Annotated in this window: 105 protein-coding genes, 2 tRNA genes and 1 riboswitch (2 of these 108 cut by a window edge); of the genes, 47 read left to right on the top strand and 60 right to left on the bottom strand. The window is 71.3% G+C overall.

Annotation, left to right across the window (positions count from 1 at the left end; genetic code table 11):
* The 4 genes from DEJ31_RS06875 to DEJ31_RS06860 form a co-directional block, all read right to left on the bottom strand.
* Window positions 1-404, bottom strand: partial view of a LytR C-terminal domain-containing protein gene (locus DEJ31_RS06875; protein ID WP_110903410.1) — the 5' portion only. Its footprint begins 196 nt before the window's first position; 404 of the gene's 600 nt are visible here — the first part of the coding sequence; it begins with the start codon at window positions 402-404; its stop codon lies beyond the left edge, outside the window.
* Window positions 401-700 carry a DUF3263 domain-containing protein gene (locus tag DEJ31_RS06870; protein WP_258366198.1) on the bottom strand — a complete coding sequence of 100 codons (300 nt, stop codon included), beginning with the start codon at window positions 698-700 and terminating at the stop codon, window positions 401-403. Before DEJ31_RS06870 ends, DEJ31_RS06875 begins: the two co-directional genes overlap by 4 nt.
* Before the next feature lie 96 nt (window positions 701-796).
* Window positions 797-1852: a DUF2332 family protein gene (locus DEJ31_RS06865; protein WP_111121501.1), complete on the bottom strand. Its 1056-nt coding sequence runs from the start codon at window positions 1850-1852 to the stop codon at window positions 797-799.
* Window positions 1852-2328: a GNAT family N-acetyltransferase gene (locus DEJ31_RS06860; protein ID WP_220034848.1), complete on the bottom strand. Its 477-nt coding sequence runs from the start codon at window positions 2326-2328 to the stop codon at window positions 1852-1854. Before DEJ31_RS06860 ends, DEJ31_RS06865 begins: the two co-directional genes overlap by 1 nt.
* A gap of 73 nt (window positions 2329-2401) precedes the next feature.
* Between DEJ31_RS06860 and msrB the strand changes: the two genes are divergently transcribed.
* Complete coding sequence (gene msrB / locus DEJ31_RS06855) at window positions 2402-2803, top strand: peptide-methionine (R)-S-oxide reductase MsrB (protein ID WP_110903414.1); 402 nt, start codon at window positions 2402-2404, stop codon at window positions 2801-2803.
* Between the two features lie 73 nt (window positions 2804-2876).
* A tRNA-Thr gene (locus DEJ31_RS06850) sits at window positions 2877-2949 on the top strand.
* 33 nt (window positions 2950-2982) lie between these two features.
* Here DEJ31_RS06850 and DEJ31_RS06845 read toward each other — a convergent pair.
* The 4 genes from DEJ31_RS06845 to DEJ31_RS06830 form a co-directional block, all read right to left on the bottom strand.
* Window positions 2983-4362 (bottom strand): hypothetical protein, encoded by a 1380-nt coding sequence (locus DEJ31_RS06845; protein ID WP_111121499.1) that lies wholly within the window; start codon window positions 4360-4362, stop codon window positions 2983-2985.
* The gene (locus tag DEJ31_RS06840) at window positions 4343-5677 is read right to left on the bottom strand and encodes a hypothetical protein (RefSeq protein ID WP_146243109.1); all 1335 of its coding nucleotides are present in this window, start codon (window positions 5675-5677) and stop codon (window positions 4343-4345) included. The genes DEJ31_RS06845 and DEJ31_RS06840 overlap by 20 nt, the downstream gene beginning before the upstream one ends.
* A 274-nt stretch (window positions 5678-5951) precedes the next feature.
* Window positions 5952-6983, bottom strand: a complete 1032-nt coding sequence (locus DEJ31_RS06835; protein ID WP_111121497.1) for an aldo/keto reductase — start codon at window positions 6981-6983, stop codon at window positions 5952-5954.
* A 101-nt stretch (window positions 6984-7084) separates the two neighbouring features.
* Window positions 7085-7870, bottom strand: a complete 786-nt coding sequence (locus DEJ31_RS06830; protein ID WP_111121496.1) for an alpha/beta fold hydrolase — start codon at window positions 7868-7870, stop codon at window positions 7085-7087.
* A 35-nt stretch (window positions 7871-7905) separates the two neighbouring features.
* Here DEJ31_RS06830 and DEJ31_RS06825 point away from each other — a divergent pair, with 35 nt between their 5' ends.
* Window positions 7906-8670 (top strand): NAD(P)H-hydrate epimerase, encoded by a 765-nt coding sequence (locus tag DEJ31_RS06825; protein ID WP_111043692.1) that lies wholly within the window; start codon window positions 7906-7908, stop codon window positions 8668-8670.
* 11 nt (window positions 8671-8681) lie between these two features.
* Here the strand turns inward: DEJ31_RS06825 and DEJ31_RS06820 are convergent, their stop codons facing one another.
* Complete coding sequence (locus tag DEJ31_RS06820) at window positions 8682-9623, bottom strand: 2-deoxy-5-keto-D-gluconate 6-phosphate aldolase domain-containing protein (protein ID WP_110903421.1); 942 nt, start codon at window positions 9621-9623, stop codon at window positions 8682-8684.
* Between the two features lie 125 nt (window positions 9624-9748).
* On the opposite strand from DEJ31_RS06820, the gene DEJ31_RS06815 reads away from it, so the two are divergent.
* Window positions 9749-10642: a neutral zinc metallopeptidase gene (locus DEJ31_RS06815; protein ID WP_111043394.1), complete on the top strand. Its 894-nt coding sequence runs from the start codon at window positions 9749-9751 to the stop codon at window positions 10640-10642.
* Window positions 10643-10664: 22 nt separating this feature from the next.
* On the opposite strand, the gene DEJ31_RS06810 is transcribed toward DEJ31_RS06815, so the two are convergent.
* Entirely contained in the window at window positions 10665-11690 is a 1026-nt protein-coding gene (locus DEJ31_RS06810) for a thioredoxin domain-containing protein (RefSeq protein ID WP_110903423.1), read from the bottom strand.
* Between the two features lie 263 nt (window positions 11691-11953).
* Between DEJ31_RS06810 and DEJ31_RS06805 the strand changes: the two genes are divergently transcribed.
* Together DEJ31_RS06805 and DEJ31_RS06800 are read left to right on the top strand one after the other, a co-directional pair.
* Window positions 11954-13054, top strand: a complete 1101-nt coding sequence (locus DEJ31_RS06805; protein ID WP_110903424.1) for an ABC transporter ATP-binding protein — start codon at window positions 11954-11956, stop codon at window positions 13052-13054.
* Window positions 13055-13198: 144 nt separating this feature from the next.
* Window positions 13199-14485: a DUF4032 domain-containing protein gene (locus tag DEJ31_RS06800; RefSeq protein ID WP_110903425.1), complete on the top strand. Its 1287-nt coding sequence runs from the start codon at window positions 13199-13201 to the stop codon at window positions 14483-14485.
* Between the two features lie 314 nt (window positions 14486-14799).
* Here the strand turns inward: DEJ31_RS06800 and rlmB are convergent, their stop codons facing one another.
* The 4 genes from rlmB to DEJ31_RS06780 all read right to left on the bottom strand — a co-directional run bounded on the left by rlmB (window position 14800) and on the right by DEJ31_RS06780 (window position 19107).
* Window positions 14800-15819 carry a 23S rRNA (guanosine(2251)-2'-O)-methyltransferase RlmB gene (gene rlmB / locus DEJ31_RS06795; RefSeq protein ID WP_110903426.1) on the bottom strand — a complete coding sequence of 340 codons (1020 nt, stop codon included), beginning with the start codon at window positions 15817-15819 and terminating at the stop codon, window positions 14800-14802.
* A 28-nt stretch (window positions 15820-15847) separates the two neighbouring features.
* Complete coding sequence (gene cysS, locus DEJ31_RS06790; RefSeq protein ID WP_111121495.1) at window positions 15848-17257, bottom strand: cysteine--tRNA ligase; 1410 nt, start codon at window positions 17255-17257, stop codon at window positions 15848-15850.
* A 73-nt stretch (window positions 17258-17330) separates the two neighbouring features.
* On the bottom strand, window positions 17331-18566 hold the full coding sequence (gene ispF, locus DEJ31_RS06785) for a 2-C-methyl-D-erythritol 2,4-cyclodiphosphate synthase (RefSeq protein WP_258366213.1): 1236 nt from the start codon (window positions 18564-18566) through the stop codon (window positions 17331-17333).
* A gap of 58 nt (window positions 18567-18624) precedes the next feature.
* Window positions 18625-19107 (bottom strand): CarD family transcriptional regulator, encoded by a 483-nt coding sequence (locus DEJ31_RS06780; RefSeq protein WP_017888066.1) that lies wholly within the window; start codon window positions 19105-19107, stop codon window positions 18625-18627.
* Window positions 19108-19294: 187 nt separating this feature from the next.
* Between DEJ31_RS06780 and DEJ31_RS06775 the strand changes: the two genes are divergently transcribed.
* Window positions 19295-19882 carry a hypothetical protein gene (locus DEJ31_RS06775; RefSeq protein ID WP_146236707.1) on the top strand — a complete coding sequence of 196 codons (588 nt, stop codon included), beginning with the start codon at window positions 19295-19297 and terminating at the stop codon, window positions 19880-19882.
* Window positions 19883-19994: 112 nt separating this feature from the next.
* On the opposite strand, the gene DEJ31_RS06770 is transcribed toward DEJ31_RS06775, so the two are convergent.
* Window positions 19995-20675, bottom strand: coding sequence for a response regulator transcription factor (locus DEJ31_RS06770; protein ID WP_110903429.1), 681 nt, complete (start codon window positions 20673-20675; stop codon window positions 19995-19997).
* Window positions 20672-21838 (bottom strand): cell wall metabolism sensor histidine kinase WalK, encoded by a 1167-nt coding sequence (locus DEJ31_RS06765; protein ID WP_111121494.1) that lies wholly within the window; start codon window positions 21836-21838, stop codon window positions 20672-20674. Before DEJ31_RS06765 ends, DEJ31_RS06770 begins: the two co-directional genes overlap by 4 nt.
* Before the next feature lie 146 nt (window positions 21839-21984).
* Between DEJ31_RS06765 and phoU the strand changes: the two genes are divergently transcribed.
* Both phoU and DEJ31_RS06755 read left to right on the top strand, forming a co-directional pair.
* Window positions 21985-22656 (top strand): phosphate signaling complex protein PhoU, encoded by a 672-nt coding sequence (phoU, locus tag DEJ31_RS06760; RefSeq protein ID WP_110903431.1) that lies wholly within the window; start codon window positions 21985-21987, stop codon window positions 22654-22656.
* A 120-nt stretch (window positions 22657-22776) separates the two neighbouring features.
* A complete protein-coding gene (locus DEJ31_RS06755) occupies window positions 22777-23319 on the top strand; it encodes an AAA family ATPase (RefSeq protein WP_110903432.1) in 543 nt (180 codons plus the stop codon).
* 57 nt (window positions 23320-23376) lie between these two features.
* Here DEJ31_RS06755 and DEJ31_RS06750 read toward each other — a convergent pair whose 3' ends face one another.
* Window positions 23377-24123, bottom strand: a complete 747-nt coding sequence (locus DEJ31_RS06750; RefSeq protein WP_110903433.1) for a phosphoglyceromutase — start codon at window positions 24121-24123, stop codon at window positions 23377-23379.
* 44 nt (window positions 24124-24167) lie between these two features.
* Here DEJ31_RS06750 and DEJ31_RS06745 point away from each other — a divergent pair, with 44 nt between their 5' ends.
* Entirely contained in the window at window positions 24168-24956 is a 789-nt protein-coding gene (locus DEJ31_RS06745) for a class I SAM-dependent methyltransferase (RefSeq protein WP_111121493.1), read from the top strand.
* 169 nt (window positions 24957-25125) lie between these two features.
* Here DEJ31_RS06745 and DEJ31_RS06740 read toward each other — a convergent pair whose 3' ends face one another.
* The 3 genes from DEJ31_RS06740 to DEJ31_RS06730 form a co-directional block, all read right to left on the bottom strand.
* On the bottom strand, window positions 25126-26202 hold the full coding sequence (locus DEJ31_RS06740; RefSeq protein WP_111121492.1) for a folate-binding protein YgfZ: 1077 nt from the start codon (window positions 26200-26202) through the stop codon (window positions 25126-25128).
* Window positions 26202-26804, bottom strand: coding sequence for an FABP family protein (locus DEJ31_RS06735; protein WP_110903436.1), 603 nt, complete (start codon window positions 26802-26804; stop codon window positions 26202-26204). The genes DEJ31_RS06740 and DEJ31_RS06735 overlap by 1 nt, the downstream gene beginning before the upstream one ends.
* Before the next feature lie 153 nt (window positions 26805-26957).
* Window positions 26958-27263 (bottom strand): hypothetical protein, encoded by a 306-nt coding sequence (locus tag DEJ31_RS06730; RefSeq protein ID WP_110903437.1) that lies wholly within the window; start codon window positions 27261-27263, stop codon window positions 26958-26960.
* Window positions 27264-27361: 98 nt separating this feature from the next.
* On the opposite strand from DEJ31_RS06730, the gene DEJ31_RS17555 reads away from it, so the two are divergent.
* Genes DEJ31_RS17555 through DEJ31_RS06715 form a run of 3 tightly spaced genes read left to right on the top strand, consistent with a single transcriptional unit; the run spans window position 27362 to window position 31069 of the window.
* Window positions 27362-28042 carry a response regulator transcription factor gene (locus tag DEJ31_RS17555; RefSeq protein ID WP_110903438.1) on the top strand — a complete coding sequence of 227 codons (681 nt, stop codon included), beginning with the start codon at window positions 27362-27364 and terminating at the stop codon, window positions 28040-28042.
* Window positions 28042-28863: a mycothiol synthase gene (gene mshD / locus DEJ31_RS17550; RefSeq protein ID WP_111121491.1), complete on the top strand. Its 822-nt coding sequence runs from the start codon at window positions 28042-28044 to the stop codon at window positions 28861-28863. Before DEJ31_RS17555 ends, mshD begins: the two co-directional genes overlap by 1 nt.
* A 46-nt stretch (window positions 28864-28909) precedes the next feature.
* Window positions 28910-31069, top strand: coding sequence for a serine/threonine-protein kinase (locus DEJ31_RS06715; protein ID WP_111121490.1), 2160 nt, complete (start codon window positions 28910-28912; stop codon window positions 31067-31069).
* Between the two features lie 187 nt (window positions 31070-31256).
* Here the strand turns inward: DEJ31_RS06715 and DEJ31_RS06710 are convergent, their stop codons facing one another.
* From DEJ31_RS06710 to DEJ31_RS06680, 7 genes are all read right to left on the bottom strand, one after another.
* Window positions 31257-35516: an FtsK/SpoIIIE domain-containing protein gene (locus DEJ31_RS06710; protein WP_111121489.1), complete on the bottom strand. Its 4260-nt coding sequence runs from the start codon at window positions 35514-35516 to the stop codon at window positions 31257-31259.
* Between the two features lie 69 nt (window positions 35517-35585).
* Window positions 35586-36947, bottom strand: coding sequence for an ABC transporter substrate-binding protein (locus DEJ31_RS06705; RefSeq protein ID WP_111121488.1), 1362 nt, complete (start codon window positions 36945-36947; stop codon window positions 35586-35588).
* Complete coding sequence (locus DEJ31_RS06700; RefSeq protein ID WP_146243108.1) at window positions 36944-39619, bottom strand: hypothetical protein; 2676 nt, start codon at window positions 39617-39619, stop codon at window positions 36944-36946. The genes DEJ31_RS06705 and DEJ31_RS06700 overlap by 4 nt, the downstream gene beginning before the upstream one ends.
* A 304-nt stretch (window positions 39620-39923) precedes the next feature.
* Window positions 39924-40154, bottom strand: coding sequence for a hypothetical protein (locus DEJ31_RS06695; RefSeq protein ID WP_111078139.1), 231 nt, complete (start codon window positions 40152-40154; stop codon window positions 39924-39926).
* A 149-nt stretch (window positions 40155-40303) separates the two neighbouring features.
* The gene (locus DEJ31_RS16855) at window positions 40304-40741 is read right to left on the bottom strand and encodes a hypothetical protein (protein WP_146243107.1); all 438 of its coding nucleotides are present in this window, start codon (window positions 40739-40741) and stop codon (window positions 40304-40306) included.
* A gap of 590 nt (window positions 40742-41331) precedes the next feature.
* Window positions 41332-41721: a hypothetical protein gene (locus DEJ31_RS06685; RefSeq protein WP_111121485.1), complete on the bottom strand. Its 390-nt coding sequence runs from the start codon at window positions 41719-41721 to the stop codon at window positions 41332-41334.
* 87 nt (window positions 41722-41808) lie between these two features.
* Window positions 41809-47163, bottom strand: coding sequence for a DUF6531 domain-containing protein (locus DEJ31_RS06680; protein WP_111121484.1), 5355 nt, complete (start codon window positions 47161-47163; stop codon window positions 41809-41811).
* Window positions 47164-47391: 228 nt separating this feature from the next.
* Here DEJ31_RS06680 and DEJ31_RS06675 point away from each other — a divergent pair, with 228 nt between their 5' ends.
* The 6 genes from DEJ31_RS06675 to pstB all read left to right on the top strand — a co-directional run bounded on the left by DEJ31_RS06675 (window position 47392) and on the right by pstB (window position 55015).
* Entirely contained in the window at window positions 47392-49557 is a 2166-nt protein-coding gene (locus DEJ31_RS06675) for an RNA degradosome polyphosphate kinase (RefSeq protein WP_111121483.1), read from the top strand.
* Window positions 49554-50501, top strand: coding sequence for an NUDIX domain-containing protein (locus DEJ31_RS06670; RefSeq protein ID WP_111078149.1), 948 nt, complete (start codon window positions 49554-49556; stop codon window positions 50499-50501). Before DEJ31_RS06675 ends, DEJ31_RS06670 begins: the two co-directional genes overlap by 4 nt.
* A 287-nt stretch (window positions 50502-50788) precedes the next feature.
* On the top strand, window positions 50789-51907 hold the full coding sequence (locus tag DEJ31_RS06660) for a phosphate ABC transporter substrate-binding protein PstS (RefSeq protein ID WP_110903451.1): 1119 nt from the start codon (window positions 50789-50791) through the stop codon (window positions 51905-51907).
* Between the two features lie 174 nt (window positions 51908-52081).
* Window positions 52082-53032 carry a phosphate ABC transporter permease subunit PstC gene (gene pstC / locus DEJ31_RS06655; RefSeq protein WP_110903452.1) on the top strand — a complete coding sequence of 317 codons (951 nt, stop codon included), beginning with the start codon at window positions 52082-52084 and terminating at the stop codon, window positions 53030-53032.
* An 18-nt stretch (window positions 53033-53050) separates the two neighbouring features.
* A complete protein-coding gene (gene pstA / locus DEJ31_RS06650) occupies window positions 53051-54136 on the top strand; it encodes a phosphate ABC transporter permease PstA (RefSeq protein WP_111043414.1) in 1086 nt (361 codons plus the stop codon).
* 99 nt (window positions 54137-54235) lie between these two features.
* The gene (gene pstB, locus DEJ31_RS06645; protein ID WP_110903454.1) at window positions 54236-55015 is read left to right on the top strand and encodes a phosphate ABC transporter ATP-binding protein PstB; all 780 of its coding nucleotides are present in this window, start codon (window positions 54236-54238) and stop codon (window positions 55013-55015) included.
* A gap of 306 nt (window positions 55016-55321) precedes the next feature.
* Here pstB and DEJ31_RS06640 read toward each other — a convergent pair whose 3' ends face one another.
* The 3 genes from DEJ31_RS06640 to DEJ31_RS06630 form a co-directional block, all read right to left on the bottom strand.
* The gene (locus DEJ31_RS06640; protein WP_111043415.1) at window positions 55322-56194 is read right to left on the bottom strand and encodes an anti-sigma factor domain-containing protein; all 873 of its coding nucleotides are present in this window, start codon (window positions 56192-56194) and stop codon (window positions 55322-55324) included.
* Window positions 56191-56790, bottom strand: coding sequence for an ECF RNA polymerase sigma factor SigK (gene sigK / locus DEJ31_RS06635; RefSeq protein ID WP_111121481.1), 600 nt, complete (start codon window positions 56788-56790; stop codon window positions 56191-56193). Before sigK ends, DEJ31_RS06640 begins: the two co-directional genes overlap by 4 nt.
* Window positions 56791-57481: 691 nt before the next feature.
* Complete coding sequence (locus DEJ31_RS06630) at window positions 57482-58111, bottom strand: DNA-directed RNA polymerase subunit beta (RefSeq protein WP_110903456.1); 630 nt, start codon at window positions 58109-58111, stop codon at window positions 57482-57484.
* A 43-nt stretch (window positions 58112-58154) separates the two neighbouring features.
* Here DEJ31_RS06630 and DEJ31_RS06625 point away from each other — a divergent pair.
* The 3 genes from DEJ31_RS06625 (at window position 58155) to DEJ31_RS06615 (ending at window position 59456) form a co-directional block, all read left to right on the top strand.
* A tRNA-Lys gene (locus tag DEJ31_RS06625) sits at window positions 58155-58227 on the top strand.
* A gap of 107 nt (window positions 58228-58334) precedes the next feature.
* Complete coding sequence (locus tag DEJ31_RS06620) at window positions 58335-58973, top strand: TetR/AcrR family transcriptional regulator (protein WP_110903457.1); 639 nt, start codon at window positions 58335-58337, stop codon at window positions 58971-58973.
* Between the two features lie 162 nt (window positions 58974-59135).
* Window positions 59136-59456: a hypothetical protein gene (locus DEJ31_RS06615; RefSeq protein ID WP_110903458.1), complete on the top strand. Its 321-nt coding sequence runs from the start codon at window positions 59136-59138 to the stop codon at window positions 59454-59456.
* A 39-nt stretch (window positions 59457-59495) separates the two neighbouring features.
* Here DEJ31_RS06615 and DEJ31_RS06610 read toward each other — a convergent pair whose 3' ends face one another.
* Both DEJ31_RS06610 and DEJ31_RS06605 read right to left on the bottom strand, forming a co-directional pair.
* Window positions 59496-60431 (bottom strand): aldose 1-epimerase family protein, encoded by a 936-nt coding sequence (locus tag DEJ31_RS06610; protein ID WP_111121480.1) that lies wholly within the window; start codon window positions 60429-60431, stop codon window positions 59496-59498.
* Window positions 60428-61273 carry a DeoR/GlpR family DNA-binding transcription regulator gene (locus DEJ31_RS06605; protein WP_111121479.1) on the bottom strand — a complete coding sequence of 282 codons (846 nt, stop codon included), beginning with the start codon at window positions 61271-61273 and terminating at the stop codon, window positions 60428-60430. The genes DEJ31_RS06610 and DEJ31_RS06605 overlap by 4 nt, the downstream gene beginning before the upstream one ends.
* A gap of 63 nt (window positions 61274-61336) precedes the next feature.
* Here DEJ31_RS06605 and galT point away from each other — a divergent pair, with 63 nt between their 5' ends.
* Window positions 61337-62434, top strand: coding sequence for a galactose-1-phosphate uridylyltransferase (gene galT, locus DEJ31_RS06600; RefSeq protein ID WP_111121478.1), 1098 nt, complete (start codon window positions 61337-61339; stop codon window positions 62432-62434).
* Window positions 62431-63573, top strand: a complete 1143-nt coding sequence (gene galK / locus DEJ31_RS06595; protein WP_111121477.1) for a galactokinase — start codon at window positions 62431-62433, stop codon at window positions 63571-63573. Before galT ends, galK begins: the two co-directional genes overlap by 4 nt.
* 157 nt (window positions 63574-63730) lie before the next feature.
* On the opposite strand, the gene DEJ31_RS06590 is transcribed toward galK, so the two are convergent.
* Both DEJ31_RS06590 and glyA read right to left on the bottom strand, forming a co-directional pair.
* Entirely contained in the window at window positions 63731-64642 is a 912-nt protein-coding gene (locus tag DEJ31_RS06590) for a bifunctional methylenetetrahydrofolate dehydrogenase/methenyltetrahydrofolate cyclohydrolase (protein ID WP_111121539.1), read from the bottom strand.
* A gap of 17 nt (window positions 64643-64659) precedes the next feature.
* Window positions 64660-65949 carry a serine hydroxymethyltransferase gene (glyA, locus tag DEJ31_RS06585; RefSeq protein ID WP_375537613.1) on the bottom strand — a complete coding sequence of 430 codons (1290 nt, stop codon included), beginning with the start codon at window positions 65947-65949 and terminating at the stop codon, window positions 64660-64662.
* Between the two features lie 69 nt (window positions 65950-66018).
* Window positions 66019-66104, bottom strand: a riboswitch (ZMP/ZTP riboswitch).
* A gap of 38 nt (window positions 66105-66142) precedes the next feature.
* On the opposite strand from glyA, the gene clpS reads away from it, so the two are divergent.
* The 5 genes from clpS to nagA all read left to right on the top strand — a co-directional run bounded on the left by clpS (window position 66143) and on the right by nagA (window position 69488).
* Window positions 66143-66430 carry an ATP-dependent Clp protease adapter ClpS gene (clpS, locus tag DEJ31_RS06580; RefSeq protein ID WP_110903463.1) on the top strand — a complete coding sequence of 96 codons (288 nt, stop codon included), beginning with the start codon at window positions 66143-66145 and terminating at the stop codon, window positions 66428-66430.
* Window positions 66427-66903: a DUF2017 family protein gene (locus tag DEJ31_RS06575; protein ID WP_110903464.1), complete on the top strand. Its 477-nt coding sequence runs from the start codon at window positions 66427-66429 to the stop codon at window positions 66901-66903. Before clpS ends, DEJ31_RS06575 begins: the two co-directional genes overlap by 4 nt.
* 151 nt (window positions 66904-67054) lie before the next feature.
* Window positions 67055-67924, top strand: a complete 870-nt coding sequence (gene purU, locus DEJ31_RS06570) for a formyltetrahydrofolate deformylase (RefSeq protein WP_111043423.1) — start codon at window positions 67055-67057, stop codon at window positions 67922-67924.
* Between the two features lie 8 nt (window positions 67925-67932).
* Complete coding sequence (locus DEJ31_RS06565) at window positions 67933-68340, top strand: YrdB family protein (RefSeq protein ID WP_111121476.1); 408 nt, start codon at window positions 67933-67935, stop codon at window positions 68338-68340.
* Window positions 68337-69488, top strand: a complete 1152-nt coding sequence (nagA, locus tag DEJ31_RS06560) for an N-acetylglucosamine-6-phosphate deacetylase (protein WP_258366197.1) — start codon at window positions 68337-68339, stop codon at window positions 69486-69488. The genes DEJ31_RS06565 and nagA overlap by 4 nt, the downstream gene beginning before the upstream one ends.
* A gap of 16 nt (window positions 69489-69504) precedes the next feature.
* Here nagA and DEJ31_RS06555 read toward each other — a convergent pair whose 3' ends face one another.
* Window positions 69505-70002, bottom strand: a complete 498-nt coding sequence (locus DEJ31_RS06555; RefSeq protein ID WP_111121475.1) for a MarR family winged helix-turn-helix transcriptional regulator — start codon at window positions 70000-70002, stop codon at window positions 69505-69507.
* Window positions 70003-70089: 87 nt separating this feature from the next.
* On the opposite strand from DEJ31_RS06555, the gene DEJ31_RS06550 reads away from it, so the two are divergent.
* Window positions 70090-71145 (top strand): LLM class flavin-dependent oxidoreductase, encoded by a 1056-nt coding sequence (locus DEJ31_RS06550; protein WP_111121474.1) that lies wholly within the window; start codon window positions 70090-70092, stop codon window positions 71143-71145.
* A gap of 28 nt (window positions 71146-71173) precedes the next feature.
* Here the strand turns inward: DEJ31_RS06550 and DEJ31_RS06545 are convergent, their stop codons facing one another.
* Window positions 71174-71656 carry a MarR family winged helix-turn-helix transcriptional regulator gene (locus DEJ31_RS06545; protein ID WP_111043427.1) on the bottom strand — a complete coding sequence of 161 codons (483 nt, stop codon included), beginning with the start codon at window positions 71654-71656 and terminating at the stop codon, window positions 71174-71176.
* A gap of 70 nt (window positions 71657-71726) precedes the next feature.
* On the opposite strand from DEJ31_RS06545, the gene DEJ31_RS06540 reads away from it, so the two are divergent.
* On the top strand, window positions 71727-72614 hold the full coding sequence (locus tag DEJ31_RS06540) for an NmrA/HSCARG family protein (protein WP_111121473.1): 888 nt from the start codon (window positions 71727-71729) through the stop codon (window positions 72612-72614).
* A 27-nt stretch (window positions 72615-72641) separates the two neighbouring features.
* Window positions 72642-73415 (top strand): zinc-binding dehydrogenase, encoded by a 774-nt coding sequence (locus tag DEJ31_RS06535; protein WP_375537616.1) that lies wholly within the window; start codon window positions 72642-72644, stop codon window positions 73413-73415.
* Between the two features lie 72 nt (window positions 73416-73487).
* On the opposite strand, the gene DEJ31_RS06530 is transcribed toward DEJ31_RS06535, so the two are convergent.
* Together DEJ31_RS06530 and DEJ31_RS06525 are read right to left on the bottom strand one after the other, a co-directional pair.
* Window positions 73488-73718: a hypothetical protein gene (locus DEJ31_RS06530; RefSeq protein ID WP_111121471.1), complete on the bottom strand. Its 231-nt coding sequence runs from the start codon at window positions 73716-73718 to the stop codon at window positions 73488-73490.
* A gap of 55 nt (window positions 73719-73773) precedes the next feature.
* The gene (locus DEJ31_RS06525; protein ID WP_258366196.1) at window positions 73774-76239 is read right to left on the bottom strand and encodes a GH92 family glycosyl hydrolase; all 2466 of its coding nucleotides are present in this window, start codon (window positions 76237-76239) and stop codon (window positions 73774-73776) included.
* A gap of 143 nt (window positions 76240-76382) precedes the next feature.
* Here DEJ31_RS06525 and DEJ31_RS17760 point away from each other — a divergent pair, with 143 nt between their 5' ends.
* Together DEJ31_RS17760 and DEJ31_RS06520 are read left to right on the top strand one after the other, a co-directional pair.
* Complete coding sequence (locus tag DEJ31_RS17760; RefSeq protein WP_375334529.1) at window positions 76383-76634, top strand: hypothetical protein; 252 nt, start codon at window positions 76383-76385, stop codon at window positions 76632-76634.
* A complete protein-coding gene (locus DEJ31_RS06520; protein ID WP_309147274.1) occupies window positions 76631-77809 on the top strand; it encodes an aminotransferase class I/II-fold pyridoxal phosphate-dependent enzyme in 1179 nt (392 codons plus the stop codon). Before DEJ31_RS17760 ends, DEJ31_RS06520 begins: the two co-directional genes overlap by 4 nt.
* Window positions 77810-77891: 82 nt before the next feature.
* Here DEJ31_RS06520 and nagB read toward each other — a convergent pair whose 3' ends face one another.
* A complete protein-coding gene (gene nagB, locus DEJ31_RS06515) occupies window positions 77892-78677 on the bottom strand; it encodes a glucosamine-6-phosphate deaminase (RefSeq protein WP_111043433.1) in 786 nt (261 codons plus the stop codon).
* A gap of 74 nt (window positions 78678-78751) precedes the next feature.
* Between nagB and DEJ31_RS06510 the strand changes: the two genes are divergently transcribed.
* Window positions 78752-79231, top strand: a complete 480-nt coding sequence (locus DEJ31_RS06510) for an NUDIX domain-containing protein (protein ID WP_111078184.1) — start codon at window positions 78752-78754, stop codon at window positions 79229-79231.
* 41 nt (window positions 79232-79272) lie between these two features.
* Here the strand turns inward: DEJ31_RS06510 and DEJ31_RS06505 are convergent, their stop codons facing one another.
* The 4 genes from DEJ31_RS06505 to DEJ31_RS06490 form a co-directional block, all read right to left on the bottom strand.
* Window positions 79273-80343 carry an ABC transporter ATP-binding protein gene (locus DEJ31_RS06505; protein ID WP_111121468.1) on the bottom strand — a complete coding sequence of 357 codons (1071 nt, stop codon included), beginning with the start codon at window positions 80341-80343 and terminating at the stop codon, window positions 79273-79275.
* Window positions 80340-81119 (bottom strand): ABC transporter permease, encoded by a 780-nt coding sequence (locus tag DEJ31_RS06500; RefSeq protein WP_258366195.1) that lies wholly within the window; start codon window positions 81117-81119, stop codon window positions 80340-80342. The genes DEJ31_RS06505 and DEJ31_RS06500 overlap by 4 nt, the downstream gene beginning before the upstream one ends.
* A 101-nt stretch (window positions 81120-81220) precedes the next feature.
* On the bottom strand, window positions 81221-82261 hold the full coding sequence (locus DEJ31_RS06495) for an ABC transporter permease subunit (protein ID WP_258366194.1): 1041 nt from the start codon (window positions 82259-82261) through the stop codon (window positions 81221-81223).
* A gap of 5 nt (window positions 82262-82266) precedes the next feature.
* Window positions 82267-83409 (bottom strand): ABC transporter substrate-binding protein, encoded by a 1143-nt coding sequence (locus tag DEJ31_RS06490; RefSeq protein WP_111121466.1) that lies wholly within the window; start codon window positions 83407-83409, stop codon window positions 82267-82269.
* 188 nt (window positions 83410-83597) lie between these two features.
* On the opposite strand from DEJ31_RS06490, the gene DEJ31_RS06485 reads away from it, so the two are divergent.
* Both DEJ31_RS06485 and DEJ31_RS06480 read left to right on the top strand, forming a co-directional pair.
* The gene (locus DEJ31_RS06485) at window positions 83598-84035 is read left to right on the top strand and encodes a YdeI/OmpD-associated family protein (protein WP_111121465.1); all 438 of its coding nucleotides are present in this window, start codon (window positions 83598-83600) and stop codon (window positions 84033-84035) included.
* Between the two features lie 26 nt (window positions 84036-84061).
* Entirely contained in the window at window positions 84062-84916 is an 855-nt protein-coding gene (locus tag DEJ31_RS06480; RefSeq protein ID WP_146240592.1) for a hypothetical protein, read from the top strand.
* Window positions 84917-85079: 163 nt separating this feature from the next.
* On the opposite strand, the gene DEJ31_RS06475 is transcribed toward DEJ31_RS06480, so the two are convergent.
* The 8 genes from DEJ31_RS06475 to DEJ31_RS06440 form a co-directional block, all read right to left on the bottom strand.
* Window positions 85080-85943, bottom strand: coding sequence for an NAD(P)H-hydrate dehydratase (locus DEJ31_RS06475; RefSeq protein ID WP_110903482.1), 864 nt, complete (start codon window positions 85941-85943; stop codon window positions 85080-85082).
* Window positions 85936-86682, bottom strand: coding sequence for a histidine phosphatase family protein (locus tag DEJ31_RS06470; protein ID WP_110903483.1), 747 nt, complete (start codon window positions 86680-86682; stop codon window positions 85936-85938). Before DEJ31_RS06470 ends, DEJ31_RS06475 begins: the two co-directional genes overlap by 8 nt.
* Before the next feature lie 144 nt (window positions 86683-86826).
* A complete protein-coding gene (locus DEJ31_RS06465) occupies window positions 86827-88143 on the bottom strand; it encodes an ice-binding family protein (protein WP_111121464.1) in 1317 nt (438 codons plus the stop codon).
* A gap of 286 nt (window positions 88144-88429) precedes the next feature.
* The gene (locus tag DEJ31_RS06460; RefSeq protein ID WP_111121463.1) at window positions 88430-91483 is read right to left on the bottom strand and encodes a glycoside hydrolase family 38 C-terminal domain-containing protein; all 3054 of its coding nucleotides are present in this window, start codon (window positions 91481-91483) and stop codon (window positions 88430-88432) included.
* 33 nt (window positions 91484-91516) lie between these two features.
* A complete protein-coding gene (locus tag DEJ31_RS06455) occupies window positions 91517-92347 on the bottom strand; it encodes a carbohydrate ABC transporter permease (protein ID WP_181427332.1) in 831 nt (276 codons plus the stop codon).
* A 68-nt stretch (window positions 92348-92415) separates the two neighbouring features.
* The gene (locus tag DEJ31_RS06450) at window positions 92416-93366 is read right to left on the bottom strand and encodes a carbohydrate ABC transporter permease (protein WP_110903486.1); all 951 of its coding nucleotides are present in this window, start codon (window positions 93364-93366) and stop codon (window positions 92416-92418) included.
* A 116-nt stretch (window positions 93367-93482) separates the two neighbouring features.
* Window positions 93483-94841 (bottom strand): extracellular solute-binding protein, encoded by a 1359-nt coding sequence (locus DEJ31_RS06445; RefSeq protein WP_110903487.1) that lies wholly within the window; start codon window positions 94839-94841, stop codon window positions 93483-93485.
* 181 nt (window positions 94842-95022) lie between these two features.
* On the bottom strand, window positions 95023-96309 hold the full coding sequence (locus DEJ31_RS06440; RefSeq protein WP_110903488.1) for an ROK family transcriptional regulator: 1287 nt from the start codon (window positions 96307-96309) through the stop codon (window positions 95023-95025).
* Window positions 96310-96415: 106 nt separating this feature from the next.
* On the opposite strand from DEJ31_RS06440, the gene DEJ31_RS06435 reads away from it, so the two are divergent.
* A complete protein-coding gene (locus DEJ31_RS06435; protein WP_110903587.1) occupies window positions 96416-96868 on the top strand; it encodes a GNAT family N-acetyltransferase in 453 nt (150 codons plus the stop codon).
* On the top strand, window positions 96868-97347 hold the full coding sequence (locus DEJ31_RS06430; protein ID WP_111121462.1) for an MGMT family protein: 480 nt from the start codon (window positions 96868-96870) through the stop codon (window positions 97345-97347). The genes DEJ31_RS06435 and DEJ31_RS06430 overlap by 1 nt, the downstream gene beginning before the upstream one ends.
* Here DEJ31_RS06430 and DEJ31_RS06425 read toward each other — a convergent pair.
* The 6 genes from DEJ31_RS06425 to purN all read right to left on the bottom strand — a co-directional run bounded on the left by DEJ31_RS06425 (window position 97344) and on the right by purN (window position 104373).
* Window positions 97344-97799 (bottom strand): DUF805 domain-containing protein, encoded by a 456-nt coding sequence (locus DEJ31_RS06425; RefSeq protein ID WP_110903490.1) that lies wholly within the window; start codon window positions 97797-97799, stop codon window positions 97344-97346. The two genes, DEJ31_RS06430 and DEJ31_RS06425, sit on opposite strands and share 4 nt — an antisense overlap.
* Before the next feature lie 118 nt (window positions 97800-97917).
* Window positions 97918-99726 carry an ABC transporter ATP-binding protein gene (locus DEJ31_RS06420; protein ID WP_110903588.1) on the bottom strand — a complete coding sequence of 603 codons (1809 nt, stop codon included), beginning with the start codon at window positions 99724-99726 and terminating at the stop codon, window positions 97918-97920.
* A gap of 125 nt (window positions 99727-99851) precedes the next feature.
* Window positions 99852-101678 (bottom strand): ABC transporter ATP-binding protein, encoded by a 1827-nt coding sequence (locus tag DEJ31_RS06415; protein ID WP_111043446.1) that lies wholly within the window; start codon window positions 101676-101678, stop codon window positions 99852-99854.
* A gap of 198 nt (window positions 101679-101876) precedes the next feature.
* Window positions 101877-102044, bottom strand: coding sequence for a hypothetical protein (locus tag DEJ31_RS17155; protein WP_181421552.1), 168 nt, complete (start codon window positions 102042-102044; stop codon window positions 101877-101879).
* Between the two features lie 98 nt (window positions 102045-102142).
* Complete coding sequence (gene purH / locus DEJ31_RS06410; RefSeq protein ID WP_110903492.1) at window positions 102143-103783, bottom strand: bifunctional phosphoribosylaminoimidazolecarboxamide formyltransferase/IMP cyclohydrolase; 1641 nt, start codon at window positions 103781-103783, stop codon at window positions 102143-102145.
* A complete protein-coding gene (gene purN / locus DEJ31_RS06405) occupies window positions 103780-104373 on the bottom strand; it encodes a phosphoribosylglycinamide formyltransferase (protein WP_110903493.1) in 594 nt (197 codons plus the stop codon). Before purN ends, purH begins: the two co-directional genes overlap by 4 nt.
* Before the next feature lie 161 nt (window positions 104374-104534).
* Between purN and DEJ31_RS06400 the strand changes: the two genes are divergently transcribed.
* Window positions 104535-105077 (top strand): hypothetical protein, encoded by a 543-nt coding sequence (locus DEJ31_RS06400; protein ID WP_111121461.1) that lies wholly within the window; start codon window positions 104535-104537, stop codon window positions 105075-105077.
* 15 nt (window positions 105078-105092) lie between these two features.
* Here the strand turns inward: DEJ31_RS06400 and DEJ31_RS06395 are convergent, their stop codons facing one another.
* From DEJ31_RS06395 to sucC, 3 genes are all read right to left on the bottom strand, one after another.
* Entirely contained in the window at window positions 105093-107081 is a 1989-nt protein-coding gene (locus DEJ31_RS06395) for a DUF6350 family protein (RefSeq protein ID WP_111121460.1), read from the bottom strand.
* 151 nt (window positions 107082-107232) lie between these two features.
* The gene (gene sucD, locus DEJ31_RS06390; RefSeq protein ID WP_111121459.1) at window positions 107233-108120 is read right to left on the bottom strand and encodes a succinate--CoA ligase subunit alpha; all 888 of its coding nucleotides are present in this window, start codon (window positions 108118-108120) and stop codon (window positions 107233-107235) included.
* Between the two features lie 11 nt (window positions 108121-108131).
* Window positions 108132-109301, bottom strand: coding sequence for an ADP-forming succinate--CoA ligase subunit beta (gene sucC, locus DEJ31_RS06385; protein ID WP_111078721.1), 1170 nt, complete (start codon window positions 109299-109301; stop codon window positions 108132-108134).
* A 231-nt stretch (window positions 109302-109532) separates the two neighbouring features.
* On the opposite strand from sucC, the gene DEJ31_RS06380 reads away from it, so the two are divergent.
* The 7 genes from DEJ31_RS06380 to DEJ31_RS06355 form a co-directional block, all read left to right on the top strand.
* Window positions 109533-111164, top strand: a complete 1632-nt coding sequence (locus DEJ31_RS06380) for a RecQ family ATP-dependent DNA helicase (RefSeq protein ID WP_111121458.1) — start codon at window positions 109533-109535, stop codon at window positions 111162-111164.
* A gap of 353 nt (window positions 111165-111517) precedes the next feature.
* Complete coding sequence (locus DEJ31_RS16850; RefSeq protein WP_111195472.1) at window positions 111518-111823, top strand: hypothetical protein; 306 nt, start codon at window positions 111518-111520, stop codon at window positions 111821-111823.
* Between the two features lie 37 nt (window positions 111824-111860).
* Window positions 111861-112697: an oxygenase MpaB family protein gene (locus DEJ31_RS06375; RefSeq protein ID WP_181421554.1), complete on the top strand. Its 837-nt coding sequence runs from the start codon at window positions 111861-111863 to the stop codon at window positions 112695-112697.
* Window positions 112698-112722: 25 nt separating this feature from the next.
* A complete protein-coding gene (locus tag DEJ31_RS06370; protein ID WP_375537612.1) occupies window positions 112723-113376 on the top strand; it encodes a hypothetical protein in 654 nt (217 codons plus the stop codon).
* Window positions 113373-114065, top strand: a complete 693-nt coding sequence (locus tag DEJ31_RS06365) for an NUDIX hydrolase (protein WP_146243105.1) — start codon at window positions 113373-113375, stop codon at window positions 114063-114065. The genes DEJ31_RS06370 and DEJ31_RS06365 overlap by 4 nt, the downstream gene beginning before the upstream one ends.
* 18 nt (window positions 114066-114083) lie before the next feature.
* Window positions 114084-114719 (top strand): pyridoxal 5'-phosphate synthase, encoded by a 636-nt coding sequence (locus tag DEJ31_RS06360; protein ID WP_111121455.1) that lies wholly within the window; start codon window positions 114084-114086, stop codon window positions 114717-114719.
* A 55-nt stretch (window positions 114720-114774) separates the two neighbouring features.
* Window positions 114775-114886, top strand: partial view of a GNAT family N-acetyltransferase gene (locus tag DEJ31_RS06355; protein WP_111121454.1) — the 5' end (the start) only. 392 nt of this gene lie beyond the right edge of the window; only the first 112 of its 504 coding nucleotides appear in the window; its start codon is at window positions 114775-114777; its stop codon lies off the right edge, out of view.

Raw genomic sequence — 114886 nt, 5'->3', positions numbered from 1 at the left:
GCGCCGGTGAGCTTCGTGGAGGCGTTCGCGGCGAGGCCCGTGGTCGAGGTCCCGTTCAGCACCACGAGGGTCGTCGCGCCCTGGTCCGAGGGGGACGCAGCGGCAGCCGGCGCGGAGCTGGACGCCTCGCCCGACGGCTCCGGACTGGCCGACGCACCGCCGGTCGGGGTCGAGGACGCCGACGACGACGGGGCCGCCGTCGCTCCGCCACTGCCCTCGGTGAACTGGAAACTGCCGTTGGCGAGTGCGAGCACGAGCACACCGACGCCCACGAGGACACCTGTCGCGAGGGCCGCCCACGCGAACACGATCCATCCACCACCCCGACGGGCAGCACCGCGGTGCGCCCCGACCCGGGGGCCGTCGGTGACGTCGTCGAACCGGTCTCGCGGGAATCTCGTCATCGTTCCTCTTCACGTCCTTCGTGGTCGGCCGGGGGCGCGACGAAGCTGCGGGCAGCGCGGGCACTCGTCCGGGCCCGGCGGAGACGCTGCAGCCGGGTGACCAGCTGCGGGTCGTACGCCAGGGCAGCCGGAGAGTCGATCACCCGGTTCAACACCTGGTAGTACCGCGTCGGCGACATGTCGAACTCGACGCGGATCTCCGCTTCCTTCGTCCGGTCGTGCCGTGCCCGCTCGTGCTCGAACGCGAGCACGTGCTTGGCGAGCTCGGTGAGCTCGTCGGTGGGGAGGGCGGTCACTGTGGTTCCGATCGCGGACGGGTTGCAGGTCTCGCACATCGTAGGGGCGCTCGGCAGGTCGACCCTGGCACGGCGCTGGACTGTCGCGGAACCCGCTCAGCGGAGCGTGCGGCCGAACCACCGGACCCGGGTCCCGAAGGCGTCCGACACGGCGAGCGCCCGGCCGTCGAGGGACAGCGTCGCGAACGCGTCCGGGTCCGCGGGGTCCACGTCCTCCGGCAGCGTCGCGGCGACCCCGGCGAGGATGCCGGTCCGCTCCAGCGCCACCCACCGCACGTCGCGTTCACGGAGCCGGTCGACCAGGCGCTGCCGTCCGGCGCCGGGCACGTAGACGAGCGTCCCCGTCGTGAGGACGACCGGTTCGCAGTCGTCCGGCAGCGCATCGAGCGCCCGGTCCAGGTCCTCCGGCACCCTGCCACGGATCCGGACGGGAGGCTCGACCACCGTCGCCCGCAATGCCTCCGCCATCAGGGCGGTCCGGTCCGTCGCCTCGGGCGGGACGGCCTCGACGAGTCGCTCGAGCGCTCCCGGTGCCGTCGGGTCGATCGGGTTCGGGTCGAGGGCGATGCGCGCACCGATCCGGATCGACGTCGCGGCGGGGTCCGGCGGCGTCCCGGTGACGTCCGCGACGAGGTGCACCGCCGGCCCGGGCACGGCGGTGTGCATCCGGAGGAGCGGGTCCCGCGCCCCGCTACGGACGTCGCGCCCCGTCGCGAGGGGGCGCGACGTGTGCAGCGGGGCGCGTTGCCGGTGGTCGAGCGTCACCCGGTCCGGGATCGAGCAGAGCCCCGCGGCCGCACCGACGTCGACCAGCCCGAGCGGCCGGTCGGACGCCGCGGCGAGCGCCGCGAGCACCGGGACGACGGGGGCGAGCCGGCGCGGGTCGTTGGCCTGCACGGTGGCGGTGGTGAGGGCCGCGACCAGGGCGGGGCGGGCCTCCCGGCCGAGTGCGCGGAGCGATCCGGCGTCCATCGGGTCGGCGCCGAGCCGTCGTGCGACCGCGAACAGCAGTTCCGGCTGACGCTGGGTCGCGGGGACCTCGTCCAGCAGCGCGACGAGGTCGTCGTCCAGGGAGTCGGCCCAGCCGGCGTAGGCGGGCGAGACGGACGCGATCCGGTCCGCGTAGGTGCGGTAGCGCCCCCGGGTGTCCATCAGGACGCCGGGCGGTACATGCCGACGTGGGTGATGCCGGCCTCGTCGTAGGGGACGCCGAAGCGGACGAAGCCGTGGCGTTCGTAGAGCGCGGCGACGTACTGCTGGGCGTGCAGGACGAACGCCTCGTGCCCGTGTTCGGCGAGCACGGCGGCGACCAGCCGGCCGGCGACGCCCTGGCCGCGGTGGTCCGGGTGGGTGGCGACCCGGCCGATCACCCGGGTCGGGGCATCGGTGCCGTCGGGGTGCGGCTCGTCCCCTGCCGGGCGGACCAGGCGGAGGTAGCCGGTGGCCGGCGCGTCCGGGGTGCCGGACCACCAGTGCTCGGTGTCGGGCTCGCGGTCGCGGCCGTCGAAGTCCTCGGCGGTGACCCGTTGTTCGAGGGCGAACACCCGGTTCCGCAGCCGCACGATGTCGTACAGTTCGTCGGTCGTCAGGTGTTCCCAGCGAGCGTGGTGGACGGAATGACCGGACATCCCCCGGAGTTTACTGATCTGACGCACGATGACCGGTGGACACGAGTCCCGGTCGGAACCAGGAGGTACGCACATGGCATACAACGTCGACAAGTCCGACGCCCAGTGGCGCGAGGAGCTCTCGCCGGACCAGTACGCCGTGCTCCGCCAGGCCGGGACGGAGCGCCCGTGGACGGGTGAGCTCCTCGACGAGGAGCGTGCCGGGGTCTACACGTGTGCGGCGTGTGGCGCGGAACTGTTCAAGAGCGGCACGAAGTTCGACTCCGGCTGCGGCTGGCCCTCGTTCTACGAGTCGGTCGACCCGGCAGCGGTGCAGCTCATCGAGGACAAGTCCCTCGGTATGGCGCGCACCGAGGTCCGCTGCGCGAACTGCGGCGGGCACCTCGGCCACGTGTTCCCGGACGGCTTCGGGACCCCTACGGGCGACCGTTACTGCATGAACTCGATCTCGCTCAACTTCTCGGCGGAGGAGTAGCGAACAGGCGACGGCGCCCGGGCTGCGGCTCGGGCGCCGTCGTCGTGTCCTGCCCGGTACGATGGGCGGGTCAGCCGGCATGGCGCAATTGGTAGCGCACCGTACTTGTAATACGGGGGTTGCGGGTTCAAGTCCCGCTGCCGGCCCTCAGGTCCACGCGCGCAGTCCCCGTCCGACGGTCACCGACGCTGCAGGTACCCGCACGTCAGCGTGACGGTCCACGGCGATCGGTCCGGCGACTGTCGGAGCAGTGCGGTCCCCCGTCCGTCGGCGCCGCGGCTCGCACACGTGGCGCGCGCGGCGGGCACCTGCGACGTGATCGTCGGGCCGTCGGACCGGGTGGCGTGGCCGGTGTCGTGGACGTTGACCACGAGCGGGACCGCGACCGCCAGGGCGACCACGACGGCCGCGCCGCGACGGATCCATGCCCGGCGCTGGCCCCGATCCGGGACACGAGCACGGGCCGGGCACCACAGCGCGTCGGCGGTGACCACCAGTGCGAGCAGCAGGAACCCGGAGCTCACCGTCGCGTAGCGGATCGTGCCGAAGTGAGCGACGTGGTCCGCCACACCCTCGGTGAACGCGAACCCGCCGGCCGGGGTGACCAGGAGCGCGGCCGACCAGAGCGCCGCCGCCCCGAGGACCGTCGCGGGGACGAGCCACCGGTGCACCACACCACCGCAGACGATGCCCGCCGCGGCCACCGCGACGCAGACGACGGTGAGCACGACGATCGGGGTCATCCCCGAGGCGCTGATCAGGCCGCCCACCGACCCGAGCCGGGTGGTCCACACCGTGGTCAGCGGGACGGTGACGAAGCCGACGACGACGTCCGCGAGCGTCACGGGCATCGCCGACCCGTAGCTGATCGACGGGCGGGGGTACTGCACCGCCGTGACGACCTGCGCGGCGCCGGCCAGGAGGAACGCGGCGGCGACCGGCCACTTCTCGCGTCGGCGGATCCCGGCCAGGAGCAGCGGGGCGAAGAGCAGCGCCTGCGTCTCGCTGAGCACGACGACGGCGACCAGGACGGCGGTCGCGGCCGACGTCCACCAGGACCGCGGCACGACCAGGAGGACGACGGGGACCAGGAGCAGCAGGAACGAGTGCAGGTTGTTCATCGTCCCGAGCGCCTCACGTGGAGCGGTCGGGATCAGCGGGGGCACGGCCGCGAGCAGGAACGGTGCCACCGGGCTCCGCAGCATCGTGCGCCCGTACAGGTACAGCAGCGCGCTCACGGCACCGACCACCGCACACGAGAGCAGCGTGACCGTCTGGGCGAGGTGCTCCGGGCGGGCGATCGTGCTGCTGACCGCGGCGACGAGGCGCGGGACGACCTGCAGGTAGCCGCCGAACGGCCGGAAGAGGGTGGCGCCGAACCCGTCGACCATGTCCGCGGAGACGAAGTCCCGGCCGTCCTCTGCCCACAGCGTCGCCCGTTGCACCGGGTCCAGGCGGAACCAGGCGGTGGCCGTCGCGAGCACCAGCACGACCAGTGCGACGACCGCGGCCCGGATCGGGCGGCCGGCTGGGGACGGGCTAGTGCTCGAGCCGAGCACAGGGCACCTCTGCCGTCCACAGGCGCGGACGCGGCGACGCTTCGATGCGCACCGTCCCGTCCGGGTCGGCTGAGCAGACGGCCGCGCCCTGTCGCTGCACCTGGGTGGACCAGACCGGTCCGTCAGCCCGTCGGGTCTCGGCGTGGACGTTGAGGACGCCCGCGGCGACGACGCTCGCGACGAGGACCCAGCCGAGCACCGGCAGCACCACACGGCCGCGGCCGATGCAGACGTCCGCGGCGACGACGACCGCGGCCAGCAGGAACATCGACGCCGCGGCGGCGTACCGGTAGGGGCCGAACCGCTGGAACGAGGCCTCGTTCCACTCCGCGAACATGCTCGGGACGGCGTTCACCCGCAGGGCAGCGACCCAGAGCACGGCGGGCGCGGCGCCGAGCGCGACGATCATCCACCGGCTCGCTCCTCCTCGTCGCACCAGTCCGAGGACGAGCACCGCCAGCACCACGACCGCCGGCACGACGACGACCCACCACCCGAGGTGCACGATCGTGACGCCGACCTCCCGCACGTCCCCGTTCCACGAGCCGGCGACGGGTTGCGCGAGGAATCCCGCGGCGATGTCGAGCGGGCTCGCGTCGCTCGGGGTCCGCGGACGCGGTGCCTGGAGGGTCGTGGCGGCCTGCGCGGCGAGCCCCAGGAACGCGGCGGCCAGGACCGGGACACCCCGGCGGCTCCGGAACCCGAACAGGAAGAGCGGCACGAAGAGGGCCGCCTGTATCTCGGTCAGGGTGATGGCGAGCGCGGCGACGGCCATGCTCGCGCTGCTCCACCAGGACCGCGGCCGGAACGCGAAGACCCAGGGCGCCAGGAAGAGCAGGTACCAGTGCAAGTTCGCGGTGTTGCCGGCGATCTCGACGACACCCATCGGCGCGATCGCGGGCACGACCGCCAGGAGCGCCCGGAGCGGTGCCGACCGGACGACGTCCCGCGCCAGGACGAACACGGTCGCGCTGACGATGCCGATCACGCAGCAGGACAGGGCCGTGACGACCATCGCGTAGTCCTCGATCGGCCAGAGCGCGACGGCCGCGTCCACCACGATCCGCGGGACCAGGTGCAGGTAGCCGCTGTACGGGTGGAGCAGCGACGGCACGGCACCGAGCTCCAGCCGCTCGTTGAGGAAGACGCCGGAGTCCTCGGCCCAGGCGATCCCCCGGGTCGGCCAGCCGAGCCGGTGCCACATCCACAGGCTCGAGGCGACAGCGAGCACGGCTGCGACGACCCACGTCAGGATCGGGTGCGTCAGGGCGCGCCGACGACGGACGTCGACCGGGACGGGGGTCGTTTCGAGCACCACAGGACGCTAGCAGCCGCCCGGCCGCGAGGAGCGCCCGTGCATGAGCAGCACCCTGGCATGAGCAGAGCCCCGAGCGACCAGGTCGCTCGGGGCTCCGGCGCGGGTGGAACACGGATCAGGGGCGTTCCCGGCGCTCGGCGCGGTAACCAGCCGGCCGTGCGTCGATCCTGACATCCGCAGGACCACCGGGTCCACGCCGCCGGACGACATCAGCGGTTTCCCGCATCATCCGGCGGGCAGCACCGCGGATCCGCCCTGCCCGGGCGCCTGTTCAGCGGCCGCCGCTGATCTTCCGCTCGCGCTGCGCGACGCCGGCCGTGCCGTACGGGTAGTCGTCCACCCGGGGTGCGCTGGCGTCGGTGAGGGCCCGGAGCTCGGCGTCCTCGAGCACCAGGTCCGCTGCACCGAGGTTGTCCTGCAACTGCTCGACCGTCCGGGCACCGAGGATGACGCTGGTCACGGCCGGGCGGGCGAGCAGCCAGGCGAGGGACACCTGGGATCGGGAGGCACCGTGCGCCTCGGCGACGCTGGACACCACGTCGAGCACCTGCCAGGTGCGCTCGTCGGCGTTGCGGGCCTCCCACGCCTCCATGCCGCGCTTCGGGTCCTCGCCCAGACGCGTCGAGCCGGTCGGGGCCTCGTCACGCTGGTACTTGCCGGACAGCCAGCCACCGGCGAGCGGCGACCACGGCAGCAGGCCGATGCCGGCGTCGAGGCAGGCGGGCACGACCTCGTGCTCGATGTCGCGGACGAGCAGGTTGTACTGCGGCTGCAGGGTGACGGGGGGTGCCCAGCCGTGCGCCTTCGCCTCGTAGACGGCCTTCGTGACCTGGTAGCCGAGGTAGTTCGAGAACCCGTAGGACCCGATCTTGCCGGCCGAGACGGCGTCGTCGAGGAAGCGCAGGGTCTCCTCGATCGGGGTCAGGGCGTCCCACGCGTGCATCTGGTAGAGGTCGATGTGGTCGACGCCGAGCCGCTCCAACGAGGCGTCGAGCGCGACGCGCAGGTGTCGGCGCGACAGGCCGAGGTCGTTCGGACCGTCGCCCTGCGGGAAGCGGCCCTTGGTGGCGAGGACGACCTGCTGCGCCTCGGTGGGGTGTGCCTGGAGCCAGCGGCCGATGATGCGCTCGGACTCGTTGCCCGAGTACACGTCCGCGGTGTCGATGAAGGTGCCGCCGCCGGCCACGAAGGCGTCGATGATGGCGTGGGAGGTGGGTTCGTCGGCTTCGCTGCCGAACGTCATGGTGCCGAGGGTCAGCGATGACACCACTGTCCCGCTGTTGCCGAGGAGTCTGTGTTCCATGCGGCGGACGCTACGCCGCGCGGCCTCCGCAGCGGGAGGGCCCACGAGTACCCGTCAGCTGCCGCCGGACAGGCCGTCGCCCAGGAACGCGATCGCCGGCGTCAGTCCTGTTCCCCCAGGAACGCGATCGCCGCCTCCCGGAAGTGCCGCGACGTCGGGGCGTTGAAGTGGTTCCGCCCCGGGATCTCGAAGAAGGTCGCGTGCGGCGCCGTCTCGGCGAGCCGCAGCGCACTGTCCTTGATGCCGTCCGCGCTGCCCGCGGCGAGCAGCAGCGGCTGTGTCGGCGCGTTCTCGGGCGTCGGCTCGATGCTGTCCCGCATCCCCTCGACCATCGCGACGAGCGCGCGGAGGTCGTTGCCCTCGATGCCGGCCGCCATGGTCAGGTACCCGTCGGTGACGCGGTCCGCCACCGGTGTGCCGTCGGTGATGAACGCCCGGGCCTGGTCGACGCGCACGCTCCGCATGGGGTCGGCGTCGGGGATCCCGCCGAGCACGGCGCGCGAGATCCGGTCGCTCATCCGTCCGGCGGTGTGCCAGCCGACGCGGGCGCCGAGCGAGTACCCGAGGAACGCGACGTCGTCGAGCAGGTACGTGTCGATGACGGCGGAGACGTCGTCGACCAGCAGGTCCATCGAGTAGCTGTGCGGCTCGTGTGGCTTCCCGCTGGCGCCGTGGCCGCGCTGGTCGAACGCGATCACCCGGCGTCCGGCGCGGACCAGGTCGCGGGTCCATCCGGAGGCGTGCCAGTTCAGCAGCGCTCCGGAGGCGAATCCGTGCACGGCGACGACCGCTGGCGCGTCCGGGTCACCGAAGTCGTAGGTGGCGAGCGGCAGGCCGTCCGGGGACATGACCACCCGGGGGCGGGGCGCTTCGGGGACGAGTGACATGGCCTGCCCAGGGTACCGGGGGCACAGTGGCTGGCATGGACGGCTACGGCGGCGATCAGATCCGTGCGGCGGAACGACCGCACCTGGAGGCGGGCGAGCCCCTCATGCAGCGGGCCGCGGACGGGTTGGCGACGATCGTCGGCGATCTGCTCGACGACCCGGCGGTGCGTCCGGGTGACGGTCCGGGATCGGTGCTGGTCCTCGCCGGCAGCGGTGACAACGGCGGGGACGCCCTGTTCGCAGGTGCGCGCCTGGCGACGGCCGGGAGGCGCGTCACGGTCCTGCGCGTCGGCTCACGCGTCCACGAGGCGGGCCTGGCAGCGGCCCGCGAGGCCGGGGCGCACCTCCTGGAGGACCCGGTCGCGGACGGGGCGTCCGGTTCCGCAGCGGGTGCTGCGGACATCCTGCACGCGGCGATGACCCCGGTCGGTGAGCGGCTGGCGCAGATCGCCCGCGAGGCCGCGCTGGAGGCGGACCTGGTCCTCGACGGCGTCCTGGGCATCGGCGGCGGCGGACCCCTGCGGTCGCCGGCGCGTGAGGTCGTGGCGGGCCTCCGCGAGTTGGCGCGGGAACAGCGGGCGCCGTTCGTGGTGGCGGTGGACGTGCCGAGTGGGATCGACGTGGACACCGGCGGCATCGCGGACGACCACGTGCTGCACGCGGACGTCACCGTCACGTTCGGCGGGGTGAAGGCCGGGCTGCTCCGGGGCCCAGCGGCGACGCTCGCCGGACGGATCGAACTCGTCGATGTCGGGATCGGTGCGGACCTGGCGGCGGTGGAGCCGCTGATCCGCACCTGACCTGTCCCGCGTCAGACCGCGCCGGCGTCGACCCCGTGCTCGACGTCGCCACGGGCCTCCAGCCAGGTGTCGACGAAGTGCCGGTAGTTGGCTGCGATGAGCTGCTCGGCCGCCTCGGTGTCCAGGTGCTCGCGGACCACGTCCTCGAGCGGCTCCTCCCAGTTGCTCCGGCCGATCGCGAACCCGACGAAGCCGTCCACCGGTGCAGCGGTGCGCAACCACGCGTCGAGCTGCTCCTGCGGGGCGTCCCGGCCGAGGACGATGCACTGCACGCTGTCGCGGCCACCGCGGCGGGCGGTCGCGACGACGCGTTCGGCGTCCTCTCGACGGTCCAGGCCCTCGAGCTTCCAGACGTCCGCCTCGACCCCGTGGTCCTGCAGGAACTCGAGCACCTGGACGACGAGGTCCGGGCGGAGGTCACGGTCGTAGTCGTCGACCGATGCCGTCTGCTCGTCGGTGCCCGGCACGAGGAGCTCCACGAGGAACGGGCGACCGGCGTCGTGCAGGGTGGCCGCGACGTCGGCGAGCGCGCGCGCCTGCTGCTCACGGGAGTCGGCGTCGAACGCGGGGTTGTCCCGGACCAGCACCTTCACCCAGTCCGGGTCGAAGGCGTCGACGTGCGCGACCCAGTCGTCGCCGTACTCGAGTTCGAACCACTCGCGGCCGGATCGTTCGATCGGCATGGCGAGCTGCAGCCCGGCTTCCTTGACCAGTCGGGCGACGTCGGCGCCGTACAGCTCATCGACCAGCACGCCGGTGCGCTCCCGGGAGGCTCCTGCGGCGAGGGCGGTGAGGACCCCGCGGTAGACGAGCTGCTTGCCGGCGCGGACCCGTTCGGCCTCGGCCTCGTCCGCGGGCTCACCCGAGTCCTCGTCGTACGTGTGCTTGAGGAGCGAGGACCGCTGGTCCATCGCGAGGAGGAACAGGGGGTGGGTCTCGTCGAGGATCGGCATGTGCCCCGGTCTACTCCGTCGGCGCTCCCCCTCGGTTCGGGTCGGAGTGGTTCCGGGCGGCGTCGTGGTTCCGGGCGGCGTCGTATTTCCGGGCGGCGTCGGCCGATCGTCCGTACGTTCGGAGCATGACGTTCAACGACGACACCCGGCTGCAGGGCGGCAAGGTCAAGCGCCGCGGGCGCAACACGGCCATCGGCGGCGGCGCGGCCGGAGTCACCGCGATCGTGGTGTTCCTCATCGCGCAGTTCACCGGCGTCGACATCGGCGGGTTGGTCGGCGGCGGGAGCGGTCTCACCCCGATCCAACAGGGCGGCGTCGAGGCCACACCGATCACCGAGTGCCAGACCGGCCGCGACGCCAACGCTGACGTCGAGTGCCGGATGGAGGGCGCCGCCGAGTCGCTCGATGCCTACTGGAGCTCCGAGTCGCAACAGCTCGGGACGTCGTACTCGACACCCGACTTCTTCCTGTTCGACGGGTCGACCGACACCGGGTGCGGCACCGCGTCGGCGGCGACCGGGCCCTTCTACTGCCCGCCGGACCGGGCGATCTTCCTGGACACCGCGTTCTACGACGACCTGAAGTCGACCTACGGGTCCTCGGGCGGTCCGCTCGCACAGATGTACGTCGTCGCGCACGAGTGGGGCCACCACGTGCAGCAGCTCCAGGGCACCTTCGCCGACACCGACCGGAGCGGCACCGGCGCCTCGTCCGGCAGCGTCCGAGTCGAGCTGCAGGCGGACTGCTACGCCGGGGCGTGGGTCGGGGACGCGGCGACCACGAAGGCGGCCGACGGTTCGACGTTCTTCGAGCCGGTGACCCGCGCCCAGATCGCCGACGCCCTGTCCGCCGCCAGCGCCGTGGGTGACGACAGCATCCAGGAGAAGGCGACCGGACAGGTCGACCCCGACTCGTTCACGCACGGGTCCAGCGCGCAGCGGCAGCGGTGGTTCGAGCGCGGCTACGAGCGCGGGGCGACGAGCTGCGACACCCTGAGCGTCGCCGGCTCGTCGCTCTAGGTCGGGCGGCCGGCCGGGCCGGTCAGTCCGAGGTGGCGGAGGCGGACGGGGTCTCCGACGACGAGCTGCTCGGCGTCGGGGTCGGGGTGGACTCGGTGCTGCCGGCGGCCCCGACCACGAACGTGCGGAACTCGTCGTTCGTCGACGCGGTCGTGTACTGGTACTGCTGACCGTTGACGAGCACCAGCGGGGTCCCCGGGAAGGTCGTCAGATCGGAGCCGGGGATGTCCCCACCGGTCACCGCGGTGGTGCGCTCGTCGACCCACTTGCCGTAGCGCTGGTCGTCGATGCAGGACTCGATCGTGGAGCCGTGCCGGACACCCGGGACGCTCGTGATCACCGAGGCGAGCTGCTCGTCCGTCAGGCCCGGCGTGCCCTCTTCCGGCTGCTTCGCGAACAGGGCCTTGTTCACGGCGAAGAACGAGTCAGGCGACTCCTGCGCCACGCAGGCCGCCGCGTTCGCCGCACGGAGCGAGTACTTCGTGCCCTGCGAACGGTTCGACAGGATCGCGACGGGGTGGATGTCGATCGTCGCGGCCCCCGAGTCGACCAGGCCCTCGATGTACTCGCTGTTCGTCGACTCGAACGCGCCGCAGATCGGGCAGAGGTAGTCGACGTACAGGGTGATCCGCACCGGGTCCGCCGAGGCGGTCTCCCCCGCGGACGGCCCGCTCGACGCGGCGCCCGGGTCGACGGCCTTCAGACCGGTGCTGATGGTGATGCCACCGTCGGCCATCGTGTCCGGGCCGGGGCCGGCGGGACGCGAGGAGTTCACGAGGACGAGCGTCACGATGGTGGCGGCGGCGACGAGCACCACGCCGAGTCCGATCTGCAGCCCCAGTCGGGCACCACGCTGGCGACGCTTCTGCTGGGCTCGGGTGCGCTGGGCTCGCTCGCGGGCAGCGGCACGACGAGCGTTCCGTTCGGCACGAGCGGCACCGGCGCGGTCCTCGCGAGGGCGGTCGTCGCGAGCACGCTCGTCGCGAGCACGGTCATCGCGAGCATCGTCGTCGCGAGCGCGGTCGTCACCTTCAGGGCGGTTGGTCATCGGGCGGCTGTCCTCCTGGTCGGTGTCCGCTCGGCCTCCCCCCGGTCGGCGGACGGACCCGCCGATTGTAGTGGCGGCCGATGGGAACCAGCCAACCAGCAGGGAATGCCCGGGGTACCGGCAGCTGCGCACTGGCGCCGGTCCGAGAACTCGTGTTGTATGAGCAGCGATGGTCGACGGCGACCATCCGCCGGCCCTCGCGGGTCGTCGCTTCACTACGGATCGTCCGGCACGTACCTGCCGGTGGAGAGGACCGAACGCTCATGGCGTCCGTCACCTATGACAAGGCAACCCGTCTGTACCCCGGAGGCAACCGCCCCGCGGTGGACTCCCTCGACCTGGACGTCGCCGACGGCGAGTTCCTCGTCCTCGTCGGCCCCTCGGGCTGTGGCAAGTCCACGTCCCTGCGCATGCTCGCCGGCCTCGAAGAGGTCAACTCCGGCGCCATCCGCATCGGCGACCGCGACGTCACCGACGTCCCGCCGAAGGACCGCGACATCGCGATGGTGTTCCAGAACTACGCGCTGTACCCGCACATGACCGTCGCCGAGAACATGGGCTTCGCGCTCAAGATCGCCGGCGTCGGCAAGGAAGAGCGCGCGACCCGCGTGCAGGAGGCAGCCAAGCTGCTGGACCTCGAGCAGTACCTCGGCCGCAAGCCGAAGGCGCTCTCCGGTGGTCAGCGTCAGCGCGTCGCGATGGGCCGCGCGATCGTCCGTCAGCCGCAGGTGTTCCTCATGGACGAGCCGCTGTCGAACCTCGACGCCAAGCTCCGCGTCCAGACCCGCACGCAGATCGCGTCGCTGCAGCGTCGCCTCGGCGTCACCACGGTCTACGTCACGCACGACCAGACCGAGGCGCTGACCATGGGTGACCGCATCGCGGTGCTCAAGGACGGCATCCTGCAGCAGGTCGGCACGCCGCGCGACCTCTACGAGAAGCCGAACAACGTGTTCGTCGCCGGCTTCATCGGCTCGCCGGCCATGAACCTGCTGCCGGCCTCCGTGGTCGAGGGCGGCATCACCTTCGGGTCGCTCAACCACCCGATCGACCGCGACACCCTCTCGAACGCCCGCTCGGGTTCGGTGACGGTGGGCGTCCGCCCCGAGGACATCATCGTGTCCCAGTCCGGTGAGGGCCTGCCCGTCACGGTCGACGTCGTCGAAGAGCTCGGCGCCGACGGCTACCTCTACGGCCACGCTGACGTGAACGGCACGCGCACCGACATCGTCACGCGCGTCGACGGTCGCAACCACCCCTCGATCGGTGACACGATCGTCGTGAGCCCGAAGCAGGGTCACGTGCACGTGTTCGACGCCGAGTCGGGCGAGCGCCTCGACGACAAGGCCGTCATCAGCGCCTGATCCGCACCACCGGGAGCCCGCCAGCCGCCGCACCAGGCGGGTGGCGGGCTCCCGCCGTTCCCCCTGTGGGACGGGAGGCGCGGTGCGGGCCCGCGCCGCGCCTCCCGTCCTGCAGACCCACCGCCGAGCACCTGAGGACCCGTCGTGCCCGACTCCATGACCATCACCGCCGCCACCGTCGACCCCGGCCTGCTCGACCTGCCGTGGGACCTGCCCCTCGAGGCCTGGCCGGACGAGACGATCGTCGCGCTGCCGAAGGGCATCTCGCGGCACCTGGTGCGGTTCGTGCACCTCAGCGGCTACGTCGTCGCGGTCAAGGAGACCAGCGCCGAACTCGCGCGCTCCGAGTACGACATGCTCCGCACCCTGCAGCGCATGGACGTCCCGTGCGTCGACCCGGTCGCGGTCATCACGAACCGCGTCGGCCGCGAGGGCGAGGAACTCCAGCCCGTCCTCGTCACCCGGCACCTGCGTTTCTCGCTCCCCTACCGCGCCCTGTACTCGCAGACGTTGCGGCCCGACACCGCCACGCGGCTCGTCGACGCGCTCGCGCTCCTGCTCGTCCGCCTGCACGTCATCGGCTTCTACTGGGGTGACGTCTCGCTGTCGAACACGCTGTTCCGGCGGGACGCCGGCTCGTTCGCGGCCTACCTGGTCGACGCCGAGACCGGCAAGCTCTACCCGGGCGGCCTGTCGAACGGGCAGCGTGAGAACGACCTCGAGGTCGCCCGCGTCAACATCGCCGGGGAGCTGCTGGACCTCGAGGCCGGCGGACGGCTCGACGAGAACGCCGATCCGGTCGACGTGTCGAACCGGATCGTGGCCCAGTACCGCACCCTCTGGACCGAGCTCACCGGCCCGGAGCAGTTCGACGCCGGCGAGCGCTGGCGGATCAACGACCGGGTCGAGCGCTTGAACGCGCTCGGCTTCGACATCGAGGAGTTGTCGATCCGCACGGCCGAGGCCGGCGCCCAGGTCCGCATCCAGCCGAAGGTCGTCGACGCCGGCCACCACCAGCGCCGACTGCTGCGCCTGACCGGGCTCGACGCCGAGGAGAACCAGGCCCGACGACTGCTCAACGACCTGGACGCCTACCGTGCCCGCAACGGCCGCGAGGAACTCGACGAGGAGATGGTCGCGCACGAGTGGGTCTCGCGCGTGTTCGAGCCCGTCGTCCGTGCGATCCCCCGGGACCTGCGTGGGCGACTCGAACCGGCCGAGGTGTTCCACGAGCTGCTCGAGCACCGGTGGTTCATGTCCCAGCAGGAGGAGCGTTCGGTCTCCCTGCCCGAGGCCACCACCGCGTACATCAACGACGTGCTGCGGCACCGCCGCGACGAGCGCACGCTCATCAACCCGCCGACGTCGTCGATCGCGCTGCCCCTGGACGACGACGAGGACGACGTCGACGACTGGCGCGCGTCGGTCTGACCCGCGGTCGCACGACGTGCCGCCGGTGCAGCGCCGAGGTCGCAGAACGTGCCGCCTGCCGACCGGAGAGACGACAGAACGTGCGACGTCGGCACGCGGCCGTCCCGGGCGAGCCCGAGGTCGCGAGACATGGCGAGCGCTCGCTGCCGAGGTCGCAGAACCTGCCGCCTCCCGGCCCGCCGGGCGGCAGGACGTGCGACTTCGGCGACGGGTTCGCGGGCGACGGGCGGGAGGGCAGACGGGCAGACGGACGGGAGGCCCGGTGCCGGTCTCGTGGACCGGCACCGGGCCTCCCGGGTGTCGTCTGGTGCGCGCTACGCGGAGCGACGGCGCCGCGCGACCTCCCACAGGGTGACGCTCGCGGCGATGCCGGCGTTGAGCGACTCCGTCGCGCTGGAGATCGGGATCGACACGATCGCATCGCACGTCTCGGTGACCAGGCGGGACAGGCCCTTGCCCTCGGAACCGACGACGATGACGATCGGCCGGTCGGCGAGCTCGAGGGCGTCGAGCTCGACGTCGCCGTCCCCGTCGAGTCCGAGCACGAACAGGCCCATCGACTTCAGCGACTTGAGCGTCTGCGTCAGGTTCGGGGCCATCGCGACGGGTGTGCGTGCAGCGGCACCGGCGGAGGTCTTCCACGCCGACGCGGTCACACCGACCGAGCGACGCTGCGGCACGATGACACCGTGCCCGCCGAACGCCGCCGTGGAGCGGATGATCGCTCCGAGGTTGCGCGGGTCGGTGATGCCGTCGAGGGCCACGAGGAGCGGCACCTGGTCGCGGGAGAACGCCCGCTCGACCAGGTCCTCGGACACGGCGTACTCGTACGCCGGCACCTTGAGCGCGACGCCCTGGTGCACGCTGTCGTGCCCGGTGATGCGGTCGAGCTCCGGGCGCATGATCTCCATGATCGGCACACCGCGGTGGTTGGCGAGCGTCAGGATCTCCTTGACGCGGTCGTCGACCTCGATGCGGGCCGCGACGTAGAGCGTCGTCGAGGGCGTCTTCGTACGGAGCGCCTCGAGCACCGAGTTGCGTCCGGTCACGAGCTCGCTGTCGTCGGTCTTCCGCGCGGGCGGACGACCGCCGGTGCGGGTCTGCGGTGCCGAGGCACTGCTGCCGCCGCGACGCGTGCGGGCCGCTTCGAAGCGCTCCTTCGCGGCCTTGCGCTTGCCGGCCGGGTGGTAGGGGCGGTCCTCGGCCTTGGGGGTCGGCTTGCGACCCTCGAGCGCCTGGGCGCCCTGTCCGCCGGAGCCGACCTGCTTGTTGCCCTTGCGGCCGGCACGGACAGCGCCCGGACGACCCTTCTTGCTCCCCGAGACGTTCTTCATGCAGTTCTCCTGTTCGGCACTGCCGTGTTCAGGCGATGCTCCAGCGTGTTCCGGACGGTGTGTCCTCGATCGTGATGCCCGCGCCTGCGAGATCGTCCCGGACGCGGTCGGCCGTGGCGAAGTCCCGTGCGGCCCTGGCGTCGGCGCGCTCCTGTACGAGGCGTTCGACGAGGGCGGCGAGCGGTGCTGCGGAGGTGTCGTGCCCACCACCCGACCAGTGCGGTGCACGCGGGTCGATGCCGAGCACCTCGACCATCGCAGCCACCTGATGGTACGCGACCCCGAGCGCTTCCGCATCGTCCGCGTCGAGTACGGCGTTGCCGGACCGGACGGTCTCGTGCAGCACTGCCAGCGCCTGGGGCACCGCGAGGTCGTCGTCCATGGCGTCGGCGAACCCCTGCGGAACGGCCGGAGCGTCGCTCAGCCGGACCCCTTCGAGGCGCGTGGCGGCCCGTGACAGGAAGCCGTCGATGCGGTCGAGTGCGGCTTCGGCCTCGGCCAGGGACCCGTCGTGGTGGTCGATCGTCGAGCGGTAGTGCGCGGCACCGAGGAAGTAGCGGACGACGACCGGACGTGCGGACTCGAGGAAGTCGGCGGCGAAGATCGAGTTGCCGAGCGACTTCGACATCTTCTGCCCACCGACGGACACGAGTCCGTTGTGCAACCAGTACGACGCGAAGGCGTCCCCGGCAGCGGTCGACTGCGCCAGTTCGTTCTCGTGGTGCGGGAAGCGGAGATCGAGGCCACCGCCGTGGATGTCGAACGCGGGCCCGAGGTAGCGCCGGGACATCGCGGAGCACTCGATGTGCCACCCGGGACGACCCGCACCCCACGGGGAGTCCCAGCTCGCGGTCGAGGGCTCCCCCGCCTTGCTGCCCTTCCAGAGTGCGAAGTCCCGGGCATCACGCTTGCCACGGGGATCGGCATCGGTGGCGTCGACCATGTCGTCACGTCGCTGTCGGGTGAGCGCGCCGTACTCCGGCCAGCTCGCGGTGTCGAAGTACACGTCACCACTGCCGTCGGCGGCCGGGTACGCGTGCCCGCGCTCGATGAGCCGCGTGATGATGTCCTGCATCTGCGGGATGCTCGCGGTCGCACGGGGCTCGTACGTCGGCGGCAGGATGCCGAGTGCCGTGTACGCGGCGGTGAACTCGAGTTCGACGCGGTACGCCCGCGCCCACCAGGGTTCGTCGGTGCCCGCGGCCAGGTCGAGGACCTTGTCGTCGATGTCCGTGACGTTCCGCACCAGGGTCACGCGGTACCCGCGGTGGCTCAGCCAGCGACGCCAGATGTCGTAGACCAGCGCGGACCGGAGGTGCCCGATGTGCGGCGACGACTGCACCGTCGGGCCGCAGACGTAGATGCTGACCTGTCCGTCGACCAGGGGCACGAGGTCGACGACGTCGGCGGCGCGGGAGTCGTACAGGCGAACGGTCACGCGACAAGCCTAGAGGGCCACACCCGCGGTGACACGGGGCCACCCGGAGCCTGTGGAGAACGAGGCGACGGTCTCAGGGCGCGGGCGCGGATCGTACGACGGCCGTCGCGATCGCGGTCAGCCCCTCACCCCGCCCGGTGAAGCCGAGGCCGTCGGTCGTCGTCCCGGACACCGCCACGGGAGCGCCGACCGCGGCGGCCAGGGCGTCCTGCATCTCGTCACGACGGGCACCGATACGCGGGCGGTTGCCGATCACCTGGACGGTGACGCGGACGGGCTCGAGTCCGGCGCCCTGCAGGAGTGCGACGGCACCGCGCACGAAGACGTCCCCGGCGGCGCCGGCGAAGACCGGGTCGGCGGTGCCGAACCGGCTCCCGATGTCCCCGAGGCCACCGGCCGACAGCAGGGCGTCGCACACCGCATGGGCGACGGCGTCCCCGTCGCTGTGCCCGGAGAGGCCGGGCTCGCCGGGGAAGTCGAGCATTCCCACACGGCACGGCACGGCGGGGTCGAAGGCGTGCACGTCGACACCCAACCCGACACGCACGTCGGACCCGACCGGGACGGCCGACCCCGCCCACCCGTCGAGCGTGCGGGCGGCCGCTCGTTCGGCGACGACGGCCTCGGCCCGACCGAGGTCCCACCGCGTGGTGATCTTGAACGCGTCCGGGTCGCCCGGCACGGTGCGGACGACACCGCCGGCCGCCTGGAACACCCCGGCGTCGTCGGTCTCGGCCCGCTCCGCGACGGCGTACGCCCGACGGAGTGCGGCGAGCGGGAAGCCCTGCGGCGTCTGCACCCCGACCAGTGCCGAACGGTCGACGGTCTCGACGACGACGTCCCCGGCGATGCGCTTCACGGTGTCGGTGACCGGCAGCGCCGGCACCACGCCGGCACCACCCTGCGCCAGCCCGTCCGCCGAGTCGCCGGCGACCGCGGCGAAGACCCGCTCGAACTGCGACGTCGGCGTGAGGCACCGCGCTGCGTCGTGCACGAGCACGGTCTCGACGGAGTCCGGCAGCACGGCCAGCCCGGCCTGGACCGACGCGTGGCGATCCGCGCCTCCCGGCACGACCGACGTGAACGCCGCAGCCGCACCGGCCACGTCGGCGACGAGGGCACGGCACTCGTCCATCCGGTCGGACGGCGCGACGACGACCACGAGGGTCGGCTCTCGGAGGGTCAGGACGGTCCGCAACGCGCGGACCAGCATGCGCTCCCCGGCGACGGGGACGAACGCCTTCGCGGTGCCGATGCCGAGACGGGTGCCGGACCCTGCCGCAACGACGACGACCGCACGGGCTGCCAGAGCTGGGCTCTGCGCCGGTGCGGTCGTCGTGTCGTTCGTGGTGGTGCGCAAGCGGGCGTCAGGACGCGAGGACCTCGTCGAGAACGGTCGATGCCTTGTCCTCGTCGGTCTTCTCGGCCAGGGCCAGCTCAGAGATGAGGATCTGGCGCGCCTTGGCCAGCATCCGCTTCTCGCCCGCGGAGAGGCCGCGGTCCTGATCGCGGCGCCACAGGTCGCGGACGACCTCGGACACCTTGATGACGTCACCCGAAGCGAGCTTCTCGAGGTTCGCCTTGTAGCGGCGCGACCAGTTGGTGGGCTCTTCCGTGAACGGTGCCCGGAGGACCTCGAACACCTTGTCGAGCCCTTCCTTGCCGATCACGTCGCGGACGCCGACCAGGTCGACGTTGTCCGCCGGGACCTCGATCGTCAGGTCGCCCTGCGTCACCCGAAGCTTCAGGTAGACCTTTTCCTCGCCCTTGATGACGCGAGTCTTGACTTCAGAGATGGTTGCCGCCCCGTGATGGGGGTAGACGACGGTCTCGCCGACCTCGAATTGCATGTATCAGGCTCCGTTCCCAGACATCCAGTTTACCACAGGGGACGTTCGGGTAAGGGAAGCCTGACCCCCGGGCCCGCGCGGGACCCGCCCGGGCGCTGCCCACCCTGACCTCCGGCCCCACCGGGGCCTGGGTAGGATGATCGCCAGGACCGCTCGGTCCGCCATCGTGAACTTCCGGAGGAACCTCTTGCGAGCTCGGGTACTCGTGTCCGTCGCCGTCGCTGCGACCATCGCGTTCGGTGCGACCGGCTGCGAATTCTTGTCGCCGTCCCGCACCCAGGAGATCCGTCAGATCACCGACGGTGTCGATGTGTCCACCGGCACGATCGACGTGCGGAACGCCCTGCTCATCTCCGACAGCGGGAAGGACGCCCGGTTCGTCGGGACGCTGGTCAACACCGGCAACGGCGACCGCACCGTCACGCTCGAGGTGGACGGCGACGACCAGACCGTCGAGGTCGCCGGCAACTCGACGACCGTCCTCGCGGACGACGGCGAGCACGACACGGTCGACTTCGACGACGTCAGCGTGAAGCCCGGCTCGCTCGTGAAGATGTACTTCTCCTACGACGGTGCCGAGGGCGCCTCGGCCACGGTGCCGGTCCTGACGAGCGGGCAGGAGCAGTACCAGACGCTCGCACCGAGCCCCACCCCGACGTCGACGCCGACCTCGCCGTCGAACAGCGGTAGCGAGCCGACCGGCGGCGCCTCGGCTCCGGGCACGCAGAGCGGCTCGCAGACGGACTCCTCCGAAGGCGACAACGGCACGAACTGACCGCAGCGTGCCGTGCACGACCGCGCGGTGCAGCAGCGCCCGACGGGAGGCCCGGGGCCGGTTCCGATGAACCGCCCCCGGGCCTCCCGTCCGTCTGCCGTCCTGGTGGCGGCTACGCCTCGATGCGGTACCCGAGCCCGCGGACGGTGACGAGGACCTCCGGGGTGCTCGGGACACGCTCGATCTTCGAGCGGATCCGCTTGATGTGCACGTCCAGCGTCTTCGTGTCGCCGAAGTAGTCCGAGCCCCAGACCCGGTCGATGAGCTGCCCACGGGTGAGCACGCGACCGGCGTTGCGGAGCAGCAGCTCGAGGAGCTCGAACTCCTTGAGCGGCATCGGCGTCTCGGACCCGTCGACCGAGACCGTGTGCCGCTCGACGTCCATCCGGATCCCGCCGACCTGCAGGATGCCCATGTCCCCCGGGTCGTCCTCGGTCCGGCGGCGGAGCACCGCACGGATGCGGGCGAGCAGCTCACGCGTCGAGTACGGCTTCGTCACGTAGTCGTCGGCGCCGAGCTCCAGCCCGACGACGATGTCCACCTCGGAGTCCTTCGCGGTGAGCATGATGATCGGGACGTTCGAGCGGGTGCGGATCTGCCGGCAGACCTCGGTGCCGGACAGACCCGGCAGCATCAGGTCCAGCAGGACGAGGTCCGGGTTCTCGGAGTCGAACTTCGACAGGGCGGTGACGCCGTCGGCCGCGACGGCGGTCTCGTACCCTTCCCGCTGCAGCAGGAACTCCAGGGGCTCGCTCAGTGCCGGCTCGTCGTCGACGATGAGGATCTTGGTCACGATGGCTGCTCTTCCATTTGCTCTTCGAGTGCTGTGGTCAGTTCGGGGTCGGCTTCGGGGATGCGGATCGTGAAGGTCGAACCCTTGCCGGGCTGCGACCAGACGCGGACGTCACCGCCGTGGTTGCTGACGATGTGCTTCACGATCGCCAGACCGAGCCCCGTGCCGCCGGTGGCACGGGAGCGGGCCGGGTCGACACGGTAGAACCGTTCGAACACGCGGTCGAGGTCGGCCTCCGGGATGCCGACGCCCTGGTCGGTGATCGCGATCTCCACGAAGCCCTTGGCGCCGCGGACGCCGACGCCGACGCGGGTGTTGTCCGGGGAGTACTTCACCGCGTTCGCGATGAGGTTCGACACCGCCACCTGGAGCAGGCCCGGGTCCCCCATCACGCGGAGCTTCGACTTCTTGGCACGGATCAACTCGATGCCCCGGGCGCGGGCGACGACCTCGTTGCCGTCGATCGCGGCCTGTACGACCTTGTCGATACCGGTCTCCTCGCTGGCCTCGAGCGCGTCGACGGACTGCAGCCGGGACAGCTCGATGATGTCCTTCGTCAGCGCACCCAGCCGTTCCGACTCGGTGACGAGCTGTGCGGCGAACTTCCGGACGTGCGCCGGGTCGTCGGCTGCGATGACGAGGGTCTCGGACAGCAGGCCGATGGCCCCGATCGGGGTCTTGAGCTCGTGCGAGATGTTGGCGACGAAGTCACGCCTGACCTCGTCGATGCGCCGGCTCTCGGTCAGGTCGTCCGCCGTGACGAGCACGTACCGGTTGCCGAGCTGCGCCGCGCGGAAGCTGAGGTAGCCCATCACGTCACCCCGACCGCCGCGGGGCAGTTCGAGGTCCTCGGCGCCCATCTCCCCGCTGCGCCGGACCCGGTCGACCAGAGCCGCCAGTTCGTCGTGCACGAGCTTCCGCCGCACCACCAGACCGACCGCCAGCGCCTGCGGCGACGCGGCGACGACGGTGTTCGAGGGGTCCACCACCACGGCCGGGTTGTGCATGGTGGCGATCACGGCGGCGACTCCGTCCGGCAGGCTCCGTTCCGCCACGTCGGCTGCACGTGCCGTGCGCTCGGCGGTGATGATCAGCACCACGACGCCCGCGCCGAACACACCGCCGAGGAGCATCGACAGTGGCACGAGCCACGCGTTGTCCATGCCGCCAGTGTAGGAGTGGTCACACGCGGTTCGGACGCCGTTCACGCCCCGGAGCAGGCCGGATCGCGAACCGTTCAGCCGCAGGTCACCGACCGTTCACCTGGGCTGACGACACTCGTCCGGTACGCAGAGAGAGGCCCTCCCCCATGCGCGAAGTGTTCCAGCAGGAGCTCCAGGACGTCCAAGAGCGTCTGACCGAGATCGCCGGGCTCGTCGAGTCCGCCATCACCCGAGCCACCGAGGCGTTCAGCGAGTCGGACGTGGCCCTCGCCGAGGAGGTCATCGCCGACGACGCGAAGATCGACGCCGCCGCGTCCGCCCTGGACGAGGTCGCCATCGACATCCTCGCCCGCCAGGCTCCCGTCGCCCGCGACCTCCGGGTCGTCGTCACCGCCCTGCGTGTCAGCTCGTCGCTCGAGCGGATGGGCGACATGGCCGAGCACATCGCCCAGCTCGCGCGTCAGCGCTTCCCCGAGAAGGTCGTCCCGAAGGGCCTGCGCGGCACCTTCAAGCAGATGGGCGCGCACGACGTCGCGATGTCGCAGAAGCTCACGCGGCTGCTCGCGACCGAGGACATCGCCCTGGCCGCCGAGATCCGCGACGAGGACGACGCCGTCGACGAGCTGCACGCCAGCGTCTTCGACTTCGTGCTCGGCGAGGCGTGGAAGGGCGGGCCGGTCGACACGGTCGACGCGACCCTGGCCTCCCGGTACCACGAGCGGTTCGCCGACCACGCGGTCTCGATCGCGAAGAAGGTCGAGTACCTGGCGACCGGCGACTGGGCCGGCGCGGCCAACGTCACGACGTCCCCGGCCTGAGGCCGGCGGGCTGCCCTCAGGGTCGGTCCCGCAACACGCAAGGTGGGCGGTTGCTCGCAGCGGTACTCCGTTGCGGGGAGCCGCCCACCTTGCGTTTCGCGGAGGTGGGAGGATCGAGGCATGGCCCAGGTCGCGATCATCGTCAACGGCATGCCCGGTTCCGGCAAGAGCACGGTGGGCGCCGCCCTCGCCGAGGTGCTCGGCTGTCCCTTCCTGTCGAAGGACCGGGTGAAGGAACCGCTGGCCGACATCGCCGGACCCATGATCCCCTCGCGCACGCTCGGTGGCATCGCCATGGACACGGTCTGGGCGATGGCCGGAGCGGTCGAGAACGGGGTCGTCGTCGACGCCGTCCTGCTGCCGACGCGTGACCGGGCCTTCCTGGAGGCCGGACTCACCGCCGCCGGGTCGCCGCGCGTCGTCGAGGTGTGGTGCGACGTCGACCGTGCGACCGCCGAGGAACGACTCCGCGACCGGTACGAGCCCGGCACGCTGCCGACGCGGCACGAGGTGCACGGGGACCTCGCGGAGATCCTGGCGTTCTGGGACGAGCACGAGGCGTCCGCCGCTCCGGTCGGTGTCGGCCCCGTCGTGCGGATCGACACCGCTCGGCCGTACGACGTCGGCGTCCTGGTGCAGGAGATCGCGTCGCACTTCGCGTGACGACGACGGCCCCGCCCCGCCGAAGGGACGGGACCGTCGTGTCGCGCGGCGCTGCTGTTACTTCTTGGCGCCCTGGGCAGCGACCGCAGCCGCACCGGCAGCGGCGGCCTCGGGGTCGAGGTAGTACGCCGGCTTGGTCGGCCGGAAGTCGTCGTCGAGTTCGTACACGAGCGGGATGCCCGTCGGGATGTTGAGACCCGCGATGTCGTCGTCGGAGATGCCGTCGAGGTGCTTCACGAGTGCCCGCAGCGAGTTGCCGTGCGCCGTGACCAGGACGGTCTTGCCCGCGCCGAGGTCCTTCGTGATGTCCGACTCCCAGTAGGGGAGCAGCCGGTCGATGACGAGCTTCAGCGACTCGGTCCGGGGCAGCTCGTCGCCGAGGTCCGCGTAGCGACGGTCACCGTGCTGCGACCACTCGGCGTCGTCCGCGATGGGGGGCGGCGGGACGTCGAACGAGCGGCGCCACTCCATGAACTGCTGCTCGCCGTACTGTTCGAGCGTCTGGGCCTTGTCCTTGCCCTGCAGGTCGCCGTAGTGCCGCTCGTTGAGGCGCCAGTCGCGCTTGACCGGCAGCCAGGCCAGGTCGGCCTCGAGCAGGGCGATGTCGGCCGTCTGGATCGCCCGGGTCAGCAGCGAGGTGTACAGGACGTCGGGGACGATGCCGGACTCGGCGATGAGACTGCCGGCCCGCTTCGCCTCCTTCTCACCCAGCTCGGAGAGCCGGACGTCGACCCAACCGGTGAACAGGTTCTTCTGGTTCCAGTCACTGTTGCCGTGACGGAGCAGGACGAGCGTGGAGGTCATGCCGCCGAGTCTACCGAGCAGTGCTCCACCCGTACCCTGGTCCCATGCCCGGGAACTCCTCGCCGATCGGCACCGTCACCCGCGGGACGACCGGGCACAACCGGCTCCGCAGGGTGGACCGGTGGATCGCGGCCCTCCCGGTCCTCCGGCGGACCGACGACCCCCTCGTCGCGGACGTCGGCTACGGCGCGAGTCCGACCACGACGCTCGAGCTCCGCGACCGGTTGGCCCAGGTCCGACCCGACGTCGAGGTCACCGGGATCGAGATCGAGCCGTCGCGGGTCGCCCTCGCGAACGCCGGGACGCGGGACGGCGTCGCCTTCCGGCTCGGCGGCTTCGAGACCCCGACGCCGGGCGGCCGACGACCCGCGGTCATCCGGGCCTTCAACGTCCTGCGGCAGTACGACGAGTCCGCCGTCGTCGAGTCCTGGCGGATCATGCAGGACCGGCTGCAACCCGGCGGGCAACTCGTCGAGGGCACCTGCAACGAGGTCGGTCGGGTCGCCTCGTGGGTCACGCTCGACCGGGAGGCCCCGCACACCTTCACCGTCGCGCTGCGGTTGGCCGGACTCGACGTCCCGAGCATCGTCGCCGAACGGCTACCGAAGGCGCTCATCCACCGCAACGTCCCCGGCGAGCGGGTGCACGCGTTCCTCCGCGACCTCGACCTGGCCTGGGCGGTCGCCGCTCCGCTCGGCACCTACGGCCCGCGGCAGCGCTGGATCGCAGCGGTCCGCGGGATGCGCGACCGCGGCTGGCCGGTCCTGCACGGCACGAGCCGCTGGCGGCTGGGCGAGCTCAGCGTCCCCTGGTCGGCGGTCGCTCCCGCCTGACGCACCCGGCTCCGGCGGTCCGCATCGCGGCCGGCCGGGAGGCACGGCTGGACACCGGTGTTCGTCGAACGCACCGCGGACGGTCGCGGCGCGACGGACGAACACCGGTGTCTTGCAGCGATCACCAGCCACACGGGGCGCGAACGGAGCGCGGCCAGCGCCGGGTCGGTCAGCCGCGGCGGACGGCCCCGAGCCGCGGGAGCCGCGGCACGTCGGCGGTGGCACCGGCGCCCGGCGGGACGATGACCTGCTGCGCCGCGGTCACGACGACGTCATCGGTGGTCAAGGACAGCACGGCCGACGGGTCCAGGGACCGCTTGACGACCGCCAGCCCGATCGGCCCGAGCTCGTGGTGCGTGGCTGAGGCCATGAGCCGCCCGACCTCGGTGCCGTCCAGCGTCACGGGCGTCCCCGGTGCGGGGACGACCCCGTCGGAGCCATCGAGGTGCAACATCACCAGACGCCGCGGCGGACGTCCGAGGTTGTGCACCTTCGCGACGGTCTCCTGTCCGCGGTAGCAGCCCTTCGACAGGTGCACGGCGGAACGGAGCCAGTCGAGTTCGTGCGGGATCGTCCGCTCGTCCACGTCGGACAGCGACGGACGCCAGGCGGCGATCCGCAGGGCCTCCAGCGCCAGGAGACCCGCGGCGGGCACGTCCGACGCGGCCACCTGGGCAGCGGTGTCGGGGGTGACCACGGCGATGCGGAGGGTCCAGTCGGTGCCGGGGTGGGCCTCCAGGTCGGCGTAGCCCCACCCACCGGGCGTCACGGACGACCACGGGTCGACCCAGGTGACCAGCGGCGACGCATCGTGCAGCGGGTCGGCGCCGTCGAACCACCCGAGCGTCGCGAACTCGGCCGAACGGTCGGTGACCTCCACCCGGAGCATGAACCGCATCGAGGACAGCCAGGCGGCGAGCGGCTCGGCGTCCTCCGGCTCGGTGAGGAGCCAGGCGGTCTCGCCGTCGTCGACGACCCGTGCGGCGTGCTCCACCCGACCGGAGGCGTCGAGCACCAGCGTCTCGGTGCTCACCCCCGGTGCCAGGCCGAGCAGCAGCTGGGACGTGATCGAGTTCAGCCAGGACAGGCGGTCCGGACCCGACACCGTGACGACACCGAGTCCGAGTTCCACGACCGCGCGACCGCGAGCGAGCAGACGCTGCTCCCCGAGCGGGTTGCCGAAGTGGGCCGCGGGCCCGGCAGCGGAGGCGACGAAACCGTCACGCGCAGTGAACGGCGAGGCCATCAGTCGACCTTCGCGAGCTGCCCCGAGGCGTGCGAGGTGAGCTCACGGCCGAGGGCGGCGATGTCCCACGCCCAGAAGAGCTTGCCCTCGACAAGGCCGTACATGCGCGTCGCAGCCGAGTACTCCTTGGCGTTGGCGGAGCGCATCACGGCGTCGGTGGCGAGGTCGATGCGACCCTGCTTGACGCGACCGACGTAGAGCTCGTTGACGCCCGTCGGGTGGATGATCGCCGCTTCGACGTCGAAGCCGTTCGTCTGGTTCCGCAGGGTCTCGACACTCTGCGTGGTCGAGAACGGCACCGGGCCGTCGCCGAGCAGCAACGCGGGACCGCGGTCGCCCGGTTCGGACGGACGGTCGAGCCGCCAGTAGCCCATCTCAGCAGCGAGCGGCGTGTGGTCGTCGTCGAGCAGCCACGTCGTCGACGAGTAGTTGAGGTACGGCAGACCGTCGTGGCTGAAGCTCACACGCTGCCCGAACTCGTACGTCCGGACGTCGTCGTCCTCACCCACGGGGTACTCGACGACTCCGGTGCCTTCCCAGACGCCGACCAGCCACGACAGCGGGACCAGTTCGGCGGAGAGGCCCTCGGGGAGTTCGATCACCGCTGGCCCTTGAAGAGCTTGACGACCACGGTCACCGAGATGAAGGCGATCGCGAGCGACGCCAAGCCCAGCAGGCCCACGTAGAAGAGCTCGAGCGCAAGCAGCGAATCCATGCCGGAAGTCTACGCGGCCCGGACCGAGAAGCCAGGGACCTCAGCGCACGAGCAGGATCAACGCCGTCACGAGCACGACCACGAACGACCCCGACGACGCGATGCTGATCCGCTCCACCAGGCCGTCCTTCGTCTGCGTCGCGAGCTGCAGGACGAAGCTGACGAACACCGCCGCGACGAACACGAGCAGCAGCCAGGCGAACGAGTCCTTCTGCGTCAGGGTCAGGACGAGGACCGCCCCGACGACCGCGAGCAACCACACCGGCACCACCGACGTCAGCCGCAGCCGTCGCTGGCTCGGCACGACCACCGGGTCGGGGCCCACGGGGTCCGTCGTCTCACTCACGTCCCCATCATGACAGCCGCGTGCTGCACCGTCCGTCCGGGTCGGTTCCGCGGGCTCACTAGGATGGCGCAACGACGTCATCTGCCTCTGGAGGTCCTGTGGCACAGCTCCTGGTACTCACCTCGGCCGCGCCCGGCGACGTCCTGCCGAGCCTCGGCCTGCTGAGCCACCGGATCCGGCACGTGCCCGCCGAGGCCGCACAGCTGGTCAACGCACCGCAGAGCGACCTGATGTTCGTGGACGCCCGGACCGACCTGGTCAGCGCGAAGGCCCTCTGCAAGATCCTCGCCACGAGCGGCTCGACGACACCCGTCGTGCTCGTGGTGACCGAGGGCGGCCTCACCGCGGTGACCACCGAGTGGAGCATCGACGACGTCGTGCTCGAGTCGGCGGGCCCCGCCGAGGTCGACGCCCGCATCCGCCTCAACGCCGGACGCGCCTCGAAGAACCAGACCGGGTCGAAGATCCAGGCCTCCGGCGTCGTCATCGACGAGGCGAGCTACTCCGCGAAGGTCCGCGGCCGGCCGCTCGACCTGACCTTCAAGGAGTTCGAGCTCCTCCGGTTCTTCGCCACCCACCCGGCCCGGGTCTTCACGCGCGAGCAGCTGCTCAGCGAGGTCTGGGGCTACGACTACTTCGGCGGCACCCGCACGGTCGACGTCCACGTCCGACGACTGCGCGCCAAGCTCGGGGACCTCGAGTCCCTCATCGGCACGGTCCGCAACGTCGGGTACCGCTTCAACGTGCACGACGACGACGACCGCTCGCAGGGCCAGTAGTGCTCGCGATCGTCGAACAGCTCGCCGACGCCGCGGTCGCGGACGGCGAGGCTCCCCCCTTCTCCGACCAGACCCTCGTCGACCTGCGCGCCGGCCGCGCCCACGTCCTCGGTGACGACTCCGGTGTCGCGGTCGTCCGGGACGGTGAGGTCGAGGTCCTCGTCCGCCGGGAGGCCCGGGGTCGCGGCATCGGCGCCCGTCTCGTCGAGCAGGTGCTCGCCCTGGCGGACCCGCCGACGCGGGCCTGGGCGCACGGCGACCACCCCGCCGCTCGTGCCCTCGCGGCCCGGGTGGGCTGGTCCGCGGAGCGGACGCTGCTGCAGCTGCGCGCACCGGTGCCGACGAGGGCCGCCGACCCGGGCCTCCCGGACGGCTACCGACTCGACGCGTTCCGGGCCGGCTCCCCGCGGGACGAGACCGACTGGCTCGCGCTGAACGCGGCGGCCTTCGCGTCGCACCCCGAGCAGGGGCGGATGACGCTCGACGACCTGCGCGCCCGCGAGTCCGACGCGTGGTTCTCCGGCGACGACCTGGTCCTGTTGCGTGACGCCGACGGCGAGCTGGCCGGCTCCTGCTGGCTCAAGGTCGAGGACGGCGTCGGCGAGTACTACGCCGTCGCGGTCCGGCCGGACCTGCAGGGCCGGGGTCTCGGCGGGGTCCTGATGCGCGCCGGCGCCGCGCGACTCGTCGACCGTGACCTGCACGCCGTCGCGCTCTACGTCGAGGGCGACAACGTACCCGCGCTGGCGCTCTACCGCCGGCAGGGGTTCGTCGACCACACCGTCGACGTCCAGTACGCGGCGCCGACGACCGGCCGGTAACATGGAGCGTCGGTGACGCACCGACGTTCGTGGGTTCGGGGGATCTGTGACGGAGTACGGGCAGCACGCGCAGCGCTCCCAGTACGGCAAGGGGGAGCCGCTCGGCGCCTCCTACCGGCTGGTCGAGCTGCTCGGCACCGGCGCGTCCGGCGAGGTGTGGCGGACCGAGCACACCGCGACCGGTGAGCAGTTCGCGGCGAAGCTGCTGCGGGCGGAACTCGCTGCCGAGCCGGACGTCGTCGAGCGGTTCGTCCGGGAGCGCTCGGTGCTCCTGGCCCTCGACCACCCCTCGATCGTCCGGGTCCGCGACCTCGTCGTCGAGGGCGACCGACTCGCCATCGTCATGGACCTGGTCGGTGGCGGCTCCGCCCGCGACCTGCTGCTCGCCGTCGGCACGCTGCCGCCGAGCGACGCCATGACCATCACCGCCGAGACGCTCGACGCCCTGGCCGTCGCGCACGAGCGTGACGTCAGCCACCGGGACGTCAAGCCCGACAACGTCCTGCTCGACCACGAGTGGACGGCCGGCAGCACGGGCGACGTGCGCGTGTCCGACTTCGGGATCGCCTCGGTCGTGGCCGAACGGGACCGGAAGACCACCGGACTCCTCGGCACGCCGCAGTACATGGCGCCGGAGTCGATCAGCCAGGGGCGCTCCGGTCCGGCCGCGGACGTGTACGGCGCCGGTGTGATGCTCTACGAACTGCTCTCCGGACGGACGCCGTTCGCCGGCCCGGGCACGGACTTCGCCGTCGCGTACCGGCACGTGACCTCCACCCCGCCGCGGCTCGACGTGCCCGACGCGCTCTGGGCCGCGCTGTCGTCCCTGCTGGCGAAGGAGCCCGCTGCCCGCCCGTCCGCGGTCGAAGCCGCCGCGACCCTCCGTCGCCTGGCGCGGTCGCTGCGGGACACCCCGGCCCTGGAGCGGGTCGACGACCCGGACGCGTTCGACGAGGTCGAGCGCCCCGCCACGGTCGTGCGTGGTGGGGTCGGTGCTGCGAGCACCGGGACCGCCGTCGCCGGGACCGGCTCCGGCGGTTCCGGTGGTTCTGCGCTCGTGGCTGCCGAGGACGGGGTGGTCGAACCGGGTCCCGACCTCGGACCCGCCGGCTCCCAGACCGTCATCCGACCGTTGGCCCGCCCGGTCCTGCCCGCCGCACCGGCCGAGGTCGAGAGCACCCGACGCCGCTTCGCCCGACCCGACTGGCTGACGAACCGGATGCTGCTGCTCGGCGTCGTCGGGATCGTGCTGGTCGCCGTGCTCGTCATCGCGGCCGTCGTCTGGCTGCCCGGCGCTGGCGACGAGCGGCCCGGAGACAGCGCGACCGGTGCGCAGGCCGCGAGCGCCTACCAGCAGGACCGACCGCTGCCGACCGGGCTGACCACCACGCGCAAGGCCGTCGTCGACGCCTCCGCCGGCACCGTCGAGCTCTCGATCACCTACGCCGCGCAGACCGCGCCGCTGACCGGGCCCCTGCTCGAGGTCCTGCCCGCCGCGGCGAAGGGCGCCGACTGCCCCGCCGTCACCTGGAGCGGTGAGGGCGTCACGGCGAAGCGGAACCAACCGTCGCTGACCGGCGTCGACACCGCCTGTGCGTGGAGCCTGTCGGGCGTCGACGTCGAGGCCGGTGGGTCCGTGACCGTGCAGGCGACGGTGCCCGTGGACGCGATCGAGTCGGGGGCCTGGTCCGGGTCGTCCGGGTCCGGGTCGTCTGGCTCCGGGTCTGGGTCGTCTGGCTCCGGTTCCTCGGCGGCCGCCGGTTCCGGGTCGGGTGGCTCGGCGCTGCAGGAGTGGCTCGACGGCGTCGGCGCCGCGACCACCGCCGCCGTGACCGACCAGTCCGTGAGCGGCACCGCGTACCCGGTTCAGCGGTTGCAGGGCATCGACGTCCGCACCCCGGACCGCACGGTCAGCCAGACCGCCCTGCCCGTCACGCTCGTCCCGGTGTGGCCGAGCGGTGCGGACGACCTCAACCCGCTGTACCGCAGCCCGAGCACCGGTCGGCCGTCCGAGATGCTCGTCGACATCGCCGGCGGAGAGTCCGGCGTCCGGTTCGCCGACGGCTGCTCGGGAGCGTTGGCGGTGTCGTCCGACGGGCTCGTCGTGACCGCGCTGTCGGTGGCACCGTCCTGCACGGTGCGGGCCACCGTGGGGAACTTCACGAACCTCGAGAGCGACCCGTTCGGGATCACCACGCGCGACTGAGGTCGGCGGCGGGTCCGGCGGCCCGGTCCGCGGCCGGGAGGCGCGTGGCCGTGCCGCCACGCGCCTCCCGGCCGGTGGTCTGCCCCGCGAAAGCGACAGATGAGCGCGGACTGTCGGCGCAGAACTGTCGCTTTCGCGTACCGAACCGACGCCCCTGGGCAGGCGCAGGCGTGCCGCGGACCGGCGGTCAGCTGGCGGCGGAGGCGGTCTGCACGAGGCGGACCGCGCCTCCCGAGGCGGCGTACCCACGGCCGACGGTCAGTGCCACCGGCGATCGGCGCGGCAGGGTCACGCCGAGGAGCTCGCCGTCATAGTCGACGTCCGGCTGCAGGAGCACCCCGCACCGGGACTTCCGGACCGCCCGCGTCCAGTGGCTGTACATCGAACGGAGGTCGGCGGACCGGCCGGATGCCACGACGCAGAGGCCAGGACGCTCGGTCGACAGCAGCGACGCGATGCTCTGGTCGCCGTCGTCGAACCGTTCGGCGTCGTCGATGAGCAGCAGGACCGGGCCGCGCTCGAGGCGGATGCCCGCGAGGAGCGCCGGGACCTCGTCCGCCCCGACGGCGATGCGGTCGAACGAGCCGGTGGCCAGGGGTGAGCGACGGTCGCAGATCGCCCACACCGACGGTCGGACGCCCTCCGTGTTGCGCGCCGACTCAGCCAGGGCGAGGAGGACCGACGACTTGCCGGAACGTGCCGGGCCTGCGACCAGGACGTGCTCGCCGTCGTACACCTCGAGGACGGCGGTTCCGAGGTCGTCCTCCGCGATCCCGATCGGCATCTGCCACGGTTCGGTGTCGAAGCGAGCGGGGACACCGAGGTCTGCGACCGACACCGCTCCGGGAAGGCGACCGACGGCGCTGGCCTTCGGCGCCGTACCGGGCCAACGCTCGGCGACGGCACGGACGGCCTCAGCCAGGGTCCCGCCCGGGGTGCCGACGTGGGACTGCAGCTTGCTGATCGAGTCGATGAAGCGACCCGGGACCGGCGGCGGGACGTCCTTCGGGCGGACGCCGATCGTCGCGTAGTCGTACGGGTCGGCGAGGCGGAAGAGCCACTTCTGTGTCGTGACCTCGTCCATGGCGGACGGGACGGCCTTCGCCCGGGTGGTCGAGACCGCGAACGAGATGCCGAGCGCGGGCCCCTCGGCGTACACGCGGTAGAGGGCGTCGAGGAGTTGCTGACCCTCGAAGTCCTGGTACTCGTCACGGAGCGCGGCGAGGCCGTCGAGCAGGACGACCGCGCGGCGACCACCGGGGGCCGCACGGCGACGGTCGAGTTCGGTCCGCAGGTAGCGGAGCATCCGGGCCTGCAGCTCACCGGCACCCGCTCCGGAGCCGACGTACGCGCTGGTGTGCGGCAAGTCGGCGAGCGGGGCCAGGTCGCCGGCGCCCATGTCGAGCACCAGGAGGTCGAGGTCCTCAGGGCTCGTGGTCCGTGCGAGTTGCAGTGCGATCGACGCCAGCGCGGTGCTCGTCCCACTGCCGGGGATGCCCATGAGCATGAGGTTGCCCTCGGTCCGGTCCCAGCCGGTGGGGACCTGCCGCTGGTTGTCCGGGTCGTCGGCGAGGGCGACCGGGACCGTGCTCGCTGCGCCTGCGGTGTCCGTCGGGACCAGCGTGTCGAGCGGGACGGACGCGCCCAGGGCCTCCGGCCAGATCGGACGGGGCGGGGCGTACCCGGCCTCGTCGTTCGCAGCCGAGATGGCATCGATGAGGACGTCGAGGTCGGTCAGGTCGGAGGCGGCCGGAGCGGCGAAGGCCACCGGAGCCGGCACGCCGAAGACGTCGGTCGGGCGCACGGTGACCGGCTGCTCGGCGCGGAGGTCGCGAGCGCGGCCGGTGACCAGCGCGGTCTGCACCGGTGTGATGTCGTCCTGCCCGAGCTTCACGTAGGCGCGACCGGTCTGCTGGCGGCCGATGCCGGCTGCCGAGGGGACGCCGATGACGTTCGTCGAGTCCTCACGGCTCTGCACACGGAGTGCGACACGCATGTTGGTGTTCGCGAGGATGTCCTCACTGACGACACCGGCCGGTCGCTGGGTCGCGAGGATCATGTGGACGCCGAGGGTGCGACCGACCGCGGCGATCGCCACGAGCGAGGTCAGGACGTCCGGGAAGTCCTTCGCCAGCATCGCGAACTCGTCCACCACGAAGAGCAGTCGGGGCATCGGCTCCGCCGGCTTCGTCGCCAGGTACGCGTCGAGGTTGTCGATGTCCGCACCCGCGGCGGCGAACACCCGCTGGCGACGACCGAGTTCGGCTTCGAGGGCACGGATCGCCCGGTCGGCGAGCTGCTCGTCGAGGTTGCTGATCGTGCCGATGGTGTGCGGCAGACGCTCGCAGGCGGCGAACGCGGCGCCGCCCTTGAAGTCGACGAGCAGGAAGTTGAGCCGTGTCGGGTCGTTGCGGGCGGCGAGGCCGGCCACGAAGGACCGCAGGAACTCGCTCTTGCCGGAACCCGTCGTGCCACCCACCAGGCCGTGTGGGCCGTCGCGGACCAGGTCGATCTCGAGGACGCCGCTCTCGGACGAGCCGATGGGCGTCGAGAAGCCGGTGCGGGCCTCCCAGGCGGCCCGGATCGCGGCTGCGCCGGAGAGCGCTTCGGTGGTGTCGGCGCCGGTGAGCAGGTCGGGGAGCCGGACGAGCGCTGGCAGCGACGCTCCCGGCACCAGGAGCTCGGGGTCGTCGAAGTGGGCGACGTGGCGGGCGCAGAGCTCGGCGGCCTCGGGCGACAGCCCGGCGAGCACGACGTCCTCGACGCGGGTCCGGTCCTCGGGGCGGTAGACGGTCGCCGCGGCGTCCGCGCTGACCGTGATGATCGTGGTGCAGGCCGCGGGGAGCTGCTGCTCGTTCGTCGCGATGACGATCCCGCTCACCCGGCGCGGACGCTCGCCCGGACGGCGCACCTGCCCGAGGGCACTCCTGCCGTGCCCGAGCAGGCTGCGGGCCGGGGCGTCGCGACCCTCGGTGAGGACCTCGGAGTCGATGAGGACGAGGAGCTCCGGGGTCGGCAGCTCGTCGATGGACTCGCGCAGGCCGCGGAGCACCGCGGCGCCCTGGTCACGCTGCGCCGACATCCACCGCTGGCCGGTGCTGCTGCCCGCCACGCGGGCGTGCGGCAGCCAGGAGGCCCAGGACCAGTCGTCCTCGCGGCCCCGGTCGCAGAAGACGCCGACGGTCAGGTCGGCGGGTCCGCAGTGCACGGTCGCCTGGACCAGGAGGCTGCGGGCCAAGGCGAGAGCGCCCTCGCGATCACCGACGATGCCGACCACGCCGGCGTCACTGAGGTCGGCGACGACGGGCGCGGCGGTGAGCTTGCTCGACTCGATCGCGGCCTTGGCGTCGTCCTCGAGCTTCGTCTGCGTCGCGCGCGAGTCCAGCTCCGGCCGCCACGGTGCGTCGCCCGTGCCGGCGTGCAGGCTGAGGAAGTCCACGTCGTCGGCCCGACGCTGCCAGAGCGTCGTGGCCGGCAGGAGCGCACGCCGCACGACGCTCGCCGGGTCCGGCACGAGTTCCTGCCGGCGCGCTGCCTCGATGGCGGCGGCCGCGGTGATCTCGCCGCTGAAGCCGCGGACCGCCTCGGCGAAGCGCTCGTCCTCTTCCTTGAGGTTCCGCGCCCGCCGGTGCTTCTGCTCGAACCACATGCCGATCGCCGTCACCGGGCTGAGGAGGGCGAAGAGCGCGAACCGAGCGTCGCCGAGCAGGAGCACCATCGCCCCGGCCAGCACCAGCGGAGCCGCGACCGTGATCCAGCTGAACTTCGACGCGGGCGGCACGTCGCGCTTCGTCGGCGGGGACACCGGCTCGACCGCGGTGTTGCGTCCAGGGCGCGGCGGACGGTTGAAGGGAGCCGTCGCCGCCGGGGTCAGGTTCGGCAGGGACCCGGGCGCAGGCACCGGCGTCTCGTGCAGGTCCGGGCGGACGAGCAGGACCGCGCCGCCGACGATGACGCTCGTGCCGACCTCGACCAGGACGCCGTCCTCGTCGATGCGCTCCCCCGCCACCACGGTGCCGTTCGTCGAACCGGCGTCACGGATCCGGACGCCGTCCTCCTCGAGCTCGAGCGTGCAGTGCTCCCACGAGGCGCTCTCGGTGGGCAGGACCAGGTCGGCCTGCGGGGCGCGGCCGACCACGAGCCTCCTGGACCGCGGGACCGACACCACCGCACCCGTGACGAGACCACCCGCCAGGGTGACCGTCCACCCGTCGACCAACTGCGGGCGCTCCTCGGGGGTGCGGGCGATGCGTGAGCCCTCGAGCAGGACCAGGTCACGGAGGGGCGTGTCGACGCTCGTCCGGTGCCCGTCGACCGCGAGGGTCGTGCCGGGTTCCAGCGCCAGGCCCGTCGCCGACTCGACCAGCTCACCCAGGCAGCCGGCGTTCGCCCAGCCGTCGACCTCCACCGCTTCACGTCGGTCGTCGAGCTCGATCAGCAGACGCATGCGCGCTCCTCCTCGTCCGTGGGGTGGTGGGGTGTTGCTCGTCCCCGTCGGTCCCGCTGGCCCGGTGGGTCAGCGGGCCGTCGAGTCCTGGAACCAGACGAGCGATGCGGTCTGCTCGGTCGTCGCCGGACGCAGCCCGAGCGTCTGCGAGGAGGCCGCGAGGACGGTCGCATCGGCGCGGAGGGCCTGCTGCTGCCGGAAGTCGAGTGCCGGACCGGCGAGGCCGTCCGACGCATCGAGGCGCAGCGTCGAGAGTGCGTCAGCGACTGCCGACGGCTCGTCGCTGCGCGCGGCGCCGACGGCGCGGACGAGCGCGACGACCGCGTCGTGGCTCCGGGAGTCGGCCGCCCACGCGACCGCGCTGAACGGCTGATCGGCCGTGAGGTTCTGCGCTTCCGCGTCATCGGACAGGACCCGGACCCCGCCGAGGAACGCGGACATCGAACGGCCCTGGGCGTCCGAGGTCAACGCGCGTGCATCGTCCGTCGCGACCCCCGTCGAGACGAAGGTGCCCGACAGGCTGCCGTTCGCCGCGGCGAGGGCGGTGCCGAACGCCGGGCTCGTCGCGTCGGGGGTGAGCACGACCGGGACGGTGACGTCGGCGGACTGCAGCGCCGCGACGAACGCACCCTGCCGTGCCGCCGGACCGCTCACCACGACCGCGTCGGAGTCGGGCTTCGTGGCCTCGGTGTCCGTCGTGTCGGCGGTCGCGTCCGACGTCGCGGTGGTCGTCGGGGCAGCACCGGTCCGCTGGGCCACGGTCGTCGCGAGCGCAGCGTCGTCTGCCGCGTCGTCGGCGTCCATCACGTGGGCGAACCGGATACCGGACGGAGCACCGCCGCCCAGGTCCACGAGCAGCGGGGAGTCAGCGCCGCGGATCGCACGCTGCATCGCGGCGCTGACCGAGGCCCGGGAGGGTGCGGTCGACCAGGACCCGTCCCCGCCGTCGGCGTACGGGAGCACCACGGGGACGCCAGCGTCGGATGCCGCGTCGAGCGCGCCCGAGACGTGCGCCCCGGACGAGGCGACGACGATGCCGGCAACGCCGCTGTCGACGAGCTGCTGGACGGCGCGCTTCGCCCCGCTCGCACTGCCGCCGTCGTTCCGGGTGACGAGTTCCACGTCGGTCCCACCGAGGGTCAGACGCTTCGCCGCCACGAGGGCTCCCTGCGCGGCTTCGTCCCACTCGGACCCCTCGCCGTCGCCGAGCGTCACGACGACGCCGATCTTCGTGCCGTCGGGCACGTGCGCCACCCGGATCGGCACCGGGACCGTCGCCGGGACGGCTTCGGCAGCCGGGGTGTTCCGGTCGATCACGAAGACCACCACGGCCAGGACCACGGCGATGACGAGGACCGCCAGGGCAACGACGACGAGGGGCTGCCGCGGCCCGCCGGCGCTCTGCTGGTCCTCGACGGCCTGGTGCGTCATCGTGCCGCTCCGATGGTGAAGGCGTACAGCGTGGTGGAGGTCGCGCCCTTCGGCACGTCCATCCGGAACGCGGGCAGGGCGGTCGCGGCGTCGAGCGAGGCCCGGAACTGCTCCTGCTGCAGCAGGATGCCCGCCACGTCCTCGGCGCGGACGTTGGCGTACCCGGCAGCGTTCTGCGATGCGAGGGCCAGCTGGTAGTCGGCAGAGTCCGACTTCGCCGCGCTGGTCGCCATCGCGCCGAGGATGCCGGACCCGTTGACCTTGCGGTCGCCGAGGTCGAGCATCACGCGGTTGAGGTCGCCGGTGAGCAGCGTGCTCGCGCCCTCGACGTCACGGGTCGACGCAGTGGTGCTCGCGTCGATCCGGGCGAGGCTCTGCTTCGTCTGCTCGTCGACGGCGCTCGCGAGGGCGGCGTTCTCACGCTCGAGCTTGCCCTTCTGGCCGTCGATCGTGCCCTTGGCGCCCGCCGTCACGTCCTTCGAGGTGGAGCGGAGGCCGGCGACGGACTGGTCGAACGCCTTGATGACCGCCGCGTTGCTCGTGGTGGCCTGCGCCGAGACGTCGCGGACCTGCTGGTCGATGAGGGCGTCGATCTTCTTCGACGTCTCCGCGTCGGCATCGGCGAAGGCGTCCTTCACCTTCTGCGCAAGCGCGTCCTGGTCCGTCTTGACGGAGTCGAGCTTGCCCTTGAGCGCGTCGCCCGCCGCGTTGGCAGCAGCAGACGCGTCCTGGAGGCGCTTCAGGGCTCCGGTGACCGTCCCCTGTCCCGAGTTGACACTGTTTTCAACCGCCTTGCGGGCGTCATCGACCTGCTGGAGAGTCTGGTTGAGGACGTTCACGGCGCTGCCGATCGGCGACGTCTGGTCGTCGACGTCAGTCGCGAGCAACACCGCGTCCCAACGACGAGTCTGGTCGGCGAGTCGTGCCTCCATGGTCTGACCGTAGAGTGCCGGCGGCGTGAGCTGTCGTCCATCACCCTCATCGACGCACGGCGTCGTGGTCAGGTAGGAGCGGAGTTCGTCCGCCTGCTGCTCCGTCAGCCCCGGGAGCGTCGGCAAGGTCGGCAGGACACCGCCGTCGCCGGAGTCGGAGGGCGCGATCATCTGGCAGATCCGCTGCGCGAGTGCGGCGTTCTGCGCCTGCATCGAGCGTGACAACCCGGTGTCACCCACGGCGCCGATCAATCTGCGCGCCCCGTCTGCCTGGCTGTGGACCGCTCGGATCTGCTCCGCGATCGGCTTCACCCCGCTGCGTGCCGCCGTGATCCGTTCCTGCAGGTCCTGCAGCGCATCCCGGGTGCCCGTGGCGCCGTCACCAGAGTTCTGCTCGAGCTCGTCGAGGATCTTGTCGATCCCCGCGAGCTGACCGTCGAGCGTTCCGTAGCTGGCGATGGCGTCGTCTGCGAGCTGCGGGCGGAGGCTCTCGGCCAGGGAGTCACCCGTGACGACGAGACCGGTGAGCGCCTGCGTGATCGTCGTCGACGACGCGAAGAGCGCACACGTCAGGGACGACTTGTTCGACGGCAGCGCACAGTTCGTCGCGTCCGGCTTCTCCGGCCCGACCGACGACGCCAGCTGGGCACTGACCTGCTGCTTGCAGGCCTCGCTCGCATCCGCGTACCCGGCGAGCTGAGCGGACACGCGCAACAGGTTGCCGTAGACACTGGCGCCACCGGCAGCCTGCTGCGGTTCGGCGGCACAGCCGTTGCCGTCGATCGCCGGCGTCGGCGCGGTCGCAGAGGTGTCACCGAGGAGCGCGTCGAGGCTGCCCGTCGTCTCCTGCAACTGCTGCAGGACCGTGGACTGGGTACCGCTCACCGTCGACCCGAGGTCGCCCTTGAGCGAGCCGAGCTGACCCGAGAGCGACTTCATCGTGCTGGCCAGCGACGAACTGCTCTCCTTGAGCCGCTCGGCCGTGCGGACACCGAGGGTCGCGGAGGTCGTCTCGAGGTTCGAACGGACCTCGGTGATCGTGCCGCCGGCGCGCGCGAGGACCTCGTTGACCTGGGAGATGAGATCGATGGTCCGTCGCTGCAGCGCCAGCTCGGAGTCGGTGTCGGACCCGAAGGCCGCGTCCACCACACCGGCCGAGGAGAGGTCCGTCGAGATGCCCGGCTGCGCAGCCATGTCGAACGAGGGTGCCGCGAAGTCGTCGACGTTCGCGACGAGGTGCAGGGTCGTGCTGGCGCCGGACGTCGGCGGCGCGAGGAGTCGTCCCCACTGCACGACCGCGTCGCCGTCGCCGTTGGCGCTGACGACACCGTCCGTCGCGGTGGCGTCGTCGGACGTGTCGGTGACGATGTTGCTGGGCTTCGTCCCGGGCAGCACGGTGGACGCCGCGATGCTGAAGGGCGCACCGACGAGAGCCGGAGTCGTCCGGGAGGCGCCCGCCACGTCGTACGTGAGGTTGCGGGACCGTACGGTCAGGTTCTCGACGGTCAGGTCGATCTCGACCCGGCCGGAGTAGCCCGCCAGGTCCGCGAGGTCAGTGCCGCTCTTCTTCGCCGTCGTGTACTGCGTCGTCACGCGGAGCGGCAGGTCGGCCGCCGCCTTCGCCGTGTCGTGCTCGGTGACCGCCGACGAGGACCCGTCCGTGCCGACCGAGATCGCGGTGTCGGAGATCGCGGTGATCGACCCGTCTGCCGCCAGCTTCGTGTCGACCGTCTGCAGCACACGCGACGGCTTGTCGACCGTCCGATCCGACGAGGTGCACCCCGAGAGCACCAGCGCAGCAGCACCTGCCACCGCGACCACGGCGAGCGCGCGGCCGTTCCTCGTTCGTACCCCTGGATGCAGCATGCGCAACGACATTGACGACCGTCCCCCTCAAGAACCGACAAGCAACTCGATCCTAACGGGGCTGCGCTGCGCAGGGACGACTGTCCACAGGCGCCCGGGTCCCCCGTTCGGGCGACAGACCAACGGCGATGACTCGCGGGCCGTTCGGCCCTCGGTGCAGTGATCACCAAGACCCGAGCTACGCCGATTGCGAGAAGGTCAGCACCAGCGCGCCGAGTTCGCTTCGAACGGGCCACGAATCCGCGACCAGCCGTCCGGCCTCCCGCACCAACGACCGGGACACGGGGCTCTCGTGCTCCTGCGCCAGAGCACGGGTGAGGACGGACCGAACCGCGTGGATCTGTTCGTCGGAGGCTGCGTCCTCAGCGCCGCGCTGGTCCAGGGTGTCGATCAGGTCAAGCAAGCTCATGTCGTCCCTCCGGTCGCGCCTGCGCGGACCATGCGGCGAACTCAAGAACGACGGTATCCGAGGAGTTCCGGCGAGGCACCGAACACCCGCAACAGGGCCCTCACCTCGAGGGAGCCGCCACCGGCCTCGAGAGCGTCCTCTTCCCCAACTCACTGATCCATTCGGTAGCTCACGATCTCTGGTTGTACCCGCAGAAGTCCCAGCACCTCACGGAAGTTGAAGGATTCCGCACCGACGACGAGTTCCCAGTCGCCTGGCTTCAGTGAGGCAGCGATACGACCGCGGTTCTCATCAGTGATTCCACGTTGGATGTTGAGGACGCCGCAACTCTTCGTCGTGACTTCGACCTGCGGGATGCTCGTACTCGACAGGTTGGTCGACGACACCCTGACCGAGGTCGCTTCAGCAGTGGAACCTTCACAGGTGACCGTCTTTGGGTGTGAATGGTCGTACGCCCTCAGCGCGAGCGGGCAGATCACGAACATCAAGAAAATGACGGCAAGCGACAGCAGCCAGCCCAAGGTCATCACTGCGGCTTTGCGTTCCGACATCCGGGGCCAATCACCGTGCGCGAGGCTGTGACTCACCGACTCAACTCATCCTGTTCGCGGTGACGAGTGACAAACGAGATCCGCGAGCGCCAGGGTCCGGATCGTCACGGAGCGCCGCGCGTTCCGTGCTGACACTCGACCCGTCCGGGACAGCCGTGTTCGGGCGCACGTCATCGCTACCAGCCATCAGTCCTGTGGACCCTGGGCGGCAGATTGAAGAAGTCGAAAAGCCCCCGCGGTACGATCGAGCCCTTGCCCATCGAGAGCGATCGAACAGGATCGCATTCGATACGACGCCCAGGCTTTTCAGCATTGTCGGATGTCACTCCATTCAAGTAGCCGGTTCGTGCGCGGCAGATGTGGAAGACCCTCACGATGCAGATCAGTCCGCCAGCGGCACCGATCGACGCCACGGGAAAGCTGCCGTAGACACGGTCGCCGCCGGATCAGACCGGAACAGCGCTGCCGGTGCTGCCAAAAAAACGAATACGAGCGGAATCGGCTGCTGACACGCGCCGACGTCAGGCGCCGCACAAGCTCCCCAGCGATACTCGAAAACGTCGTGGATGGCGTCTGTTCCTATGCCCGCCCTGCAGCGAGCGCGCTGTACCGCTCTCGAACAGGCCTCATCTGTCAGTTTCAGCCCGCACATCAAAGACGTTCGGAGCAACTCCGATGCCCTGGAACAAGCCCCGAAGACGTGCAGATCCCGCACCGATCTTGACTTCGTAACGCCCACCGCGCACGATCTCGGCTGCCTTCTCCTCGGCTGCCTCGGTGGTGAGCCCTCCGCTCATCACAAGCGTTCCGCAGTCGGTTGATCGGTACTCGACCTGGTTGGACGACGTGCCGACTCCCTTCAAAGATCGACTTGAAGCCGACCCGGCGTAGGCGGCCGTCATCTCGCAACTGATCGTCGTTCTGTGCGCACTGTCGTACTTCTCGAGCATCGTGGGACCGATCAGGAATACGAAGAGCACGAGCGCGAAGAGCGCCAGCACCAGCAGAGAGATCACCCACTTGACAGGTCTTGACAGATTCCGGGGACTTTTCGCTGGTTGTCCGAAGGTATCCAAATTTGCTCCCTTACTTCTTTCCCCTGTTCAGCGGTTGGGCCCTTCCGCCCCCTGCATCACACCACCCAGGAAAGAGTCCCTGAGTTTGATGATCGAGGGGCCGCTGCCCGGATCAGCAGGCTTCGTCACCTCGTTCACGACACTTGCCGCGCCGTTCAGGAAGTGATCCGTGGCCGTTCCCAGTGCTTTGCCCATACCTGGCAACTCAGAAAGCCCAGGAGCCCTTGCCGCAATCGGCGCGAGAGCGCTCGACGCACCACTGGCCAGCATACCCAGCTTGAAGCCGTCAGCCGTGGTGTCCCAGAATTCGGCGGCCGACTTGTTGTGCTTGTCACCATCGGCGAGATAGGAGAGCCCATTCGACGTCGCACCCTGAGCACCTGCGGCCAATGCGGACCTCCCTGCTTCCCCCGCCGTTGCAGTCGCGACCTGTCGGAGGACTGGGCTGCCGATACGCGAGACGGCTGGCGCGGCGAATGCTTCCAGCGCTGGTGCCGCCTTCGTGAGCAGATTCGCTGCCCCACCGCCGACGAGACCGGTTACGCCACCGATGGCGGTGTCAATGCCCACTTTGCCCCAATCGACCTTGCCGTCCTCCGACTTCTGCTGCAAGACCGACAGTCCTCCGCTCATGGTCGCCCCAGCTCCGACCATTGCCATCAAGGTCAGCGGACCGACCGGTGTGAAGAGCGATGCCACGGCCAAGACGACGCCGACTCCCACCGCTACTTTCCCGATGAGGTCAGCGTTGTCGTCGATGATCTGCTTCGCTCGTCCGACCACGCCCTGGTGCGCATCCCGGTACGCCTGCAGGTCCTTGTCCGTCGCCGGCCGCAGCCCGAGCGGGTCGACCGTGTGCAGCGGGTCGTTCCCCGCGTACGAGTAGGGGTTCCCCGACCACCCAGCTCCGATGACCGGAGCGAGCGGGTCCGTCGACAGGAAGCCCTTCGCCACGGGGTCGTACACCCGGGCCCCGAGCCACTCCATCCCCGCGATGCTCAGGCTGCCGCCCGGGGTCAGCCCGACGCCGGACGGCAGGGCAGCTCCGCCGCCGATCCCGTTCGTCGATGCAAGGAGCGCCCAGGGGTCGGTCACATCGGTCGCACGCGCCACACGCCAGGTCGACGCCGTCCAGTTCCCGTCGATGGCCACGATCCCGCCCGGAGCCTCCAGGACAGGCGTCGCGCCGACGGAGGCCAGGACCGGGACTCCCGCAGCGGTGTCCCACCAGGTGTCCGATCCTCCGACCTCCGCGACCTCTCCGAGGGCGTCGGTCCACACCTCGAGTCGGCCGGTCTCGTCGTACGTCGCGTCCCGTTGGACGACGCCGGCCAGGAACCCGAGGTCCGACCATGCGTACTCGGTGGTCGAACCGTCCGGAGCAGTCCGCCGGACGCGCCGTCCGAGTCCGTCGTGCACGTACTCGGTCCGCGCACCGTCAGCACCGGTGGTGGCAACGAGTTGCCCGGCAGCGTCGTACTCGTGTCGGAGTTCCGCACCGTCGACGGTCTCGGCGACGAGGCGTCCCGCGGCGTCGTACCGCCAGGTCCGCCCACGGCCGCCGTCGTCGAGCGCACTGACCAGCTGCGCCGCGGCGTCATGGGTGTAGGTCCTCCGGCCGTCCGCGCCGGTGATCGCCGCGATGCGGTCGTCCTCGTCGCGGTCGATGCGGGTCGTCGTGCCGCCTTCCGGCGTGGTCGCGGTGTGTTCGACGAGCGCCCCGCGCTCGTAGGACCACGACTGGACGACGTCACCGGTCGAGACCTGGACGATGCGCCCGAGGGTGTCCAGGGTGAACGCGGCGGGCGCGAGTCCTTCCCGTTCGACGCCGACGACGCGGCCGGCGGCGTCCCTGCGCCATGTCGTGCGGTTGCCGTCGGGGTCCGTGCGCGCCGTACGACGGCCGTCGGCGTCGTACTCCCACGACATCGCCCGCGCACCTCGGCTTCGCCGGACGAGCAGACCCCGCCGGTCGAAGCACAGCTCGTGCTCGATGTCCCGTCCGGGGCCGCGCGTGTGGTCGGTGACGACGACGGTCCGCCGAGCCCTGTCGTGCGTGGTCTCGGCCACGAGGGCGCCGTCCACCGAGAGCCGCTGCTCACGTCCTGCAGCGTCGTACGCCCATTCGACCACCCCGCCGTCGGGGTCCGTCTGCTGGATGCGGCGGCCGGCGGGGTCGAGTCGTGCGGTGGTCGTCCTGCCGAGCGGATCCGTGATGGCAGTCAGCCGTCCGGCGCCGTCGTAGGTGTACCGGGTGATGCCACCCACCGGGTCGGTCGCGCTGGTCAGGCGCCCGTCGACGTCGTACGTGTAGGCGGTCACTCCACCGACGCCGTTCTCGGCCTCGGTGAGCTGACCCGCGGCGTCGTAGCGGAACCGGCGTCGACCGTGACGTGCGTCGTGGACGGAGACGAGCCTCCCGGCCGCGTCCCAGCGGTAGCGAGCCGTTCCTTCTCCGGGTGCGGTCCGCGCGACGACGCGTCCGACGACGTCGTACTCGATGCGCTCGACGTCACCCGTCGGCAGGGTCCGCGCGACGACCCGTGAGTCTGCGTCGTAGGTGATCGTCGTCCGCGCGCCGAGTGGATCGGTGGCGGCCGAAGGCCGGCCACAGGCGTCGTACTCGTAGGTCGTCCGCCCACCGCTCGGCGACGTGATCGCGCTGATCCGGCCACTCGCGTCGCGCTCGATACGGGTGAGGCCACCCTCACCGTCCACCAGCTCGACCGGTCGGCCACAAGCGTCGTACGTCAGGAGTTCGGAACCGGTCTCGTCGGACGTCACCTCGACGGGCCGTCCGAACTCGTCGGACCGGACGGTGGTCGTCGCGAACGCGTCCGACAACGTGGAGATGCCGGTGGCCGGGTCGTCCGAGAACTCCGTGCGGACTCCGGTGGGGTCGGTCACGGCGCGCAGGTCGCCGTTGACCCCGTACTCCCGGCGCCACACTGCGCCGGTGGGGTCGACGACGGACTGGAGGCGCGACAAGGCGTCGTGCGCGAAGGTCCAGGACGCGCCGCTCGGCAGGGTGACCTGCAGTGGGTTGGCCTGGTCGTCGTAGGTCCGGCGGGTGGTCCGTCCGAGCGCATCGGTCGTGGAGGCGAGTTCACCCTCCGCGCCGTAGGCGAGGACGGTCCGCGCGCCGATCGGGTCGGTCACGGCACTGACGCGTCCACCCGCGGTGTACTCGACCGTCCACGTCGCGCCGTCGGGGTCGCGGCGAGCGACGACCTGACCGTCGGCACCGTAGCGGTACTCCGTGCGGGCGCCGGTGGGGCTGATGGTCGCGACGGCGTGACCCGCGGCGTCCCGCTCGATCCGTGCGACTTGCCCGGCAGCGTTGGTCACGGCGACGGGCTCGCCCGACGCGTCGTGGTCGAGGCTGAGCGCGACACCGGTGGGGTCGACGACCCGGAGGAGCAGGCCGTGGTCCCACGTGAGTTCGGTTCGTCCGCCCATCGGGTCGATGACGACCGACGGGTCACGCTCGTCACCGTCGTACTCGTACGTGACGACGCTGCCGCTCTCCGTGACCACGGTCGTGACGCGGTCGGCGTCGTCGTAGCCGTACGTCAGGTCCCCACCGGTCGGCGTGACCGTCCGTGTACGGCGGCCCCGCGCGTCGTAGGCGTGCACGGTGACTGAACCGTCGCGTTCCGTCGCTGACACGAGGTTGCCGTGCGGGTCGTAGCTCATCGACTGTCGACGGTCATCCGAGTCGATGATCCCGACGAGTCGACCCTTCGGGTCCGCGATCCAGGCGTTCGAACGCGTCCCGTCCTGGTCGGAGACCACGGTCACGCGGCCGGGAAGGTAGGCGAACCGGACCCGGCGGCCGTGCGGGCTGGTCTGCTCGACGACACGACGCTGCGCGTCGTACACGTTGTCGACCTCGAGCACGCCGTCGGCACTCGTGACCGTCACGATGAGGTCGTCCTCGTCCCAGCCGTACGTCCTGGTCCCGAGCGGGGTCGCGGCCGAGACCAGGCGCCCTCGGTCGTCGTACCCGTACTCCCCCCGACGTCCGTCGGAGGCCCGCAGCACGGCGACACGACCGTCGACGTACTCGACGTCCACGAAGCGACCGCGTTCGTGGCGGAGACGCACGACGGCGTCGGAAGCGTCCCGTTCCACCACCACGGCGGTTCCGGGTCCGGCGCTCTCGCCGACCCAGAGACCAGTCGGGGTGAAGTCGATGCGACCACCCTCGTTGTCCCGCACGACCAGGAGGTCTGCCTCCGTCGTGAGCCACCGGTTCTCGCCGACGCCGCGCGCCCAACCGGTGCCGGCCCGGGGGAAGCGGACGAGCCGGCCGTCGGCACCGACGAAGGACGCGCCCTCGTCGTCGAGGAGCAGGCGGGTCTCGAGGACGGACGCCCACCCCGGGCCGAAGACCCCGACCCGCTGGTCGAGGGAGTTGTACATGCGCGAGACCCTGAGGGACGCGGATGCGCCGTCGAAGGAGAGGTCGAGCTCCGGCTCGAGGAAGTTGCCGGTCGTCGTGTTGACCGGGTCCATCGAGTAACCGGTCGTCGGCTGCGCGCCGTAGGCGGTGGGCGGATCGATCTGCAGGTCGGTCCGGTTCGCCGACACGCCCGCGGCCTGCAGGGCTGCGCCGAGCGCTGCGTCGGACACGGTCGAGACCGCGCCTTCACCCCCGGCGGCGGCGAAGGCGTCGGCGATGGTCTTCGCCCAGGCGACGTCCTGGTCGTTGGCTGCAAGCCACCGCTCGAAGCCGGCGACGAGCCCGTCCGCGTTGATCGTGCCCCATGAGCACCGGGACGCGAAGTCGGACAGCTTGCCCCGGAGCACCCCGGGTCTCCCGGACAGCTCCGAGTTCAACGACGTCGAGCCCGTGGCGAAGGAGCGGAGGTCTTCTGGCTTCGCGGACGACGTCCCGCCCCCGCCGCCGCCACCCGAGCCCGGTGACGGCGTCTGCCTCGGCTTCGGCTGCATCTCCGCGGGGCCGAAGGGAGGCGCGGGCTTGTTCTCGATGTCCGGCGGGTTCCCCCAGCCGAAGAAGTCGTCCCGCCACTTCTCGAACCCGTTGCGGTCGGCCTGCTGCTCCTGCCACTCACGGGCCTGGCGACGGCGTTCGCGTTCTTCCGCGGCAGCCGTCTTCATCTGGTCGACCCAGCCGGCAACCGTGCGCATCATGTCGGAGATGGTCGTGCCGTCGCTCTTCGCGACGCTCGCGTTCTCGGTGAACAGCTCCGAGAAGTGGCCGCGGAACTCCTGCGATGCCGTCGACACGTACGACTGACGGCTTCCGACCTGCCCGTCGATCGCACTGGCTGCGCTGCGCATGGCACTGCCGAGCGCATCAGCGGTCGCGACGTCGAACTCGATCGGATCGGTGTTGGCGTGCAGCTGGTCAGCCATGGTGGCTCGTCCCCCCGGAGAAGTGGTGCTGGTCGTGATGGTCGACGAGCCTCCGCAGCGGATCCCCCTGGAGGCTGTGACCCCGACCAACATACCGATTCGTCCACCCGCTCGGTGCTGCCTGTGGACACCCGCACCGTCCTCCACATCCCCGCCCGTTCACCGCCCGTCTCCACAGGCGCCACCCGGGCAGCCCCCGGTGCAGGGTGCTGGTGGCAGGATGTGGCCATGGACACCGAACCGCAGCTGGACGGCGACTCCGTCGCGAACGACCTCGACGACTTCGACGAGGTCGTGGAGATCGAGCACGAGTCGCTCCCCTCGGACCGGTACTTCGACCGCGAGCTCAGCTGGCTCCGCTTCAACCAGCGCGTGCTCGAGCTTGGCGAAGACCGGACGCAGCCGCTGCTCGAACGTGCGAACTTCCTCGCGATCTTCGCGTCGAACCTCGACGAGTTCTTCATGGTCCGCGTCGCCGGCCTGAAGCGCCGCATCGACACCGGCATCGCGGTCCCCACCAACGTCGGTCGCGCGCCGAGCGACGTCCTGCGCGACATCGCGATGAAGGCGCACGAGCTGCAGGAACGGCACGCCAGGGCCTTCATCGGGTCGCTCAAGCCCGACCTCGACGCCGCCGGCATCCACGTCGAGCACTGGTCCGACCTGGGCGAGGACGACCGCCTGCGGATGCGCGAGTACTTCAGCGAGCAGATCTTCCCGGTGCTCATGCCGCTCGCGGTCGACCCGGCGCACCCGTTCCCCTACATCTCCGGTCTGTCGCTCAACCTGGCGGTGCGGGTGCGCAACCCGAAGTCGCAGCGGCAGGAGTTCGCGCGCCTCAAGGTGCCGCAGAACTACCCGCGCTTCATCAAGCTCCCGGACGACAACTCGGGGCGGCTGCGCTTCATCCCCCTCGAAGACCTCATCGCGAACCACCTGCCGGACCTGTTCCCCGGCATGGAGGTCCTCGAGCACCACGTGTTCCGGATCACCCGCAACGAGGACGTCGAGATCGAGGAGGACGAGGCCGAGAACCTCATCCAGGCACTCGAGCGGGAGCTCCTCCGCCGTCGCTTCGGCCCGCCGATCCGGCTCGAGATCACCGAGGACATGGACCCGGTGACGCTCGACCTCCTGGTGCGCGAGCTCGACATCACCGAGCAGGAGGTCTACCGCCTGCCGGCGCCGCTCGACCTCGGCGGGCTGTTCGAGATCGCCAAGATCGCCCGCACGGACCTGCACTACCCGCGCCACGTCCCGACGACCCCGGTGCAGTTCCAGCCGGGCGAGCCGAACACCAAGCCCGACCTGTTCCGCGCGATCGCCGCCCGTGACGTCCTCGTCCACCACCCGTACGAGTCCTTCGCGACCAGCGTGCAGGCGTTCCTCGAGCAGGCCGCCGCCGACCCGAACGTCCTCGCGATCAAGCAGACGCTGTACCGCACGTCGGGCGACTCCCCCATCGTCGAGGCCTTGATCGACGCCGCGGCTGCCGGCAAGCAGGTCCTCGCCCTCGTCGAGATCAAGGCACGCTTCGACGAGCAGAACAACATCACGTGGGCCCGCAAGCTCGAGAAGGCCGGCGTGCACGTCGTCTACGGCCTGGTCGGGCTCAAGACACACTCCAAGCTGGTGCTCGTCATCCGGCAGGAGGGCGGCACGCTCAAGCACTACAGCCACATCGGCACGGGCAACTACAACCCCAAGACCTCGCGGATCTACGAGGACATGGGGCTGTTCACCGCCGACGACACGGTGGGCAAGGACCTGACGCGTCTGTTCAACGAGCTGTCGGGCTACGCGATCGAGAAGAAGTTCAAGCGCCTGCTGGTCGCGCCGCTGCACCTGCGCAAGGGCCTGGTCAAGCGCATCCAGACGGAGGCGCAGAACGCCCGCGAGGGAAAGCCCTCGGGCATCCGCATCAAGGTGAACTCGATGGTCGACGAGCAGATCATCGACGCGCTGTACCTGGCGAGCCAGGCCGGGGTTCCGGTCGACATCTGGGTCCGGGGGATCTGCTCCTTGAAGCCGGGCCTCGAAGGCGTGAGCGAGACGATCCGGGTCCGCAGTGTGGTCGGACGGTACCTCGAGCACTCGCGGGCGTTCGCGTTCCACAACGACGGCGACCCGGCGGTGTTCATCGGCAGCGCCGACATGATGCACCGCAACCTCGATCGTCGCGTCGAGGCCCTCGTCCGCCTCACCACCCCGGCGCACATCACCGAGGTGCAGGAGATGTTCGACCTGGCGATGGCCGAGACGACCAGTTCCTGGCACCTCGAGTCCGACGGCGAGTGGAGCCGCCACTCGACGGACGACGACGGACGCCCACTCGACGACGTGCAGAATGTCCTCATGCGGACCATCTCGGCACGGAAGCGTTCCACTCGGTGAGCGGTGGGCAGTCGGGCCCGGTCATCGCGGCCGGCGCCGTGGTGTGGCGCGAACAGGACGGCGAGCCGCTCGTCCTCCTGATCCACCGCGAGCACCACAAGGACGTCTCCTTCCCCAAGGGCAAGGTGGACCCGGGCGAGAGCATCCCCGAGGCCGCCGTGCGCGAGATCGACGAGGAGACCGGGTACCGCGTGCACCTCGGCGCTCCCCTCGGCCGAGCGGAGTACGTCCTACCGAGCGGCCGCGACAAGGTCGTGCACTACTGGTCGGCCCGGGTCTCCCGCAAGGAGGCCGAGCGTGCGGGTCAGTTCCGCCCGAACGACGAGGTCGCCGCCGTCGAGTGGGTGTCCATCGACGACGCCCGCGCCCGGCTCACCTACGAACGTGACGTCGCGATCCTCGACCGGTTCGCCGAACGTGCCGCCGCGGACGAGCACGACACCTTCGCCCTGATCGCCCTGCGGCACGCCAAGACGGTCCCCGGGTCAGACTGGGACGGCCCTGACGCCACGCGTCCGCTCCTCCCCCTCGGCCGCGCGCAGGCGAAGGCGGCTGCGGCTCCGGTCGCGGCGTTCGGGCCGAAGAAGATCGTCAGCAGCACGGCCGCCCGGTGCCTGGCGACCGTGGAACCCCTGTCGGCGCGGACGAAGGTCGGCGTGTCCGACACCCCGGACATCAGCCAGGATGCCCACGAGCGTGGGACTGCCGACGTCAAGGGCGTCGTCCGGAAGCGCCTGGACAAGGCGAAGACCGCGGTGCTCTGCTCGCACGGCCCGGTCCTGCCCGACATCGTCGCGCGGATCGCGACGGACACCGCGGACGACGCGGCGAAGTTCGACCTGCGTCGCGCCGCCATGCTCTCCGTCGGCGAGTTCGCCGTGATGCACATCGCCGGCCGGAAGCTCATCGCCGTCGAGACGCACCGCAACACCGTCAGCGCCTGACCCGAGCCGACGCGGGAGCCAGCGCAGCCAGCGCAGCAGCGCAAGAGCGCAAGCAGTGCAGCAGCGCCAGCGGTTGACAGCACCGCTCGGTGGGCAGCGTGCCCCGATCCTGCTCCTGGCCCTGCCCGGTGTCCGGCGACCCGCACCGGGTGAACCCCGCGTTCACCTCCCGTTCACCGGAGAGCGTCATCCCGGTCACCTCTCGTCCCTACAGTCACTCCCGGGTCAGCACCGGCCCGGGGACCACACAGCGGTCCCACTGCACTTACATTCCCGAAGGGACCCCTGTGAACATCAAGCGAATCGGCTCGGTCGCGGCAATCGCGATCGCCGGCGCCGTCGTGCTCTCCTCCTGCGCGGCGAACGAGGATGCTGGCAACGGCGGCAACTCGTCGTCGCCCGCCGCCTCCTCGGGTGTCGACTACTCGAGCCTCTCCGGCACGCTCACCGGTTCCGGCTCCTCCGCACAGCAGACCGCCGAAGCGACCTGGGCCGCCGGCTTCCAGGGTCAGGCTTCCGGCGTCACCGTGAACTACTCGCCCGACGGTTCGGGCGCGGGCCGCAAGAACTTCATCTCGGGTGCCGCGGACTTCGCCGGCTCCGACGCCGCCCTGTCCGAGGAGGAGCTCGGCGGCACGTTCGCCGCGTGCGCCGCGGACTCGAAGGCCATCGACATCCCGGTCTACATCTCCCCGATCGCGATCGCCTACAAGGTCGACGGCGTTTCGGACCTGACGCTCGACGCGAAGTCCATCGCGGGCATCTTCTCCGGCAAGATCACGAAGTGGAACGACTCCGAGATCGCGTCGCTCAACGACGGCGTGAAGCTGCCGGACGCGAACATCACCGTCGTGCACCGCTCCGACGACTCCGGCACGACCGAGAACTTCTCCGAGTACCTGTCGGAGAACGCGGGCGACGCCTGGGGCAAGGAGCCGAGCCAGACCTTCCCGTTCCAGGTCGGTGACGCGGCGGCGAAGACCTCCGGTGTGGCCTCGGCCATGCAGGGTGCCTCGAACGCCATCACCTACATCGACGACTCCGGCGCCGGTGACCTCGACAAGGCCAAGCTCATGGTCGGCGACAAGGCCACCGAGATCTCGGCCGAGGGTGCTGCGAAGGTCGTCGCCGACTCCGACGTCGCCTCGGGCCGCGAGGACAACGACCTCGCCATCGAGATCGACCGCAAGGACACCGCGGAGAACGCGTGGCCGCTGGTGCTCGTCTCCTACGCCATCGCCTGCCAGGAGTACAAGGACAGCGACAAGGCCGACCTCGTGAAGGCGTACCTCGGGTACGTCGTCTCGGCTGACGCGCAGAAGGCCGCAGCGACGGAGGCCAAGTCGGCCGCCCTGTCGTCCGACCTGGGCGAGAAGGCCGCCGCGGCGGTCGAGTCCATCAAGTAAGTCCGCTCAGCGCCCGGACGCCGGTCCCACCCATCTGACCGGCGTCCGGGCTCTCGCCCGTCGTGACGCGAGCTGCCGACGCCTGCTGCATCCCGCGCCCGTCACGACCCTGACGCTCCACCTCTCCCCCGAACCCCTCGCGCTCACCCGGCGCGATCCTCCGACAGGAGCCCCATGACGACCGCACCGGTCCGAGACCAGGACATCGCCACCCCGTCCAAGCCGAAGGCCGTCGTCCGCATCGGCGACCGGGTGTTCTCCGCCGCTTCCGTCGCGGCCGGCAGCCTGATCCTCTTCGTCCTCGTCCTCGTGGCCGCGTTCCTCGTCTGGCAGAGCATCCCGGCCTTCAACGCCGAAGCCGGCACCCTGCCGAACAGCGCCGCGAACTTCTGGACCTACGTCGGCCCGCTCGTCTTCGGAACGGTGTGGTCGGCCTTCCTCGCGCTGATCATGGCGGTGCCGCTGGCGATCGGCATCGCGCTCTTCATCTCGCACTACGCACCGCGCCGGTTGGCTCCGGTCCTCGGCTACGTCATCGACCTGCTCGCCGCGGTGCCGTCGGTCGTCTACGGTCTCTGGGGCATCGTGGTCCTGGCCCGCCTGGTGAAGCCGTTCTACGCGTTCCTCAACGACCACTTCGGGTGGATCCCGCTGTTCTCCGGCCCGCTGTCCGGGACCGGGCGCACGATCCTCACCGCGTCGATCGTCCTCGCGGTGATGGCCATCCCGATCATGACCGCCGTGATGCGTGAGATCTTCCTGCAGGCGCCGACGCTGAACGAGGAAGCGGCTCTGGCCCTCGGTGCGACGCGTTGGGAGATGATCCGGATGTCGGTCCTGCCGTTCGCCAAGTCGGGCATCGTGTCCGCGATCATGCTCGGCCTCGGTCGGGCGCTCGGCGAGACGATGGCGATCGCCCTGGTGCTCTCGGTGTCGACGAACGTCACCTTCCAGCTCCTCACCCCGCTGAACCCGTCGACGATCGCAGCGAACATCGCCCTGCAGTTCGCCGAGGCCTCCGGGACGGCCCTGAACGCGCTCGTCGCGTCGGGCCTGATCCTCTTCGTTATCACCCTGGTCATCAACATGCTCGCGCGGTACATCGTCCGCAAGCGAGTCTCCTGACGGGAAAGGTCGCACCCGATGTCCCTCGCACTCCGTCAGCCCGCCACCGCCGGCAACGTCTTCGCCAACGGCAAGCTCCACAAGTCCGTCCCGTGGCTGCTGCTCGTCGGCAGCTGGGTCGCCCTCGGCCTGGTCTTCGCCCTGCTCAACGCCAGTGGCGCCACCAAGGACTTCAACGTCGTCGCCGCGGTGTTCCTCGGCACGGTCCTGTTCGACGTCCTCATCGTCGTGGTCTCCCGCATCGTGGAGGGTGGCCGCAAGGCCGTCGACCGCCTGATCACCTCGCTGGTCATCACCGCCTTCGTGATCGCGGTCCTGCCGCTGGTGTCCCTCCTCTGGACGGTCCTGGCGGACGGTCTCGCGCGCTTCGATGCGCAGTTCTTCTCGTACTCGATGCGCGGGGTCATCTCCGAGGGCGGTGGCGCGGTGCACGCGCTGATCGGCACGCTCGAGATCACCCTGTTCGCGGCGCTGATCAGCGTCCCGATCGGTCTGCTCACGTCGATCTACCTGGTCGAGTACGGCAAGGGCGTGCTGGCCCGCGGCATCACCTTCTTCGTCGACGTGATGACGGGCATCCCCTCGATCGTCGCCGGTCTGTTCGCCTACTCGCTGTTCGCGCTGTTCCTCGGCCCGGGTGCCCGCTTCGGCCTGGTCGGTTCGGTCGCCCTCGCGGTGCTGATGATCCCGATCGTCGTGCGCTCCACCGAAGAGGTCCTGAAGATCGTGCCGATGGAGCTCCGCGAGGCCTCGTACGCCCTGGGTGTGCCGAAGTGGCTGACGATCATGAAGGTCGTCCTGCCGACCAGCCTCGCGGGCATCACGACGGGCGTCATGCTCTCGATCGCCCGAGTGATCGGTGAGACGGCACCGCTGCTCGTCACCGCCGGGTTCACGTCGAGCATGAACTACGACCTGTTCAAGGACCCGATGATGACGCTGCCGGTGTTCGCGTACACGCAGTACTCGCAGCAGGGCGCCAACCCGGTGCCGTTCGTCGACCGGGCCTGGACCGCGGCGCTGCTCCTCATCCTCATCGTGATGCTGCTCAACCTGCTGGCCCGCTTCATCACCCGCCTGTTCGCGCCCAAGCTCCCCCGCTAGGGAGAGGCACTGCCTCCCCCGCTAGGGAGAGGCACTGCCTCCCCCGCTAGCGCGCGGACGACCAGCAACCCGACGACCACCCAACCCAGAAGGATCCACGTGTCCAAGCGCATCGAGGTCGACGGCCTCAACGTCTTCTACTCGAAGTTCAAGGCGGTCGAGGGCGTCGACATGACGATCGAGCCCCGCACCGTCACCGCCTTCATCGGCCCGTCCGGCTGCGGCAAGTCGACGTTCCTCCGCACACTGAACCGCATGCACGAGGTCATCCCCGGCGCGTACGTCGAAGGTTCCGTCAAGATCGACGGCGACGACCTGTACGCTCCCGGCGTCGACCCGGTCATCGTCCGTCGCCAGGTCGGCATGGTCTTCCAGCGCCCGAACCCGTTCCCGACGATGTCCATCAAGGACAACGTGCTGGCCGGCGTGAAGCTCAACAACAAGCGCATCTCACGATCGGAGGCCGACGACATCGTCGAGCGTTCGCTGCAGGGCGCGAACCTCTGGAACGAGGTCAAGGACCGCCTCGAGAAGCCCGGCATGGGCCTGTCCGGCGGTCAGCAGCAGCGTCTGTGCATCGCCCGCGCCATCGCGGTGCAGCCCGACGTGCTGCTGATGGACGAGCCGTGCTCCGCGCTCGACCCGATCTCGACCCTGGCCATCGAGGACCTGATCGAGGACCTGAAGAAGGAGTTCACGATCGTCATCGTGACGCACAACATGCAGCAGGCCTCGCGGGTCAGTGACAAGACGGCGTTCTTCAACATCGCCGGCACCGGTCAGCCGGGTCACCTCATCGAGTACGACGACACCGCGACGATCTTCTCGAACCCGTCGGTCAAGTCGACCGAGGACTACGTCTCGGGTCGCTTCGGGTGATCGGTGCCTGCGCGGTCGCCTGACGGCTCTGCCGATCCGGACTGGAGGCCCGGTGCACGTCCGCCACGGACGGCACCGGGCCTCCGTCGTACCGTGGACACGTCCCGTCGTACCGTCGACACGCCCCCGTCTGTCCACGACGCCCCGTGCTCCACGAGACGCCGCCGGAGCACGGGGCGTCTCGGCAGGTCGGCGGCGCCAGAGACGGACGGAGGCGTCTCGGTGCGGAGGCCGAACGCCGCACACGACGACGCCCCCGTGACCCACGTGGTCACGGGGGCGTCGTCCTGAACCGTCAGGGGCCGGTCACGCCTCGGACGTGGGGACGGCGACGACCGGGTCGGAGGTCGGCTGGTCAGAGCCACCAGCCGGCTCGACCGTGATGCCGATCGTGTCACCGGTGCCCATCGTGCCGCGGAGGACCGCCGAACGGACACCGCCGTCGACGTCGTCCATCAGGCCGGCTGCGGTGATCGTGCCGCCGGACTCCTGCGAACCGATGTACCAGAGCTCGTACGTCTTGTCCTTCGGAGCAGCGTCCACCCCGTCGAGGATGACCGCGGACCGCTGCAGCTGGCCGGACCACACGACCGTCGCCGTGCCGCCGCCCTTGACCTTCGCGGTGCTCCGCTGGAAGTCCGGGGCCGCGTAGATCTGGTCGAGGCCGGAGGCGGCCTGCGTGGTCGCCGGCGCTCCACCGTCGTCCTGGAGCAGTGAGCCGCCGACCCCGAAGCCGACGCTGAGGAGCACGACGGCACCCGCTGCGGCGAGGCTGAGCATCGCGGCCGGACGCTGGAACCACCGGGCCCGGGCGGTCGACGCGGCACGGCCAGGAGCGGACTGCGGGTCGGTGACCGACGCTGCCGGCGTGACGAGCGGGGCGGACGTGGAACGGGCCTCCCGGACGGGCTCCGGTGTGACACCGGCGTCGTCCAGGGCGGGCAGCTGCGGGGTCGTCTGGATCTTGGCCATCAGCGAGGTCTTGAGGGACGCGGAGGGTTCGACGGGCGACACGGCGAAGGCGAGTGCCAGTGCGGTCTCGCGGAGGGAGTCGGACTCGCGCTGCAGCTCCGGGGAGTCGGACAACGCCCGCTCGACCGCGGCGCGCTCGTCGTCGGTCAGCGCGTTCAGCGCGTGCGAGCCGGTCATCAGCTCGGGGTCGTCGTGACGGTCGGTCATGACGTCACCCCCATCTCGTCGCGGAGTCGGATCATCCCGTCGCGGAGACGGGTCTTGACGGTGCCGATCGGCACACCGAGCTTGTCGGCCATCTCGCTGTGCGAGAAACCGCCGTAGTAGGCGAGCTGCACGGCCTGACGCTGGAACTCGGTGAGTCGGGACAGTGCCCGGCTGACGCGTTCGTGTTCGAGCCGGATCTCGACGGATTCGGAGACGGAGTCGAAGTCGGTCTCGAAGTCGCGGATGCCGATCTTGGTGTCGCGGTCACGGGAGGACTGTGATGCCCGCACCCGGTCGACCGCTCGACGGTGCGCCATGGTGAGGACCCAGCTCGCAGCGCTGCCGCGGGCCCGGTCGAAGCGGGTGGCCTGCTGCCAGACCTCGAGGAAGACCTCCTGCGTGACCTCTTCGGACTGGGCGCGGTCACGGAGGAGCCGCGTCACGAGACCGAGGACCCGGCCGGACAGCTCGTCGTAGAGGTCGGCGAAGGCAGCCTGGTCACCGGTCGCGACCCGACTGAGCAGGTCGTCCGCCGACACCGGTTCCGGGGCGGCGGGAGTCCAACCATCCATGTCGCCTTCCACGAGAGTGAGCATTGCAGGTTTTCCTCCTTCCCGGGTGTTCGGCGTCCACCGCGCGCTCTGGACAGAGCCCTCGGCGACTGCGGTCACGGTGGTCATCAGCTGGAGTCCCGTTCGGATCGGGTCCCGGCAGCGATCGCTGCGCGGGTGGCGCGGGTACATGTGGCGAGGCCCCGGACGACCCACAGGGAATTGACCCGCGAGCGGGCCCGGGTCGTCCGGGGACCTCGTGTGAGACGTCTTGCGACGGTCACGCTGATGGTTCGGCACCGTCGCCCGGTCGGATTGGGTCAGGGCGGGAATCCGTGACGATCGGTCCAGCCCCGGCGGGCCGACGACCGGAGCCGGGACGTGCATCCCGTTCGGCGTCGTCCCCATGCCACGGCACGCCCGGTGCCGGATCTGTCCACCGAGAGTGAACACCTGGGTACGACGCGGCAGTCGTCTCGTACACTTGGACGTGCCGGGCCGCAGCAAGCCCCGGGCTCCAATATTCGCCGCTCCGAGCGGCCTCGCGCCGAGAGGCGCTTCTGCGGCCCGGTCTTTCCATGTCCGGATGCGGACGGCGCTGCAGGCCACGGCCAGGAGGCGCGTCAGCGGTCCGACGGTCGGGTCACCGCCGTCGGCGGCGAGCGGCCGTGACGCCGGTGCCAGCCCACCCGTGTCAGTCCGCCGACATCAGCCCGTCGGCGTCGGTTCGTCGGCGTCAGTCGAGGCTCTCACGGCGCCAGAGCGCCGCTGCGGCCGACAGGTCCTCGGCGAGTTCCGCGAGTCGGAAGGCACGGGTCGTCAGCGCCGACGCGCGCTCCTCCGCCGAGACGTCCGAGTCGTCCGCCACCGAGGTCGCCCCCGCCGCGGTCAACCGCGCGAAGGCCGCACCGCGCTCGAGCGCCACCGCGAAGTCCCCCGTGTACAGCCCGTGCAGGATCCGGTCCGACAGCGTCAGGATCTCCGCCGGGCCCGTCGGTTCCTCGGCACCCGCGACCGCCTGGTCGATCGTGCCGATGAGCTGCGTCCCCCGCTCGAAGAGGTACGCGATCTCCTCCGGGTTCTGCCGGATCACCGTGCGGACCAGGTAGATGCGCCAGAGGGCCCCCGGCAGGGTGTGCGGTCCCACGCGTGCCCAGAGTTCCGCGATCGCGTCGATACCGTGCACGTCGGTGTAGGTGACCAGGCGCTCGACGACGGCCGGGTCCGGGTCCTCGCGCACCCGGTGCAGCAGCGCGTTGGCGGTGTCGTGCGCGACGCGGTTCACCAGGGCCGGGTCCTCACCGCCCTTGATGGCGGCGAACTCGGCATCGGTGAACTGGACGGGACGGTGGTGTTCGCGAGGCACCGCGACAGTGTAGGCGCTGCTCGCCCGATACCCTTGTGTGCGAGGGCCTCTAGCTCAGTTGGTAGAGCACCGGACTTTTAATCCGAGGGTCGTGGGTTCGAGCCCCACGGGGCCCACTCTCTCGTCAGCCCGGAGTGGGCGGGGGTGCACCCGTTTCGCACACCGGACAGCGTGCTCGTTGTGGGGGTACCCCGTCGCGCTGCCGATGTGATGTGGTGCTGACATGCCCAGCCCCGACATGGACTCCGCACCGCACGACGACGTCTTCACCCGTACGCAGATCGTCGACGCGATGATCCGGGTGCTCCACGAACTGCCCCTGCACGAAGTCACCCCCGCCCGCGTCGCCGACGAGGCGGACGCCACCATCGCGACCCTCGAGGCGTCGTTCCCCAGCTGGGACGGCCTGCTCCTGGCGGCCATCGACCGGTGGAACGACCGCCGGACGACCCCGCTGACGTCGATCGCCGCCGATCTGGGGACGATCCGGTTCCTCCGCGCGATCGTCACCGCCAACATCGAGGACCCGTCGTTGATGCGCTTCCTCACCTCGATGCTGAACATCGCCGCCGCCCCGAAGCACCCGCTCGCGCCGATGCTGCACGCCCGCTGGCGCCGGTTCCACGGGTTCGTGCAGCAGAGCCTCGTGCAGGACATCGCCGCCGGTCGAGAGCCGCACACGATGGAGCCGTCCCGTGGCGCGGAGCAGCTCCTGGCCACGTACGAGGGCCTGCAGCTGCAGTCGATGGTCCGCCCGGAGATGGACCTGCTCGAGTCGTTCGACCGCGCGGTGACGCGTCTGCGCGAGGGGTGGTCCCGCGAGTACGTGCCGCCGGTGTGGGACCTGGGCCGCGCCAGCTGACCCCTCGGGGTACAAGTCGTCCCCAGACGATCCATGGCCGGCGCTCTGTCCACATCAGTGCACCGCTCAGCCGACTGTTGGATTCCCATCGATATGGTCGTTCTTGGTTCCGCTCACCGCGGGACGCCAGCACCGAACGAACCACACCGAACGGGGTACATCGTGATCGAGCCCATCGACGCCACGCAGACCAGCTCCACCGGTGACGCGCGCCGCCTCGTGGAGCTCGCCGCCGCGACCGGGACGACCATGAGCGACGACCTCCTGCTCGACGCGCTCCGCCGCGGAGCCAAGGTCAGCGTCCGCCACATCCGCAAGGACTTCACCGAGGTCGCGACCGCCACGGCCGTCCTCGGGTACGTCGTCCGCCAGCGCAAGGACTTCCTCGCGCTGCGCGGCGACGACCCGGCGTGGGCGCAGGAGATCGGCCGCTACCCCAGCGAATCGCTGGCGGTCGAGGCCCTGCGGATGCGGCGGGCCTGACCGGACCGGCTGCCGGACCGGCTGCCGCAGCGACGGACGTCAGGACCAGACGCGGCGGATCCCCCACGAGCCCGTCCAGGACTCGTCGGCGTCCAGCCATCGCAGCCCTTCACCGGAGTTGAGCGCGTCGGCGGGCGCGGTCATCGGTTCGACGGCGACCGCCAGTCCTTTGCCGTCACCGCGGGGGAACTCGCGGGACGTGAAGACCTGCACGTAGGGGAACGACGCGTCCTGCCACAGCTCGACACCGTCGCCCTCGGGGCCGTGCAGCGTCGTGCGACGGATGCCCTCGGCGTCGGGCGTCACGTCGGTGTACGCCGTGTCCAGGTCCGAGTCGCCGGCGCGACGCCCCTGCCGCAGGTCCACGTCCGTGCCCTCGACCGGCCGGGTGCCGTTCGGGATCTTGCGCTCGTCGACGGTGAAGGCCGTCGCGGCGTCGAGCCGGATGACCAGGTCCTCGGCAGGGGTGTCGCCGGCCCGCAGGTACGGGTGCGATCCGACCGCGAACGGGGCCGGACGACCCGACCGGTTCGTGATGGTGTGCGTGATCCGGATGCCGTCCTCGACCAGCTCGTGGTGCACCCATGTCTCCAGGGTGAACGGCCATCCGTGCTGGGGGTGGATCGTGGCCTGCTGCTCGATCGACGACTCGGTCTGGTCCACCACCCGGTACGGCGCGAACCGGAGCAGCCCGTGCGAGGCGTTGCCGTACTTCGGCTCCGAGATGTCGAGCTGCTGGGTCTTCCCGTCGAGCTGCCAGGCACCACCGGCGACCCGGTTCGGCCACGGCGCGAGGACGATGCCGTTGGCGCCGGCCGGAGCTTCGCTCGCGGGGAACGGCTCGGTGAGGTCGAAGCCCGCGACGCGGAGTTCGCGGAGGCCGGCGGCCACCTCGGTGACGACGGCCTCGACGACACCGTCCGGGCCGGCGTGCCGCAGGTGGTACTGACCGCCGGTGGGGGCCGCTGTGCTCATGGTCTCTGCTTCCTCTCCGATGTGCGGGTCCCGCCCGCTGGTGCATCCGCGACGACCACGTGGACACCGGCCGCCCGGATCGGGGCGACCGCCTCCGCGCTGACGCCCGCGGTGACGACGACGTCGACGTCCTGCAGCGTGCTCACCACGCCGATGTCGGCCCGGCCGAACTTCGACCCGTCCGCGACCACGACGGTACGCCTGCCCGCCGCCGCGAGGACCCGCTTCGCCTCGGTCTCGGGCAGGTTCACGTTGGTCAGCCCGTGCGCGACGTCCAGACCGGTCCCGCCGAGGAACACGAGGTCGGCGGACAGCATCGGCAGCACGGTCGCGTTGAACGGCGCGACGAGCGAGTGCTGCAACGGTCGGAGCGTCCCGCCGGTGACCACGACGGTGAAGCGCGGCATCGCACGTTCGAGCGCGAGTGCGGTGGTGAGTGAGTTCGTGACGACGGTGACGTCGACCAGGTCCTCGCGGGCGACCAGGGCCTCGGCGACCGCTGCGGGTGTGGTGCCGACGTCGAGGACGATGCACTGCCCGGAGCGCACCAGGTCCGCCGCCGCCCGGCCGATCGCGGCCTTGGCGGTGCTGTTCTCGACGGCGGTCTCCTCGAGCGGCCGTTCGCGCGTGCCGGCCCCGAGGCGGACGGCGCCGCCGTGCACCCGACGGACCCGGGCCTCCCGGTCGAGGGCGGCCAGGTCCTGGCGGACCGTCACCTCGCTCGTCCCGACCGCCGCTGCCAGGGCTGCGGTCCGGACCATGCCCGGGGCACCGTCCAGGAGCGCGACGATGCGGTCCTGGCGCAGCAGCGCCGGCAGGACGGGAGGCTCCTCAGACGTCACATCACGAGTTTCGTCTGCTTCCACTTGCTTTCGCAACCCTTCGTGCGAGGGTAGAGTGCAGCGGTGATCACGAAACGTGCGACGACGCTCGCGGACGGCCGCGACCTCTTCTACTTCGACGACGCCGACTCGACGCTGCCCGCGGAGCGCAGCATCGACGAGCGTGTCCTGGACCCTCGGCCGGCGACGGCCCGGATGCGGCAGGACGTCCTGACCGGTGAGTGGGTGTCGATCGCGAGCGCTCGGCAGAACCGTGTGTTCCTGCCGCCCGCCGACCAGGACCCCCTCGCACCGCAGACCGCTGCGAACCCGTCCGAGATCCCGAGCCGGTACGACGTCGCCGTGTTCGAGAACCGCTCGCCGTCGTTCGGGCCGGACCTGGTCGGCGACGATGCACCGTCGTCGCTCGAGTCGCTGTCGGACGTCGGGCTGAACCGGCAGCTCCGGTCGGTCGGGCGCTGCGAGGTGGTCTGCTTCTCCCCGGAGACCAGCGGCTCGTTCGCGTCCATCTCCGAGTCGCGTGCCCGCACCGTGGTCGAGGCGTGGGCCGACCGGACCGCCGCACTGTCAGCGATGCCCGGCATCCAGCAGGTGTTCCCGTTCGAGAACCGCGGCGAGGCCATCGGCGTCACCCTGCACCACCCGCACGGACAGATCTACGCCTACCCGTACGTCACCCCGCGCACGCAGCGGCTGCTGTCGTCGATCGAGCGCTTCGGGCCGGACCTGTTCGAGCAGCACCTGGCCAACGAGCGCGGTTCCGAGCGGGTCGTCCTCGCCGGTGAGCACTTCACCGCCTTCGTGCCGTTCGCCGCACGCTGGCCCATCGAGATCCACATGCTGCCGCACCGTCACGTGCCGGACTTCGCGGGCCTCACCGACGCCGAGAAGGACGAGCTCGCGCACATGCACCTGCGCCTGACCCGCGGTCTCGACGCCCTCTACGGCGACCCGACCCCGTACATCGCCGCGTGGCACCAGGCACCCGTGCACACCGGACGCGACACCGTCCGGCTGATGCTGCAGATCACGTCGCCGCGTCGATCGGCGGACAAGTTGAAGTTCCTGGCCGGCAGCGAAGCCGCGATGGGCGCCTGGATCGGGGACCTGGTCCCCGAGAAGGCAGCCGAGTTCATCCGAGGAGGGATCGAACGAGCATGACGTTCCAACAGGTGTTCGGGTACGAGCCGACGGTGCGGTACTCCGCCCCCGGCCGCGTGAACCTGATCGGCGAGCACACCGACTACAACGACGGGTACGTGCTGCCCTTCGCGATCGACCGGCGGACCACCGCTGACATCGCTCCCCGCGAGGACCGGGTCATCCGCGTCGCGTCGTCGTTCGACGAGTCCGGCGGTGCCGTGACGCTGTCCCTCGACGACCTCGACCCGTCCCGCATGGACGGCTGGTCGGCGTACGTCTTCGGCATCGCCTGGGCGCTCCGGGAGCAGGCCGGCGCCTCGCTCGACAGTCGGACCGGGTTCGACGTCTTCATCGACTCCGACGTGCCGGTCGGTGCGGGTCTGTCATCGAGTGCGGCGATCGAGTGCGGCGTGGCCCTCGCGTTCAACGACCTGTGGGAGCTCGGCCTCGACCGCAAGACCCTGGCCCGCGTCGGCCAGTACTCCGAGAACCACGCGGTCGGCGCTCCGACGGGGATCATGGACCAGTCCGCGTCGCTCCTCGGCGAGCAGGACGCCGTCGTGTTCCTCGACTGCCGCACGCTCGACACCGCCGTGGTGGACCTGGCGCTCGAGGCGAACGGTCTCGAGGTCCTCGTCATCGACACCCGCGTCGAGCACGCTCACGCCACCGGCGGCTACAAGGCCCGTCGCGACTCGTGCGAGAAGGGCGCGCAGGTGCTCGGTGTCCCGGCCCTGCGCGACGTCGCGGTCGAGGACCTGCCGCGCGCGCAGGAGCTCCTCGACGACGAGACCTTCCACCGGGTGCGCCACATCGTGACCGAGGACCAGCGCGTCCTCGACACCGTCCGCACCCTGCGCGAGCAGGGACCCCGGGCGATCGGTTCGCTGCTGGTCGCATCGCACGCGTCGATGCGCGACGACTTCGAGATCTCGGTGCCGGAACTCGACCTGGCGGTCGAGACCGCCGTGGCGAACGGCGCGGTCGGCGCACGCATGACCGGCGGCGGCTTCGGTGGTGCCGCCATCGCGCTCGTCGACCGGGAGGCTCGTGAACGCATCGCCGCGGCCGTCACCGCCGCCTTCGCCTCGGCCGGGTACCGCGAGCCGAACGTGTTCACGGTGCACGCGGCGCAGGGCGCGCGACGCGACGCGTAGCCCACGCGGCTGCCCGCGGCCGGGAGGCGCGTGCCGGGGCGGCACCGCGCCTCCCGGCCGCGCCGTCCCCGACGCGAAAGCGACAGATGTGCGCGCGTCTCCCGCGCACATCTGTCGCTTTCGCGTACCGGACCGCCGCCGTGCCGGGCCGGCGCGGCTAGCGCAGGCGGCGCTCCGCCGCCTCGACCACGTTCTTCATGAGCATCGCGCGCGTCATCGGGCCGACGCCGCCGGGGACCGGCGACATGAACCCGGCGACCGCCGCGACGGCCGGGTCCACGTCACCGCGCAGGCGCGCCTTGCCGGTCTCCTCGTTGACGACCCGGGTGATGCCGACGTCGATCACGGCCGCACCGGGCTGCACCCAGTCCGGCTTGACGAGTCCGGCGACGCCGGCGGCCGCGATGACGATGTCCGCGCGGCGGCACTCGGCCGCGACGTCCGCCGTCAGGGAGTGCGTCAGCGTGGCAGTGGCCTCGAGACGGGTCAGGAGCAGCCCGAGCGGCCGGCCGACGGTGAGTCCCTGGCCGATGATCGTCACGTGCTTCCCGCGGATCGGGATGTCGTACGCACGGAGCATCTCGACGATGCCGCGCGGGGTGCACGGCAGGGGCGCGTCGATCGAGCCCGCACCTCCCGGGACGGCGAGCACGAGCTCCCCGAGGTTCGTCGGGTGCAGGCCGTCGGCGTCCTTCGAGGGGTCCATCAGCTCGAGCATCGGCGTCGGGTCGATCCCCGACGGCAGCGGGAGCTGCACGATGAAGGCGGTGACCCGGGGGTCGTCGTTCATCTGCAGGATCGCGGCACGGATGTCAGCAGCCGAGGCGGTCGTGGGCAGGTCCAGGCGGATCGACTCGATGCCGATCTGCGCGGAGTCCCGGTGCTTGCCGGCGACGTACGACAGCGAGCCGGGGTTCTCGCCGACGAGGATCGTGCCGAGGCCAGGGTGGATGCCCCGCTCGTGCAGACGGTCGACGCGGACACGGAGTTCCTCGAGCGTGCGGGCAGCGAGGGCGGTGCCGTCGATGCGCACGGCCGAGTCCTCCCCCGCCCACCGAGCAGTGGGCAGGGGAGCCACGGCGCTGCTCACGCGTAGAGCGGGAACGCGTCGGTCAGGGTCTTCACCCGGGCCGAGAGTGCTGCCACGTCGGGGTCCGGCATCAGCGTCAGCGCGATGATGTCCGCGACCTCGGTGAACTCGGCATCGCCGAACCCGCGGGTGGCGAGTGCCGACGTGCCGATGCGGACACCCGAGGTGACCATCGGCGGACGCGGGTCGAACGGCACGGAGTTGCGGTTCACGGTGATGCCGACCTCGTGCAGGCGGTCCTCGGCCTGCTTGCCGTCGACCTCGGACGAGCGCAGGTCGACGAGCACCAGGTGCACGTCGGTGCCACCGGTGAGGACGTCGATGCCGGCGGCCTTCGCGTCCGGCTGGGTCAGGCGCGCCGCGAGGGCCTGGGCGCCGCGGATGGTGCGCTCCTGGCGGTCCTTGAACTCGGGAGTGCCGGCGAGCAGGAACGCGGTGGCCTTCGCCGCGATGACGTGCATCAGCGGGCCACCCTGCTGCCCCGGGAACACGGCGGAGTTGAGCTTCTTGAACAGCGTCTCGTCGTTGGACAGGATGATGCCCGAGCGGGGTCCGGCGAGGGTCTTGTGCACGGTCGACGACACGACGTGGGCGTGCGGGACGGGCGAGGGGTGCAGCCCCGCGGCGACGAGACCGGCGAAGTGCGCCATGTCGACCCAGAGCTTCGCGCCGACCTCGTCCGCGATCTCGCGGAACTTCGCGAAGTCGAGCTGACGGGGGTAGGCGGACCAGCCGGCGATGAGGACCTTCGGCTGGTGCTCGATGGCCTTCGCGCGGATGTCGTCGTAGTCGACCTCGAAGGTCTCCGGGTCGACGCCGTACGAGACGGCGTTGTAGATCCGGCCGGAGAAGTTCAACTTCATGCCGTGCGTCAGGTGTCCGCCGTGCGCGAGCTCGAGGCCGAGGATGGTGTCACCGGCCGACGCGATCGCGTGCAGGACCGCGGCGTTGGCCGTGGCGCCGGAGTGCGGCTGGACGTTGGCGTACGCGGCACCGAAGAGCGCCTTCGCGCGGTCGATGGCGAGCTGCTCGGCGACGTCGACGTACTCGCAGCCGCCGTAGTAGCGCTTGCCCGGGTAGCCCTCGGCGTACTTGTTCGTGAGGACGGAGCCCTGGGACTCGAGGATCGCGCGGGGCACGAAGTTCTCGGACGCGATCATCTCGAGGAAGTCGCGCTGACGGCCGAGCTCCTGCTGCAGGACGGCGGCGATCTCCGGGTCGACCTCGGAGAGGGGGGCGTTGAAGGACGACTGGGTCGCGGCGGGCGACAGGTCGGTGATGGACACGGGACTCCTCGTTGTCTGGCGCGCCGGAGCGCGACACCGCCGAGCAGACGCGCGACGGGGTGGACGATTGGTTGCGGCCCAGGCGTACGGCCGCGCACCGTGTCAGGTGTCGCTCCCCGATGGTGACCCATCCAACGCCAGTCGCGACCACCCGATCGTACCGAGGCCACCGGTTCGTGTCACCCTTGACTCCATGACCATGCTGAGTCCGGACGTCGACGAGCGGACCTCGGTGCGCGCCGACGTCCCGTGGACGACGGTGGTGTGGGACGACCCGGTCAACCTGATGTCGTACGTCACCTACGTCTTCGAGTCCTACTTCGGCTTCCCCCGAGCGAAGGCCGAGCGCCTGATGCACCAGGTCGACTCCGACGGTCGGGCGATCGTCGCGACCGGGCACCGCGAGGAGATGGAGCGCCACGTGGAGGCCATGCACGGCTACGGCCTGCAGGCGACCGTCGATCGGGCACCCGCCGCGTGATCCCCTTCGTCCGCCGCGCCGACGGCGTGCACCTCGGCCTGGCCTCCGGCGAGCGCGCCGTCCTCACCTCGCTGGTCGAGCAGCTGCGCCAGGTCCTCGACGAGGACCTGGCGACGGACCCGGTGGCGGTCCGGATGTTCCCGGACGCGTACCCGGAGGACGACGAGGCCAGCGCCGAGTTCCGCCGCTACACGCAGGAGGACCTGCGCACCGCCAAGTCCGCGAACGCCGCCGTTGTCCACGAGTGGCTGACGGGTGCTCGCGACGGCGCGTTGACCCGGGCCGACGAGCAGGCGTGGCTCCGATCCCTCACCGACCTGCGCCTGACGATCGCGGACCGCCTGGGCATCGTGGACCGCGCGACGGCCGACAACGGGCTGGACGGGGACGACGGCAGCGTCGGACTGCGGGACGTCTACGACTGGCTCGGGTACGTGCAGGAGCACCTGGTCGTCACCATCTCGTCCCGCTGACGGCCGGGAAGCCCGCCCGCCTCCGCCCCGCGGCGCACGTCCGTCGCCTCCCGCACCAGCACCAGCCTCTCTGCACAACGACCCGCCGGAGCCGCACCGGGCCTCCCGTCCGGACGCGCGGAGGCGTGCACGGCCCCGGTACCCTGATCCGGTGACCGACCCGAGCTCCGCGAACCCCACGCACTGGACCCTCACGCTGGTCTGCGACGACCGGCCGGGCATCGTGCACGCCGTCTCCGGAGCCGTGGTCGCGGCCGAGGGCAACATCACCGAGTCGCAGCAGTTCTCGAGCGCGGACACGAACACGTTCTTCATGCGCCTGCAGGTGATGGCCCCCGTCGACCGCCAGACCTTCCAGGAGGCCCTGGCCCCCGTCGTCGAGCGGTACCGCATGCGCGTCCAGCTCGACGTCGTCGGTCGGCCGATGCGCACCCTGGTCCTGGTGTCGAAGGCCGGACACTGCCTCAACGACCTGCTCTACCGGCAGCGCGGCGGGCAGCTGCCCATCGACGTGCCGCTCGTGCTGGCGAACCACCCGGACCTGGCCGGACTGGCGTCGTTCTACTCGGTGCCGTTCGAGCACCGTCCCGTCACCGACGCCGACTCGAAGGCCGCGATGGAGCGCCGGATCCTCGAAGCGGTCGAGGAGCACGACATCGAGCTCGTCGTCCTCGCCCGCTACATGCAGATCCTCTCCCCCGAGCTGTGCACGGCCCTCGCCGGTCGTGCCGTGAACATCCACCACTCGTTCCTGCCCGGCTTCAAGGGTGCGAACCCGTACCGACAGGCGCACGCCCGCGGTGTGAAGCTCATCGGTGCCACCGCGCACTTCGTCACGAGCGACCTGGACGAGGGCCCGATCATCGAGCAGAACGTCGTCCGGGTCGACCACACGAAGGAACCGGCCGAACTCGTCTCGATCGGGCAGGACGAGGAGTCCCGCACCCTGACCCAGGCCGTGCGCTGGATCGCCGAGGACCGCGTGCTCCTCGACGGCGCCCGCACGATCATCTTCAAGTAGGCCCGGCGATGCACGACGCACCCCGCAGCCCGATCGACCCCGGCGACGACCACGCACCGGCGACGCCTGCCGCAGCAGGGCGACGGTTCGATGTCTGGAGCGCCCTCCGCTTCCTGGTCTGCGCCTTCGGTCTGCTGTCTCTGGCGTACTGGGGGTACCTGACCTGGCCGTACCCGTTCCCCGCGCTGTTCTTCATCGTCGGCGCCCCGCTGTTCGCCGCCCTGGTGTGGTTCTTCTTCCGCTCACCGAACTCGCCGATCGAGACCGACGTCGTCGGCAAGACCATCGTCGAGGTCGCCCTCGTCGTCGCGGCCGGCGCGACCTGGATCTCGCTGGGCCACCCGGCCGTCGGACTCGTGTTCGTCGTCGTGGCCGCCGTGAGCGGGATCGTCGCGGCCCGGCGGGAGACCGCGTGAGCACCGCCGGACGGGAGGCCCACCGCACGCTGGTCCGCGCCGCCCGCCTGGTCGACGTGGCCGGCCCCGTGACGGACGGGTGGGTGCTCGTCGGAGGGGACACGATCCTCCAGGCCGGGACAGGAGTCGCACCGGACGCCGATGAGGTCGAGGACCTCGGCGACGTGACCCTGGTGCCCGGCTTCCTCGACCTGCACGGACACGGCGGCGCGACCCAGGCGTACGAGGACGACGACTTCAGCGCAGCCCTGGCAGCGCACCGCACACACGGCACCACCCGCTCGGTGGTGAGCCTGGTCGCGAACCCGTTGCCGGAACTCGCCCGGTCGCTCGACCGGATCCGCACGGTGATGGCGACCGATCGCCTCGTGCTCGGAGCGCATCTCGAGGGGCCGTTCCTCTCCCCCCAGAACAAGGGGGCACACAACGAGGACCACCTCGTCGCGCCGACGCCCGCGGCCGTCGACGCGCTGCTCGCAGCGGGCGACGGGGTCCTCCGGCAGATCACGATCGCGCCCGAGCTGCCCGGCGCGCTCGACGCCGTCCGTCGGTTCGTCGCCGCCGGGGTCACCGTCGCCGTCGGGCACACGGTCGGGACGTACGAGCAGGCGCGTGCCGCGTTCGACGCCGGTGCGACCGTCCTGACGCACGCGTTCAACGCGATGCCGGGGCTGCACCACCGCCGTCCGGGGCCGATCGGCGCCGGGGTGGAGGACGACCGGGTGACCCTCGAACTCATCCTCGACGGTGTGCACGTGCACCCGGCCGCTGCACGCGCGCTGTTCCGCGCTGCGCCCGGTCGGGTCGCGCTCATCACCGACGCGATGGGTGCCGCGGGGGCCGCCGACGGCCCCTACCGACTCGGCTCGCTCGACGTCACCGTCACGGACGGCGTCGCGCACGTCACCGGGACGGACACGATCGCCGGCTCGACCCTGACGCAGGACGTCGCGCTCCGGAACGCCGTGCGGCTCGCGGGGCGGTCACTGCCGGAGGCCGTCGCCGCGCTGACGAGCATCCCGGCCGAGGCCCTCGGGCTCGGCGACCGGTTCGGGCGTCTCGCGCCCGGGTTCGCTGCGGACCTCGTCGCGCTGTCGCCGTCGCTCGAGGTCGAGCGCGTGTGGGGCGGCGGGCGGGAGCTGCGCTGACGACGGACGCGGCCTGTCAGCCTTCGGGTGCCGGTCGTCCGGCGTCGAGGTGGCGGTGCAGGGCCGCCGTGAGCACGCGCATGTCCTCGAGTTGCTCGGCGGTGAACGCGTCGACGAAGACGTCACGGACGACACGGAGGTGCGCGGCGGAGGAACTGCGGAAGACCCCCGCGCCCGTCGGGCTGAGCGTGATGGCCGCACCGCGAGCGTCCCCACCGACCGCGGCCCGGAGCACGAGCTGCCGTGCCTCCATGCGCCGGAGGTGGTGCGAGAGCCGACTCCGTTCCCAGCCCACGACCACGGCGAGGTCCGACGACCGCAGGGTCCGGTCCGGAGCCTCGCTCAGCGCCAGCATCACCGAGTAGTCCCCGGGCGAGATCCCGGAGGTCTCCTGGAACGCGGCCGCCAGGGTGCGCTTGACGCGATCGGCGGTCTCGACGTAGTCCCGCCAGACCGCCAGCTCGGACGCACGCATCGACCGCTTGCCGGCGCGTTGCTCCTGCGGTTCACCCATGTGCGTCCTCCTGTTGACAGCGCGACCGTACCGTCTCATGATTGACGCGTCAACCATTCGGTTGATGTGTCAATCAAGTGAGGGACCATGCCCGACATCATCTTCGGCCTCGACACGTTCGGCGACGTCCCCTCTGAGGACACCGGCGTGCAGGTCAGTCACGCCCGGTCGATCCGGCAACTCGTCGACGAAGCCGTGCTGGCCGACGAGCTCGGCATCGACGTCTTCACCGTGGGCGAGCACCACCGCCCGGAGTACTCGGTCTCGTCACCGGAGACGGTGCTCGCGGGGCTGGCCACGGCGACCGAGCGCATCCGCCTCAGTTCCGGCGTCACGGTCCTCAGCTCGGATGACCCCGTGCGGGTGTTCCAGCGGTTCGCGACCGTCGACGCCCTGTCGAACGGGCGGGCCGAGGTGATCCTCGGGCGCGGCTCCTTCACCGAGTCGTTCCCGCTCTTCGGCTACGACATGGCCGACTACGACGTGCTGTTCGAGGAGAAGATCGAGCTGTTCGCCCGACTGCTGCGGGAGACGCCCGTCACCTGGTCCGGGACGACCCGAGCGCCGCTCGTCGACGCCGACGTGTTCCCGAAGACCGAGCGCGGCCTGACGACCTGGGTCGGGGTGGGCGGATCCCCGGAGTCGGTCGTGCGGACCGCGCGGTACGGCTTCCCGCTCATGCTCGCGATCATCGGCGGCCAGCCCGAGCGCTTCGCGCCGTTCCTCGACCTCTACCGCCGTGCGACCGAGCAGTTCGGGACACCGCGGCACCCGGTCGGGATGCACTCCCCCGGATTCGTCGCGGACACCGACGACGAGGCCCGGGAAGCGTGGTTCCCGCACTACAAGGTGGTGCGGGACCGCATCGGCGCGCTCCGTGGCTGGCCGCCGGTGACCCGCGCGGAGTTCGACCGCGAGGTCGAAGCCGGGTCGATGTACGTCGGGTCCGCCGAGACCGTCGCACAGCGGATCGCACGCAGCGTCCACACGATGGGCGTCGGGCGTTTCGACATGATCTACACCTCGGGTGCCCAGTCGATGCGGTCGCGCCTGCGGTCCGTCGAGCTGTACGGCAGCACGGTGGTCCCGCGCGTCCGCGAGCTGCTCGCCGACATGCCCTCGTCGCCCGCACTGGACGCCTGAGTCGCCCGTCCGCCCGTCCGCCAGGACGTCAGTGCTCGGCGGCCAGGTGCGCGGGTGCAGCTGCCAGCGAGGCGTCGAGCCGGGTCAGGAGACCCCTGAGCTGGTCCTGCTCGGCCTGGTCCAGTCCCGCGGTCGTCGCCGCCTCGAGCGTCGCCCACACGGCCATGACCGGCGCTTCGAGCGCCCGGCCGGCATCGGTCAGGGACACCAGGAGCACGCGACGGTCGGACCCGGAGCGCTCGCGGGTGACCAGCCCGAGGTTCTCGAGGCGAGCCAGTGCCTTCGCACTGGTCGGTGGCTCCACCATCAGCTGCCGCGTCAGGTCCGCCTGCGACTGCGGTGACTCCTGCCACAGGAGCATCAGCACGAACTCCTGGCCGGCGGCGAGACCCAGGTCCTGCAGCAACGAGCCGGCGAGCTTCCGGTGTGACTTCGCCACGGCCGGGATCAACGAGCTGATCGGCACGACGGCCGGTGCCGGGGTCGGCTGTGAGTCTTCCGCGTGGTCCATCGCACACCTTCCGGGAATGTTCTTAGCCGGCTAATGATTGACTCCGAGACCGACCACGAAGGAGTCAACCATGAGCACCCAGACCACATCGACCACGCCGACCATCGCCGTCTTCGCCGCCACGGGCAGTCAGGGCGGTGCCGTCACCGATGCCCTGCTCGCGGCGGGCGCCCGGGTCCGCGCACTCCTGCGGGACACGACCTCGGAGAAGGCGGCGGCCCTCGCCGGACGCGGTGTCGAACTCGCGCAGATCGACGTCCACGACCCGTCGTCCCTGGTGACCGCACTGCAGGGCGTGGACGCGTTCTGGTTCATGACGACGCCCCCGGGAGGCATGCAGCAGCCCGACACGGAGGGCGAGACCGCGCAGGGCATCGCACTGGCCGACGCTGCCGCCACCGCGCAGGTGCCCCACGTCGTCTTCAGCTCCGTGGGCGGAGCGGAGCGCGACTCCCACGTCCCGCACTTCGAGTCCAAGTACCGCGTCGAGCAGCACCTCGCCACGGTGGGGCTCCACGTGACCGTGGTGCGGCCGGTGTTCTTCACGGACAACTTCCACGCGTTCGCACCGACCCGGGAGGACGGCACCCTCGTGCTCCGGCTGCCGTTCCCCGACGGGATCCCGCTGCAGATGATCGCGACCCGCGACGTCGGCGCGATCGCGGCCACCGCGTTGCTCGACCCGACAGCAGTCCCCGCCGAGATCGAGATCGCCGGGGACGCCCTGACCGGGAGCGAGATCGCCGCGGCCTTCGCCGAGCAGACCGGCACGCCGACCCGGTACGAGGCCCTGCCCCTGGCGGTCCTGGACGGACAGGACGACATGCAGGCGATGTTCCGGTGGTTCGCCGAGACGCCCGCGTACCAGGCCGACCTCGAGCAGGTCCGCCGGATCGCCCCGACCACGTGGACTCTCGCCCAGTGGCTCGAGACCGCCGGCCCGACCCGGGCCTCCTGACCCCGCGCCACCACCCCGTCATCCCAGATCGACACCAAGATCCGCTCCGGCTCCATGGCCGGCGGCGCCGCACTCGCCGCCCCGAGCGGCACCGGGTTCGACGCTGCCGGCACGGTCCTCCAGGTCGGCACGTCGGTGGGCGACGTCGCCCGCGGCGACCTCGTCTTCGGCACCGGCCGGGACACCCTGGCCGAGCAGGCGGTCCTGACGCAGTGGGCCAGGGTGCCTGCAGGTGTCGACCCGGTCGCGGCCGGCGGATGGGGTGTCGCGGTCGAGACCGCCCACCGGCTCCTCACCGAGCTCGCCGTCGACGAGGGCACCGTCCTGCTCAGCGGCGCCTCCGGCGGGGTCGGCTCGGCACTCGTCCAGCTCGCCCGCGCCCGTGGCCTTCGGGTCGTCGGCACCGCCAGCGTCGAGAACCACCCGTACCTCGCCCGGCTCGGGGCGACGCCCGTCACCTACGGCGTGGGACTCGTCGACCGCGTCCGGGCGGTCGCGCCGGAGGGTGTGGACGGTGCGCTCGACCTGTCCGGAGCCGGAGTCATCGCCGACCTCGTCGCGTTGGTCGGCGACCCGCGGAAGGTCATCTCGATCTCGGACTTCACCGCCCCGGCGCTCGGTGCCCGTGTCTCGACCGGCGCCGGGCGGACGACCGATCCCCGCGACGGGTTCGCGGAAGCCGCGGCCCTCCCCGGGTTCACACTGCAGATCGAGCGCCGGTACGCACTGGACGAGGCTGCTGCCGCGCACCGGGCAGCGGAGGGCGGTCACACGGTCGGGAAGCTCGTGGTCGTCCCGTAGCTCGACGGGGCTCCGGACCGGCCGGTCCGCGAGGGCGACGCCGACCGACCAGTCGTCACCGTTGGCTGCGCGTTAGCGGCCCTGGTCGCGCGTCGCGCGGCGCTGCGCGAGGACACCCTGCACTGCCCACACGACGAGTCCGACCGCGCCGACGACCGTCCCGCCCAGCATCAGCGCGCCCGCACCGATGTCCGCGTCGCCCGCCGGACCGGCCGCGTTGCTGAACCCGCCGAGCACGACCATCACGAGCCCGCAGGCGAGCAGGATCATGCCGACGAGGGCGATGGGACGACGACGCTGCATGCCAAGAACACTAGTGGCGGGCGCAGGAACGTCGCGCCTCGACTGCCGGAGGCGCCTACCGGTCCTGCGGCCGGTCGCGCGGAGCGGTCGCCCACTTCGTGTCCGGAGTGCTCCCGACCCGGAGCGACAGCGTGCCACCCCGGTTCACGAAGGACGCCGGCACCCACGACTTCGTCAGGGTCCGACCGTCGAGCCGTGCGCCCTGCACGTACTGTTCGGTGCCCGAGGACCGGATGACGATCCGCTGGCCGCTCGACCGCCGGATGTCGACCGTGCTGAACGTCGGGCTGCCGATGAGCATCTCGGCACGGCCCGGCGTCTGCGGGAAGAGTCCGATCGAGGCGAAGACGTACCAGGCGCTCATCGTGCCGAGGTCGTCGTTCCCCGGCAGCCCGCCGGGCCCGGTGCCGTAGGCGTCGTCGACGACCCGGCGCACCGTCTCCTGCGTCTTCCACGGCTGTCCGAGCGCGTTGTACATCCATGGCGTGTGGATGTCGGGCTCGTTCGTCGGGTCGAACTTCGTGGCGTCGCCGCCGGTCACCGCGAAGTTCCCCGCTGCGTCGTGGAAGAACGCGTCGAGTCGGGCCACCGCGGCGGCGTCGCCACCCAGCACGGCGGAGAGCCCGCTGACGTCCTGCGGCACGAGCCAGGTGTACTGCGCGCTGGTCCCCTGCGCGAAGCCGGTCCCGGTGGACGGTGACCACCCGGGCGTCCACGACCCGTCGGCCTGGCGCGCTGCCTGGTACCCGACGGCCGCGTTGAACGTGTTCTTCCAGTACGTCCCGCGTTCCGCGAACATCCGGGCGTCGGAGCGCAGCCCCATGGATCCCGCCCAGGAGCCGAGCGCACTGTCGGAGATCGAGTCCTCGAGCGTCTCGGCGGCCCCGCCCCAGCACGAGCAGTCGTCGTTGGCGGCGTACTGCCGCTGCAGGTACTCGTCGAGCGCGGGTCGTTGTGCCAGGCACTGCCCCGGGCAGCCGATCTCGCTCTCGGCGTCCGCGTTCTCCACCGTCGCCTGCCGCTTCAGCGACTGGTACGCGGCTTGTACGTCGAAGTTCCGGACGCCCATCGCGTACCAGGTGGCGAGCGTCGCGGCCGAGGGGTCGCCCGTCATCACGTGGGTCGGAGCGCCGAGGTGCAGCCACCGGTCCCAGACGCCGCCGTTCTGCTGGGCGAACCGCAGCATGGACTGGGCCATGTCCCCGGCGACGTCCGGTCGGAGCAGGGCGAGCAGCTGGATCTGCGCCCGGTACTGGTCCCACCCGGAGTACGTGCCGTAGACGGCCGCGTGCCCGTGGTCGATGCGGTGCACCCGCATGTCCGGCCCGAGGTAACGGCCGTCCCGGTCGTTCAGCGTGTTCGGCTGCATGAGCGCGTGGTACACCGACGTGTACAGCTGCGTGGTCCGGTCAGCGGTGCCGCCGCCGACCCGGATGCGGGACAGTTCGCGGTTCCAGGAGGCCCGTGTCCCCGCCGCGACACTGGCGACCGTCGCGTGCCGCCGCACCTCGGCGTCGCGGTTCGCGACCGCGCCGGCGGCGCTGACGTACGAGATGCCGATCTTCGCGTGCACGGTGGCACCGCGACGCGCGTCGAACCCGACCCATGCGCCGGAGCCACGTCCGGCACGGTCGGCCCCGGTCAGGTAGCCCTCCCCGCCGGAGGCGCGCGTGCCTCCCGGCTGGACGGTGCCGTCCTTCCAGGTGCCGGTGCTCGTGAAGTCGCGGTCGAAGGTGGCGGTGAAGTAGAGGCGGTAGTAGCTGCGGCGGTCCGGGTTGGTGGCGCCGCCGCCGTTGCCGCGACGGCTGCAGAAGCCGCCGGTCAGGACGCTGCCGCTCACCGTGCGGGTCCGGGCGTCGACGCGGGTGTCGGCGGCTTCGCTGCCGTTGATCGAGTTCGAGGTGCGGAACAGCAGGTTCGCGTCCTCGCCGGCGGGGAAGGCGAACTCGCCGATGCCGGCACGCGTGGTGACCGCGAGGTCGGTGCGGACGCCGTTGTCGAGCTGGACGCCGTAGCGGCCGGGGCTCGCCGACTCCTGGTCGTGGGAGTACCCCGCGGCGTAGACGGCGTCGGTGGTGTCGGCCGACGGCGAGGCCGTGACCGCCGTCGTGATCGGCATGATCGGCACGTCGCCCGCGGCTCCCGGCGCACAGCCGGCGCCGTTGAGGTGCGTCAGGCTGAACCCGCGCAGGCGGTTGACGTCGTAGGAGTAGCCGTTCGCGACCGGGGTCGAGGTCTGGTCGCCCCTGGTGCCGGTCGGGCTCCACTGCAGCATCCCGAACGGCGCGGTCGCGCCCGGCCAGGTGTTGCCGTCGTGGCTGGTCCCGATGAAGGGGTCCACCGATGCTGCGGGGTCGGTGACCGGCCGGGAGGCCGTGGTCGCCCCCGCCGGGCCGGTAGCGGGGGCCGCCGTGGCCGGGGAGGCGACCACTCCCGTGCCGAGCAGCGCGGCGATCGTGGCGGCCGCGGCGAGCGGGAACGGACGGAGGAGCGGGCGACGGTGCACGCGAGAGCTGGTCACGTTGGCGACGCTAGCCCCCTCGGACGAGGGACGCGCGCCTGGTCACCGAGCGGTCGCACGGTGTTCACGTCCAGGCAGGGTCCGCTCCGCGCTCACGTCGATCCGCTGTCAGGCGCGGGTGCGGTGGACGGTCTGTTTGACCGATCTGCGCACGCGCGACCGGAGGGCCGGGTCGGCGGCGGCCCCACGGACCGGGACGACGTGCAGTCGGCGGTCGGAACGGCGCAGGCCGGGGTGCCGCCGCCGGTGTCGTCCGCGGCGACGTCGGGCCGGACGACGTCCGCCGCCTGGTCTGCGGGATGCGGGAGGCAGCCACTGCGGGTGGCGTCACGGTCGCCGATCCGGACCGGTACGTCGAGATCCTGCTCACCGGGCTGCGTCCCCTGCGAGGATGACCAGCATGAGTGTCATGGTCTCCGTGTTCGATGCCTCCCGGACCCGCACGAGCGAGAAGTACACGGCCTACCCGCCGGAGGTGCTGCCGATGTTCGTCGCCGAGATGGACTGCGCCCTCGCCGAACCGGTGCGGGACGCCCTGGTCCGAGCCGTCACCGACGGTGACACCGGCTACGTGGGGCACGGCCGCGCGCTCCCCGAGGCGTTCGCGGACTTCGCGGCCGACCGATGGGGCTGGCAGGTCGACCCGGACCTGGTCCGGACGACCACGGACGTGTCGGTCGCCGCGGTCGAGACCCTGCGGCGGGTCATCGAGCCGGGCGACCAGGTCGTCGTGATGCCCCCGGTCTACGCGCCGTTCTGGGAGTACGTCACCGAGGCCGGCGGCTCGGTGACCGAGGTCCCGCTCCTGACGCCGTCGGGCACCGCGGACCCCTACAGCACCACGGCAGGGTGGCGGATGGACCTGGACGGGGTCCGGCAGGCGTTCGCCGAGGGTGCCCGCACGGTGCTGCTCTGCAACCCGCACAACCCCCTCGGGCTCGTGCACGACCGCGAGTCCCTCGCCGCACTGGCACGGCTCGCGGCGGAGTGGGACGCGGTGGTGGTCTCCGACGAGATCCACGCGCCGCTCGTCCACGCCGATGCGACCTTCACGCCGTTCCTCGACTCCTGCCCCGAGGCCGCGGCCGTCGGTGTCGCCCTGTCCAGCGCGAGCAAGGCCTGGAACCTGGCCGGCACCAAGTGTGCGCTGATGGTCGGGGCCTCCGACCGTGCCCCGACGTGGTTCGACGGGATGCCGACCGAGGTCGTCGAGCGCACCGGGATCCTCGGCTACACCGCGAGCGTCGCCGCGTTCTCCGAGGGCGGTCCCTGGCTGGCGTCACTGCTGGCGGAACTGCAGGCGAACCGGCGGATCCTGGCCGAGGAGCTCGGGGCAGCGCTGCCCGGTGCCGGCTACCGACAGCCGCAGGCGTCGTACCTGGCGTGGCTCGACCTCCGCGCGCTGCCGTGGGGCGACGACCCGGCCCTCCGGCTGGTGGACGAGGCGAAGGTGGCGCTGTCGAACGGTCGCGACTTCGGACGGCAGGGCATCGGGCACGCTCGGCTGAACTTCGGCTGCTCTGAGGAGACCCTGCGTGAGGGGCTCGCGCGCCTGTCCGCCGCCGTCTGACCCCCGCAGAACGCAACGTCGGCGGCTGCACGCAACGGAACGCCGCTGCGAGGAACCGCCGACGTTGCGTTTTGCGGGGGGGCTACTCGAAGCGCTGCCAGGACGGCTTGTTCGCGTACGTGTAGCGGTAGTAGTCGGCGAGACGGAGGCCGGCAGCCGCTTCCTCGTCGACGACGACCGTGGCGTGCTCGTGCAGCTGCAGCGCGGAGCCCGGGACGAAGGAGCTCAGCGGCCCCTCGACCGCGGCGGCGACGGCGTCCGCCTTCGCCGACCCCTGCGCGACGAGGACGAGTTCGCGGGCCTCGAGGATCGTGCCGAGCCCCTGCGTCATGCAGTGCGTCGGCACCTGGTCGGGCGAGTCGAAGAAGCGCGCGTTCGCCTCACGCGTCGACGGTGCGAGGGTCTTGATGCGGGTGCGGGACGCGAACGAGGACGTCGGCTCGTTGAACCCGATGTGCCCGTTCGCGCCGATGCCGAGGATCTGCACGTCGACCCCGCCCGCGGCCCGGATCGCGGCGTCGTACTCCTTCGCGGCGAATGCCAGGTCCCCGGCACGCCCGTCCGGCACACGGACCCGGGTGGGGTCGAAGCCGAGGGGCTCGACGACGTCGCGGGCGATGACGCTGGCGTACGACTCCGGGTGTTCGAGCGGGATGCCGACGTACTCGTCGAGCGCGAACCCGCGGGCCTGCGCGAACGACAGCTCGCCGGCCTCGACACGACGACGCAGGTCGGCGTAGATGCCCTCGGGGCTCGACCCCGTGGCGAGTCCGACGACCGCGGACGGCTTCTCCGTGACGACCGACGCGATCTTGGCCGCGGCGACGCGACCGACCTCCGCCGGAGTGGGCAGGATGATGATCTCCACACCGTCAGCCTACTGGTCATGACCAGCAGACGACAGGGGTCGGACGCACTGGGCGACCCCGGTAGCGTGGCGGCATGCCCACCCCCGACTTCGTCCTGTCCCTGCGCGAGAAGGTCGGCACCGAGCTGCTCTGGCTCACCGGCGTCACCGCGGTCGTCACCCGCGGCGACGGCGACGACCGCGAACTCCTCGTCGTCCGCCGCGCCGACAACGGTGCGCTCACCCCGGTCACCGGCATCGTCGATCCCGGTGAGGAACCCGCCGTGGCCGCCGAGCGCGAGGTCCTCGAGGAGGCCGACGTCGTCGCCGTCGCCGAGCGCCTCGCCTGGGTGCAGACGCTCGAACCGATGACGTACCCGAACGGCGACCGCGCGCAGTACATGGACCTCGTCTTCGCCTGCCGCTGGGTCTCCGGGGACCCGTACCCGGCCGACGGCGAGAACACGGAGGCGTTCTGGGCACCGGTCACGAGCCTCCCGGACATGCCCGAGAACATGCGCCGGCGGGTGGACGCCGTCCTGGCGGACGAGGTCGCGGCGCGCTTCGAGCGCTGACCGGCCGGGAGGCCGCCACACTCCCGGCCCGCCCCCTGCGGTCAGGAGACGGGTGCCACCGCCACCGGAGCGCCGAGCAGCCGGACCGCCACAGCGTCGCCGGACGTGTGTCGGTCGCCGACCTCGTGCTGGACCGTGACGATGGTGTCGTCGTCGAGCCGGACCGTGGTGCGCCGGATCGACCCGAGGAAGCTCGAGGAGACGACGGTGCCGGTGACACCCTCGGGAGCGAACGCGATGTCCTCCGGTCGGACGTAGGCGAGCACGGGACCGTCCGCCACGGTGAGGTCGAGCGCGGGGATCCGGAAACCGTAGACGAACACGTCGCCGCCGCGCAGGTCACCGCCGAGTCGGTTCGACTGCCCGACGAAGTCCGCCGTGAACGCCGACGACGGGGAGCGGTAGAGCTCCTCGGGCGTCCCGATCTGCTCGATGTCGCCCGCGTTCATCACCGCGATCCGGTCGGAGACGGCGAGCGCCTCCTCTTGGTCGTGCGTGACGAAGACCGTGGTGATGCCGAGGTCGGACTGGATACGGCGGATCTCCTCGCGGAGGGACACCCGCACCTTGGCGTCGAGGGCGGACAGCGGCTCGTCGAGCAGCAGCACGCGGGGGCGTGTGACGAGCGCGCGGGCGAGTGCCACGCGCTGCTGCTGCCCACCGGAGAGCTGGTGCGGGAACCGGTCGGCGAAGTCGGCGAGGTGCACCATGTCGAGCGCGTCGACGACCCGGAACTTTCGCTCGGACGACGGGACCTTGCGCATCTCGAGGCCGAACGCGACGTTCTGCCGCACCGTCATGTGCGGGAACAGCGAGTACTGCTGGAAGACCATCCCCATGTCGCGCTTGTTCGCGGGGGTGTTCGCCACGTCCTCGCCGTCGATGCGGATGGCGCCGGCGTCGATGGCCTCGAGCCCGGCGAGGGCACGGAGCGCGGTCGTCTTGCCGCAGCCGGAGGGGCCGAGGAGCGACAGGACCTCGCCCGGCTCGACGCGGAGGGACAACCCGGCGAGTGCCCGGTGGGTGCCGTAGCGCTTCTCGACGGCATGGAGCTCGACGACGGCGCCGGTGCCCGACAGGGACGTGGGGGCGGCGGGTGCAGTGGTGGTCATGCGGGGTCCTTGCGGTGGGGACGACGGACACGCGTGCGGCGCTGCCCGATCCGGCCGATGGCGACGAGCAGCAGGAAGCCGAACACCAGCGCGCCGAGCGAGAAGATCGCCGCGACGTACGGATCGGTCCCCTGCACGAGGAGCAGTGCCGTCTGGAAGGTGGTGCGGGAGAGGAACGAGGCCAGGGTGTACTCGCCCAGGACGACCGTGATCGTGAGGAAGCACGCGGCCAGGATCCCCCGCCGCAGGTTCGGCAGGAGCACCCGCCAGGTCACCGTCCACCACGAGGCACCGAGGGATCGAGCGGCCTCGGTCAACGTGATGAGGTCCATCGCGGTGATCGCGGCGGAGATCGGACGGAAGGCGAACGGCAGCGCGACGACGCCGATGGCGAAGGAGAGCGTCCAGGCGCCGGACCCGAAGAGCCGGGCCACGACCTGGTACACCGGGACGAAACCGACGACGAGGACGACCACCGGCACCGTGATCGGCACCAGGCAGACGAACTCCAGGATGCGTCGGAGCCGCGGGTGGTGCAGGGCGGTGATGACCTGTGCGGGCAGGAGCACGAGCAGGATGATCGCGACGGCGATGACCGCGATGACCAGCGAGGCCCCGAGGCCGTCGAAGACGGGCTGGTAGGTGCCCGCGTTCGCCGGGTCCGCCAGGGCCGTGTAGTGCGCCGTGGTCAGGCTGCCGTCGGTGCCCTGGCGGAACGTGAACTGCAGCAGCGCGACCAGCGGCGCGGCGAAGAGGAGTCCGACGACGACCAACACGACCGCTGCGGTGCCCCGGGACGGGGCCGCGCCGAACTGTGGGACGCGGGCCGGGCCTCCCGTCCGAGCGGAACGTGCCGGACGTGCCGGCGCTCCCGCGCTCATCGCTGCCACCGGGCCGCACGGCGCTGCAGCAGCGAGTACGCCGTCATGACGACGGCCATCACGACGACCATGCCGAGCGCCAGGACCCCGGCCACGTTCTGCAGGCCGATGATCGTCTCGCTGGTGAGCTGCGCGCGGATCGTCAGCGGGACGATGCCGCCCTGCGAGATGAGCGCGGCGGCGGTGGCGAACGACGAGAACCCGTTCGCGAACAGCAGCAGCAGCGATCCCCAGAACGCCGGCGCGAGCACGGGCAACGCCACGCGACGCCAGTAGGTGGCACGCGATGCTCCGAGCGTCGCCGCGGCCTCGCCCCACTGCGTCTTGACGCCCTCGAGTGCGGGCATGAAGGTGAGGACCATGAGCGGTACCTGGAAGTACACGTAGGGGATCACCAGGCCGGGCACCGTGTAGAGGAAGGCGCCGTCGGCGTTGAGGTCCCAGTGGAAGGTGGACACCAGCCACGCCGTGACCAGTCCCTGCGTGCCGATCGTCGCGATGAACGCGAAGGCGAGCATCACACCGCCGAACTGGGCCAGCACGCTGGCAGCGGAGTCGATCATCGACCGGACGATGCCGTCCGGCCGGAGCGCGGCGAGCGCCCAGCACACGAGCGCACCGATCACCGCGCCGATCACGGCCGAGGCTGCGGACAGCCCGAACGAGCCGCCGAAGGCCCGCAGCACGCTGGAGTCGCCGAGCGCGGCCAGGTTCGCGAGCGTCGGGTGGCCCGACGCGTCGAAGAACCCGGACCCGACGGCGATCAGCGCCGGGACGGCGAGGAAGAGCAGCACGTACGCCGCGAACGGGGTGAGACCGAGCCACGCGACGCCGCCGCGGCGCCGGACACGGGGTCCGGCGCCGCGGCGGGCGGTGGCATCGGCCGTCGTGCCCGCGCGGGTCGCGGTCGCCTGCTCGCTCGTGACGAGCGTGGCGGCCGGGACCGTGGCGGCCGGGACCGTGGCGCCGGGGACCCCGGCGGCGGACACCCCGGCGGCCGGGACTCCGGCAGTGCCGGGGGCCGATGCGGTGGTCATGCTGCTCAGGAGCCCATCGTGGACGACCACTCGGCCGCCAGGACCTTCGCGGCCGCGGTCACCTGCGCGTCGGTCAGCTCGACCGAGTTCTTCGGTGCGCCACCGGCGGCCTGCAGCGCGTCCTCGTCGACCTTGCCCGACTCCTGGAGCGCGGCGAGGGTGGACGGGAACGCACCGGCCTGCAGGTACAGGTTCTGGGCGTCGGGGCTGGCGATGTACTCCTGCCACAGGCGGGCGGCCGCGGGGTGCGGGGCGTCCTTGTTGATCGCCTGCGAGTAGTAGGAGCTGAGCGCCTGCCCCTCGGGGACGACGGTCTTCCAGTTCTCGTTGCCGCTCGCGCCGGCTGCCGGGCCCCAGGCCAGGTTGTTGTAGGACCACTGGACGACGACCGGGGTCTCACCCGAGGCGACCGTGGCCTGCGTCGGCAACACGTTCTGGAAGTTGCCGGCCTGCTTGAGCTCGCCGAAGTAGTCGACGCCCTTGCTGATGTCGTCGGCCGAGCCGCCGTTCTCGAGCGCCGCGAGGTAGACCGCGCTGGCGGCCTGGTTCGCCTGGGTGGGGTCACCGGCGATCGAGACCTTGCCCTTGTACTCGGCGCCGAGCAGGTCGTTCAGGTCCTCCGGTGCGTCCGTGATCTTCGACGAGTCGTAGCCGATCGACATCAGGCCCGTGTAGTCCCGGGTCCAGGCGCCGTCCTTCTCCTTCAGGTCCGTGGGGATGTCGCTCCAGTTCGCGACCTTGTAGTCCGTCAGCAGCCCGAGGTTCTGCTGCAGCACGGCGTTGCCGAGGTCGAGCACGTCGGGAGCCGTCGACTGGCCCTTCTGCGACTTCACGGCGGCGACCTCGTCGGCGCTCGACCCGTTCGGGTTGGCGGAGTTGATCTTGATGCCGTACTTCTCCGTGAAGCCGTCGATGATCTTGCCGTAGTTCGCCCAGCTCGGCGGGAGCGCGATGACGTTGAGCTGCCCCTCCGCCTTCGCGGCCTTCACCAGGGCGTCCATGCCGCCGGCGCCCTCGGCGCTCGTGGCGGTCTTCCAGCTCGCGTCGCCGCTGCTCGTCGAGGCGGAGCTCGTGGCCGAGCAGCCGGCGAGGGTGACGACGGCCGCTGCGGCGAATGCTAGGCCGGTGAGGGTGCGCTTGTACTGCACGGGGAAGCCTTCCGTGTTCGGGTCCGACCCGTCGGGCCGGTCCGGCTGGGAGCGCCGGTCGGGACGATCGTGGACGCGGCCGGTTTCCGGTCCGTGCTCGAACGGTGAACGGTGGCAGAACAGCGCGTGCGCCTGTACGGTTCTGCGTGATCTCGGTCCGCCGGTGATCGAGCAGCCGGGAGGCCCGCATGGAGTTCAGGACGACCGTCCTGCAGGCGCGGGTCAATGCCACCGGCCTGCCGGTCCCGCCCGAGGTGATCGAGGCGCTGGGCTCCGGCGGGCGCCCGGCCGTCGTGGTCACCATCGACGGCGGCTACACCTACCGCTCGACGGTCGGCGTGATGGGCGGACAGGCCCTCGTCCCGCTGTCCGCGGAGCACCGGACGGCCTCGGGCATCGTGGCCGGGCAGACCGTGACGGTGTCACTCGAGGTGGACACCCTGCCGCGGACCGTGGACGTGCCGGACGACGTGGACCAGGCGCTCACAGCCGCCGGGGTCCGCGCCGCGTTCGACACACTGTCGGCGTCACGGCAGCGGGCGCTCGTCGACCCGGTGACACAGGCGAAGGCGCCGGAGACCCGCGCGCGGCGGGTCGAGAAGGCCGTGGAGTCGCTTCGCGGGTGACTATGTCGACTGGCATGATGTACCACATGCCAGTACCGCTCGGGGTGGTCCGTTTCCGCGCCTACCGCCGCTACGAAGCCCTCCGAGTCGAAGCCAGCAACGCCCTCATGGGGCTTCTCGCAGGCGCACAGCTCTCGAACCACCTCCTCCAGCTGAACCGCGGTTCTGACCGGCTCCTGCCCGAGGTGTACCCGAACGTGCCGCACATCCGCCGCTTCAACCTCACGGCCGAGGCAGCGAGCGACATCCTCGCCGAGGCCGACGTCCACCTCGGCGCGATGAGCATCGCCTACGTCCTTGCGCTCCACGAGGACTCCCTGAAGACCTGTCTGGGCATGGCTGCAGACGCCGGGCTCGTCTCACGCCGACGCGCTCGAGAGACGCCGTCGGCCGGGCAGCACGAGGCACTGCAGCAGGCGTGCGGGTCGCGCATCGACGGCCTCCCTCTCGAACAGTTGGCGGTCCTGCGCAGGATGCGGAACGCGGTCATCCACGATGGCGGTCGGGTGGACCAGGGTCTCGTGGACGCCGTGTCCGCCCTCTCCCCGGCGGCGGTGCTGGCCTGGACGAAGGCCTCGGGGAGCGATCCCACACGGCTGGCGAAGGGCGACGTACTCCGGCTGGGCCACGGTGAGATGCTGCTGGCGCTCGCCGTCACCAAGGCGATCGATCGAGCGTGCAACGGTCTGCTGCAGATCGGGCTTCCACGAGACCATTGGATCCGTGAGGCGGTCGAGGACGCCCTGACCGAGCACCCGCAAGCGGGGCATGCTGCCACGGTGCTACGGAAGTGCCATGGGTTCGCCCGTCATCACTACGGGCCACTCAGGCTCGCCCGCGCCGAGGTCGAGTCCGAACTCGCTCGTCGCCGCGAGGGCTGAAGGCAAAACGGGGCTCTACTCGTTGAGCTACGTGCCAGGACTTGCACCTGGGTCTCCGCGTTTCTGTGGGGATTCCGGTCGTGATCCGGAAGCGGCCTGCACCGATCTCCTGCTTGGAACGGTACCAGCATCGTCGCCACCTGCCAACGCGGTGGACGCCGCCTCAGGCACCGAACTCGACCAGGACGCGCGGGATCTCGCCGAGCAGTTCGCTCGCCAGGTAACCCATCGGCCCGACCTGCACCGCCAGTCGGTCCCCCGCGGCGGCGTGCACCTGTGTCGCCCACACGGTCGCCTGCGCGACGTCGGCACCGCGAGCGAGCAGACCGGTGATCGCACCGGAGAGGACGTCCCCGCTGCCACTGGTCCCCAGACCCCCGGCGCCGGTGCCCTTCGCCCACGCCCGACCGTCCGGGGCGGCGATGATCCCGCCGAGGGAGACGACCGCCCCGAAGCGCTCGGCGATCTCCGCCGCGTCGGTGTGGTCGTCGGAGCAGTCCCGGCCGAGCAGCCGTTCGGCCTCGCCGGAGTTCGGTGTCATCACGAGCCGGCCACGCAGCGGGGCGAGCTCGTCCACCAGGTCGGCGGCGACCCCGAGCGCGAAAGCGTCCAGGACGACGATCGTCTCCTCGCCGACGGCCGCGGCGAGTCCGGCGACGAGGTCGCGGCTCCCCTCGGGTTCGTCGAGCCCCGGGCCGACGAGCACCGCGTCGGCTGCGGCCAGGTCGTCCGTCAGGCTCTGGATCGCGCCGACGGCCACGTGGCCGCCCTCGTCCTCGGCGAGGGGCTGCACGCCCGACTCGGGCAGGGCGACGGCGACGTGTGGTGCGACGCTGCCCGCGACGGCGAGCGTCAGGCGTCCACCGCCGACACGGAGGGCTGCGGTCGCGGACAGCATCGCCGCGCCGGGGGTCTTCGCGGCGCCACCGACGACGAGCACCTGGCCGCGGCCGTACTTGCTGCCGCCGACCTCCGGCAGGGACCACTCACGGAGCAGGTTCGGGGTGACGGGGATGGGCTCAGACACGGGCGTCGTCCTTCCGGCCTTCGTGTTCGGTGACGGCCGCGTCCGGGTCCTCGTCGAGGTGTCCGGTGCCGGAGAACTCCTCGAGCGTCCACGGGGCGCCGAATGCGTCGCGGCGGAGTCGGGTGAGTGAGGCGTTCGCGACGGTGTGGTCCTCCGCGAAGGCCATCAGTTCGGGCTCGTCGAGGTCCAGGCACACGGCGATGGCGAGCATGACGACGGCATCGTGGGCGGCGATCACCAGACGGTCCGCGTCCACGATGCGGTCGACGTCGGCGAAGAGCGTGCGCAGTCGGAGCATCACGTCGACCCAGGACTCGCCGCCGGCCGGCCGGTGGTAGTACTTGCCGAGCCACTGCCGACGCTGCTCCTCGTCGGGGTGCAGGTTCGCGGACCCGGTGCGGGTGAGCCGGTCGAGGACGCCGAGTTCCCGGTCACGCAGGCGTTCGTCGACGCGGCGCGGGGGTTCGGTGAGGCCGCCGGCCTCGAGCGCGATGCCGATCGTCTGCTGCGCTCGACGGTAAGGCGAGACCCAGAGCACGACCGGCACGTCGTCGACCCCGCGCTCGGCGAGTTCGGCACCGAGCGCACGGGACTGCTCCTCGCCGAGGGGGCTCAGCGGGACGTCGGCGTCCCGGTGGTCGACCTCGATGACGTCGGCGCCCGCAGCGTCGGCCTCGGCTGCTGCGACGTTCGCGGTGGACTCGCCGTGACGGACGAGCCAGATCTCGGTGACGGCCATGGTCGTGACGCTAGCCGGGAGGCGCTGGACCGGTTCACGGGCGGCCGCCGCCGGCGGCCACCCACGACCACGGCGGACAGCACACGGCACCGCCCGTCCGGAGACGAGCGGTGCCGTGTGTGGTGCGGGTGGTGTGACCCGGCGTCAGACGCGGGCTGCGCGACGACGGCGGGCGACGACGGTCAGGCCGATGCCGGCACCCAGCAGCACTCCGGCGATTCCGAGCGGGACCGTCGGGTCACTGCCGGTGAAGGCCAAGGTCCCGGTCGGCGTCCGGCCGTTGCCGGAGACCACGCCTGCGGTGGTCGGGCTGTCGGTCGGGGTCGTGCCGACGGACGTGCCAGCAGTCGGTGTCGGTGCCGGGGTGGTGGGCGTCGGCGAGGGGACCGGAGCGGTCGGGGTCGGCGTGGGCGTGGGGGTCGGCGTCGGCGTGGGGGTCGGTGTCGGCGCCACGACGCGGACCGTGACGACCTGGGTGTCGGCCGGTCCGGTGCCGTTCGAGGCGGTGATCGTCACGGTCGAGGAACCCGTGGCGGTCGGGGTGCCCGAGATGACGCCGGTGGTGCTGTCGATCGTCAGACCGGCGGGCAGCCCCGTCGCGGTGAAGGTCGGCGTCGGCGTCCCGGTGGCGGTCACGGTGTAGCTGTAGGGCTGTCCGGTGGTCGCGGCCGTCGGCGTGCCGGAGGTGATCGAGGGTGCCACGGTCGGGGTGGGCGTCGTGGGCGGCGGGCAGCTCTGCGCCGGGGTGATCGTGTTCGTGTCGAGCGTCACGGCGGCGTCGAGCGCGATCAGGCGGCCCTGGACGGTCGCGCCGGTGACCGCGGTCACGGACGTCCTCGCGAGGACGGTGCCCTGGAACTGCGAGCTGGTCTGGATGGTGGCCGAGCTGCCGACCTGCCAGAACACGTTGCAGGAGCTCGCCCCACCGGTGATGAGGATCCGCGTGTTCGTCCCGACGACCAACGACGAGGCTGCCTGGAACACCCAGGTCGACTGGGCGTTGCCGTTCAGCGTGAGCGTGTTGTTGTCCGACAGGTTGAGTGCGCCACCCGAGTAGACGCCCGGCACGAGGGTCCCGACGTTGTCGAGGTTGCTGACGTCGACACCGGTCGGCGTGAGGGAAGCCGCCACGTTGAAGGCGTTCCGAGCGTCCTGCTGCGCCAGCGCCGCTTCGGTCGGGGTGCGGACGGTGCCCGTGACCAGGCCGTTCGGCAGTCCACCGAACCCGCTGATCTTGGAGCTGGGGGGACCGCCGAGGTCGCCGTTGACGACGGTCGGTCCGGTGTTGGTGATGGCCTGGCTGGCGAGCACCCCGTAGGTCGCCGCAGTCCCGAGCTTCACGGGCCCGTCGATCTCCGTCGCGGCGGAGGCGGCGGAGGTCGCCATGAGGACGAGCGACGCCGAGAGACCGAGCACGGCACCACCCGTCAGGACTCTGCGGAGGAACGGGGACGTCGCCATGGGAGACACCTGACTGAGAGGGAGAGGCACAGTGCGATCGTCGACGACGGGCGCATGATCTCCGTCGTCGCAGTATGCACTCCAGGCGCTCTGATCAGGGGCGATCGCCTGAAAACGCTCTGTCTACCCGCCGGACTCCCAGCCTGAGCAGTCTGGAAGGCGGACCCAGGCGCATCCGCACCCCCAGTAGTGGGGTCGGCGTGGCGACGGGCCGCCGTACCCCCGCAGGAGCGACGCCGGACGAGTGCACCCAGAGCCTCGCCCGGCGTCGCGGTCCCCCGCCCGGTCAGGCCCGTCGGACCCGCAGGGTGACGAGCTCGAACGGGCGCATCGTCAGGACGACCGGTTCGCCGTCGTCCCGGGAACCGTCGTCGAGCGGTCGTTCGAGCAGGTCGACCCGGGTCACCCCGGCAACGTCGAAGCCGAAGTCGACACCGACGTCGGTGGCCCGCCCGCCGAGTGCTTCGTACAGGCGCACGACGACGTCGCCCGAGCGGTCCTCGGCGAGCTTCACGGCCTCGACGAACACCTGCGGCGACGACACCGTGACGAGCGGCTCCACGACACGGTCGCCCGGCACGGCACGGACCGGCAAGTTGAGCCGGTACCCGGAGTCCGCGGCGTCGAGCACCGAGGCACCGACGCGCAGGACCGTGCGGAACACGTGGTGGCCCTGGTCGGCCTCGGGGTCGGGGAACTTCGGCCCGCGCACCAGCGACTCGCGCACCTGCGTCGTGGTGCCTCCGTCTGCACGGGTCCGCCGCGTGACGTCGTGCCCGTAGGTGGAGTCGTTCGCGATCGCGACGCCGAACCCCGGCTCGGCGACGTGCACCCAGCGGTGGGCGCTCGTCTCGAACCGGGCGAAGTCCCACGAGGTGTTCTGGTGCGTCGGCCGGTCGATGTGCCCGAACTGGATCTCACTCGAGGCCTGGTCGGCCTTGAGGTCGAGCGGGAACGACAGCTTGAGGAGCTTCTGCTGCTCGTGCCAGTCGGCCTCGGTCTCGACGACGAGCTCCGGCTGCCCCTCGGTCGCCGTGTAGCGGGTGGTGACGGTGGAGCGGCCGAACGGGCGGACCACGACGAGCGCCTCCCCCTCGACGGTGACGCTCGTCGCCTGCAGCACCGACCCGTGCCGCTGGTAGGCGCGGTCGATGTCCCACGCCTCCCATTGGTTCGGGGTGTCACGGAATACGGTGTACTCGGCGGCGGCTTCCCCCGGCGCGACGGCGTCGCGGCCGGTGCCGCGGTCGACGAGCGAGACGACGTGTCCGTCGCCGTCGACGGTGGCGACGACGACGCCGGTGTCGAAGACGAAGCGGTCGCCGTCGCGGACGGGAGGCACGGCGCGCGCCGCGTCGACCGGCTCGGCTCCCAGCGCGCGGACCCCGTCGGCGGGGACCGGGGACGCGTTGAACCGGACGTGCGAGGCGGCGGAGGGTGAGCCTCCCGGCCGGTCCGCGCCGCTGTCCGGACCCGCACCACCGGTGGCGAGGGCCGTGGTCGCGGTGCCGATCAGCTCCTCGAGCACCGCGGCGACGCGGGCGTACTCGGCCTCGGCGTTCTCGTAGACCCAGGCGATCGACGAGCCGGGCAGGATGTCGTGGAACTGCTGCAGGAGCACGGTGTGCCAGGCCGACTCGAGCGCGTCGTACGGGTACTCCCGGCCGAGGCGCACGGCGGCCGTCGTCGCCCAGAGTTCGGCCTCGCGGAGCAGGTGCTCGGAGCGGCGGTTGCCCTGCTTCGTGCGGATCTGCGACGTGTAGGTGCCGCGGTGGAACTCCAGGTACATCTCGCCGGACCACACACCGGGCGTGGGCAGGGCGCGCTCGAGCTCCTCGAACACCCGCGCCGGTGTCCCGAGTTCGACCCGGGGTGAGCCGTCCAGGTCGTGCTGCCGATGCGCCGCGGCGACCATCTCGCGGGTGGGACCACCACCACCGTCACCGAAGCCGTAGAGCAGCATCGAGGTGTTCGCGACGCCGCGCTCCTTGTTGTTCCGCTCCCCACGGTGCAGGTCGGCGGGCGAGACGTCCGAGTTGTACGTGTCCGCCGGCGGCAGGTGGGTGAGGACGCGGGAGCCGTCGATGCCCTCCCAGAGGAACGAGGTGTGCGGGATGACGTTCGTCTCGTTCCACGACGGCTTCTGCGTGACGAACCACTTCGATCCGGCGGCCCGGACGATCTGCGGCAGCGCGCCCGTGTAGCCGAACGAGTCGGGGAGCCATGCCTCGGGGGTGTCCACGCCGAACTCCTCGAGGAAGAACCGCTTGCCGGCGACGAACTGGCGGGCCAGGGCCTCGCCGCCGGGCAGGTTCGTGTCGGACTCGACCCACATGCCGCCGACCGGGATCCACCGGCCCTCGGCGACGCGCTGCTTGATGCGCGCGAAGACCTCGGGGTACTCGTCACGCATCCACGCGTACTGCTGTGCCGACGAGCACGCGAAGGTGAAGTCGGGGTCCCGGTCCATCAGGTCGAGCACGTTCGAGAAGGTCCGGGCGCACTTGCGCTTCGTCTCGCGCACCGGCCAGAGCCAGGCGGAGTCGATGTGTGCGTGTCCGACGGCGATGGCCCGGTGCGCCGAGCCGCTGGCGGGGACGGCGAGCGCCCCGGCCAGGACGGCACGCGCGTCGGCGGCGGTCCCGGCGACGTCGTCGGGGTCGAGCGCGTCCGCGGCCCGTTCGAGCACCCGGAGGACGTCGGCACCGCGGGTGCCGTCGGTCGGCAGTTCCGCCATCAGCCCGCGGAGCACCCACAGGTCCTGTTGCAGCTCCCACACGGTGTCGTCCCGTTCGACGACCTCGAGCGCGCGGAGCCGGTAGATCGGGGCGTCACCCGCGGTGTGCTTGGAGCCGAGCGGGGTGGCGCCCTGGAACGAGTCACCGCCGATGTCCGGGTTGGCGCCGGCCTCGATGTACAGCTCGAACGACTCCCCCGGGGCGACCTGCAGCGGGACGCTGTCGTTGCGCGGCTCGATGGCCTTGATCGTGGAGCCGTCCGGACGCCAGGCGAGCCCCTCGGCCTGGAACCCGGCCTGGCGCTTGGTGAACCCGAGGTCGACGTGCAGCTCGGCGGTGGTGCCCTCGGCGGTGCCGAAGTCGGCCGGGACGGTGCCGGTCACCCGGAACCAGGTGGTGCCCCAGGGCCGACCGCCCCACGGGGAGCCGACGGTGAACGGTTCGTAGTGCTGGGTCACGGCCTCGGCGAAGGGCACGGGTTCGTCCGGGACCTGCCACGCCTCGATCGTGACCGGCGATGCCCGGCGGTGGACGTTCGGGTCGACGCGGTCCCGCACGAGTCGCGCGATCCGGGCCTCGACGAGGGGTTCGTCCTGGTGCATGGAGATGGGTTCCTTCCCAGCGGTGGAGTTCGGTCAGCCCTTGATGCCGCCGGCGAGGGCGTTGCCGCCGCCGAGGCCTCGCGACACGAGCACGTAGAGCGCGATGACGGGCACGGAGTAGACGATCGAGAACGCGGCGAGCTGCCCGTAGGCCACCGCCCCGTTCTGCCCGAAGAAGTTGAAGATGCTCACCGCGGCGGGCACCTTGTCGGGCGAGAGCAGCAGGACGAAGGGGACGAAGAAGTTCCCCCACGCCTGGATGAACACGAAGATGAACACCACGGCGATGCCCGGTCGCATCAGTGGGATGACGATCCGCCACAGCGTCGTGAACATCGACGCCCCGTCGGTCCAGGCCGCTTCCTCGAGCGAGATCGGGACCGCGTCCATGAAGTTCTTCGCCATCCAGATCGCCATCGGCAGGCTGGTCGCGGCGAGGAAGAAGATGCAGCCGTAGATGTTGTCGATGAGGTTGAGCGACACGAACAGCGCGTAGACGGGCACCATCATCGCGGTGATCGGCAGGCCGGTGCCGAACAGGATGCTGTACAGGAACGGCTTGTTGACGCGCATCTTGTACCGGGACAGCGGGTACGCGGCGAGGATCGCGACGACGACCGTGACGACCGCCGTCCCGCCGGAGAGCAGCAGGCTGTTGCCGAGCGGGATGAACGACAGCTCCGGGGTGAGCACCGTCGTGAAGTTGCCCAGCGTGAACTGCGACGGCAGCTTCACCGACAGCGACGCCTGCGCGTCGAACGAGGCGAACACGAGCCACAGGAGCGGCACCGCGAAGCAGACCGCGATGACGAGCAGCACGACGTTCGACACCCACCGCATCGTCCGACCTCGGGGCGAGGTCATGTGCAGGGACCCCGGTGCGGTGATCGAACGGGTCGTGGTCTGGTCGAGGGACGGGGCTGTGATGGCCATCAGTCCACCTCCGGCTTGAGCGCTCTGATGTAGATGATCGAGAAGACCGCCCCCACCACGAGCAGGATGGTCGCGATCGCGGTCCCGAAGCCGAGCTGCGAGAACTTGAACGCCTCCTGGTACGCCAGGATCGGCAGCGTCGAGGAGTTGGTGCCCGGCCCGCCACCGGTCATCACGAAGATGAGGGTGAAGACCGACAGCGTCTGCAGCGTCGTCAGCATGAGGTTCGTGGAGATGCTCCGGCGGATCACCGGCAGCGTGATGTACACGAGTCGCTGCCACCCGGTGGCGCCGTCCACTTCGGCGGACTCGGTGATCTCCTCGGGGACCTCCTGCACGGCGGCGGAGTAGACGAGCATCGAGAACGCGGTGCCGCGCCAGATGTTCGCCAGGATGATCGCGACCATCGGGTACGTGTAGAGCCAGTTCGCACCGGTGATCCCGAAGACCGCCAGGAACGAGTTCAGCGTGCCCTCGTCGTTGAAGAACGCGTACGCCGCGAAGGACGCGACGATCTCGGGCAGGACCCACGCCGCGACGACGAAGGTGCCGACGATCGAGCGGACGACCTTGTTCGCCGACCGCATGAGGAGCGCCAGACCGAGTCCGAGCACGTTCTGTCCCACGACCGCCGAGGCGAGCAGGAACACCACCGTCAGGATGACGGACTTCGGGAAGTCCTTGTCCTGGAACAGGTCGACGTAGTTCTGCAACCCGATGAACTGCTGGTCCGCCGCGCCGGCTCCGGTCAACGCGGAGTTCGTGAACGACCCGTAGAACGACGAGATCACGGGGCCGAGCAGGAAGACGAGGAGGAGGACGACTGCCGGCAGGAGCGGGACGGCTCGGCCGACGTTGCGGAGCGGCTTGCGCTTCCGAGGGACGGGAGGGTCGGTGCGTCTCGGCGCACCGGGCGCCGGGACCACCGGCGCGAGGGGAGTGCTGGTCATGCTGGGTGCCTTCCAGGACAGCTCACGGTGATGAGTGGGGACGGACGGGAGGCGCGGTGCGGGCTCGCACCGCGCCTCCCGTCCGTCACACGGTCGCGTCGGACCGGACGGACGCGTCAGCGCGCGGAGACCGTGTTCTCCTTGCCGACGACGCCGACCACGGCATCGTCGTAGGCGGCGGCGGCTTCCTTCGGCGACTGCTGGCCGGTCATCACCGACTCCATGGCGACCTGGATGGCGTTCGAGATCTGCGAGTAGTCACTCGTCGCGGGGCGGAAGTTGGTGTTCTCCACCAGACCCGAGAAGAACTTGAACGTCGGGTTCGCGCCGGTGTACTCGGGGTCGGCCGCGACGTCCTTGCGCACCGCGATCTGGCTGTTCTCGGAGTCGTACTGCAACGAGCCGTCCTTGTCGAGGAAGCTGGTGATGAAGTCGAACGCCGCCTGGGGGTTCTTCGACTTCGCCCCGACCGCGAGCGTCCAGCCTCCCGACATGCTGTTGTAGCCCGGGGCCTGCCCGTTCTGCGTCGGCATCGGTGCCTGACCCATCACGTCGTTCCACTCGGCCCACGGGGCGGTGCCGGTCTTCAGCCACGTGCCGGACTGCCACGAGCCGTCGAGGTCGATCGCGAGCTTTCCCTTCGGCAGCCACGTCTGCGTGATGGTCGTGCCGACGTTGGTGTCGAGTGCCTGCTGCGGTGTCGGGCCGAGGCCGCCCTGGTAGACGTCCTTCACGAACTGCAGCGAGTCCTGGAACTGCTTCGAGCCCGTGACCCACTTCTTGTCCTGGTAGAGCGTGTTGCCGGGGCCGTCCGCGCCGTACAGGAGCATCTCGAAGCCCTGCATGGTGGACGCTTCGCCCTGCGCCTTGCCCGAGTACATGTTGAAGGGGATCAGGTCGGGCTTCTCGTCCTTGATCGTCTTGGCGGCAGCGAGCACGTCGTCCCAGGTCTTGGGCTGCCACGGAACGGGCAGGCCGACCTCCTTGAAGATGTCCTTGTTGTACCAGAGGGCACGGGTGTCGGTGCCCATCGGGACGCCGTAGGTCTTGCCGTCCTCGCCCTCCCCGGCTTGCTTGGCGTTGTCGAAGAACTGGTCCCACTCGTCCCACTTCGCCGTGTACTCGTCGAGCGGCAGCAGGTACCCGGCCTCCGCGTCCGCCTTGACGAGGAACGTGTCCTCGTACATGACGTCGGGTGCGGTGGCGGGCGCCTTGTTCATCAGCGCGAGCTTGGTGGCGTAGTCGCCCTCCTGCGCCTGGATCGGGACGAGCGTGACCTTCTTGCCCGGGTTCGCCTTCTCGTACTCCTTCTTGACGACCTTCATCTGGGCGTCGAGCTGCTGGAAGGCGCCGAACTTCTGGTACGCGATCTTGATGGTGTCACTCGAGGCGGACCCCGAGCTCGAGCAGCCTGCGAGACCCACTGCGGCGACTGCCACGGCTGCGAGTCCGGCGATGATGCGGGTGCGTTTCATCGGTGCTCCTTTGCACGGGTGAAGGTCGCGGACTCCGTTGCCCGCGTTGCGCAGTTAGTCCACCGTATGGACTTAAACGTTGTCAAGACATGGGCGCAAAGTGCGCCCGGTTCGTGACCTGCAGCCCGCGCGACGGTCCGGGCGCAGCCCCACAGGCGGCAGCCGCGCGGGCGGCAGCCGATCAGTGGGCGATGAGCATCGTGCTCGCTCGCGGCGACAGGGCAGCGTCGAGCACCAGGCAGGCCGCCCCGACCGCGGCCACGTCGGTCCCCCGTCGGCTCTCGACGACGGTGACCGGGTGTTTCGGCACCAGGATCGGCGAGCCGGCGATCGCCGCGGTGGCAGCCGGGAGGGCCGCGCTGCTGATCCGCGACCAGAACGGTCCGCCGAACACCACCCGGTCGAGGTCGAGCAGGTTCACGATGACGACGACGGCCCGCCCCATCACGGTGCCGATCTCGGCCGCGAGGGCCTGCGCCGCCGGGTCCTCCGCCGCGATCGCTGCGGCGAGTGCGTCCCACGCCCGGTCGACCGCCGCCAGGTCGACCGCGATGTCGGCACCGTCGGCAGCAGCCGTCCCGGCGACGGGGACTCCGTCGCCCAGGGCGATCCCCCGCTCGACCGCGATCCGCACCAGGCGGTCGGGCATCACCGTCGCCCCGACCTCACCGCGCGTGCCGTCTCCGTCGCCGTTCCCGGCGAGGGGCCCCTGGTCGACCATGATGTGCCCGGCGTCGCCCGCGTTCGCCCCGGATCCGCGGACGGGCTCGTGGTCGATGACGAGCCCGACCCCGAACCCGGTGCCGAAGTACACGAAGGCGAAGTCGCGGGCCGCCGCACCCCGCTCGAGGAACATCTCGCCGACGGCCGCCGCCGTGACGTCCTTCTCGAGGAGCACCGGGTAGCCGGTGGCGTGACCCAGGGCGTCCCGGAGCGCGACGTCCCGCCACCGGGGCAGGAACGGCGGGTCGAGCACGACGCCGGCCGCCGCGTCGATCGGCCCCGGCGAGGCGATGCCGACGCCGAGCACGCTGTCGGGCGCGACCCCGGAGCGGCGGACCAGCCCGTCGACCGCGGCCGCCATCGTCCGGACGACCTGGTCCGGGTCCTCGGCGTTCGGGGTCGAGGTGGTGGCCTCGGCGACGACCGCACCCGCCAGGTCGAGCAGCACGTAGGTGACGACCGCGGGATCGACGTGCACCCCCACGGCGAACCGGCTGCGGGCCTCCAGTCGGAGGATCGTGCGCGGCTTGCCCCGACCCGCCACGACCGTGCCGGACTCGACGATCATGCCGGCGTCGATGAGGAACCGGGTGACGTTCGAGACTGTCTGCGGGCTGAGGCCGGTCCGCGCGGCGAGCTCGACGCGGCTCAGGCCGTCCCGGGACCGGCGGACGGCGTCGAGCACGACCGTGCGGTTGAACCCGCCCAACGACGGCAGGTTCGCCCCGCGCCGATGCTCCGCCATCTGGCGACCATACCGCCGGTGACATGCGCGGTGCGACGCGCACGGGGTGACCGTCACCGGACCGATCGCTGGCTTCTCACCCGCCTGCACCGTTACCCTGACCGACATGACGGACCTCCGCCTCGAAGAACTCTCCGCAGCGACCGCCGCCGCGGCCAACTCGCTGACGCTGAAGCCGGGGCAGGAGCAGTTCGTCCAGCCCACCTCGTACGCGCAGGCCGAGTCGGACGTCAAGCCGAGCGCCTCCTGGCCCCGCGTGGTCCTCGACGGGGACGAGGTCGTCGGCCTCATCATCGGCAGCTTCGACGCCGAGAACGCGCAGGAGGAACTCCGCAGCTGCATCTGGCGTGTCAACGTCGCGGCCAACGCGCAGGGGCGCGGGGTCGGTCGTTTCGCCGTCCACGGGCTGGCGGAGGAGGCCCGCAAGCGCGGCTTCGAGCGCCTCACCGTCGTCTACGAGCCGGGCACCGGCAGCCCCGAGGCGTTCTTCGAGGCCATCGGCTTCACCGTCGTGGGTGAGACGCAGTACGGCGACCACTTCGCGGCCCTGACGCTGTAGTGCCGGCGCGGCCCCGCGCCTCCCGGTCGGCAGCCGGCGTTCCGGAGCCAGCCGATCCGGCGCCAGCACATCCGGCGCCTGCCGATCCGGCGCCAGCAGGTCCGGCGCCAGCAGGTCCGGAGCCAGCCGTTCCGGGTGACGCCGACTTCGGTGCCCAGGTCGCCGCGGTCGTCCGGTCCATCCCGCCCGGGCACGTGATGACCTACGGGGACGTCGCCGCGGTGCTCGGCTCGCGGGCCTCCCGCGCGGTCGGCAAGGTGATGGCGCACGAGGGCTCGGATCTGCCGTGGTGGCGGGTCGTCCGTTCCGGCGGGCTGCCGCCGGTCCACCACGAGGCGCGTGCGCTGGAGCACCACCGAGCCGAGGGCACGCCCCTGTGGTGGTCGCGGGACGACGCCTCCTGGAGGATCGACATGCCCCGCGCGCGCTGGTCACCGACCGACGACGGCTGGTCGGCCGACGACGGCTGGTCGGACTAGAGGCGTCCGCCGGCCGTCACGCCGGGCCGGAGGTCGAACCGGGTGCCCTTCGCGTTCGGCGGCAGCAGGAACATCACGAACAGCGCGAGCGACCCGATGCCCGGCAGCACGTGCAGGAACTGCCAGAACCCGGACAGGTTCGCGTCGTGCAGCCGCCGAGCGCCGAGTGCCAGCCCGCCGATGAGGGTGATCAGCGCCCAGAGCACGAACAGGTAGGACCCGACGGGGTTCTCGAGCAGCGGCGCGTCGGGGGTGAAGACCTGCGGCACGAGCTGCAGCACCAGACCGATCGCGAACGAGGTCAGCCACCACCACCAGAACTCGGAGCGCGAGGCCCGGCCGGTGAACACGGTGTACTTCCGCCAGAACCGTCGGACGGCCTCGGCGAAGGGCGCGCCGTAGAGGGGATCGCGGAGGGCGACACCGCCCGGCTGCACGTCGTTGTCGCTCATCCCCCCACCCAACCACGCCGTCCCGCCGGACTCCGGACGGGACGCGCCCCCGGACGCACATCGCGCCCCGTCGGAGCGGGGCGCGATGTGCGTGGCGGGGCGCGAAGCGCAGCGGTCGTCAGACCAGCGAGTCCCGCCAGGCCGCGTGCAGCTGGGCGAACCGTCCGGTGCCCGCGATGAGGTCGGCGGGCGTGCCGTCCTCGACGATGCGGCCGTACTCCATCACGAGCACCCGGTGGGCGATCGCGACGGTGGACAGTCGGTGCGCGATGATCACCGCGGTGCGGTCGGCGAGCAGGGTCTCGAGGCCCTCCTGCACCAGGCGCTCCGAGGGGATGTCGAGCGACGCCGTGGCCTCGTCGAGGATGAGCACCTTCGGGTCGGCGAGGAACGCCCGGGCGAACGACAGCAGCTGGCGCTGCCCGGCCGACACCCGGCCACCGCGCTTGTTGACGTCGGTGTCGTACCCGTCCGGCAGCGCCATGATGAACTCGTGCGCGCCGACGGCCTTCGCCGCCGACTCGATCTCCGCTCGGGAGGCTCCCGGTCGACCGAGCTCGATGTTGTCCGCGACGGAACCCGAGAACAGGTACGCCTCCTGCGTCACCATCACGATGGCGCGGCGCATGTCCTTCGGATCGAGGTCCCGCAGGTCCACGCCGTCCAGGGTCACGGTGCCCGAGGTCGGGTCGTAGAACCGGGCCATCAGCTTCGCGAGCGTCGACTTGCCGGCACCGGTGGACCCGACGAGCGCGATCGTCTGACCCGAGGGGATGTGCAGGTCGAACTCCGGCAGCACGACCCGGTCGGCCGTGTACGCGAACTGCACGTGGTCGAAGTCGATGCGGCCCCGGGCGTCGGGCAGCTTCGTCGGCTTCGCGGGGTCCGGCACGCTCGGCCGCTCCTCGAGGACGCCGGAGATCTTCTCCATCGCCGCGGATGCCGATTGGTAGCTGTTGTAGAACATCGCCAGTTCCTGCGCCGGGTCGAAGAACCGCTTGGCGTAGAGCGCGACGGCGAGCAGCGCGCCGATCTCCAGTGATCCACCGACGACCCGGAAGCCGCCCACGATGACGACGGCAGCCAGGGTGGCGTTGCCGATGAGGACCAGGCCCGGGTCGAAGATCCCGAACAGGTTGAACACACGGGCGTTCGCCTGCCGGTTCGCCTCGACCTGGACGCCGTACTCGGTCTCGTTGCGGGACTCCTTGCGGAACGCCTGTACCGCGCGGATGCCGGTCATCGTCTCGACGAAGTGCACGATGACGCGGGCGCTGGTCGTCCGGGTGGAGCGGAACAGCTGCTGCGAGCGCTGCTGGAACCACCGCGTCAGGAACCACAGCGGCACCAGGGCGATCGCGAGCACCAGGCCCGAGGTCGGGTCGAGGAACACCAGCGCCACCGCGGTGAACACCATGTACAGGACACCCTGGATGAGCTGGTTCAACCCGGAGTCGAGCAGCTCCCGGATGGAGTCCAGGTCGCTCGTCTGCCGGGAGATGATCCGCCCCGACGTGTACGTCTCGTGGAACTCCAGCGACAGCCGCTGCGTGTGCAGGAACACCCGCTTCCGGAGGTCGAACAGGATCGCCTGACTGATCCGGGCCGCCAGCACCGTGTACCAGGCGGTGAGGACCGCCCCGACGATCGCGATGGTGATGTACAGCCCGACGACGAGGAACGCCGGCATCCAGTCGTCACGGTCGAGCACGGCGGGCAGGGCGTTGTCGATGCCCCACGCGATGAGCGTCGGGCCGGCGACCTGTCCACCGGTGGAGAGCACCACGACGACCGCGATGCCCCAGAGCCGGGCCTTGAGCGGTGCCGCGAGGGAGCTGAGCAGCGTCAGTGACCGGCGGCGCAGCCGACGGCTCTCGGCCTTCGTGAAGTCCTCACGCTCCTCGCCACGTGTCCCGTGGACGGTGATGGACGCGGTGACCGGAGCTGCCGCCTCGGCCGCCTGCGTGCCGGTGCCGACCTGCGCCACCGGCACCGAGCCTCCCGTCGGTTCCTGGTCGACGGTCAGGGGCTGATCGTGATCGGTCTCGTTGCTCATGCCATCGCCTCCTCTCGGTCCTCGGCGTCGTCGTCGTCGAGCGACGAGATGACGAAGCGGTAGTGCTCGTTGGTGGCCATCAGCTCCGAGTGGGTGCCGACGGCGGTGACGCGGCCGTTCTCCATGAGTGCCACGCGGTCGGCGAGGGTCACGGTGGACGGGCGGTGGGCGACGATCAGTGAGGTCGTCTCGGCGAGGACTCGGCGGAGCCCCGCTTCGACGCGTGCCTCGGTGTCGACGTCGAGCGCGGACAGCGGGTCGTCGAGGACGAGCACGCTCGGCCGCGCCGCGATGGCCCGGGCGAGCGCCAGGCGCTGTCGCTGACCGCCGGAGAGGGACAGCCCCTCTTCGCCGACCCGGGTGTCGACGCCCTCGGGCAGGTCGTCCACGAAGGACGCCTGCGCGATGTCGAGCGCCTCGCGCATGACCCGCTCGGCCTCGTCCCCGGACAGGTCGGGCCGACCGAGCAGGACGTTGTCCCGCACGCTCGACGAGAACAGGGTGGCGTCCTCGAACGCGACGCCGACGTGCCGACGGAGCTCGGCGCGGGACAGGTCGCGGACGTCGACGCCGTCGATCGTCACCGATCCCCCGGTCACGTCGTACAGCCGCGGGACGAGCGCCAGCAGGGTCGTCTTGCCCGAGCCGGTGAGGCCGACGAGCGCCATGGTCTCGCCGGGACGCAGCTGCAGCTCGACGCCGTTCACCAGGTCGGGGAACTGCGCCGGGGAGTCCTGGTAGCGGAAGTGCGTCGCGTTGAAGGCGAGTGCACCGTGGGGTTCTGCGATCGTCTTCGGCGCTGCCGGGTCCGTGATCGTGTTCTCGGAGTCCATGACCTCGAAGAACCGGTCCACGGCGGTGCGGGTGTCGAACGTCATCGACAGGAAGAAGCCGATCGACTCGATCGGGAACCGCAGCACGGTCGCCGTCGCGAAGAACGCGAACAGCTGGCCGACGCTCAGCTCCCCCTGGCTGGCGAGCCAGATGCCGGCGAGCAGACACAGCGCGAACGCCACGTCCGGCACGAGCAGCAGCCAGAACCAGATCGCCGCGATCGCCTTGGCCTTCTCGATCTCGGTGCCGCGCAGCTGTTCGGCCTGCTCGGCGAACTCGTCGAGCTTGTACCGACCACGGCCGAACGCCTTGAGCACGCGGATGCCGTGCACCGACTGCTCGACGCTGGTCGCGAGGTCCCCGACCTGGTCCTGACTGCGTCGGGCGACGACCGAGTACTTGCGCTCGAACAGCACGCTGTTCACCCAGACCGGGATCGAGGCCACCAGGAAGATCAGGCCGAGCTGCCACCCGAAGGTGAACAGGACACCGAACCCGATGACGATCGTCACGACGTTGACGACGAGCAGCACGATGCCGAAGGCGAGCCATCGGCGGATCAGCGACAGGTCGGACACCGACCGGGACAGCAGCTGCCCGGACTCCCACCGGTCGTGGAAGGCGACCGGCAGGTCCTGCAGCTTCGCGTACAGCGCGTTGCGCATGCTCGCCTCGATCCGGGTGGACGGCCGCATGACCATCTTCCGTCGGGAGGCGATGAAGAACGCCTCGAGGACGCCGAGCGCGAGCACGCCGAGTCCGGCGGGCCAGATGCGGCTGCCGTCACCGGACGCGAGCGGTCCGTCGACGAGCGCCTGCAGCACGTAGGGGATGACGAGCGCGACGACGGAGGCGCCGAGCGCCGCCAGCATCCCGCCGAACAACCGCCATCGGTACGGCTTGACGTAGGGCCAGATGCGCCCGATGGCGCGGGCGGTGGAGGGGCGCGCCGGTGTCGGCGCCGGTTCCCGGTGGGGTACCTGGGACATGCGTGTGCGTCCTCGTGCTTCGTACGGGCGCAGGTGCGGTCAGGTTGCGTCTGACCGGACGGGAGGCCCGGGGTGCGTTGCGTGGTCTGGTCGGCCGGGTGCCCGCTCGGGCACCACGACAGCGCGCGGAGTCCCGCGGGTTCCGTCGGCGCCGCTGGGACGACGTCGCCCGTGGGGCGGGTGGGGCCGGTCGTGCGCCTAGGCGGACGGCGGTGTCGGGACGCCGGGAGCGGCCGTGTCGATGGACGTCGATCGCGTCCGGGCAGCCGTTGCGGTGGTGCCGGTCGTCGTGTCCATCGTCACTCCAGTCTCGTCGTCGTCACCGTCGTGCCCGCGGTGCTGCCGACCTGAGAAGTCGTCAGCCATGAGGTCGCGGAGCCTTGCAGACTATCGGCAGCGGCTCTCAGGACGCAACCAGGATCTCGTGCTGGTTGCGCCCTGGTCGACGCGGAGTCGAACTGGACTCAGTGGAAGAAGTGCCGCTCGCCCGTGAAGTACATCGTCACGCCGGCAGCAGTCGCAGCCGCGATGACCTCGTCGTCGCGGACGCTCCCGCCGGGCTGGGCGACGGCGCGGACACCCGCCTCGAGCAGCACCTGCAGGCCGTCGGCGAACGGGAAGAACGCGTCGGACGCCGCGACCGAACCGGCAGCACGGTCCCCGGCCCGGTTCACCGCGAGGTGGCACGAGTCGACCCGGTTGACCTGCCCCATCCCGACACCGACGCTCGCGCCCTGGTTCGCCAGGAGGATCGCGTTCGACTTCACCGCGCGGCTGGCCTTCCACGCGAACGCCAGGTCCGCCAGGGTCTGCTCGTCGGCCGGCTCGCCGGAGACGAGCGTCCACGTGGACTGGTCGAACGCCGTGAAGCGGTCGGCGTCCTGCACGAGGAACCCGCCGGAGATCTGCTTGACCTCTCGCTCGGCGAGCGCGAAGTCACCCGGCAGCGTGAGCAGACGGATGTTCTTCTTGCGGGACAGGACCTCGAGCGCCTCCGGGTCGAAGGCGGGAGCGACGACGACCTCGGTGAAGATGTCGGCGATCGTCTCGGCCATGCCGCGGGTCACCGTCCGGTTCGCCGCGATGACGCCTCCGAACGCCGACAGCGGGTCGCAGGCGTGGGCAGCCGCGTGCGCCGAGGCGATCGGGTCACCCGCGTCAGGGGCCGCCACCGCGATGCCGCAGGGGTTGGCGTGCTTGATGATCGCGACGGCCGGCTCGGTGAAGTCGTACGCGGCACGGACGGCGGCGTCGGCATCGACGTAGTTGTTGTACGACATCTCCTTGCCGTGCAACTGCGTCGCCTGGGCGATCCCGGTGCCGTTCGTGCTCGTGTAGAGCGCCGCGGACTGGTGGGCGTTCTCGCCGTAGCGGAGCGTCGCGGTGCGGTCCGCGGACAGCGTGAGTTGCTCCGGGAACGCGCTGGGGGCCTCCTGGCCGTCGTGCTCTGCTGCCGCGGACGTTGCCGACGGGGCGACGACCTCGGACGCGAAGTAGCTGGCAACCGCGGTGTCGTACGCCGCGGTGTGGCCGAACGCCTGCGCGGCCAGACGCTTGCGGAGTTCCAGGGTCGTGCCGCCGGCACGGACGGCTTCGACGACCTCGTCGTACGACGACGGCGACACCACGATCGCGACGTTCGGGTGGTTCTTCGCGGACGCGCGGACCATCGCCGGGCCGCCGATGTCGACGTTCTCGACCACCGTGGCCGCGTCGGCACCCGAGGCGACCGTCTCGACGAACGGGTACAGGTTCACCACGACGAGCTCGAACGGGGCGATCCCCAGGTCAGCGAGCTGCTGCTCGTGCGACTCCAGCCGCAGGTCGGCGAGCAACCCCGCGTGCACGGCCGGGTGCAGGGTCTTCACGCGGCCGTCGAGCGACTCCGGGAAGCCCGTGACGCTCGCTACGTCCGTGACGACGTACCCGGCGTCACGGATGGTCTGCGCGGTGGAGCCCGTCGAGACGAGTTCGACGCCGGCGTCGGCGAGCGCGCCGGCCAGCTCGAGCAGCCCCGACTTGTCGCTCACCGAGATGAGGGCTCGACGCACGGGCACGACGTCCCGGTCGCGGTACAGGCTGGGGTCGGCGGCGTGCACGCTCATGCGGGGGTGGTGCCCTTCAGGTCGATGTGTCCGTTGGCGATGTCGAGGACGGTCTGGATGAGCAGCCGACGCTCGACGGGCTTGATGCGGTCGTGCAGGGTCGACTCGGTGTCGCCGGGCAGGACCGGGATGCGCTCCTGCGCCAGGACCGGACCGCTGTCGACACCGTCGTCCACCGCGATGACGCTCGCGCCGGTCTCGGTGACGCCGGCGGCCAGCGCGTCCCGGACGCCGTGCGCTCCCGGGAACTCCGGCAGGTACGCGGGGTGGGTGTTGATGACCGACGGGCCGAACTCGGCGACGACCGCGGGCGGGAGCAGGCGCATGAGCCCGGACAGCACGAGCAGGTCGGGCGACCACGGGCGGATCTGCTCGGCGAGCGCTGCACCCCACTCGGCGCGGGTGGCGTACCGGGTGTACGGGACCGTGAAGGTCGGGATCGAGTAGTGCTCGCCGAGCTGCAGGCCCTCGGCGTCACGGTCCGCCCCGATCGCGACGACGCGGGCGGGGTACTCGGCATCGCGGGTCGCCTCGAGCAGGGCTCGGAGGTTCGACCCGGTACCGGAGATCAGGACGACCAGTTCGAGCACGGGGACAAGCCTAGCGGGGGCGGGTGCTGCCGGGCGCGCGGGCAGGCTGATCGTACGGCGTCCATCATCATCGCCGGTCGTCCGCAGTGACATCTGGTACTGGAGTGTGTAGCGTCAGGTCCTCGCCCAACTCGTCCTCGACGCAACGATCCGGAGTCATCGTGATCCTTTCCCTCCCTCCTCTCGCCATCGCCGGTCTCGCGGCCGTCGTCTCCTTCGCGGGCGCACTCGTGCCGACGCATCCTGCCGACGCCGCATCCGTCATCGACACTCCTGCCGCCGCTGCTGCAGCAGCAGCCGCACAGGAGGCGGACCCGGTCCTCAGTGCGCTGCAGGCTTTGGAAGGGAAGCAGTCCGCCGCGGAGATCGATCGGATCGTCGACACCGGACACGTGGTCGCCACGTACACCGAAGGCACCTCGTCGACGATCGTCGCGGCCGTGGACCTCGGGCCGGCGTCTCGCGGACTCTCCTTCGTCGCACCCGGCTGCAGTGCCGACAGCCTGTGCATGATGAACACGAGCAACTCGCCGAGCGCCTACACCGGCGTGGGATCGCTCACCGGAACGTGGAAGCGCATCAAGAGCGCCGCCGCCCGAGGCCGCAATGCCCGCTTCACGTGGAGCGGCGGCGCGCTCACCGTCGGCGCCGGGCAGATCAACTACTTCGGCTCACCCGTCACGATGACGAAGGTCAGCAGGTGACCGGCTGACCTTCGCTCAGGCGTCGTCGTCGCCCTTCGGCTTCCGCCACCAGGGCAGCTCGTCCTCGGGGATCTGGTCCGTCGTGTCCCAGGTCGTCGCCCGCGGCGCGGGTCGCGCCGGCGGTTCCGGGTCGACGTCGTCACGGCCGGCGACGAACTCCTCGGTGCTCCACGGGAAGGCCGGCTGTTCGTCCGTCCGCGGGACGGGAGGCGCCTCCCGCCGTCCCTCGGGACCGGCGGGCGCCTCCGCGGACGACCGCTCCCCTGGACGACCGGCACCGCCCGCACGGTGGCGCAGGTCGTCCGCACGGTCGCGGAGGCCACTCGCACGGTCGCGGAGGTCACCGGCGCGGTCGCGGGCACCGGACGCGGCAGCCCGGAGGCGTGCCCGCATGCTGCCGACGGCCGGCGCTGCTGCCGCCCGGTCGTCGAGGCGCTCTGCCGCGACGGCGTCGGTCCGTGCCCAGTCGGGCAGGTCGACGTCGGTGGCGACGGCAGCGGTCGAGACGGGTGTGGGTGTGGGCGCGGGTGTGGCTGCGGGCGCTGCCTCCGCCACGCGGTCGTCCTCGTCCTCGTCGACGGCGTTCGGCGATCGGTCCGTTCCCGCGTGCGCGGTCGTCACCGCGTCGTGCTGCTCGTCGACCGAGAACCGATGGACTTCGGTGGTCCGCCCGGCTCCGGCGGACTCGAGCGCGGCGATGAGCGAGCCGTGCTCCGGAGTCGCGTCGGCGGTGGCGAGGTCGTCCTCGGTCTCGTGCCAGCGCTCGCCGATCCACGAGCGCTCGGGCAGCCGGACCAGGTCGCTGCCGATCGCGAGCGCGATGAGGGCGGGGATGCCCACCTCGAGCGCGGCGAACCCGCCCACGGCCAGCGCATGCGGTCCGACGTCGGCCAGGCGCCCGGGTCCGACGGAGCCGGACGACATCCAGGCGAGGCCACCGATGACGACGCCGGCGACGAGTCCGGTCACGACACCACCGATCGCCCGGTACAGCGCCGAGTCGGCGGCACCGAGCATCCGCACCAGGCGCGGCCGCATCAGCCCGCCGACCGCGAAGCCCGCGACGACGGGGACCAGGATCCAGACGAGTCCGAACGTGTGCCCGGAGGTCGGCAGCGCACCGAGGACGGGGATCGCCGGCACCGGCCCCAGTGCCGTGCCGATCGGGGACACTGCGGAACCGGTGCCGATCGCGAAGCCCGGGCCGACGAGCCAGGCCGTGGCCCAGGCGACGAAGTCGGGGATGAACGCGAGTTGGCCGACGGTCAGGGCGAAGCCGCCGACCAGTCCGGCGTGCGAGCGTTCGTAGAGGGTGATGACCTCGGCGAACGAGACCAGCAGCACGAGTCCGACGAGCACTGCGGCGACGGCGACGACGCATGCGGTCGCGACCGTGCCGGCGCGCAGGCCGAAGCCGACGACGACCCGCCACAGTGTGGGGATCCGGTCGACCAGGTCGACGATGCGCGCGGTGACCGGGTCGGCGGCCAGGCCTCGGCGTCGGCGGCAGACCTCGGCGGAGACGACCGCGGGGATCCCGAACCAGAGCGCCGGTGCGACGACCGCCTGCCAGGTGGTCGGGTGCGTGGCCGCGCTGGTCGAGCTCAGTGCGACGAGGAGCCCGAGGACGGCGACAGCGGCCGTCCCGACGAGGATGCCGGTCACGCGGTGCTCGGTCTCGGCGAACCGACGTCCGGCGCGCGCGCCCAGCCAGGCGGTGACGACGGCGAACCCGAGGGCGGCGAGACTCACCCCGATCGGCGCGGAGGCTCCGGACAACCCGGTCGCCTTCGCCGCGGCGGCCCCGAGCGTGAACGTCACGTCGACGCCGTGTCCGATCAGCCAGACGTTGCCGGCAGCGGTCCAGAACACGTCCCAGTCGACCTGGAGCCCGTACTCGAACGCCCACAGCAGGGTGAGCGGGACGAGCGCGATGCCCACGCCGACGCCGACCGTCACGATCGCTTCGATCACGGCGAGCAGAGCGGTTCCCAGGCGGTTCATCGCAGCGAGGATACGGCGGCCACCTCCGCGCTCGCGGGTGCCGCGCGGCTCCCCCCGGCAAAACACCGGTGGACGGACCAGCCCGACCACGGACGGACGGGAGGCGCGGTGCCAGCCGGCACCGCGCCTCCCGTCCGCAGGGGGCCTGCGACTACTTCGCCGCGACGACCTCGCGCAGCAGCGCGGCGGTCTCGGACGGCGTCTTGCCGACCTTGACGCCGGCAGCCTCGAGCGCCTGCTTCTTCGCCTCGGCCGTACCGGCGGAACCGGACACGATCGCGCCGGCGTGGCCCATCGTCTTGCCTTCCGGGGCGGTGAAGCCCGCGACGTACCCGACGACCGGCTTCGTGACGTGCGCCTTGATGTAGTCGGCGGCCCGCTCTTCGGCGTCGCCACCGATCTCACCGATCATCACGATGGCCTCGGTCTCGGGGTCGGCCTCGAACGCGGCGAGCGCGTCGATGTGCGTCGTCCCGATGACCGGGTCGCCGCCGATGCCGATGGCGGTCGAGAAGCCCAGGTCACGCAGCTCGTACATCATCTGGTAGGTCAGCGTGCCGGACTTCGACACGAGGCCGATCGGGCCCTTGCCGGTGATCGTCGCCGGGGTGATGCCGACGAGCGACTCCCCCGGGGTGATGATGCCGGGGCAGTTCGGCCCGATGATCCGGGTCTTCGCGCCGAGGGCCTTGGCGTGCGCCCAGAAGACGGCGGAGTCCTGCACCGGGATGCCCTCGGTGATGACGACGACGAGCGGGATCTCGGCGTCGATGGCCTCCATCACGGCGTCCTTCGCGAACGCCGGCGGGACGAAGACGACCGAGACGTCCGCACCGGTGGTGTCGATCGCCTCGCGCACGGAGCCGAAGACGGGCAGTTCGACATCGCCGTGGGTGACGGTCGTGCCGGCCTTGCGGGCGTTCACACCGCCGACGACGTTCGTCCCGGCCTTGAGCATGAGGGCGGTGTGCTTCGTGCCCTCACCGCCCGTGATGCCCTGGACGATGACCTTGGAGTCCTTGTTGAGGAAGATCGACATGGTCAGTCCTTTCAGGCCGCTGCGGCGGCGAGTTCGGCGGCCTTCTCGGCCGCGTCGTCCATGGTCGCGGCGACGGTGACGAGCGGGTGCGCTGCCTCCGCCAGGATCCGTCGGCCCTCTTCCACGTTGTTGCCGTCCAGGCGGACGACGAGCGGCTTCGTGGCCGCGTCGCCGAGGATGCCGAGGGCGGCGACGATGCCGTTCGCGACGGCGTCGCAGGCGGTGATGCCGCCGAAGACGTTCACGAAGACGCTCTTCACCTGCGGGTCACCGAGGATGACGTCGAGGCCGTTGGCCATCACCTCTGCTGAGGCACCACCACCGATGTCGAGGAAGTTGGCGGGCTTGACCCCGCCGTGACGCTCGCCGGCGTAGGCGACGACGTCGAGCGTCGACATGACGAGTCCGGCCCCGTTGCCGATGACGCCGACCTGGCCGTCGAGCTTGACGTAGTTGAGGCCGTGGGCCTTCGCCTTGGCCTCGAGCGGGTCCTCGCTGGCGGTGTCCTCGAGTGCCCCGTGTCCCTCGTGGCGGAAGTCGGCGTTCTCGTCGAGCGTGACCTTGCCGTCGAGCGCCAGGATCTGGCCGTCACCGGTGCGGACGAGGGGGTTGACCTCGACCAGGGTGGCGTCCTCACCCGCGAACACGTCGTAGAGCTTCACGAAGACGCTCGCGACCTGGTCGACCAGCTCGTCCGGGAACCCGGCCTGGCGTGCGATGTCGACCCCGGCCTCCTGGTTGATCCCGGTCAGCGGGTTCACCTCGACCCGTGCGAGGGCTTCGGGCTTCTCCACCGCGAGCTGCTCGATCTCCATGCCGCCCTCGACGCTGACGAGCGACAGGTAGGAGCGGTTCGCGCGGTCGAGCAGCACCGAGAAGTAGAACTCCTCGGCGATGTCAGCGCCCTGCGCGACCATCACGCGCTGCACGGTGTGGCCCTTGATGTCGAGGCCGAGGATCGCCTGTGCGTGCTCGAACGCCTCGTCGGGGGTCTTCGCGACCTTGACGCCGCCGGCCTTGCCGCGACCGCCGACCTTCACCTGCGCCTTGACGACGACGACTCCGCCGATCTGCTCGGCCGCCGCCTTCGCCTGCTCGGGTGTGTCGGCGATGATGCCCTGCAGCACAGGGACGCCGTAGGACTCGAAGAGGTCCCTGGCCTGGTACTCGAAAAGATCCACGCTGTTCTTCTTCCCGCACGGTTCGTGCGATCGGCATCGGTCATCCGGTCGCGTCCTCCTCATCGAGGGTCGCTCGATGTCGAGACGACGGCCGCAGCTGAGCCTAGCGCTGGCAGGTGGACGCGCGTTGCCCGGCGGGGAACGCGCGGCCCAGACCGCCTCGGACCCACGTCGTCCGGGGTACGCCGTCTCCGGGCGACCGACCAGGCCCGATCGTGCACCGTCGATCGGGTGCAGAACGAACTCCGTACCCGTGCCGCCGAGGTCTTCGGCTGGGAACTCCGCGACGCCCAGGAGACCGTGGTCGACGCGGTCCTCGCCGGGCGCGATGCCCTGGCGCTGATGCCGACCGGTTCGGGCAAGTCCGCGATCTACCAGGTCGCCGCCCTGGCCCTCGACGGCCCGGTCGTCGTGGTCTCGCCGCTCGTGGCCCTGCAGGAGGACCAGGTCGTCGGCATCGAGGACCACCCGGACGCGCCCCGCGCCGTCACGATCAACGCCACCCGGGCGCACCGGGAGCTCGAGGACGCGTGGGAGGCAGTCGCCTCCGGGGCTGCCCGCTACGTCTTCCTCGCCCCGGAACAACTCGCCAAGGACGACGTCGTCGACCGACTCCGTGAGGCCGGCGTCGCCCTCGTCACGGTCGACGAGGCGCACTGCGTCTCGAGCTGGGGGCACGACTTCCGCCCGGACTACCTGGTCCTCGGCGAGGTCATCGAGCGCCTCGGCCGCCCTCCGGTGCTCGCGATGACGGCGACCGGCTCGACGCCGGTCCGGAAGGAGATCGTCGAACGGCTCGGGATGCGCGACCCACTCGTGCTCGCCACCGGGTTCGACCGGCCGAACCTGCGCTTCGAGGTGCAGCGACACACGGACGAGGACGAGAAGCGCGAAGCCGTCGTCGCCCAGGTCGTGGGGCTCGAGGGTGCGGGCATCGTCTACGTCGCGACCCGCGCCGAGACCGTGCTCTACGCCGACGAACTCGTCGAGAGCGGCCGACGGGCGAAGGCATACCACGCGGGGCTCCGGGTGCGGGACCGCGAGCACGTGCACCACGAGTTCCTCGACGGCGATCTGGACGTCGTCGTCGCCACGAGCGCGTTCGGCATGGGCATCGACAAGCCGGACGTCCGCTTCGTCGTGCACGCCGACGTCCCCGAGTCGGTCGATGCCTACTACCAGGAGGTCGGCCGGGCCGGACGGGACGGCGACGTCGGTCTCGCGACCCTGCACTACCGGTCGGAGGACCTCGGGCTACGCCGGTTCTTCGCCTCGGGCTCGCCCCGTACGGCATCGCTCCGCGCCGTGTTCGACGCGGTGCCCGCCGACGGCGCCGTCGCCCGCTCCGAGATCGCCGAGCGGGCCGGGCTCGCCGCACGCACCGCGGGACGGGTCGTGAACACCCTGGTCGACGCCGGTGCGCTGGTCGACGACCGGGACGGCCTGCGTCGGGCACCGCACGGACCGGCGGACGCCGCCGCGGCCGCCGAGCTCGCCCGGGCGCACGCGAAGGAGCGGGAGCGGGTCGAGGAGTCCCGGATCGAGATGATGCGTCGCTTCGCCGAGACGAACGGCTGCCGTCGACAGTTCCTGCTCGGCTACTTCGGTGACGAACTCCCCGAGCCGTGCGGCAACTGCGACACCTGCTCCGCCGGCACCGCCACCGATGCCGACACACACGGCGCGGACGGGTCGCACGATGCCGAGTGGCCGCCGGACGCGCCGGTCGAGCACTCCGAATGGGGCCGCGGGACCGTGATGAGCACCGAGGACGACCGGCTGACGGTGTTCTTCGAGTCCGCCGGCTACCGCACGCTCGCCCTGGCCGACGTCACCGAGCGGCACCTGCTCGAACGGGTCTGAACCAGCTGCAGCGAGCAGTCCCCGGGGGGGAAGGCGCGGTCGCTCGACCACCCGTCGGCGACCGCGCTCCACTCCCCCGAGCACGTGCAGTAGACACCGGGAGTGTGACCCGTCGGTGTCCACCGGGTGAACGGCGCGCGAACCGGCCACGAACGGTCACGCGCGGTTCCGACGGTGCGCCGAGCGACCCGGTGCGTCCCCCGACCACCGCGCACACTCCCACCGGCACCCGGGTACCAAGGACCGGTGGGCAGGACGGCACACCGCAGACCGCGCACGGCAGACGGCGCACCACAGACGCGCACCGCACATCCAGCCCACACGCATCACCACGACGACCGACAGGAGCGACCATGTCCGACCCCGGCATCACCCCAGGCGACGAGTTCAGCGACGGCGTCAGCGACTCCGACGACGAGGGCCGCGCCGACGACGTCGACCGCGAGTACGTCGGCGGCTTCGAGACCGACGACGCCGAGGAGGCGCTCGAGACCGTCACGAACGACGCCGTCGCCGGCGAGACCGTCGAGCCCCAGCTCGGTGACGGCACCGACGACGGCCCGACCGGCGGCGCACCGAACGAGGGCTCTCCGGACATGTGGGAGCACGGCGACGAGCGCCCCGACCTCGGCGGCGACCTGGGCACGAAGCCGCTCTGAGCTGCCCCGACGCCGAGCTGACCCGACGACGCTGAACGTGACCGGACGACGGGCGGGAGGCCCGGTGCACGACGTGCGCCGGGCCTCCCGCCCGTCCCCTGCTCGCGACCAGAGCCGCGCGCTCCGCCGGTTCCTCGCCGACAGCACGCCCGTCGTGGCGGGCGGCCGCGCGATCCTGCTGCAGATCGCCGATCCCGTGGTGGCGGCCGGGGTCCGGCGCCACTCGGACTTCGCCAGGCGACCGCAGCAGCGCCTGGCGCACACCCTGATGTACGTCTACGCGGTCGTGGTCGGAACCCCCGATGACGCTGCCGTCGCATCCTCGTTCGTGGCCCACGCGCACCGCCCGGTGACCGGCGCCGACGACCCGGACCGGCAGCTCTGGGTCGCGGCCACGCTCGTCGACTCGGCGATCCGGACCCACCGCCTGCTCGGCACCCCCGTCGACGGCGCACGGGCCGAGGACGTGCTCCGTGCCTACGCACCGATCGCGACGGCCCTGCGGGTCCCGGCCGAGCGGTGGCCGGACTCGATGCCGGCGTTCGAGCAGTACTGGGCCGCGTCGCTCGCGCAGCTCCGGGTGACGGACGACGCCCGCGGTGTCGTGCGCGACCTGCTGCACCCGCGACACGCGCCGGCATGGGTGCGCGCGGCGATGCCGGTCGTGCGGATCGTCACGGTGGGGATGCTGCCCGCGGCGGTGCGGTCGCAGTACGGCTTCGCCTGGGGGCCGCGGGAGGCTCGACGCTTCCGCCGGACCGTGACGGGCCTCCGGTTGTTCCGCGCGGTGCTGCCCGGCGCGCTGCTGCGACTGCCGGGGCCGCTGCTCATCCGCGCGATGCACCGGACCGCCCGCCGGTACTCCGCGCACTGAAGGAGGGCTCAGCGACGGCTTCGACGTGTTCAAGGTGCTCACCGAGGTGCTCCCGCAGCTCGAGGACCGCATCACGGCCCGCGACGGCAAGCTCGTCATCCGCCCGGACTCCGGCGACCCGGTCGACATCGTCACCGGCACCGTGCACGGCGTCGACGAGGCCGAGCTGTTCGCCGCCGACCGCAGCGACGAGCAGAAGGGCGTCGTCGAACTCCTCGACCAGCACATCGGCGTCATCTACGGCGACAGCATCACCCCCGACCGCGCCCGCCGGATCTACGAACGCCTCGCCGCGAAGGGCTACGGCAGCGACAACGTGGTGCTCGGCATCGGGTCGTACACGTACCAGTTCATGACCCGCGACAACCTCGGCAGCGCCGTGAAGGCCACCTGGGCCCTGGTCGACGGCCAACCGGTCGACATCCAGAAGGACCCGAAGACCGGCAGCGGCAAGAAGAGCGCCAAGGGCCGGATCGCCCTGCACCGCGACGCGACCGGCGAGATCCGGCAGACCGACCAGGCCACCCCGGAGGACGAGGCGACCAGTCTGCTCCAGCCGGTGTGGGTCGACGGGCGGTTCACGGTCCTCCAGTCCTTCGCCGACGTCCGTGAGACGCTCCGTCGTGAGCGGGCCGGCCGTGCCGCCCGACGTGCGGCCGCGGGTACGGCGGCGGCGTGAGCGTGGCCGCTCCGGCGGCGGTCCGCGACCAGCCGCTCATCGCCGTGGACGTCGTCCTCGTCGCGTTCGACGGCACGGGCGACGGAGTCGATCCGGGCGGCCTCCGGGTCGCCACCGCCAGGAGGCGGTACGAACCGTTCGTCGGACGGGAGGCGCTGCCCGGCGTCCTCCTGGACGGTCCGGAACTCCTCGCCGACAGTGCGCGACGCGCGCTGCGGACCAAGACCGGGACGGACGCGGCGGCGGTCCGGCACCTCGCCCAGATCGGGGCGTTCGACGGACCCGAGCGGGACCCGCGGAGCGCTGCGATCAGCATCGCGTTCCTCGCGGTCACCGCCGGCACGGCTGCTGTCTCCGACGCCGTGGTCTGGCACGACGCGGTGGGGCTGCCGCTCGGGCTGCCGTTCGACCACGACCGGATCATCACGGCAGCGCTCGACCACGCGCGGACCCGGCTCTGGTCGGATGGACCACTGACCCGGGCGCTGCTCGGCGAACGGTTCACCACACCGGACGCCGCACGGCTCGTCGTCGCCCTGACCGGGGTGGCACCGGACCCGGGCAACCTCAACCGGGCGCTCCGCACGAACCCGGCACTGACCCGGCTCGACGCCGCGGTGGAACCGGTCGTCCGTTCCGGTGCCGGGCGGGGCGGGCGTCCCCCGGCAGCCTGGACGTGGACGGACTGAGCGCGGTTGAGTGGGCGCATGTCTGCTTCGCTGTCCGGGGAAGAGTCCCTGCACCTGCCCGAGTTCGACGCGCCTCCCGCATCGCCGCTCGCCCTCGCGCGCCTCTGGCTCGACCAGGCCGGTGAACACGAGGTGTCCGAGCCGCTGTCGATGACGCTCGCGACCGCCGGCGCCGACGGCCGGGTCAGTGCCCGGACCGTCGACGTCAAGCGCATCGAGGACCGCGGGCTGGTGTTCGGCACCTCCGCCGAGAGCCCGAAGGGCCGCCAGCTCGCCGAGAACCCGCACGCCGCCCTGCAGGTGTACTGGCGTGAGACGATGCAGCAGCTCCGGTTCGAGGGCCGGGTGGTGCAGCTCTCCGACGAGGAGTCCGACGCCCTGTTCGCCGACCGCTCGCCGAAGTCCCGCGCCGCCACCGCGATCGCGGACCAGTCCGCGGTGCTCGAACCGCGGACGCTGCAGGACCTGATCGACGACGCCAACGAGCTGCTCGCCGAGTCCGACGACGACGTGCCCCGGCCGCCGCTGTGGGACGCGTGGCGCCTGGAGCCCGACACGGTCGAGTTCTGGCACGGCAGCCGCGACCGCATGCACCGCCGTCTGCAGTACGTGCACGCCGACGGGAGCTGGACCGCGACGCGGCTGCAGCCGTAGCGCAGCGGTCGGTTCGCGAGCAGGGCTCGGAACGGCGCTGCGGTAGCGTCGGACCATGACGGCCGCAGCACGCATCACCGTCCGGACCGCCGTGGAAGCGGACGCACCGGGCATCGCCGACGTGCACGTCCAGGCCTGGCGCCAGGCGTACGCCCACCTGCTGCCCG

Origin of the sequence: Curtobacterium sp. MCPF17_031, assembly GCF_003234035.1 — a bacterium.
Classification (GTDB): Bacteria; Actinomycetota; Actinomycetes; order Actinomycetales; family Microbacteriaceae; genus Curtobacterium.
Note: the sequence above shows the minus strand (reverse complement) of the source record. Positions and strands in the feature narration are given on the sequence as shown.

Coding starts and splice junctions, on each gene's coding strand:
- DEJ31_RS06865 (WP_111121501.1), bottom strand. CDS start 1,852: ATGGACACCCGGGGGCGCTACCGCACCTACGCGGACCGGATCGCGTCC.
- DEJ31_RS06860 (WP_220034848.1), bottom strand. CDS start 2,328: ATGTCCGGTCATTCCGTCCACCACGCTCGCTGGGAACACCTGACGACC.
- msrB (WP_110903414.1), top strand. CDS start 2,402: ATGGCATACAACGTCGACAAGTCCGACGCCCAGTGGCGCGAGGAGCTC.
- DEJ31_RS06835 (WP_111121497.1), bottom strand. CDS start 6,983: ATGGAACACAGACTCCTCGGCAACAGCGGGACAGTGGTGTCATCGCTG.
- DEJ31_RS06830 (WP_111121496.1), bottom strand. CDS start 7,870: ATGTCACTCGTCCCCGAAGCGCCCCGCCCCCGGGTGGTCATGTCCCCG.
- DEJ31_RS06825 (WP_111043692.1), top strand. CDS start 7,906: ATGGACGGCTACGGCGGCGATCAGATCCGTGCGGCGGAACGACCGCAC.
- DEJ31_RS06820 (WP_110903421.1), bottom strand. CDS start 9,623: ATGCCGATCCTCGACGAGACCCACCCCCTGTTCCTCCTCGCGATGGAC.
- DEJ31_RS06815 (WP_111043394.1), top strand. CDS start 9,749: ATGACGTTCAACGACGACACCCGGCTGCAGGGCGGCAAGGTCAAGCGC.
- DEJ31_RS06810 (WP_110903423.1), bottom strand. CDS start 11,690: ATGACCAACCGCCCTGAAGGTGACGACCGCGCTCGCGACGACGATGCT.
- DEJ31_RS06805 (WP_110903424.1), top strand. CDS start 11,954: ATGGCGTCCGTCACCTATGACAAGGCAACCCGTCTGTACCCCGGAGGC.
- rlmB (WP_110903426.1), bottom strand. CDS start 15,819: ATGAAGAACGTCTCGGGGAGCAAGAAGGGTCGTCCGGGCGCTGTCCGT.
- DEJ31_RS06780 (WP_017888066.1), bottom strand. CDS start 19,107: ATGCAATTCGAGGTCGGCGAGACCGTCGTCTACCCCCATCACGGGGCG.
- DEJ31_RS06765 (WP_111121494.1), bottom strand. CDS start 21,838: ATGGACAACGCGTGGCTCGTGCCACTGTCGATGCTCCTCGGCGGTGTG.
- phoU (WP_110903431.1), top strand. CDS start 21,985: ATGCGCGAAGTGTTCCAGCAGGAGCTCCAGGACGTCCAAGAGCGTCTG.
- DEJ31_RS06755 (WP_110903432.1), top strand. CDS start 22,777: ATGGCCCAGGTCGCGATCATCGTCAACGGCATGCCCGGTTCCGGCAAG.
- DEJ31_RS06750 (WP_110903433.1), bottom strand. CDS start 24,123: ATGACCTCCACGCTCGTCCTGCTCCGTCACGGCAACAGTGACTGGAAC.
- DEJ31_RS06745 (WP_111121493.1), top strand. CDS start 24,168: ATGCCCGGGAACTCCTCGCCGATCGGCACCGTCACCCGCGGGACGACC.
- DEJ31_RS06740 (WP_111121492.1), bottom strand. CDS start 26,202: ATGGCCTCGCCGTTCACTGCGCGTGACGGTTTCGTCGCCTCCGCTGCC.
- DEJ31_RS06710 (WP_111121489.1), bottom strand. CDS start 35,516: ATGCGTCTGCTGATCGAGCTCGACGACCGACGTGAAGCGGTGGAGGTC.
- DEJ31_RS06705 (WP_111121488.1), bottom strand. CDS start 36,947: ATGACGCACCAGGCCGTCGAGGACCAGCAGAGCGCCGGCGGGCCGCGG.
- DEJ31_RS06695 (WP_111078139.1), bottom strand. CDS start 40,154: ATGAGCTTGCTTGACCTGATCGACACCCTGGACCAGCGCGGCGCTGAG.
- DEJ31_RS06680 (WP_111121484.1), bottom strand. CDS start 47,163: ATGGCTGACCAGCTGCACGCCAACACCGATCCGATCGAGTTCGACGTC.
- DEJ31_RS06675 (WP_111121483.1), top strand. CDS start 47,392: ATGGACACCGAACCGCAGCTGGACGGCGACTCCGTCGCGAACGACCTC.
- pstC (WP_110903452.1), top strand. CDS start 52,082: ATGACGACCGCACCGGTCCGAGACCAGGACATCGCCACCCCGTCCAAG.
- pstA (WP_111043414.1), top strand. CDS start 53,051: ATGTCCCTCGCACTCCGTCAGCCCGCCACCGCCGGCAACGTCTTCGCC.
- DEJ31_RS06640 (WP_111043415.1), bottom strand. CDS start 56,194: ATGACCGACCGTCACGACGACCCCGAGCTGATGACCGGCTCGCACGCG.
- sigK (WP_111121481.1), bottom strand. CDS start 56,790: ATGCTCACTCTCGTGGAAGGCGACATGGATGGTTGGACTCCCGCCGCC.
- DEJ31_RS06620 (WP_110903457.1), top strand. CDS start 58,335: ATGCCCAGCCCCGACATGGACTCCGCACCGCACGACGACGTCTTCACC.
- DEJ31_RS06610 (WP_111121480.1), bottom strand. CDS start 60,431: ATGAGCACAGCGGCCCCCACCGGCGGTCAGTACCACCTGCGGCACGCC.
- galK (WP_111121477.1), top strand. CDS start 62,431: ATGACGTTCCAACAGGTGTTCGGGTACGAGCCGACGGTGCGGTACTCC.
- clpS (WP_110903463.1), top strand. CDS start 66,143: ATGACCATGCTGAGTCCGGACGTCGACGAGCGGACCTCGGTGCGCGCC.
- DEJ31_RS06565 (WP_111121476.1), top strand. CDS start 67,933: ATGCACGACGCACCCCGCAGCCCGATCGACCCCGGCGACGACCACGCA.
- DEJ31_RS06555 (WP_111121475.1), bottom strand. CDS start 70,002: ATGGGTGAACCGCAGGAGCAACGCGCCGGCAAGCGGTCGATGCGTGCG.
- DEJ31_RS06550 (WP_111121474.1), top strand. CDS start 70,090: ATGCCCGACATCATCTTCGGCCTCGACACGTTCGGCGACGTCCCCTCT.
- DEJ31_RS06545 (WP_111043427.1), bottom strand. CDS start 71,656: ATGGACCACGCGGAAGACTCACAGCCGACCCCGGCACCGGCCGTCGTG.
- DEJ31_RS06540 (WP_111121473.1), top strand. CDS start 71,727: ATGAGCACCCAGACCACATCGACCACGCCGACCATCGCCGTCTTCGCC.
- DEJ31_RS06530 (WP_111121471.1), bottom strand. CDS start 73,718: ATGCAGCGTCGTCGTCCCATCGCCCTCGTCGGCATGATCCTGCTCGCC.
- DEJ31_RS06520 (WP_309147274.1), top strand. CDS start 76,631: ATGACCAGCATGAGTGTCATGGTCTCCGTGTTCGATGCCTCCCGGACC.
- DEJ31_RS06510 (WP_111078184.1), top strand. CDS start 78,752: ATGCCCACCCCCGACTTCGTCCTGTCCCTGCGCGAGAAGGTCGGCACC.
- DEJ31_RS06505 (WP_111121468.1), bottom strand. CDS start 80,343: ATGACCACCACTGCACCCGCCGCCCCCACGTCCCTGTCGGGCACCGGC.
- DEJ31_RS06495 (WP_258366194.1), bottom strand. CDS start 82,261: ATGACCACCGCATCGGCCCCCGGCACTGCCGGAGTCCCGGCCGCCGGG.
- DEJ31_RS06485 (WP_111121465.1), top strand. CDS start 83,598: ATGGAGTTCAGGACGACCGTCCTGCAGGCGCGGGTCAATGCCACCGGC.
- DEJ31_RS06480 (WP_146240592.1), top strand. CDS start 84,062: ATGCCAGTACCGCTCGGGGTGGTCCGTTTCCGCGCCTACCGCCGCTAC.
- DEJ31_RS06470 (WP_110903483.1), bottom strand. CDS start 86,682: ATGGCCGTCACCGAGATCTGGCTCGTCCGTCACGGCGAGTCCACCGCG.
- DEJ31_RS06465 (WP_111121464.1), bottom strand. CDS start 88,143: ATGGCGACGTCCCCGTTCCTCCGCAGAGTCCTGACGGGTGGTGCCGTG.
- DEJ31_RS06460 (WP_111121463.1), bottom strand. CDS start 91,483: ATGCACCAGGACGAACCCCTCGTCGAGGCCCGGATCGCGCGACTCGTG.
- DEJ31_RS06455 (WP_181427332.1), bottom strand. CDS start 92,347: ATGACCTCGCCCCGAGGTCGGACGATGCGGTGGGTGTCGAACGTCGTG.
- DEJ31_RS06450 (WP_110903486.1), bottom strand. CDS start 93,366: ATGACCAGCACTCCCCTCGCGCCGGTGGTCCCGGCGCCCGGTGCGCCG.
- DEJ31_RS06445 (WP_110903487.1), bottom strand. CDS start 94,841: ATGAAACGCACCCGCATCATCGCCGGACTCGCAGCCGTGGCAGTCGCC.
- DEJ31_RS06440 (WP_110903488.1), bottom strand. CDS start 96,309: ATGGCGGAGCATCGGCGCGGGGCGAACCTGCCGTCGTTGGGCGGGTTC.
- DEJ31_RS06435 (WP_110903587.1), top strand. CDS start 96,416: ATGACGGACCTCCGCCTCGAAGAACTCTCCGCAGCGACCGCCGCCGCG.
- DEJ31_RS06425 (WP_110903490.1), bottom strand. CDS start 97,799: ATGAGCGACAACGACGTGCAGCCGGGCGGTGTCGCCCTCCGCGATCCC.
- DEJ31_RS06415 (WP_111043446.1), bottom strand. CDS start 101,678: ATGTCCCAGGTACCCCACCGGGAACCGGCGCCGACACCGGCGCGCCCC.
- DEJ31_RS17155 (WP_181421552.1), bottom strand. CDS start 102,044: ATGGCTGACGACTTCTCAGGTCGGCAGCACCGCGGGCACGACGGTGAC.
- purH (WP_110903492.1), bottom strand. CDS start 103,783: ATGAGCGTGCACGCCGCCGACCCCAGCCTGTACCGCGACCGGGACGTC.
- DEJ31_RS06395 (WP_111121460.1), bottom strand. CDS start 107,081: ATGAACCGCCTGGGAACCGCTCTGCTCGCCGTGATCGAAGCGATCGTG.
- sucD (WP_111121459.1), bottom strand. CDS start 108,120: ATGTCGATCTTCCTCAACAAGGACTCCAAGGTCATCGTCCAGGGCATC.
- DEJ31_RS16850 (WP_111195472.1), top strand. CDS start 111,518: ATGTCCGACCCCGGCATCACCCCAGGCGACGAGTTCAGCGACGGCGTC.
- DEJ31_RS06360 (WP_111121455.1), top strand. CDS start 114,084: ATGTCTGCTTCGCTGTCCGGGGAAGAGTCCCTGCACCTGCCCGAGTTC.